The organism is Chromohalobacter sp. 48-RD10 (assembly GCF_029889785.1).
Classification (GTDB): Bacteria; Pseudomonadota; Gammaproteobacteria; order Pseudomonadales; family Halomonadaceae; genus Chromohalobacter.
The window spans coordinates 1-105918 of sequence record NZ_JARANX010000010.1; the positions used below are offsets into that span (position 1 = coordinate 1).

General features: G+C 59.7%; 94 protein-coding genes and 1 tRNA gene. 44 read left to right on the forward strand and 51 right to left on the reverse strand.

What is annotated here, in order from left to right; translation table 11 throughout:
- Positions 1-113: 113 nt before the first annotated feature.
- From OP496_RS11450 to OP496_RS11480, 7 genes are read left to right on the forward strand one after another with little or no spacing between them, the layout of a single operon-like run.
- Positions 114-1280, forward strand: a complete 1167-nt coding sequence (locus OP496_RS11450) for a hypothetical protein (RefSeq protein WP_280563766.1) — start codon at positions 114-116, stop codon at positions 1278-1280.
- Between the two features lie 60 nt (positions 1281-1340).
- Positions 1341-2288: a decaprenyl-phosphate phosphoribosyltransferase gene (locus OP496_RS11455; RefSeq protein ID WP_280563767.1), complete on the forward strand. Its 948-nt coding sequence runs from the start codon at positions 1341-1343 to the stop codon at positions 2286-2288.
- Entirely contained in the window at positions 2273-3256 is a 984-nt protein-coding gene (locus OP496_RS11460) for a lysylphosphatidylglycerol synthase transmembrane domain-containing protein (protein ID WP_280563768.1), read from the forward strand. The genes OP496_RS11455 and OP496_RS11460 overlap by 16 nt, the downstream gene beginning before the upstream one ends.
- Complete coding sequence (locus OP496_RS11465) at positions 3253-4554, forward strand: FAD-binding oxidoreductase (RefSeq protein ID WP_280563769.1); 1302 nt, start codon at positions 3253-3255, stop codon at positions 4552-4554. Before OP496_RS11460 ends, OP496_RS11465 begins: the two co-directional genes overlap by 4 nt.
- Entirely contained in the window at positions 4551-5306 is a 756-nt protein-coding gene (locus OP496_RS11470; protein WP_280563770.1) for an SDR family oxidoreductase, read from the forward strand. Before OP496_RS11465 ends, OP496_RS11470 begins: the two co-directional genes overlap by 4 nt.
- Positions 5303-5941: an HAD-IB family hydrolase gene (locus OP496_RS11475; RefSeq protein WP_280563771.1), complete on the forward strand. Its 639-nt coding sequence runs from the start codon at positions 5303-5305 to the stop codon at positions 5939-5941. Before OP496_RS11470 ends, OP496_RS11475 begins: the two co-directional genes overlap by 4 nt.
- A 2-nt stretch (positions 5942-5943) precedes the next feature.
- Positions 5944-7218 (forward strand): hypothetical protein, encoded by a 1275-nt coding sequence (locus OP496_RS11480; RefSeq protein WP_280563772.1) that lies wholly within the window; start codon positions 5944-5946, stop codon positions 7216-7218.
- 81 nt (positions 7219-7299) lie between these two features.
- Here OP496_RS11480 and OP496_RS11485 read toward each other — a convergent pair whose 3' ends face one another.
- Both OP496_RS11485 and OP496_RS11490 read right to left on the reverse strand, forming a co-directional pair.
- On the reverse strand, positions 7300-7746 hold the full coding sequence (locus OP496_RS11485; RefSeq protein ID WP_280563773.1) for a DUF86 domain-containing protein: 447 nt from the start codon (positions 7744-7746) through the stop codon (positions 7300-7302).
- Positions 7739-8152: a nucleotidyltransferase domain-containing protein gene (locus OP496_RS11490; RefSeq protein ID WP_280563774.1), complete on the reverse strand. Its 414-nt coding sequence runs from the start codon at positions 8150-8152 to the stop codon at positions 7739-7741. The genes OP496_RS11485 and OP496_RS11490 overlap by 8 nt, the downstream gene beginning before the upstream one ends.
- Before the next feature lie 205 nt (positions 8153-8357).
- Between OP496_RS11490 and OP496_RS11495 the strand changes: the two genes are divergently transcribed.
- The 4 genes from OP496_RS11495 (at position 8358) to OP496_RS11510 (ending at position 15096) form a co-directional block, all read left to right on the forward strand.
- A complete protein-coding gene (locus OP496_RS11495) occupies positions 8358-10346 on the forward strand; it encodes a diguanylate cyclase (RefSeq protein WP_280563775.1) in 1989 nt (662 codons plus the stop codon).
- Positions 10347-10383: 37 nt separating this feature from the next.
- Complete coding sequence (locus tag OP496_RS11500) at positions 10384-11628, forward strand: FAD-binding oxidoreductase (protein ID WP_280563776.1); 1245 nt, start codon at positions 10384-10386, stop codon at positions 11626-11628.
- 195 nt (positions 11629-11823) lie between these two features.
- Positions 11824-12972 carry an ABC transporter substrate-binding protein gene (locus tag OP496_RS11505; protein WP_280563777.1) on the forward strand — a complete coding sequence of 383 codons (1149 nt, stop codon included), beginning with the start codon at positions 11824-11826 and terminating at the stop codon, positions 12970-12972.
- A gap of 3 nt (positions 12973-12975) precedes the next feature.
- Positions 12976-15096 carry a methyl-accepting chemotaxis protein gene (locus OP496_RS11510; protein WP_280563778.1) on the forward strand — a complete coding sequence of 707 codons (2121 nt, stop codon included), beginning with the start codon at positions 12976-12978 and terminating at the stop codon, positions 15094-15096.
- A 113-nt stretch (positions 15097-15209) separates the two neighbouring features.
- On the opposite strand, the gene OP496_RS11515 is transcribed toward OP496_RS11510, so the two are convergent.
- From OP496_RS11515 to OP496_RS11525, 3 genes are all read right to left on the reverse strand, one after another.
- Positions 15210-16100: an SMP-30/gluconolactonase/LRE family protein gene (locus tag OP496_RS11515; protein ID WP_280563779.1), complete on the reverse strand. Its 891-nt coding sequence runs from the start codon at positions 16098-16100 to the stop codon at positions 15210-15212.
- Positions 16101-16192: 92 nt separating this feature from the next.
- Entirely contained in the window at positions 16193-17599 is a 1407-nt protein-coding gene (locus OP496_RS11520; RefSeq protein ID WP_280563780.1) for a sugar porter family MFS transporter, read from the reverse strand.
- 38 nt (positions 17600-17637) lie between these two features.
- Complete coding sequence (locus tag OP496_RS11525) at positions 17638-18375, reverse strand: SDR family oxidoreductase (protein WP_280563781.1); 738 nt, start codon at positions 18373-18375, stop codon at positions 17638-17640.
- 328 nt (positions 18376-18703) lie between these two features.
- Between OP496_RS11525 and OP496_RS11530 the strand changes: the two genes are divergently transcribed.
- Positions 18704-19894: an ROK family transcriptional regulator gene (locus OP496_RS11530; protein WP_280563782.1), complete on the forward strand. Its 1191-nt coding sequence runs from the start codon at positions 18704-18706 to the stop codon at positions 19892-19894.
- A gap of 48 nt (positions 19895-19942) precedes the next feature.
- Here OP496_RS11530 and OP496_RS11535 read toward each other — a convergent pair whose 3' ends face one another.
- The 8 genes from OP496_RS11535 to OP496_RS11570 form a co-directional block, all read right to left on the reverse strand.
- Positions 19943-21226, reverse strand: coding sequence for a TRAP transporter large permease (locus OP496_RS11535; protein ID WP_280563783.1), 1284 nt, complete (start codon positions 21224-21226; stop codon positions 19943-19945).
- Positions 21227-21238: 12 nt separating this feature from the next.
- Complete coding sequence (locus OP496_RS11540) at positions 21239-21706, reverse strand: TRAP transporter small permease (protein ID WP_280563784.1); 468 nt, start codon at positions 21704-21706, stop codon at positions 21239-21241.
- Positions 21707-21801: 95 nt separating this feature from the next.
- Complete coding sequence (locus OP496_RS11545; RefSeq protein ID WP_280563785.1) at positions 21802-22788, reverse strand: C4-dicarboxylate TRAP transporter substrate-binding protein; 987 nt, start codon at positions 22786-22788, stop codon at positions 21802-21804.
- A 38-nt stretch (positions 22789-22826) separates the two neighbouring features.
- Positions 22827-23963, reverse strand: a complete 1137-nt coding sequence (locus OP496_RS11550) for a mannitol dehydrogenase (RefSeq protein WP_280563786.1) — start codon at positions 23961-23963, stop codon at positions 22827-22829.
- Entirely contained in the window at positions 23960-25600 is a 1641-nt protein-coding gene (locus OP496_RS11555) for an altronate dehydratase family protein (protein WP_280563787.1), read from the reverse strand. Before OP496_RS11555 ends, OP496_RS11550 begins: the two co-directional genes overlap by 4 nt.
- On the reverse strand, positions 25597-26646 hold the full coding sequence (locus tag OP496_RS11560; RefSeq protein ID WP_280563788.1) for a zinc-binding alcohol dehydrogenase family protein: 1050 nt from the start codon (positions 26644-26646) through the stop codon (positions 25597-25599). The genes OP496_RS11555 and OP496_RS11560 overlap by 4 nt, the downstream gene beginning before the upstream one ends.
- Before the next feature lie 218 nt (positions 26647-26864).
- On the reverse strand, positions 26865-27707 hold the full coding sequence (locus OP496_RS11565) for a fumarylacetoacetate hydrolase family protein (RefSeq protein WP_280563789.1): 843 nt from the start codon (positions 27705-27707) through the stop codon (positions 26865-26867).
- A 150-nt stretch (positions 27708-27857) separates the two neighbouring features.
- Positions 27858-28598, reverse strand: coding sequence for an SDR family oxidoreductase (locus tag OP496_RS11570; RefSeq protein ID WP_280563790.1), 741 nt, complete (start codon positions 28596-28598; stop codon positions 27858-27860).
- 161 nt (positions 28599-28759) lie between these two features.
- On the opposite strand from OP496_RS11570, the gene OP496_RS11575 reads away from it, so the two are divergent.
- Positions 28760-29515, forward strand: coding sequence for a FadR/GntR family transcriptional regulator (locus OP496_RS11575; RefSeq protein ID WP_280563791.1), 756 nt, complete (start codon positions 28760-28762; stop codon positions 29513-29515).
- Positions 29516-29556: 41 nt separating this feature from the next.
- On the opposite strand, the gene OP496_RS11580 is transcribed toward OP496_RS11575, so the two are convergent.
- The 5 genes from OP496_RS11580 to OP496_RS11600 all read right to left on the reverse strand — a co-directional run bounded on the left by OP496_RS11580 (position 29557) and on the right by OP496_RS11600 (position 35486).
- Positions 29557-30978 (reverse strand): FAD-binding oxidoreductase, encoded by a 1422-nt coding sequence (locus OP496_RS11580; RefSeq protein ID WP_280563792.1) that lies wholly within the window; start codon positions 30976-30978, stop codon positions 29557-29559.
- 77 nt (positions 30979-31055) lie between these two features.
- Positions 31056-32312: a TRAP transporter large permease gene (locus OP496_RS11585; RefSeq protein WP_280563793.1), complete on the reverse strand. Its 1257-nt coding sequence runs from the start codon at positions 32310-32312 to the stop codon at positions 31056-31058.
- Positions 32309-32791: a TRAP transporter small permease gene (locus OP496_RS11590; protein WP_280563794.1), complete on the reverse strand. Its 483-nt coding sequence runs from the start codon at positions 32789-32791 to the stop codon at positions 32309-32311. The genes OP496_RS11585 and OP496_RS11590 overlap by 4 nt, the downstream gene beginning before the upstream one ends.
- Positions 32792-32892: 101 nt before the next feature.
- Entirely contained in the window at positions 32893-33963 is a 1071-nt protein-coding gene (locus OP496_RS11595) for a TRAP transporter substrate-binding protein (RefSeq protein ID WP_280563795.1), read from the reverse strand.
- Between the two features lie 206 nt (positions 33964-34169).
- The gene (locus OP496_RS11600) at positions 34170-35486 is read right to left on the reverse strand and encodes an L-fuconate dehydratase (protein ID WP_280563796.1); all 1317 of its coding nucleotides are present in this window, start codon (positions 35484-35486) and stop codon (positions 34170-34172) included.
- 281 nt (positions 35487-35767) lie between these two features.
- Here OP496_RS11600 and OP496_RS11605 point away from each other — a divergent pair, with 281 nt between their 5' ends.
- Both OP496_RS11605 and OP496_RS11610 read left to right on the forward strand, forming a co-directional pair.
- Entirely contained in the window at positions 35768-37297 is a 1530-nt protein-coding gene (locus OP496_RS11605) for an altronate dehydratase family protein (RefSeq protein ID WP_280563797.1), read from the forward strand.
- 73 nt (positions 37298-37370) lie between these two features.
- The gene (locus tag OP496_RS11610; protein ID WP_280563798.1) at positions 37371-38342 is read left to right on the forward strand and encodes a GntR family transcriptional regulator; all 972 of its coding nucleotides are present in this window, start codon (positions 37371-37373) and stop codon (positions 38340-38342) included.
- Positions 38343-38455: 113 nt separating this feature from the next.
- On the opposite strand, the gene OP496_RS11615 is transcribed toward OP496_RS11610, so the two are convergent.
- The 6 genes from OP496_RS11615 to OP496_RS11640 all read right to left on the reverse strand — a co-directional run bounded on the left by OP496_RS11615 (position 38456) and on the right by OP496_RS11640 (position 44721).
- Positions 38456-39364, reverse strand: coding sequence for an NAD(P)-dependent oxidoreductase (locus tag OP496_RS11615; RefSeq protein ID WP_280563799.1), 909 nt, complete (start codon positions 39362-39364; stop codon positions 38456-38458).
- Positions 39365-39377: 13 nt separating this feature from the next.
- Positions 39378-40445 carry an Ldh family oxidoreductase gene (locus OP496_RS11620; protein WP_280563800.1) on the reverse strand — a complete coding sequence of 356 codons (1068 nt, stop codon included), beginning with the start codon at positions 40443-40445 and terminating at the stop codon, positions 39378-39380.
- Positions 40442-41950, reverse strand: coding sequence for a tripartite tricarboxylate transporter permease (locus OP496_RS11625; RefSeq protein WP_280563801.1), 1509 nt, complete (start codon positions 41948-41950; stop codon positions 40442-40444). The genes OP496_RS11620 and OP496_RS11625 overlap by 4 nt, the downstream gene beginning before the upstream one ends.
- A gap of 7 nt (positions 41951-41957) precedes the next feature.
- Entirely contained in the window at positions 41958-42425 is a 468-nt protein-coding gene (locus tag OP496_RS11630; RefSeq protein ID WP_280563802.1) for a tripartite tricarboxylate transporter TctB family protein, read from the reverse strand.
- Positions 42426-42438: 13 nt separating this feature from the next.
- On the reverse strand, positions 42439-43416 hold the full coding sequence (locus tag OP496_RS11635) for a tripartite tricarboxylate transporter substrate binding protein (protein ID WP_280563803.1): 978 nt from the start codon (positions 43414-43416) through the stop codon (positions 42439-42441).
- Between the two features lie 171 nt (positions 43417-43587).
- Complete coding sequence (locus OP496_RS11640) at positions 43588-44721, reverse strand: iron-containing alcohol dehydrogenase (RefSeq protein WP_280563804.1); 1134 nt, start codon at positions 44719-44721, stop codon at positions 43588-43590.
- A gap of 162 nt (positions 44722-44883) precedes the next feature.
- Between OP496_RS11640 and OP496_RS11645 the strand changes: the two genes are divergently transcribed.
- The 4 genes from OP496_RS11645 (at position 44884) to OP496_RS11660 (ending at position 48898) form a co-directional block, all read left to right on the forward strand.
- Positions 44884-45849 carry a LysR family transcriptional regulator gene (locus OP496_RS11645; RefSeq protein WP_280563805.1) on the forward strand — a complete coding sequence of 322 codons (966 nt, stop codon included), beginning with the start codon at positions 44884-44886 and terminating at the stop codon, positions 45847-45849.
- A 96-nt stretch (positions 45850-45945) separates the two neighbouring features.
- A complete protein-coding gene (locus OP496_RS11650) occupies positions 45946-46419 on the forward strand; it encodes a hypothetical protein (RefSeq protein WP_280563806.1) in 474 nt (157 codons plus the stop codon).
- Positions 46420-46494: 75 nt separating this feature from the next.
- Positions 46495-47496, forward strand: a complete 1002-nt coding sequence (locus OP496_RS11655) for an NAD-dependent epimerase (protein WP_280563807.1) — start codon at positions 46495-46497, stop codon at positions 47494-47496.
- A gap of 61 nt (positions 47497-47557) precedes the next feature.
- Positions 47558-48898: a UDP-glucose/GDP-mannose dehydrogenase family protein gene (locus OP496_RS11660; protein ID WP_280563808.1), complete on the forward strand. Its 1341-nt coding sequence runs from the start codon at positions 47558-47560 to the stop codon at positions 48896-48898.
- A gap of 77 nt (positions 48899-48975) precedes the next feature.
- On the opposite strand, the gene OP496_RS11665 is transcribed toward OP496_RS11660, so the two are convergent.
- Complete coding sequence (locus OP496_RS11665; protein WP_280563809.1) at positions 48976-50007, reverse strand: putative sulfate exporter family transporter; 1032 nt, start codon at positions 50005-50007, stop codon at positions 48976-48978.
- 80 nt (positions 50008-50087) lie between these two features.
- On the opposite strand from OP496_RS11665, the gene OP496_RS11670 reads away from it, so the two are divergent.
- Positions 50088-50987 carry a LysR substrate-binding domain-containing protein gene (locus OP496_RS11670; protein WP_280563810.1) on the forward strand — a complete coding sequence of 300 codons (900 nt, stop codon included), beginning with the start codon at positions 50088-50090 and terminating at the stop codon, positions 50985-50987.
- Positions 50988-50998: 11 nt separating this feature from the next.
- On the opposite strand, the gene OP496_RS11675 is transcribed toward OP496_RS11670, so the two are convergent.
- Both OP496_RS11675 and OP496_RS11680 read right to left on the reverse strand, forming a co-directional pair.
- A complete protein-coding gene (locus OP496_RS11675; protein ID WP_280563811.1) occupies positions 50999-52072 on the reverse strand; it encodes a glycosyltransferase in 1074 nt (357 codons plus the stop codon).
- A 35-nt stretch (positions 52073-52107) separates the two neighbouring features.
- Complete coding sequence (locus OP496_RS11680; RefSeq protein WP_280563812.1) at positions 52108-52842, reverse strand: hypothetical protein; 735 nt, start codon at positions 52840-52842, stop codon at positions 52108-52110.
- Between the two features lie 118 nt (positions 52843-52960).
- On the opposite strand from OP496_RS11680, the gene OP496_RS11685 reads away from it, so the two are divergent.
- Positions 52961-54373 carry a mannose-1-phosphate guanylyltransferase/mannose-6-phosphate isomerase gene (locus tag OP496_RS11685; RefSeq protein ID WP_280563813.1) on the forward strand — a complete coding sequence of 471 codons (1413 nt, stop codon included), beginning with the start codon at positions 52961-52963 and terminating at the stop codon, positions 54371-54373.
- Positions 54374-54571: 198 nt separating this feature from the next.
- Positions 54572-55699 carry a glycosyltransferase family 9 protein gene (locus OP496_RS11690; RefSeq protein WP_280563814.1) on the forward strand — a complete coding sequence of 376 codons (1128 nt, stop codon included), beginning with the start codon at positions 54572-54574 and terminating at the stop codon, positions 55697-55699.
- Positions 55700-55734: 35 nt separating this feature from the next.
- On the opposite strand, the gene OP496_RS11695 is transcribed toward OP496_RS11690, so the two are convergent.
- The 8 genes from OP496_RS11695 to xdhA all read right to left on the reverse strand — a co-directional run bounded on the left by OP496_RS11695 (position 55735) and on the right by xdhA (position 66781).
- Positions 55735-57138 carry an ATP-binding protein gene (locus OP496_RS11695; protein ID WP_280563815.1) on the reverse strand — a complete coding sequence of 468 codons (1404 nt, stop codon included), beginning with the start codon at positions 57136-57138 and terminating at the stop codon, positions 55735-55737.
- The gene (locus OP496_RS11700; RefSeq protein ID WP_280563816.1) at positions 57135-57797 is read right to left on the reverse strand and encodes a response regulator transcription factor; all 663 of its coding nucleotides are present in this window, start codon (positions 57795-57797) and stop codon (positions 57135-57137) included. Before OP496_RS11700 ends, OP496_RS11695 begins: the two co-directional genes overlap by 4 nt.
- A 67-nt stretch (positions 57798-57864) precedes the next feature.
- The gene (hpxO, locus tag OP496_RS11705; protein ID WP_348522005.1) at positions 57865-59229 is read right to left on the reverse strand and encodes an FAD-dependent urate hydroxylase HpxO; all 1365 of its coding nucleotides are present in this window, start codon (positions 59227-59229) and stop codon (positions 57865-57867) included.
- Positions 59139-60521, reverse strand: coding sequence for a nucleobase:cation symporter-2 family protein (locus OP496_RS11710; protein WP_280563818.1), 1383 nt, complete (start codon positions 60519-60521; stop codon positions 59139-59141). Before OP496_RS11710 ends, hpxO begins: the two co-directional genes overlap by 91 nt.
- A gap of 138 nt (positions 60522-60659) precedes the next feature.
- Positions 60660-62018, reverse strand: coding sequence for a guanine deaminase (guaD, locus tag OP496_RS11715; protein ID WP_280563819.1), 1359 nt, complete (start codon positions 62016-62018; stop codon positions 60660-60662).
- Positions 62019-62068: 50 nt separating this feature from the next.
- A complete protein-coding gene (gene xdhC / locus OP496_RS11720) occupies positions 62069-62935 on the reverse strand; it encodes a xanthine dehydrogenase accessory protein XdhC (protein ID WP_280563820.1) in 867 nt (288 codons plus the stop codon).
- Positions 62932-65355, reverse strand: coding sequence for a xanthine dehydrogenase molybdopterin binding subunit (gene xdhB / locus OP496_RS11725; protein WP_280563821.1), 2424 nt, complete (start codon positions 65353-65355; stop codon positions 62932-62934). Before xdhB ends, xdhC begins: the two co-directional genes overlap by 4 nt.
- Entirely contained in the window at positions 65339-66781 is a 1443-nt protein-coding gene (xdhA, locus tag OP496_RS11730; RefSeq protein ID WP_280563822.1) for a xanthine dehydrogenase small subunit, read from the reverse strand. The genes xdhB and xdhA overlap by 17 nt, the downstream gene beginning before the upstream one ends.
- Positions 66782-67029: 248 nt before the next feature.
- Here xdhA and OP496_RS11735 point away from each other — a divergent pair, with 248 nt between their 5' ends.
- The 3 genes from OP496_RS11735 (at position 67030) to OP496_RS11745 (ending at position 68373) form a co-directional block, all read left to right on the forward strand.
- Positions 67030-67716 (forward strand): TetR/AcrR family transcriptional regulator, encoded by a 687-nt coding sequence (locus OP496_RS11735; protein WP_280563823.1) that lies wholly within the window; start codon positions 67030-67032, stop codon positions 67714-67716.
- On the forward strand, positions 67713-68144 hold the full coding sequence (locus OP496_RS11740; protein ID WP_280563824.1) for a hypothetical protein: 432 nt from the start codon (positions 67713-67715) through the stop codon (positions 68142-68144). The genes OP496_RS11735 and OP496_RS11740 overlap by 4 nt, the downstream gene beginning before the upstream one ends.
- 94 nt (positions 68145-68238) lie before the next feature.
- Entirely contained in the window at positions 68239-68373 is a 135-nt protein-coding gene (locus OP496_RS11745; protein WP_280563825.1) for a hypothetical protein, read from the forward strand.
- Positions 68374-68462: 89 nt separating this feature from the next.
- On the opposite strand, the gene OP496_RS11750 is transcribed toward OP496_RS11745, so the two are convergent.
- On the reverse strand, positions 68463-68714 hold the full coding sequence (locus OP496_RS11750; protein WP_280563826.1) for a hypothetical protein: 252 nt from the start codon (positions 68712-68714) through the stop codon (positions 68463-68465).
- A gap of 97 nt (positions 68715-68811) precedes the next feature.
- A tRNA-Pro gene (locus OP496_RS11755) sits at positions 68812-68888 on the reverse strand.
- Between the two features lie 249 nt (positions 68889-69137).
- Between OP496_RS11755 and OP496_RS11760 the strand changes: the two genes are divergently transcribed.
- On the forward strand, positions 69138-69521 hold the full coding sequence (locus tag OP496_RS11760) for a CidA/LrgA family protein (protein WP_280563827.1): 384 nt from the start codon (positions 69138-69140) through the stop codon (positions 69519-69521).
- A complete protein-coding gene (locus OP496_RS11765) occupies positions 69518-70246 on the forward strand; it encodes an LrgB family protein (protein WP_280563828.1) in 729 nt (242 codons plus the stop codon). The genes OP496_RS11760 and OP496_RS11765 overlap by 4 nt, the downstream gene beginning before the upstream one ends.
- A 123-nt stretch (positions 70247-70369) precedes the next feature.
- Here the strand turns inward: OP496_RS11765 and OP496_RS11770 are convergent, their stop codons facing one another.
- The gene (locus OP496_RS11770; RefSeq protein WP_280563829.1) at positions 70370-71815 is read right to left on the reverse strand and encodes a DASS family sodium-coupled anion symporter; all 1446 of its coding nucleotides are present in this window, start codon (positions 71813-71815) and stop codon (positions 70370-70372) included.
- A 200-nt stretch (positions 71816-72015) separates the two neighbouring features.
- Here OP496_RS11770 and OP496_RS11775 point away from each other — a divergent pair, with 200 nt between their 5' ends.
- The 12 genes from OP496_RS11775 to OP496_RS11830 all read left to right on the forward strand — a co-directional run bounded on the left by OP496_RS11775 (position 72016) and on the right by OP496_RS11830 (position 83291).
- Positions 72016-72483, forward strand: a complete 468-nt coding sequence (locus OP496_RS11775) for a DUF2489 domain-containing protein (RefSeq protein WP_280563830.1) — start codon at positions 72016-72018, stop codon at positions 72481-72483.
- A 25-nt stretch (positions 72484-72508) separates the two neighbouring features.
- Positions 72509-73660, forward strand: a complete 1152-nt coding sequence (locus tag OP496_RS11780; RefSeq protein WP_280563831.1) for an amidohydrolase — start codon at positions 72509-72511, stop codon at positions 73658-73660.
- Between the two features lie 263 nt (positions 73661-73923).
- Complete coding sequence (locus tag OP496_RS11785; protein ID WP_280563832.1) at positions 73924-74805, forward strand: OmpA family protein; 882 nt, start codon at positions 73924-73926, stop codon at positions 74803-74805.
- A gap of 271 nt (positions 74806-75076) precedes the next feature.
- Positions 75077-76972, forward strand: a complete 1896-nt coding sequence (gene thrS, locus OP496_RS11790) for a threonine--tRNA ligase (RefSeq protein WP_280563833.1) — start codon at positions 75077-75079, stop codon at positions 76970-76972.
- 37 nt (positions 76973-77009) lie between these two features.
- Complete coding sequence (infC, locus tag OP496_RS11795) at positions 77010-77549, forward strand: translation initiation factor IF-3 (protein WP_280563859.1); 540 nt, start codon at positions 77010-77012, stop codon at positions 77547-77549.
- A gap of 82 nt (positions 77550-77631) precedes the next feature.
- Complete coding sequence (gene rpmI, locus OP496_RS11800) at positions 77632-77826, forward strand: 50S ribosomal protein L35 (protein ID WP_280563834.1); 195 nt, start codon at positions 77632-77634, stop codon at positions 77824-77826.
- A 52-nt stretch (positions 77827-77878) separates the two neighbouring features.
- A complete protein-coding gene (gene rplT / locus OP496_RS11805) occupies positions 77879-78232 on the forward strand; it encodes a 50S ribosomal protein L20 (RefSeq protein WP_280563835.1) in 354 nt (117 codons plus the stop codon).
- Positions 78233-78525: 293 nt separating this feature from the next.
- Complete coding sequence (gene pheS / locus OP496_RS11810) at positions 78526-79545, forward strand: phenylalanine--tRNA ligase subunit alpha (RefSeq protein WP_280563836.1); 1020 nt, start codon at positions 78526-78528, stop codon at positions 79543-79545.
- Positions 79546-79571: 26 nt separating this feature from the next.
- Positions 79572-81953 (forward strand): phenylalanine--tRNA ligase subunit beta, encoded by a 2382-nt coding sequence (pheT, locus tag OP496_RS11815; protein ID WP_280563837.1) that lies wholly within the window; start codon positions 79572-79574, stop codon positions 81951-81953.
- A 28-nt stretch (positions 81954-81981) separates the two neighbouring features.
- Positions 81982-82290, forward strand: a complete 309-nt coding sequence (gene ihfA, locus OP496_RS11820) for an integration host factor subunit alpha (RefSeq protein WP_280563838.1) — start codon at positions 81982-81984, stop codon at positions 82288-82290.
- 162 nt (positions 82291-82452) lie between these two features.
- Positions 82453-82914 carry a flavodoxin domain-containing protein gene (locus tag OP496_RS11825; protein ID WP_280563839.1) on the forward strand — a complete coding sequence of 154 codons (462 nt, stop codon included), beginning with the start codon at positions 82453-82455 and terminating at the stop codon, positions 82912-82914.
- Positions 82915-82958: 44 nt separating this feature from the next.
- Positions 82959-83291: a hypothetical protein gene (locus OP496_RS11830; protein WP_280563840.1), complete on the forward strand. Its 333-nt coding sequence runs from the start codon at positions 82959-82961 to the stop codon at positions 83289-83291.
- A 106-nt stretch (positions 83292-83397) separates the two neighbouring features.
- On the opposite strand, the gene OP496_RS11835 is transcribed toward OP496_RS11830, so the two are convergent.
- Positions 83398-84531: an alkene reductase gene (locus OP496_RS11835; protein WP_280563841.1), complete on the reverse strand. Its 1134-nt coding sequence runs from the start codon at positions 84529-84531 to the stop codon at positions 83398-83400.
- Between the two features lie 192 nt (positions 84532-84723).
- A complete protein-coding gene (gene ppnN, locus OP496_RS11840) occupies positions 84724-86088 on the reverse strand; it encodes a nucleotide 5'-monophosphate nucleosidase PpnN (protein ID WP_280563842.1) in 1365 nt (454 codons plus the stop codon).
- 303 nt (positions 86089-86391) lie between these two features.
- Between ppnN and OP496_RS11845 the strand changes: the two genes are divergently transcribed.
- Positions 86392-87315: a LysR family transcriptional regulator gene (locus OP496_RS11845; RefSeq protein WP_280563843.1), complete on the forward strand. Its 924-nt coding sequence runs from the start codon at positions 86392-86394 to the stop codon at positions 87313-87315.
- 117 nt (positions 87316-87432) lie between these two features.
- Here OP496_RS11845 and gcvP read toward each other — a convergent pair whose 3' ends face one another.
- On the reverse strand, positions 87433-90333 hold the full coding sequence (gcvP, locus tag OP496_RS11850; protein ID WP_280563844.1) for an aminomethyl-transferring glycine dehydrogenase: 2901 nt from the start codon (positions 90331-90333) through the stop codon (positions 87433-87435).
- 107 nt (positions 90334-90440) lie between these two features.
- Positions 90441-90836 carry a glycine cleavage system protein GcvH gene (gene gcvH, locus OP496_RS11855; protein WP_280563845.1) on the reverse strand — a complete coding sequence of 132 codons (396 nt, stop codon included), beginning with the start codon at positions 90834-90836 and terminating at the stop codon, positions 90441-90443.
- Positions 90837-91415: 579 nt separating this feature from the next.
- On the opposite strand from gcvH, the gene OP496_RS11860 reads away from it, so the two are divergent.
- Together OP496_RS11860 and gcvT are read left to right on the forward strand one after the other, a co-directional pair.
- A complete protein-coding gene (locus OP496_RS11860; RefSeq protein WP_280563846.1) occupies positions 91416-92801 on the forward strand; it encodes a sodium:alanine symporter family protein in 1386 nt (461 codons plus the stop codon).
- Between the two features lie 55 nt (positions 92802-92856).
- Entirely contained in the window at positions 92857-93972 is a 1116-nt protein-coding gene (gcvT, locus tag OP496_RS11865) for a glycine cleavage system aminomethyltransferase GcvT (RefSeq protein WP_280563847.1), read from the forward strand.
- A gap of 64 nt (positions 93973-94036) precedes the next feature.
- Here the strand turns inward: gcvT and OP496_RS11870 are convergent, their stop codons facing one another.
- The 5 genes from OP496_RS11870 to OP496_RS11890 all read right to left on the reverse strand — a co-directional run bounded on the left by OP496_RS11870 (position 94037) and on the right by OP496_RS11890 (position 99646).
- On the reverse strand, positions 94037-94603 hold the full coding sequence (locus OP496_RS11870; RefSeq protein WP_280563848.1) for a phosphatase PAP2 family protein: 567 nt from the start codon (positions 94601-94603) through the stop codon (positions 94037-94039).
- The gene (locus tag OP496_RS11875; RefSeq protein WP_280563849.1) at positions 94575-95732 is read right to left on the reverse strand and encodes a glycosyltransferase family 1 protein; all 1158 of its coding nucleotides are present in this window, start codon (positions 95730-95732) and stop codon (positions 94575-94577) included. Before OP496_RS11875 ends, OP496_RS11870 begins: the two co-directional genes overlap by 29 nt.
- A gap of 131 nt (positions 95733-95863) precedes the next feature.
- The gene (locus OP496_RS11880; RefSeq protein WP_280563850.1) at positions 95864-96793 is read right to left on the reverse strand and encodes a LysM peptidoglycan-binding domain-containing protein; all 930 of its coding nucleotides are present in this window, start codon (positions 96791-96793) and stop codon (positions 95864-95866) included.
- Positions 96724-97611 (reverse strand): acyltransferase, encoded by an 888-nt coding sequence (locus tag OP496_RS11885; protein ID WP_280563851.1) that lies wholly within the window; start codon positions 97609-97611, stop codon positions 96724-96726. Before OP496_RS11885 ends, OP496_RS11880 begins: the two co-directional genes overlap by 70 nt.
- 85 nt (positions 97612-97696) lie before the next feature.
- Complete coding sequence (locus tag OP496_RS11890; protein ID WP_280563852.1) at positions 97697-99646, reverse strand: acetoacetate--CoA ligase; 1950 nt, start codon at positions 99644-99646, stop codon at positions 97697-97699.
- Positions 99647-100128: 482 nt separating this feature from the next.
- Between OP496_RS11890 and OP496_RS11895 the strand changes: the two genes are divergently transcribed.
- Complete coding sequence (locus OP496_RS11895; protein ID WP_280563853.1) at positions 100129-101475, forward strand: MFS transporter; 1347 nt, start codon at positions 100129-100131, stop codon at positions 101473-101475.
- A 189-nt stretch (positions 101476-101664) separates the two neighbouring features.
- Here OP496_RS11895 and OP496_RS11900 read toward each other — a convergent pair whose 3' ends face one another.
- A complete protein-coding gene (locus OP496_RS11900; RefSeq protein WP_280563854.1) occupies positions 101665-101937 on the reverse strand; it encodes a GrxA family glutaredoxin in 273 nt (90 codons plus the stop codon).
- Between the two features lie 122 nt (positions 101938-102059).
- Entirely contained in the window at positions 102060-102893 is an 834-nt protein-coding gene (locus OP496_RS11905; protein ID WP_280563855.1) for an inositol monophosphatase family protein, read from the reverse strand.
- A 155-nt stretch (positions 102894-103048) separates the two neighbouring features.
- Here OP496_RS11905 and OP496_RS11910 point away from each other — a divergent pair, with 155 nt between their 5' ends.
- Positions 103049-103825, forward strand: coding sequence for a 3-hydroxybutyrate dehydrogenase (locus tag OP496_RS11910; protein WP_280563856.1), 777 nt, complete (start codon positions 103049-103051; stop codon positions 103823-103825).
- Between the two features lie 12 nt (positions 103826-103837).
- Here OP496_RS11910 and OP496_RS11915 read toward each other — a convergent pair whose 3' ends face one another.
- A complete protein-coding gene (locus tag OP496_RS11915; protein ID WP_280563857.1) occupies positions 103838-104377 on the reverse strand; it encodes a response regulator transcription factor in 540 nt (179 codons plus the stop codon).
- 17 nt (positions 104378-104394) lie between these two features.
- On the reverse strand, positions 104395-105666 hold the full coding sequence (locus OP496_RS11920) for an ATP-binding protein (protein ID WP_280563858.1): 1272 nt from the start codon (positions 105664-105666) through the stop codon (positions 104395-104397).
- Positions 105667-105918: the final 252 nt, after the last annotated feature.

The window sequence follows — 105918 nt, forward strand, 5'->3', positions numbered from 1 at the left end:
CCGAGGGTCAAAATCTGGGTGCCGTCCATGCCATGCCTCCTGTCCAAGTGGAGGTCATATCCTGACCTAGCTCAGGGGGCGAATTCCACACCCAACGACGAAGAGCCCAAACTATGGAGTCTCTTGAGGGTGTCGATTTTGAGCGATGGGTACTCCCGCTATCCGGTGGTTATGATAGTAGAGGGATATTGTTATTTATAAAAAACACTATAGGGACTCCAGATAATCTGAAGGCGATAACATGGGGGTTAGAGAAGTCGCAGGGTGAAAAAGACAATGATGCCTATGTGGCGAAAGAGCTAGCTAGCTCCGTGGGGGTTAAGCATAAATACTATCATACTGATATCTCCCAGGAGCCACTCGAGGTGGTTTTCGATCGATTCCTTTTTTGTAGTGAGGGGCGTATAGACCATATTGCTGGATATATGGATGGCATGAGCATCTGGAAGCAGCTCCATGATGAGGGAGTAGATGGAGCCATTAGAGGCGATGAAGGCTTTGGAGAGTTTCCTGTCTCATCGGGGTTGACCGTTAGGAACTTAGTCGGTTGTGGCTTGTGTTCCGATTACAAAAACTTATCGCAAGTTATTAATGAGTTTGGGTTTCCCCCTCAAGAAATGCCAGTTGAATTACGTCAAAAAAAAGGGGAGGCATTTTACGCATGGCGAGATCGGCTTCATCAAGAATATCGTATCCCCACCGTTCTTGCGGCTCTGTCTGATATCAAGTGCTCGTATTTGGAGCAAATAAACCCTTTGCTTTCCAGGTCAGTGCTGGATGCCGTTAGAAGCTTCCCCGACGATCTTAGGACGGATAAGTATCTATTAAAGAACATCGTTGAATCTATGGAGCCGAGCATTTCATTTGCCGTTAAAGCCGCCAATGCTAATCCTAAAGACATACTCCGAGAGAAAGAGTGTGTCGATCTTATGCGATCAGAGATTAGTAGCGATTACTCGACTGAACTGTTCGGGTCTGGTTTTGCAGATAGGATTATTAGTGGACTAAAGGTTGGGGAGGATGAGTTGAGGAGGCAGAGCATGAAAGGACTGGTAAGTTCGCTTTTGCCTATCTCAGTAAAGAACCGACTGCGTGATACGGTCGCTCGCCCATCAGTCGATGGTAACGTTCTTGCGTTTAGAGTTTTTATGATTATAAAAATGCATAAGATGTTAACGTTAGACGCTTCGAGAATGGCTGACTTACAGCACCGTGCAGCAGACGAGGCGCGGGCTGCTATAGAGCCTGAGTTAACCCCCTCTGTCAATATTATGGTGTGAGCTCATCAACGTTATAAAGCTCCAGCGAATTCGATTTCACGCAATGATAACGAGGCTATTGTGAGCGGATTTCTAGAGGTTCGGGGTCTATTAAATAAGATAGCAAGTCCATGTCTCGTCGCAGGGATTCTATATATGCGCTCGGTTATAAAGCTGGTGAGGCCACACCAGTACCTCAAGAATGGTTTTGTGCTAGTCGGACCGTTATTTGCCCATCAGTGGGATCTTTTTACACTCTCTCAAGCGCTGCTGGCTTTCCTGGCGTTCTGCTGCATGGCGAGTGCGGTGTATGTGCTCAACGACATCATGGATATCGAGGCGGATCGGGCCCACCCGGTGAAGTGTCGTCGTCCCTTGCCTAGTGGCGCCATTTCACCGCGTGCGGCCAAACGACTGCTTGGTGGGTTGATAGCCGCATCGATGGTGCTAGCACTGTTGGTTAGCGGCTGGGTCGCTCTGTTTGTGGCAACCTACTTTGTCATCAACATCTTTTACTCTTGGCGCCTTAAGCACATCGTGATCCTCGATGTATTCTTGATCTCGTCCGGCTTCATGTTGCGCATTTTGGCCGGCACGGTGGGGTTAGGCATCGCGCCGTCCGCGTGGCTGCTGCTGTGCGGTCTGATGGTCACGCTGTTCCTGGGCTTCTCCAAGCGACGCGCTGAACTGCTGATGCTTGAGAGTAACGAGCACTGCAACGGAGGGCTGACCCGCCGTGTGTTGGATGATTATAGTCCGGCCATGCTCGAGCAGTTCATTGCTGTCACTGCCGCATGCACGGTCCTTGCCTACGGCCTCTATACTGTTTCCCCAAAGACGATCGCCCTGCATGGAAGTGATGGATTGATCTACACCTTGCCCTTCGTGGTGTATGGCATCTTTCGCTATCTTTACCTGTTGCATCAAAAGTCCAAAGGCAATGATACGGCCAAGGACCTGGTCATCGACCGCCATCTGTTGGCGACGGTCGTGGGCTGGGTGGGGTCGACCTTGTGGGTCCTAACATGACGGCGGGGGCGAATTACCTGGAAGGGTGGCGGCTGCGGGCGCTAATTCTCTCCATCGTGGCCGCCACCGCCGGCTATCTGGCGTTTTCCCTGTGGGGAGGCTGGAATGAGGTGGTAGCCGCCTTCGTGCAGATTGGTCTGGTAGGCACGCTGATCGCCCTATGCTTATCGCTGATGAACTACGCCCTGCGGTTCTGTCGCTGGCAGCTCTACTTGTCGCAGTTGGGGCATCGCGTGGCCTGGCCGCCGAGCCTGCGAATCTATCTCAGTGGCTTTGCCCTGACCACCACGCCCGGTAAGGCGGGGGAGGCTTTCAGGGGCGTACTCCTCAAGCAACGTGGGGTACCGTTCCCGGCGACCTTCGCTGCCTTCATCAGCGAGCGCCTTTCCGACCTCGTTGCCATCGTGCTGCTCACCCTGGTAGGGCTGGCCCAATACCCCCAGGCGCGGGGCATCGTAATGGCTGGGGGGCTGGGAATCGTGGCGGTGTTGGCCTGCCTGTCGAGCAAAACCTTGCTGGACAGGCTGCACCGTTGGGCCTCGGCTCGCCAGGGCAAGCTGATGGCCTTGGTTACCCATGTCAGCGAGATGCTGGGGGGCGCGCGCCGCTGCCATCGTCCCGGCCTGCTGGGCGTCGCTACCGTGATCAGCGTGATCGCCTGGGGGGCGGAGGCGCTGGCGTTCTACTGGATGCTGGGCTGGCTCGATGCCGACATCTCACTGTCGTTCGCCATCTTCGTTTATGCGCTGTCGATGCTGGCCGGCGCTCTGAGCTTCCTGCCGGGCGGCCTAGGGAGCGCCGAAGCGGTGATGGTTTCGCTGCTGGTCCTCAAGGGCATGACTATGCCTGCAGCCATTGCGGCGACGGTATTCATTCGCCTGGCAACGCTGTGGTTTGCGGTGATGATCGGTCTGGTGGCCCTGATCCGCAGCCGTCATGGTGAAGCGCCTGCGGAGGAGAAAGCATGACCGCCCCACGTTCATGGAACCGTCTACCGCGTGTAGCTCCCGATGCGGTCCATGCGTTGACCCAACGCTCCGCCGGCGTGCCGGACAGCCTGCCCAGGCCGCTGCTGGCTTATGGCAGCGGGCGCAGCTATGGCGATGTGTGCCTGACCGAACAGGGCACGCTGCTGCTCACTCGAGGGCTCGACCGCTTCATCGAGTTCGACCCGCAGCGTGGTGTATTGCGCTGTGAGGCGGGCGTGACCCTGGCCGAGATCCTTGCCCTGGTGGTACCCCAAGGCTGGTTTCTGCCCAGCACGCCCGGGACGCGCCTGGCCACGGTGGGCGGCGCTGTCGCCAACGATGTGCATGGCAAGAACCACCATGCCGTGGGCAGCTTCGGTCACCACGTCCGTGCTCTGGAAGTATGGCGCAGCGATGGCAGCGTTATCGTGTGCCGGCCCGAGGACGACAATGGCTGGTTCTCGGCAACCATCGGCGGGCTGGGCCTGACTGGGCTGATTCGCTGGGTCGAGCTGCAGCTGATGCCCATCCAGAACCCTTGGATGTGGGTCGAGTCGCAGCGCTTCGCCAACCTCGACGAGTTCTGGGCGCTCAACCGTCGTGCCGAGGCTCGCTGGCCCTATACCGTGGCCTGGATCGACTGCCTGGCCAAGGGCAAGGCTCAGGGCCGGGGGATATTGCTGGCCGGTCAGCATGCGGCGGCACAGGCCGAGCTGCCGGCGTTCAAGGAGGGCGGCAAGCGGATCCCCGTCGATCCACCGTTCTCGCTGGTCAATGGCCTGAGTCTGCGCGCCTTCAATATCCTCTACTACCGACAGCCTGTGAAACCCCAGGGGGCACTGACCCACTATGTGCCGTACTTCTACCCGCTCGACGCCATTCAGGACTGGAACCGCATCTATGGGCGGCGTGGCTTCTACCAGTACCAGTGCGTGATTCCGCCCCGCGAGGCCGAGGCTGCTACCGCGGCGCTGCTCGATACCATCGCCAGGCGAGGGGAGGGGTCGTTTCTTGCCGTGCTCAAGACCTTCGGGAACAAGCCCTCGCTGGGCATGCTGTCGTTTCCGCGCCCCGGCACCACTCTGGCCTTGGATTTCCCCAACCGGGGCAACAAGACCCTGCGCCTTCTCGAGGAGTTGGATGCCATCGTGCGTGAGGCCGGTGGCACCCTCTACCCCGGCAAGGACGCCCGTATGCCGGCGAGCCTGTTTCAGTCCGGCTACCCCCAATGGGAAGCCTTCAGCGATTATATCGACCCCGGCTTTTCTTCCCGATTCTGGCAGCGTGTGACCTCATGAACTCTCTCAATCGTGTAATCCTCTTCGGGGCGACCTCCGCCATTGCCGAGCAGACCGCCCGGCAGCTGGTTGCCCAGGGTGCCTCTCTCTACTGCGTGGGGCGCAACCGCGACAAGCTCATGGCCCTTATTGATGACCTCAAGGTACGGGCCAGCGACCAACAGCAGATCGATGGGTGCGTGGCCGATCTGACCGACAGTGATCAACATGCTCGGCTTATCGACGCTGGCGAGCGAGCGCTGGGCGGCATCGATGGCGTGCTGATCGCCCACGGCACTCTGCCGGACCAGCAGGCCTGCCAGGCGGATGTCGACAAGACCCGCCAGGAGATCGAGACCAACGCCCTGAGCGTGATCAGCCTGCTGACCCTGCTTGCCAACCGCCTCGAGCAGCAACAGCACGGCGTGATTGCCGTGATCAGTTCGGTGGCCGGCGATCGGGGGCGGCAGAGCAACTATGTCTATGGCGCCGCCAAGGGCATGGTCACGTTGTTTCTACAGGGACTACGCAACCGGCTGGCCAAGGCCAACGTGGACGTGGTGACCATCAAGCCCGGCTTCGTCGATACCCCCATGACCGCCGAGCTCGATAAAGGCGGGCCGCTGTGGGCCAAACCCGAGCAGATCGCCACGGGCATCATCAAGGCCATGCAGAAGGGCAAGGGGGAGGTGTACCTACCGTGGTTCTGGTGGGGCATCATGCTGATCATCAAGCATATCCCTGAAGCTATCTTCAAACGGATGTCGTTATGAATCAGCTTCCTGAGTTCGATACTCGTCCCGTCGCCTTTTTTGACTTCGATGGAACCTTGACGACCGGTGATACTTTGATGCCGTTTCTCAAGTTCGTCGTTGGCAAACCGACCTATTACGCCAAGCTTGCGCTGCTGAGCCCGGTACTCGGTGCTTATTATGCAAAGCTACTGCGTAACGACATCGCCAAGCAAATCGTGCTCAAACAGTACTTAGGGGGGTACCACATTGATGAGCTCTTTAGATTTGGGGAGCGTTTCAGTGAAGAGGTGATCCCCACCATGCTGCGCCTAGAAGGGATGGAGCGTCTCAGATGGCACCAGGCCCAAGGCCATGAGTGCGTGCTGGTGAGCGCCTCGATGAATGTTTACCTGGAGTTTTGGGCTAAGCGAGAACGTTTTTCGGATGTGATCTGCACAGCACTAGAAGTTGGAAAGACGGGCCATGTATCAGGGAAAATCCAAGGAAAGAATTGTCATGGTAAGGAAAAGCTGAAGAGAGTTATGAGGTGGCAAGCCAACTGTAGCCCAATAGGAACGTACGCATATGGTGATACATCGGGAGACATACCAATGCTGACTTATGTTGAGAATGGGTTTGTTTTTACAAAAAAATCATTCAGAAGGGTTGGTTGACCATGGATAAAAATAGCTACTTGGTTGAGGGGTGGGGGATGAAACTTTCTCCGTTAGGGGTTTTTTTATCCGTTTTTGCTGTTTGGTTACTCTTGTTTTTATTTCTTGGGGTTCACCACAAGCCAGCTGCTGGTGATGAAATTGACTATATCAATCGAGGCATTGAGTTCTTCGAGAATGGGTGGTCTGCGTTTTCAGATGGATGGCGGCCTCCACTTTTTCCGTTGCTTGTAGCTTTTTTGAATCTTTTTGTAGATGCGAACTCCTTGCTTAATTTGGTAAGAATAACAAATATTGCATTGGTAAGTATCGTTCCAGCTCTATGGTTTTATGAGCACTTGGTAAGTGGTAAGAGAAAAAGTTTTCTTTTCATGACAATGTTTACTTCAGCTTGGCCAGCATATTATCTGCTTGCATTTACTGCATATGCCGAGGCTGCTTCATTCCTTTTTTTGAATATCCTTATTATCATAACGATCAGAATAAAAAGCTCGGACAAGTTTCTGGCTCTTTCTTTTGTAGGGTTCCCTCTATGCTTAGCGATGCTCTTTCTTTTTAAAGCAAATAATGTGTTGATATCTGTACCCTTTGGTCTTTATGTTTTGTTTTTTGGGGCTGGTAGTTTTGCTAAAAGGTTTTTTAGAATATCTATTATGGCGTTAATTACTGCTATGATGATTTCTCCATGGTTGGTTTTTTTAAAAAGCGAGATGGGGGAGTGGGTTGCTACGACGACAGGAGGGTATAACCTTCTCGTGGGGACTGGGCACCATTCATTCGGGATGGAATCCGACGACGAGACAATACATAGGAAGTACTTGTTTGATGCATATGGAGGAGAGTTTCCTGAGATCACTTCTGAAGAGGTTGCTTTAATAAATAGTCAGCCGAGTAAGCATTTGATGGATAAGGTCTCTAAAGATGTTGCTTTTCGTATATGGTCTGAAGATACTAAAAGAATGATAAATATGTCTTTTAGGAAGGTCATGCATTCATATGGTATGTCTTTCAGAGGGGCGGGGGACTTCGTTATATTTTCTTTCCTCTTGGCCTCTGTCGTGGCATCTGTTATTCTTTTATACAAAAATAAGTTTGTTGATATTGTCTTTCTTCATTGGTCAATGGCTTTGGTGGGATGTGTTGTTGCTTTCTTTTGGCTGCCTAATATAAGGTTCAAGATTTTCTATTTTGATACTACGGCGTTCTACCTTATGGCATGCTTATTTTCTGTTATGATTGGTGGCCTTAAAAACTTCAAGTCTGAATTAAAAAATTAAGCGAAGTACCCGCAGTGTTTAGTTCCTAAGTATTCGCCCCAGAACACCTATGCCGGTGCCTTGTGCACCGGCGTTTTTTATTTATGGGAGTGCCTCGTAAAGCGCTTCATGGGCTTGTTGGGCAAAGGTGAGCAATGCTTGGTAGTGAGAGGCCTCGATGACACTGCGGACAATATCGGTATCGACGGTAAGGTAATCATGAACGAGCACGTTACGTAGGCCCACGATCTTGCGCCAAGGGACTTCCCTGCCGATGATGCCCTTATCCATGAGACGCTGAAAAGCGGTCATGGCATCACCGCTCATGCTGCCGGTTTCGAGCCGCGCCCAGTGTTTGGCGGCACCGATACAGCTTTCAATGAGTACTTGCAGGGTTCTTTCCGCAGCAGTCTGCTCGAGTCGCGTCCAGTCCCGAGTGACCAAAATCTCGCGTAATGTCTCGAGATCGTGACGGCAATTATCGATATGCTCGCTGAGTGCTCTGAGATAGGCGTAACCGGGGCCTTTGTTACCTGTGCCGTTAGTCATAGTGCTTCCGTGAATGAAGGTAATCGATCTCCCAGCGCGACATGATGCGAGATTCTTGTTGCATGCGCAGGGATGGGTGGCGATCCCATAGCAATATCCCGTCGCTGATGATGGTCCAGGCGAGGGGAATGGGGGCGATGGCGATATCGACGATACTCAGTGCGTTTTCGGGGAGCCCCAGAGCAGCCTGCCAGTCGAGCGCCATTAGCTCGGGACGCAGGCGCCTTTCGAGTGGATCATGCTGCCAATCGGTGAACGCAACCGCGATGTCGTAATCACTTTGCGCGTGATGGGCACCGCGTGCGCGCGAACCGTAAAGCCACAGCGAAGCGAGGTCGGTGCGTTCTTCGGCCTGGTCGCGCAGGGCATTGAGCACGGTATCGTCCAGTAGCGCAGCGTTCGGCATGATGTCGCATCCTTTCATCCAGGCCCTTGGGGCTGTGTTCCTTCAGTATGCGAGGAAAACAGCGTCGCGCAAAGGGCTGTGAGGCGCGCGGGGTTTGCTCACTGGCGACGCTGGGATACGCTTGTCACCCGTTTACATCCATGACACAACCCGGCGCCGTGTAATGCGAAGATGGCCAAATCGCGTACGACGATTATTCAAGACATTGCTACCCAAAACACTGCTGGGGCGTTTGGTCCTCGGTACCGGAGTGGGCTGGAGTGTATTGGTCATCGCCATCCTATGGGTGTCGCTGCGTGGCGGTAGCGGTCTTGCTGAAGAGATCAACCGGGCGCACCTGAATTACGAAGCCTCGCTGATCGCTCGTGATATACAGCAATCGATTTCGCTGCGGCTCGATACGCTTAAAACCATTGCCACCTCGAAAGCGGGGGCGCTGCAGGCCGATGTGCCGCTAGCCGAGGACAGCGACGAAGACGTACAGGCGCGTTTGAGCGACCACACGGCGCTGCTGGAGTTGTTCGATTCGGCATTCGTCGTCGATGCCGAGGGGGATGTCATGGGCTTCACGCCGTCGTTGCCGGGCGCCGTGGGCTTGAATGTGGCCGACCGTGAGTATTTTCGCTTCATTAAGGAGGTGGGCCGACCCTTCGTCGGTCGTCCGATCATCAGCAAACTCCACGATAGCCGCTCGCTGGTGGTGATGGGGATCCCGCTCACGGATGCGCAGGGCCGTTTCACGGGCATGCTGGGCGGCGTGGTCAATCTGCGCGACGGGCGCTTTTTCCTCGACCTGCGCAGCCTGCGCATCGGCGAGGAGGGATATGCGGTGTTGATGACCAGTGATGGAACGGTTCTCAGTCATCCCGATAGTTCCCTGATCATGCAGCATGTCCCTTCAACACTGGAGAGCCCATTGCTCGAGCGGGCGCTGGACGGTTGGCAGGGCACGGGCACCGGGCGTTTGCTGGATGGCGAGCCAGCGTTGATGAGTTACCACCAGGTTTGGGAACCGGACTGGGTCGTGGGTGTCTTTCTGCCGCAAAGCCAAGCGCGCCAACCGATCATCGATTACATACGTCGCCAGTGGTGGGTGGCCGTGGTTGTGGTGCTGTCAATGCTGCCGTTGTTTTGGTGGTTGCTGCACCTGGGACTCTCGCCGCTGCGGCGCCTGGCGCGTCAGATCGCGCAGGTGGGGCAGGGGGATATCCCGCGTATTTCCCTGGATACTTCGTTGGAAGAGTTGCAGCGCATCGCGCAGACCTTCAATAGCGTGGAGTATGAACGCAATCGCGAGCGCGCGGAGCGACGCAGCCGCCAGGCCTATCTCGATGCGGTGTTGAGTTCGTCGCCATTGCCGATGTTCCTGGCCGATCTCGAGGGCCGAATCAGCTACGTCAACCCGGCTCTGGAAACCTTGACGGGGTTGTCGGCGGCGTCGTTCAAGCATCGCGCTTGGTTGCGTCGTCTGCATCTCGATGATCGCCCAGTGCTGTTTGCGTTGTGGCGCGATGCAATAAACGGCGGCCATGGGCTGTATCATCAGTTGCGCTTTGAGTGTGGCGATGCGGGTATGATGTGGCTGGAGCTGTATACCAGCCAGGTGATGAACGGCGGGCAACCGCAAGGTGTGGTGGGATTCGTCAAGGACATTACGCATCTTCGCGCACAGCAGAAGCGCCAGCTCTGGGAAGCCGAGCACGATCCGCTGACCAGGCTTCTCAATCGGCGCGGTTTCGAACGACGCCTCGAAGAGACCTTCCAGCGCTTTCGCGAGCACGGCGAAACGGCATCGTTGATTCTCTTCGACCTGGATAGTTTCAAGCCGATCAACGACGAAGGCGGCCATGCCCTGGGCGATGAAATGCTGCGTGCGATTGCTCGCTGTCTGGAAGGTTGTGTGCGCCGCGATGACCACCTGGCGCGCCTGGGCGGCGATGAATTCGCGATCCTGTTGCCCGGCTGCGGCAACCCACAAGCCGTACGTATCGCCGAGGAGGTCCGTCATGCAGTGAGCGAGTTGTCGGTGCTGCGCAAGGACAAGCGCTACCGTGTCACCGCGAGCCTGGGAATTTCATGCCTGGGCGTCGCCGACGTCGATGCGCAGGCGATGGTGAAACGCGCCGATGCCGCGAGTTATGACGCCAAGGCTCAGGGCAAGAACCGCATGATGAACGACGCGCGTTGTCTATGACGCCGCGCCTCATACGCAACATGAAAGAGGAACGACGATGAAGCACGATACTCTGGTGTTAGGCGCGGGCATGGTCGGCGTCGGCGTGGCGTATCATCTCGCGCGACGCGGGCACCGGGTAGGACTGGTGGATCGCCGCGCCCCGGGCCGTGAAACCTCCTACGGTAATGCCGGGATCATCCAGCGCGAGGCGGTGGCGCCGCATGCCTTTCCGCGTGACATGCGCACTCTGTGGCGTATGCTGGGCAACCAGGGCGTGGATATTCGCTACACGCCGCGTGGTGTGATGCAGGCGGGGCGTGCCTTGTGGCAGTACTGGCAAAACAGTGCGCCCGAGTCCTATGCGCGGATCGTTCCTGAATATGCCTCGCTGATCGAACTATCGATCGCGTCGCATGCTGAAATGATCGAGGCGGCGGGAGCCGAGGACTTGATCCGCCGCGATGGGTGGATGGAAGTCTTTCGTACGCCGGGGGCGCTTGAGTCGCGATTCAGCGAGGCGCAGGCGCTGGAAGAGCGTTTCGGTCTGACGTATGAGGCCCTGGACGCGCGTGAATTGCGTGAGCGTGAGCCTGATCTGGATGCCCAGGCCATCGGCGCCGTGCATTGGCGTGATCCTTGGAGCGTGGCCGATCCCGGCGCCCTGGTGGCGGCCTACGCGCGGGCCTTCGAGGCCGAGGGCGGCGAATGCCTGCAAGGCGAGATTCAGGCAATCACGCGCCATGGTGAGGGCTGGCGCGTGACCACGGACGCGGGCGCCTTCGAGGCCCGCGATATCGTGCTGGCGCTGGGGCCCTGGGCGGATGAGTGGCTGACCACGCTGGGGTATCGCCTGCCGCTGTTCGTGAAACGCGGCTATCACATGCATTATGCCACGCGTGACGAGGCGACATTGCACCATTGGGTGCTGGATGCCGAGACCGGCTATCTGCTGTCGCCGATGCGCGCGGGTATTCGCCTGACCACCGGCGCGGAGCTGGCGCCGCGCGATGCGCCGCCGGGGTTCGCCCAACTCGAAGCCGCGGAAAGGACGGCACGAGGCTTGTTCCCGCTCGGGCAGCGTCTCGAATCGCGCCCGTGGAAAGGCGCACGCCCGTGCACGCCGGACATGAAGCCCATCATCGGCCCGGCACCACGCCACAAGGGGTTATGGTTCGCCCTCGGTCATGCTCATCAAGGCTTTACGCTAGGGCCGGCGACCGGACAACTCCTTGCCTCGATGATGGAAGATGAAGTGCCGGCCATCGACATGACGCCGTTCCGTGCCGAGCGCTTCCTGTGAGATGACGTTTCCATCCCGGTGACCTGCCCACCGGGTTTCTCGATTCAACTTTTCTGATCCACTGCCGATAGTGTCTGCATAAGCGTCGTGGGTGAGTCGATACGCCCCGCGGTAGCAAGCGTCACTATAAAGAGGCAGGGATACATGAAGGTTCAATGCAGGTGGCTGGCGGGCCTAGGGTCGCTGGTGAGTGTCATGTCGCTCGCGTTGATGGCGACGCCGTCCATGGCGGAGGTCAAGGTCGGCATGGTCGCGCCCTTCAGCGGGGCGGCATCATCGCTCGGGGAGGGAATGCGGCAGGGCATCGAGGCGCGTTTCGCCGAGGTCAACGCGTCGGGCGGTGTGCATGGCGAAACGCTGACGCTGCAAACACGCGATGACGGTTATAAACCGTTGCATTCGGCCAAGGCGACGCGCGAGCTTCTGGAAGACGACGATATATTGGCGATGCTGGGCAATGTCGGCACGCCCACCGCCATCGTCAATCTACCCATCCTGCGTGATCACGAGATGCCGCTGATCGGGGCGTTCACCGGCAGCGGCGTCTTGCGTCAGTCGCCTCCGGATCGCTACGTCTTCAACTATCGCGCGAGTTACGCTCAGGAAACTGCGACGATGATCGAGGGCTTGCTGATGGCCGGCATCAAACCCGAGGAAATCGCCTTCTTTACCCAGGCTGACGGTTACGGCGATGCCGGTTATCGGGGCGCGCTGCGCTCGTTGGCCAATCATGGTTATTCCCACCCCGAACGCTTGGCACATGGACGCTATACACGTGGCACGCGCAACGTTCATCGCGGTCTCGCCAATGTCTTGCAAGCGCCCGTCACACCGCGTGCGGTGATCATCGTGGGCACTTACGGACCGGCGGCGGATTTCATCCGCGAAGCTCGCAAGGATCTGCCCGATGCGTTGTTTCTCAATGTCTCCTTCGTGGGTAGCCAGGCGTTGCTCGATGAGCTTGGCGATGCCGCCGAGGGGGTGATCGTGACCCAGGTGGTGCCGCCTTACGAAGCCGACTTGCCGGGCGTGAAGGCTTATCGCGAGGCATTGAAGGCCGAAAATGACAGTGCCGACGGTGATTTCGTCTCGTTGGAGGGATATCTGGCGGCGTCGCTGTTCATCAAGGGGCTCGAGGCCGCCGGCGCCGATGCGGACCGCGAGGCGCTCGTCGATGCGCTGGAGGGCCTGGGAGATGTCGACCTCGGCCTGGGCAAGTCGCTGACGTTGGGCCCCGAGGATCATCAGGCGAGCGATGCCGTGTGGGCCACGCGTATTCACGATGGCCAATTCGAGTTGATCGATTGGTTCACCCTGCTCGATGACGCCTCGGCCAAGGAGTAACCCATGAAAAAGAGTTTGAGCCTACGGGCGATGTTGATCGGGTTGTTCGTGGCGGCGGTGCTCGGCGCGGTGATTCCTGCAGCGGCAGGGTTCTTGTCGAACCAGCGGTTGATCGAGGCGCAGCATCTGTTCACCGACGAGATATTGCCGCAACAGGCGGCCAGTCGTGACATGAGCGATGCGTTGACGCGTTATCGTCAGCGCCAGTCAGACCTGCTTGCCGCCGACAGCGAGGCTGACTTGGATAATGTCGCCGATCAGACCGAGGCCGATGAAGCCTTCACGGCGGGGCGTGAACGGCTCGCTGCATTGATCGGCGACGATAATCAGGCGTTGTTCGAGACCCTGGATAGCGATTACGCCGACTTGCGCCAGGCCGATACCGCGCTGGAAGAGGTGCGGCGCGAGGATGTGGCACTGACCGCCTCGATGCGTGCGCGTATCGCCGAGATGCAGGAAAAGAGCGCCGAAGTATTGACCGACGCCGAATCGATGGCAGGACGCGCGACCCTCGAGGACGTGCGTCAGCAGCGTGCTCTGATCCAGCGTATCCAGACGATGCAGGACGATGGGCTATCGATGGTGCCGATGTCGATGCTCGATACGCTGACGGAGCAACGTGCCAACATCGCCGGACTCAGCGGCGACGTGCAGATGCTGGTCGCCCAATTGGCCGATCAGGGACGTCAACTGATGCAGGTCGATAGCCACGATGCGTTGGTCGATCTGCGCTATAACCAGATCGCTCAGCAGATTTCGCGGATTGATCAGGCGTTGGCGAGTATCGAGGGCGCGATAGGAGCGACTTCGGCGCAGCAGCAAAGTGCCACTCAGTTGGAAGACGTCGTGGCCGAACTGAATGAATTGATGCTCACGGGTGACAATTCCGTTTATGCATTGCGCGATCGTCAGCTTGGCTTGCGCGAGCGCTCTCGCGAGGCCTTGGCTGGCGTTTCTCAGGCAATGGACGGCATGGGCGAGAGCCTGGAGCGCGTCGAAGCCTATGCGGCCGAGCGCGCCGATGAAGCCGCCGAGCAAGCCGCCGCGACGGCGCAGGCCGGGCGCGTATTGCAGCTTGTTGTGTTGCTGATCGTGATCGTGATTCTGGCGGCGGTGGGCTGGCGCGTCATGACACGCGTGCTCAAGCCCATTGGTGAAATGCGTCGTCAGATGGAAAGCATCAGCGGGGCGGCGGGACAAACCGGTGATCTGTCGATGCGCTTGAAGGTGCGCCACGGTGATGAAATCGGGCATACCGCGCAGGCATTCAACCAGATGATGGTAACCTTCGAGCGCCTGATTGCGCGGATTCGCGATGGGGCCGAGTCGGTAGCGTCCAGCAGCCGTCAGATCGCCTCGGGCAATCAGGATCTGGCGCAACGCACCGATGAGCAGTCTTCTTCGCTGGCTGAAACGGCGGCGAGTCTCGAGGAAATTACCGCGACCGTGAAGCAGACCGCCGACTATGCTCATCAGGCGCGCGATATGAGCCATGGGGTCGGTCAACGCGCCCGTGAGGCGGGCGACGTGGGGGATCGGACGCATAGCGCGATGCAGGAGATTCGCGAGTCCAGCGCCAAGATATCCACGATCGTCGAGGCGATCGATTCCATTGCCTTCCAGACCAATCTGCTGGCCTTGAACGCTTCAGTGGAAGCGGCTCGCGCCGGCGAGCACGGCCGTGGTTTTGCCGTCGTCGCCGAAGAAGTGCGTCGTCTGGCCAGTCGTAGTGCCGACGAGGCCGAGCAGATTCGCCACCTGGTCAAGGACAGCGTGGCCAAGGTGGGTGAGGGCGCCAATCTGGTCGAAGAGACGGGTGGGCATCTGCGCGAGATCGTCGATAGCGTCGATAAGGTGTCGCAGTTCGTCTCCGAAATCGCCGAGGCGACGCAGGAGCAGTCCACGGGGATCGATCAGATCAATCAGGCGATTGCCCAGCTCGACCAGGTGACCCAGCAGAATGCCTCGCTGGTGCAGGAAGCCTCCTCGGCCAGCCTGTCATTGGATGAACGAGCCAACGACATGCATGTGCTGGTAGGACGCTTCAAGGTCAGCAACGCGGCCTACGCGGAAGACGGCGACACGGATGAAAGCGCCTCGCCCAAAGCGTTACCCGCTACCTGATCGTGGCATAAGGGGCGGTGATACCTCGTTCCGGATGCGCCAGAAGATGGCCCCGCTGCCAAGGCATATTGCCACGACAGCGGGGCCGTTTTTCTTCAGGAGAAGGGTTGGCGTCACGCCTGGGCGGCGAAAGCCGTTGCAGGCATGCCTTGTGCCTGAGTGTCGATGGCGAATAGCGCACCGGCCTCGGGTTGTGCCGCGAGCGCTGCGTCGTCGAGACCCTTGCTCGCGGTGGTGATGTACAAGGTGGAAAGGTCGGGGCCACCGAAGATGCAGCTTGTGATATTGGCGACGGGCATGGGGATTTCTTCGCGCAACTGGCCTTGGCTATCGAATATGCTGATACGCCAGCCGCCGAATTGGCAGACCCAGAGGTTGCCCTCGCGGTCGGTGGTCATGCCATCGGGGCAGCCCTGGTCCTGGGGAATGCGGATGAAGGGCTCGCGGTCCGAGAGATTGCCATGTCCATCAACGGCGAACCGATAGATGAGGCGTTCCAGCGTGTCGGTGTGGTAGAGCCAATCACCCTGAGGCGAGAATACCGGGCCGTTGGTGACGATATATCCGCTATCCTGGCGTTGGCAGTCGCCGTCGGGACGCACGCGATAGAGCGAGCCACTGGTGTGGCCCTCGTCGTCGTCCATGGTGCCGCACCATAGAGTGCCGCTGGCATCGACGACGGCATCGTTGAAGCGGTTGCCGGGGCGTTCGGGCTCGGGGGTGAGCCACTTTTCGAGCGTACCTTCGGGCAGTTGCAGACGGGCGATGGCGTGTCGTAGCGTGACGATGAACCCACCTTTTGCGTGACGATGCACGCTGGTGATTTCCTCATCGAACGACCACTGGCGCACGTGACCGTCGACTAGACACTGTAGTTGGTGGCCTTTGATATCCACCCAGTACAGCGCTTGTTCCGTCGCGTCCCATAACGGCCCTTCACCGAGAATATTCTGAGCCGGGTGCACGACATATGGTGTTGCGCGTGGGGCGATGAGTTTAGGCATGGTGCCCTCTCTAGATAATATGGCGCTAAAAACACAAAACCGGTGTCGGAGTTTCCTCCGACACCGGAATGATGGCAATTATGCGATGGCAATCATGCGTAAGCCATGTCTTCTAGCTCACGACCCTTCGTTTCGCGGACGAACTTGATGACGAAGAAGATCGAGATGACCGCGCAGATGGCGTAGAAGCTATAAGCGCCGGTCAGGCCGATGGAGGCGAGCATGATCGGGAAGGTCATGGTGATGGCGAAGTTGCTTACCCATTGGAACAGACCCGCGATGGCAAGTCCGGAACCACGTACCTGGTTGGGGAACATCTCGCCGAGCATGACCCACATGACCGGGCCCCAGGAGCTGTTGAAGAAGAACACATAGGCGTTGGCAGCGATCAGCGCGAGCACGCCGTTGCTATCCGATAGCTTCAGGCTGCCGTCGACCATCTCGGCGGTCGAAAACGCGTAGACGAGAATGGCGAGTGTGATGGCCATGCCGATGGAGCCACCCCATAGCAGCGGCTTACGTCCAATGCGATCGATCAAGGCGATGGCGCCGAGGCAGGCCGCAATACTCACCGCGCCACTGATGACGTTGATCAGCAAGGCATCGCCTTCGGAGAAGCCCACCGCTTGCCAAAGGACGGCACCATAGTAGAAGACGACGTTGATACCGACCAACTGCTGGAACACGGCCAGGCCGATCCCGACCCACACTAGGTTGATCACCTTGCCGGTCTTGGGATTGATCAAGTCGCTGAAACGCGGCTTGCGCTGCTGTGATAGCGATTCACGGATTTGAGCCAGGCGCTCCTTGGCGTCGCTTTCGTTGTAGATCATGTGCAGTACGTGCTCGGCACGCTCATCGCGACGCGCGCTGACCAGGTAGCGCGGGCTTTCCGGAATGAACAACAGCGCGACCAGGAAGATCGTCGCGGGGATCAGTTCCATCCAGAACATCCAGCGCCAGGCGGTAAAGCCAAACCACAACTCAGAAGTGGAAGAGCCTGCGGTATTGGCGAGCAGGTAGTTGTTGAGAAAAGAGAAGAAAAGCCCCGAGATGATGGCCACTTGCTGGATGGTAGCGAGACGCCCACGCAGGCGTGCGGGGGCGATTTCGCTGATATAAGCCGGTGCCATGACACTCGCGGCACCCACCGCCAGACCGCCGAGAATCCGATAGAAGACGAATTCCATCGACCCACCGGCAACACCTGAGCCCCAAGCACTGACGAGGAAGAAGACGGCGGCGACGATCAGCAGGGTGCGACGACCGTACTTATCGGCCAGGCCACCGGCAAAGAACGCCCCCACCGCACAACCCAGCAGCATGGAGGCGACATTGAAGCCGGTGCCGACGCTGTCGGAGTTGAATGAGGACTGCAGGCCATCGACGGTGCCATTGATGACCCCGCTGTCGAAGCCGAACAGGAAGCCGCCGATGGCGGCGACACAGCATGTTAAAAAGATAATCAGGGAACGTTGCGAATCGCTATACGTTGGCATGGTGTGCTCCGTTGTTGTTGGTACGGGGTTGCTTGGGCTTACAGCCAGCCGGCATCGACCCAGTAGTTGTGGGCGGTACAGGCAGCGGCATCATCCGAGGCCAGGAAAAGCGCCATCGCGGCCACGTGATGGGGGTGAATGCGTACCTTGAGCTTCTGCTCTTCGACGATCTGCGCCTCATCCTCGGGGCTATACCAACGCGATTGACGTGGCGTCTTGACGTTGCCGGGAATGATGCAGTTGACGCGGATGCCGTCGCTGCCCAGATCGCTCGCCAGTGCCCGGGTCAGACCTTCGATACCGGCCTTGGCGGTTTCGTAGAGCAGCATGTCGGACTGCCCCAGGTGCCAACTGATCGACCCCAGGTTGATGATCGCCCCTTGGCCTTGACGACGCATGGTGGACGCGACTTCACGAGCGGCGAGCACCATGTGGCGCAGATTGACGTTCATGCGGTCTTCCCAGTACTCGGGCGTGACATCTTCGAGCTTGTGGCGGTCGTCGTTGGCGGCGTTATTGATCAACACGTCGACGTGACCGATGTCGCTGAGCGTGTCGCGGAGCTGGTCGGGCTGAGTCAGGTCGCAGTGGTGGAAATGCGGCGCACCATTGCATTTCTCGACCAGTTCTTTCGCGAGCGCCTCGGCGACATCCAGGAAATGGACGTTTGCGCCCTGGTTGACGAAAGCCTCGACCAAGCCGGCGCCGATGCCGGAACCGCCACCGGTGATGACGACCGTCTTGTCCTTGAGGCTGGGGTAAATTGCGGAACTCATGCAGAACCTCTATCGCATTGGGATCGGGCTATCGCGGAGCGATCTTGCGTCACTTAGTTAATAGGTTTAACTAAGTGGATGATCGTTCAGAGAGCCGCTGATTTCCATGCGACCATGGTCATAGACTGGACTGAGAGAAGGTCATGGCTATCACGCGAAGGGGGCTTCCACGACAGTGCTGATGCCGTCTCGGTCGCGATCGAGGCGGGTACTTTTATGAGTACACTGGCGATGCATTGCCAATTTCATCGAGTCTCGTCGGCGGGGGGCGATAATTTGATATATTGCACAATTCGATCCGCATTTCAGCGAGGCACCTTGTATTGCCATGGTTAGTACCTTTGCCCCTCAAGCCGCCGGTGATCTCAATTTTCTCAAGAAGCTCAATCGTAGTTCGATTCTCGCGACCGTGCGCCGCTATCCCGGTGCGACACGTGCCGATATCGCGGCGCGTACGCAGTTGACCAAGGCCACCGTAGGAGGCGTGGTGCAAGCGCTTCTGGAGCGCGGCTGGCTGCGTGAGGGCGAGCTGCAGCCACGCGGCGGAGGGCGTCCGGGCCGGGCCCTGTATCTGGACGATGCCCATCATGTGCTCCTGGGGGCGGATATCGGCGTGAGGGGGCTGCGTATCGTGGCGTGCACGCTGGGCGGCGAGGTACTTCTGCAGCGTTCTGTCATCCAAGCGCCTACCACACCCGACGAGACGGCGGCACATTTGGCCGAACTGATACGTGCCATGCGGCACGATCCGCTGATTGCCGACCGTCATTGCCTGGGATTGGGCGTGACGGTACCGGGACCGGTCGCCCCGGAGCAGCCCATCCTGCGGCTTGCGCCCAATCTAGGATGGATCGATGTCGCTTTCCTTGAGGTGCTTCGCCCGCATCTGCCGGAGTTCGACGGTGCCTGGCTACTGGATAACGAAGCCAACGCCGCGGCCTTCGGCGAGTTCTACTTCCACGATGGCATCCCCCCCGAGTCCATCGTCTACATCAGCGCCGCCAGCGGTATCGGTAGCGGGATGGTCACGGGGGACAATTTCCCGCTGGTGCCGCGCGGCGGGCAGGGGCTGGTGGGCGAGATCGGCCATAGCATTGTGCAGCCGGGCGGCTTGTATTGCCATTGCGGCAACCGGGGATGCGCCGAGACGCTGGTCAGCGGCTGGGCGATTCGCGCCGCGTTGGGCATCGCCGATGACGAGAACCTCGAGGCAGCGATCATGGCGCGCGGCGACGATGCCGATGTCGGCATCACCTTGCGGCGCGCCGGCGAGGCTCTGGGGGTTCTCATGCTCAACCTTCATCACACGCTCAACCCCACCACGCTGGTGCTCGGTGGGTCGTTGATGCAGCTTGGCGAGCGGCTGATCGAGCCGGCACTGGCTTACTTCGAAGCGCACCAGAACGACCTGCTGCGGGGCACGCAGCGCGTCCCCGTCAAGGTCATCCACGACAGTACCTACACCGCCGCGCGGGGTGCCGCCGCCCAGGTCATGGCCAAGGCGGCGCTTGAAGCGTGAGGCGCGCCGTACCGGTGTTCAGATTGGTGTCAAGAAAAGAGCCTGTGTTCAGAAAATCAAGTTGGGCAGCGTCATGGAGACGGCAGGCACGAAGGTCACCATCAACAATATGCCGACTAGTAGCAGCCAATAAGGCATGATGGCGCGGATGAAGTCGGGCACCTTCACGCCGGTAATGCTGCAGGTGGTGAACATCACCGTCCCCAGGGGCGGGGTGATCGTACCGATGGACGCATTGAGGATGAAGATGATCCCGAAATGCACCGGGTCGATGCCGAACTGGGCCGCCACGGGCGCCAGCAGGGGCGAAAGCACGATGAGAATGGCGTTGCCTTCCAGGAACATGCCCAGTGTCAGCAGGATGACATTGGAGAGCAACAGGAATGCCACCGCGGTGCCCACCTGGGACGAGAGCAGCATGGCGATGTCCTGAGGGATGTGCTCCCAGGTCAGAAAGCGCGCGAATCCCGAGGCCACGGCGATGATGAACAGCACGTTGACCGAGGCGAACAGCGATTCCCGCGTCGCCACGGCGACGTTACCCACGCTCATTTCCTTGTAGACGAACATCCCCACGATCAAGGCGTACAGCACGGCCATGGCGCCGGCCTCGGTCGGCGTGAAAACGCCGACGCGAATGCCGCCGATGACCACGACAGGCAGCAGCAGGGCGATGATGCCGGCGCGCGTCACGCTGACCCATTCATGCCGCGAGACCCGCTCCTTGCGCGGCGGTTGATAGCCCAGCCGGCGGCACTGACGCGCTACCAGCAGCATCATGCACACCGCCATCAGGATCCCGGGCACCACGCCGGCCAGGAACAGGCGACCGATGGACACGTTATTGACGTAGCCATAGACGATCAGCGCGATCCCTGGCGGAATGGTCGAGGTCACCAGCGAGGAGGCGGCGGTGACGGCGGTGGAGAACGGTTTGGGGTAGCCGTTTGCCGTCATGCTGGGCACGAGCAGCTTGGCGTTCATGGCAGCGTCGGCGATGTTGGAGCCGGAGAGACCGCCCATGAAGGTGCTCAGCAGCACGTTGGCCTGAGCCAGTCCACCATGCAGGCGTCGGGTCATGAGTTCGGCCAGTTTCAGCAGGCGGTCGGTAATGCCGGAGTGGTTCATGAACACCCCCGCCATGATGAAAAACGGAATCGCCAGCAGCGAGATGGACTCCAGCCCCCCGGCCAGGCGCTGGATGAGCAGCATGGTGGGCTGGTCGGCGCCGAACAGGAAATACAAGAAGGTCGACAGGAACAGTGCGAAGGCGATGGGCGTGCCCAGCACGAAAAGAAGCAACAGCGCTGCGAGTGCTATGCCTACGGCCATGGGTAATATCCTTTAGGTATCGCGAGCCAGTCGGACGAGGCAGTGGTAGGCCATGACGACGGCACTGACCGGGATGGCGACGTGAATCCACATGTACGGGATCTGCAGCATGGGCGTGCTGCGAAAATTGGAGTAGGGCAGCAGTTGCAGTCCCCAGTAGCCGAGCACGATGGCGGCGATCAGCACCATGCCGACATTGAAGATACGCTCGTTCCAGCGGGCGAGCGACGCCGGGAGGTTCTCCGACAGCATGCCGATGAGCACGTGTTCGTTGCGCCGCACCAGGGCGCTGGCGCCGAGGAAGGTGGCCCATACCATCAGTAGCTGCAGGACCTCCTCGGTCCAGGCCAGCGGGGTGTTGAAGATATAACGCATGAAGATGTTGCTGATGGCGACGAGAAAGATCGCGAAGAGTGCTGTGCTGGCCAACACTTCATCGAGTCGCATGATGCGGTCGATCCAATGGAATACGCGTTTCATTTGAGACTCCTCGGTCACGGCAACTCACGGTGTTGCCGTCCGTGATACGCGTGCCGGCGCCACGAGTCTGTGTGGCGCCGGCGGCCGTTCAACGCTTATCCGTTGATGATCTGACGAACCTGCTCGTACAGGCCATCGCTCCACTGCGGGAAGGCAGCGGGAATCTGCTCTGCGGCACGTTCGCGGAATGGTTGCGTATCCACCTCGTGGACCTCGACGCCGGCATCCTTCAGTTTCTGCAGGGCGACGTCGCTTTCCTTTTCGACCAGTTCACGCAGGTGCGCGGCCATGTCTTGCCCGGTCTCGGTCAGGATTTGCCGGTTTTCCTCGCTGAGCTGGTCCCAGAACGTCTTGCCGGTGACGAACGGCGCCACGGTGTGCATGTGGCCGGTCAGGTTGAGGTGCTTGACGACTTCGTGGAACTTTCCGCCGAACAGCACCGGAGTGGGATTCTCGACCCCGTCGACCATGCCCTGGGCCAGCGCCGGATAGACGTCGCCTAGTGACATGGGGGTCGGCGTGGCGCCCATGGACCGCATGGCCTCGACGTACATCGGCGAGTTCTGCACGCGTACCTTCACGCCGTCGAGTTCCTCGGGCGTGGTGGCGGGTTCGCGCGAGAGCAGGTGGCGCGTGCCGTACACGGTGTTGGGGATGACGATGTGGTAACCGGCTTCCTCGACCTTCTGGCTCTGTTCGGCAAACCACTCGGAGTCGAAGACCTTGAGCTTGTCGTCGAAGCTGTCGGCCAGGTAGGGCGCGTCGAGCACCGACAGGTCGGGTACCGAGCTCATGAAGTTGCTGTAGGCGGTGATCGTGATGATCGGCGAGCCGAAGCGCGCCTGTTCCATGACGTCCGTCTCGGAGCCGAGCTGGCTGGCGGGGAACGCGCTGAGCGTGAGTTCACCGTCGCTGGCTTCCTCGACGTTTTCCGCCCATTCCTTGACGGCGACATCCACCGGCTCGCCTGGCTGGTTGCCGTAGGCGACGCGGATCTCCGTGGCGGCCTGAGCGAGATTCAAGCTACCGAGGCCGGCAATGGAGAGGCTGGTGGCGATGAGCGTGAGTTTCTTGAAACGCATTGTCGTGCTCCTTGTTTGTTGTCGGTCGTGCGGTCGGTTTACCGGGAATGCGTCGTGGATTGTGCGCTCGATATGGCGTCATCGAGCCGCGGCGTGGCGATGCCTCGTCGGCGTGCCGACTCGACCACGGGTTGCAGGCGTCGCTGGCACTTCGTGACGTGGTGCTGGGCGATGTCCTGCAGGGCGTGATCGAGATAAGGATTGGCGAAACGCTCCAGCGTCGCGTCGCGATAGGCCTCGAGCTCGGCACGCTCGAGGTGTTCCGCCAGCGTGGGCAGCACTTCGTCGTCGAGTACCTGGCGTAGCTCCGCTGCCCATTCCGGTGCTTCCATGGCTTCTCGCACGAAGCGGATGCCTGAGTGCGGCTCGCGTTGCCAACGGTGGACGAGATAGGTGTGCGCCAGGTTGAGAATATGCAGCTTGCGCATCTCGTAGGGAGCCAGGGACGTCACGCACTGCACATCGGGGTGTCGGCAGGGCAGTTCGAGCCCGGGTTGATCTTCGATGGCCCAGAGCGCGTAAGGCTCGGCAACGGCACCGACCGGCTCCAGTGCCGCTGAGACGATACGATCGACAAGGGTATTGGCCCATAGGCAGCGTGTGGTGAGCCAAGCGTTGAAGTCGGCATCCGTGTAGTCGCGATTCGCCAGTTCCAGCACCAGGGTCTTGAGTTGTTCGCCATTACGGCTGACTAGCTCGCAGGGCAGCACGGTGAGGCCATCGCGCCCCGCGTCGTAGCGCGCGTGCAGTAGCTTGGTGAGCTTGGCCGGGAAGCTTTGCGGCACGTCTGCCAGTGCACTGTCATCGTCGATTCGATAACCGCTGTCGCCGGTATTGGAGACCACGAAGCGGGCATGCTCGACGACGTGCCGCTGCAGTTCGGCCCACTGCTGGTCGGCGATCAGACAGCCGGCGACGCTGGTGATAGTTTCGCGGGCATCGATGTCGCGCCCGTCCCGGCGGCCGCGAATCGCCAGTGGGTAATGCCGGTGCGTGTCCAGGTCGCGGGCTTTTTGCTTGCCGGCCTCGCGCGGGGAGGTCTGTACCACGAGGATTTTGTCGCGCGTGTGCCCGGCTTCTCGCGAGGCATGCACGAACGCTGCGACATGCCCCAGCAAGAAACGACTGGTGCCGAATTGCACGATACCGGCGTCGGCGAGCGATGGCGCTGTCACAGAGAGACTCCACGTTTCCAGGGGATGAAATCGAGCTGCGAGAGGCGCATGGCCTTGGTGCGATAGCGCCCCGAGGCGGTATCGATGCACAGGTGCAGGAGTTCATCGGCGAGCTCGGCGATTTCCGCCTCGCCCCGGATGATGGGCCCGGCGTCGAAGTCGATGACATCGTGCATGCGCCGCGCGAGATCGCTGTTGCTGGCGAGCTTCAAGACTGGCGTGACGGGGTTGCCGGTGGGCGTGCCGAGCCCCGTGGTGAACATCACCAGATTGGCGCCGGAGCCGACGAGGGCGGTCGTGGACTCGACGTCGTTACCCGGCGAGCAGAGCAGGTTGAGGCCCTTGCGTACCTGGGGCTCGGTATAATCGAGCACGTCGACGATAGGGCTGTCGCCGCCTTTCTTGGCTGCGCCGGCAGACTTCATGGCGTCGGTGATCAGGCCGTCGCGAATGTTGCCGGGCGAGGGATTCATCGAGAAGTGTGCACCCACCGAGGCGGCGTGCCGCTGGTAGGCTTCCATGAGCTGCTGGAAGCGCGAGACTGTGTCTTCATCACGGCAGCGCGCCAGCAATTCATGCTCAACGCCGCATAGTTCGGGAAACTCGCTCAGGATGCCGCTGCCTCCCAAGGCCGCCAGTCGGTCGATGACGGCGCCGACCAGCGGGTTGGCCGAAAGCCCGGAGAAGCCGTCGGAGCCGCCGCATTCGACGCCGATGGTGAGCTCTGAAAGAGGAGCGGGACGCCGTTCGACGGTGTTGGCGGCCTTGAGACCGTCGAAGATGCTGCCCAGTGACTGGCGGATCAGCTCGGGCTCCGTGTCGGTAGCCTGCTGCTCGAAATAGTGGACCGGGCGCAGCCCCTCGGGATCGCGCTTGGCCACTGCCGATTTGAGCATCTCGATCTGGGCCTTCTGGCATCCGAGACTGAGGACCGTGGCGCCGGCCACGTTGGGATGGCAAATGTAGCCGGCGAGCAATTGGCAAAGCGACTGGGCGTCATCGTCGGTGCCGCCGCAGCCCAGCGTGTGAGTCAGAAAGCGCACGCCGTCGACGTTGGGAAACAGCGATGCGTCGGGTTTTGGGGCCGGGGCTGCCTGCGTGTCGCCGTGGAGCATGCGGCGGGCCATGTGCTTGTAATCCCGGTAGGGGTCGTCGCCGATGGCATCCTCGACGCACTGGCGTAGCACCTCGATGTTGCGGTTCTCGCAGAAGACCAGGGGGATGACCAGCCAGTGGTTGGCGGTGCCCACGCGGCCGTCGGGACGGTGATAACCAGCGAAGGTCTGCTCGGTGAAGGCACTGACATCGGGGGCATCCCAATGTGCTCGGTGGCCTTGAGGCCTGGCATTGGTGGTGGAATGCTCGACGTTGGACGTGGTGATGGCGGCGCCTGCGGCGATGGGCTCAACGACACGCCCCACGGTCACGCCATACATCACGATGAGTTCATCGGGTTGCATGGCGTGCAATGTGAACTTGTGCTTGTGCTGTACGGCTTCGGACAGCCGCAGTCGAGGGCCGTTGTCGTCGATCTCCATGCCTTCGGGCAGGTCGCGCAGTGCCACACGCACGTTGTCGTCGGCATGGACACGTAGACTGGGCTGCTGAAGCTGGTCGGAGGCAATGGTCTGGGTCATGCCGTGTGTCCTCCCTGAGCGGTGGCATCATCGAACGTCACCATTGCCTTGATGACGCCGGTCGCTGGTTCACACCACTGCGGCATCAACGAGGGCAGGTCGGTATAATGGCCGCGATGGGTGATCATCGCCGTCGACTGCATGCGGCCTTCTTCCATCAAGCGGGCCACTGTCTCGAAGTCTTCACGCGTGGCATTGCGACTGCCCAGCAGGCTGAGCTCACGCTTGTGGAAGTCGGGGTCGTTGAAAGTGATGTCGGCCTTGACCACGCTCACCAGCACGTAGCGCCCGCCATGGCCGGCGAAATCGAAGCCGCGATTCATGGCCTTGGGGTTGCCCGTGGCATCGAACACGACATCGGCCAGGGCACCGTCATTGTGGCGTTCGATGGCAGCTTCCACGTCGTCATCCAGCGCATGTAGCACGCCATCCACGCCTAAAGTGTCGCGACAGAAGGCCAAGCGGTCGCGGTTGGTATCCACCACCAGCACCCGCGCGCCACGGCTCTGGGCGATCTGCACGATGCCGATGCCGATCGGCCCCGCGCCCGCCACGACGGCCAGCTCGTCGGACTCGGTACCGCTACGACGCACGGCATGCGCACCGATGGACAGGCACTCGACCAACGCCAGTTGCTCGGCGTCGAGGGTGCTCGAGGTGACCAGGTGATCCACGGGCACGCTGAGGTACTCCGCCATGCCGCCATCGCGATGCACGCCGATGACCTGCATGTGCTGGCAGCAGTTGGTCTTGCCCTGATGGCAGGCACGGCATTCACCGCAATGTAGATAAGGAATGACATAAGCGCTGTGGCCGATGAGCGCTTCATCGACGCCTTCCCCGACACCGACGATGTCACCGGACAGCTCGTGGCCCAGTACGCGGGGATAGGTGAAATAGGGCTGATTGCCGCCGTAGGCATGAATGTCGGTACCGCAAATACCCACGCGCCGAATCTTGAGCATGGCCTCACCCGGCGCGCATTGCGGATCGGGCACATCGCGCAATTCCATATCTTGAGGCTGTGCGCAGACGATTGTGTGCATAGGACTTCCTTCGTACATCGCCAGGCAAGATGGTCAGGCCAGTCGCCCAGCGGTATTTTGATCTAGAGGTCAGGCCAATTGGCTAACAAGATGCCCAAGCGAGGGACCTGACTTCAAGCGTTTTAGTGGTCACGAGGCCTAGACATAGGTCGTGGTCGTCTTTGGTCTAACGTCACGCCATGAAGGTTGAGGCCGCCGCATGGCGGCCTCTGGCACAATCAAGCTTGCTTGGTACGTTGAGACTGTTCGCCGAGTCCTTCGATGCCCAGACGCATGGTCTGTCCGGACTTGAGGAAGACCTGAGGTTTCTGGCCAGCGCCCACGCCGGGAGGCGTGCCGGTGGAAATGACATCGCCGGGCTGCAAGCTCATGAAGCGGCTCAGGTACGCCACCAGATAGGAGATCTGGTAGACCATGGTGCGGCTGTTGCCGTCCTGGTAGCGCTTGCCGTCGACGTCCAACCACATGTCGAGCGATTGGGGATCGGCGATCTCGTCGCGGGTGACCAGCCACGGGCCGAGTGGGCCGAAGGTGTCGCAGCCCTTGCCCTTGTCCCAGCTACCGCTGCGCTCGAGCTGGAATTCCCGCTCGGAGATGTCGTTGACCACGCAGTAGCCGGCGACGTGATGCATGGCGTCGGCCTCGTCGATGTAGCGTCCGCCCTTGCCGATGACGACGCCCAGCTCGACCTCCCAGTCGGTCTTGCGCGAGTCGCGGGGGATCTCCACGTCATCGTTGGGTCCGCAGATGGCACTGGTCCATTTGTTGAAAACGACCGGCTCCGGCGGCACCTCGGCGCCGGTTTCGGCGGCGTGGTCCGAGTAGTTGAGGCCGATGCAGATGAACTTGCCGACCTGACTCACGCAGGGGCCCAGACGCGTCCCCTCCGGAACCTCCGGCAGGCTTTGGGGATCGGCTTGTGCGATGCTGGCCAGGGCAGTGTCGTCGAGCGACTCGCCGGCGACGTCCTTGATCAGCGACGAGAGGTCGCGGATCTTGCCGTCGGCGTCCAGCAGGCCGGGCTTTTCCTGGCCCTGAGGGCCGAAGCGTAGCAGTTTCATGCGATTTCCTTTCATGGGTTCGTGGGTGAGTCGGATATGGTGACGAGCTACGAGCTACGAGCTACGAGCTACGAGCTACGAGCATCGCGCCGGTTTCGGGGCGCGGTAAACGATAGCTACGAGCACCGCGCCGGTTTCGGGGCGCGGTAGTCAGTTGGCCCAGCCGCCGTCGATCAACTGCGCGGTGCCGGTGATGAACGCTGCTTCGTCCGAGGCGAGAAAAGTCGCCAGTGCGGCGATTTCTTCCGGTCTTCCGAGCCGGCCCATGGGCTGGCGATCGATGAACTCCTGCAAAACCGCCGCCTTATCACGCCCTTGTTGCTGGGCCTGGGCCTCGATGCGCTGATGCAGCGAGGGCGACTCGACGGTGCCGGGACAGATGGCGTTGCAGCGGATGCCTTGTGTCATGTAATCGGCGGCTACCGACTTGGTCAAGCCGATGACGGCAGCCTTGGTGGTGCCGTAGGCAAAGCGGTTGGGGATGCCTTTGATGCTCGATGCCAGCGAGGCCATGTTGACGATACTGCCACCGCCTCGATTGAGCATTCCAGGGAGGAAGGCCTGAATCATATGGAACATGGCGGTCACGTTGAGGCCGAAGCTTCGCTCCCAGGTCGTGTCATCGCATTCCAGGATCGAGCCGCCCGGTACCATGCCGGCGCAGTTGAATAGAATATCGAGCTCGCCCAGTTCATGTGCCAGCGTGTCGATTTCAGCGCGTTGCGTGACATCCAGCCGATACACTTTGGCCTCCGTGAGGTCGGCGAGCAGGCGGGTATCGATATCGGTAGCGATGACGTTGGCGCCTTCCGCGAGGAAGCGCTCTACCGTGGCGCGACCGATGCCTTGGCCTGCGGCGGTAACCAGTGCCGTCTTGTCTTGAAGTCTCATGGTGTGGCGAATCCCTGCTGAACGTGGGAACATGACGCGGCCAGCCATTCGAAGATCCAGAGGCCTGACCAATGATTGGGCCATCATCTACTGGGCTAGGTCTCGGCGGCAAGTCAATTGCCATCAACTTTAGTCGCAACGCGGTGTGGAGAGACGATGCGATGCCGATTCAAACCATTCGCTCACAACGCCTGTACCGGCAGATCGCCGACCAGTTGCAGCAACTGATTCGCGATGGCGAGTTTCCCCCGGGGTCACTACTACCGCCCGAGCGGGATCTGGCACAGCAATTGGGTGTCAGCCGAGCGTCGGTGCGTGAGGCGCTGATCGCCCTGGAAGTCGTGGGCATCGTCGAGGTTCGTGTGGGGCATGGCGTATTGGTAAAGGAAGTCGATGCCATGCCGCCGGGCTCGGTGATGCAGGCCGCGGCGCGCAAGGAGCCGTGGGCGCTCGACCCTGAGTTCGCCAGTGAGATCGAGCTCAATCTCGACGAGGAGATACCGCCGTTTTCGCTGTTGCAGGCGCGGCGTTATCTGGAGCCGGAGAACGCGGCCCTGGCGGCGATGAATGCCACGGACGAGGATCTCAGCACCATACGCGCGGCGCTGGAGCGCAACATCTACGACAACAATAACGGCGGGGGCAACCTGGCGGGGGACCGGTTGTTGCACATCCGCATCGCCGAAGCCTCGGGCAACGCGGCCTATGCGCTGTGGATCAAGCACCTGCTGGGCCACCAGTACGGGGTCATGTTCCGGCGTTTGCAGGAATTGTTCATGGAGACCGGCATGCCGCAGCGCTCGCAGGAAGATCACGAGCGCCTGGTAGCGGCGATCGAGGCGCGCGACCCCGCAACGGCGAGGCAGGCCATGGAAGTCCACCTCGATCATGTGTTGCGGGTGTTTTTCGCAGAGTAGCTAACACGCCTCTCTAGGCCTCGTCTGGGCAGTGCCTAAGACTAACGCGGCAGGATGCGGCCGGCAGCCATCAGGCCCTCTGGGTCGAAGAGGTGTTTGAGACCTTTCAAGAGCGTGTATTCGGTCTCGCCCAAATCCTCGAGGAAAGGCACCTGCTTGACGCGCCCGATGCCGTGTTCGGCGCTAATGCTCCCATGGTGGGCGTCGACGAGATCGAACAAGATCTCTTCCAGCTCATGTAACAGGATCTTCTTGGCCTTGAGATCGAGATTCGCGGGTGGCAGCAGGTTGAAGTGCAGGTTGCCATCGCCGATGTGGCCGTAGGCGATGACTTGTGTCTCCGGCGAATGCTGGACCATGGCGTGATGGGCCGCGTCGCAGAACGCCGTCAACGACGAAATGGGCAACGAGATATCGGTGCGCAGGTGTTCGCCGCGCATCTGCTGGCCTTCCAGCATGCTTTCACGAATCTGCCAAAGCTGCGCTGCCTGCGTTTCGCTGCTGGCGAGTACGCCATCCAGCACATTCCCTTGCTCCGAGCCCGTCTCGAAGAGATGCTCGATCATCGTATCGAGATCCGCCGGGCCGCTGGCCGAGACTTCCATCAAGACATAGACCGGATGCGCCTCGTCCAGTGGGTCGGGCAGGTCGGGAGCCGCGTCGAAGGCCAGTTCCATGCACACGCGGGGAATCAACTCGAACGCCGACAGCAGGTCGCAACAGCTACGACGTGCCTGGGCGTAAAGCGCCAATACCGACGCAATATCGGGCACGGCGATCAGCGCGGTGCGGCTGGTCTGCGGTCGGGGTGCGAGTTTGAGTACGGCGCCAGTGACGATGCCCAGCGTGCCTTCGGCACCGATGAACAACTGCTTCAGATCGTAACCGCGGTTGTCCTTGTGCAGGGCATGCATGCCGTTCCAGAGGCGGCCATCAGGTAGCACGACTTCCAGCCCCAACACCAGCTGGCGCATCATGCCGTAGCGCAATACGTTGAGCCCACCGGCGTTGGTGGAGACGTTACCGCCTATCTGGCAGCTCCCTTGTGCGCCCAGGGCGAGCGGGAAGTAGCAATCCGCCTCTTCGGCGGCATCCTTGACGTTTTGCAGGATGCAGCCGCTGTCCACGCTCATGCTGAAATTGATGGGATCGAGATGACGAATCCGGTTCAGCCGCTCGAGACTAATCATCAGTTCGCCGCGCTCAGGATCGGGCTGCGCGCCGCCGACGAGGCCTGAATGGCCCCCCTGCGCCACCATGGGAATCTGGTGGCGATGACAGAACGCGACGATGTCGGCGACCTGTTCGGGGGTACCGGGGCGGGCGATCATCCAGGGATCGCCGCCTTTGTCGCCGGCCCAGTCGGTGGTATAGCGAGCAAATTCCGCGGGGTCGTCGATGACCCCGCTGCTACCCAGCAAGTCGCTGAGAAAGCGATGCAGTTCTGCCGTGGCGATGGGCATGGTAATTCCTTGCTCTACTGTCATGTCACTTGTACCAGAGCACTATTGTTACAAGAACGCTACTTACTACCAGAACGCTATTTATACCAAAGCACCAGGCCAGGGAAGGCCAGGAACGCAAGGAGCAAGGCGATCAGCGTGAAGTAGTAGGGCAGCAGACTCTTGACCAGGTCTTCGAGCTTGACCTTGCCGACCCCGCAGCCGACATAGAGCACGGTACCCACGGGGGGCGTGATCAGGCCGATACCGAGTACGAACGACATCAGGACGCCGAAGTAGACGGGATCGATACCGAGCTTGACGACCACGGGGGTCATCAGCGGTGCCAGAATGACCATCGCCGGTGTGAGGTCCATGAAGAAGCCCACGACCAGCAGGAACAGCGTCAGAACGCCCAGAATGAAGTACTTGTTCTGGGAGAGCTCCGAGAGCATGACGACGATCTGCTGTGGAATCAGGTTGGCAGTCAATAGCCAGGCCAGGACGCTGGCAAACGCCAGCAACAGCAGGACTACTCCGGTCAGGCGGCCGGTGGAAACGCACAAGGAAAAGAAGCCCTTCAAGGTGAGGCTGCGATACACGAACATCGACACCGCCAGCGCATACAGCAGGGCGATCGCCGCGCTTTCGGTAGGTGTGAAAACGCCGCTCAAGATCCCGCCGACGATGATGATCGGCAGCAGCAATGCGAGTACCGAGTCCTTGAGGGCGGCGATCAACTCCTGGAAGTCGAATGGCTGGGCCGAGCCGGTTTTCTTGGACTGGAAGTACGTTGCCAGGGCGAGGCCTACGGTGATTAGGATCCCCGGTACGATACCGGCCATGAAGAGTTGCGAAATCGAAGTGCCGGTCACGACCCCGAAGAGAATCATCGGAATCGACGGCGGAATGATGATGCCGACCACCGAGGCAGCCACGACGATGGCGGTGGCGCGCGGCCCCGAATAGCCATGCTGCTTCATCGGGTTGATCATCATGCTGCCCACCGCGGAGGAGTCCGCCACGGCGGAGCCGCTGATGCCACCGAAGAACATCGATGTCAGGACGGTTACCTGGCCCAGTCCACCGGCGACGAAGCCGACCATGGCGCTGGCCAGGCGTACCAGACGCTTGGCGATGCCGCCGGAGCTCATGACCTCGCCGACGAGAATGAACAACGGGATGGCGAGCAAGGGAAACGAGTTGAGACCATTGACTGCTTCCGATACCAGCGAGGAGAGGCCGTAGTTGGCGAAGTGAAAGATGAACAGGCAGATCGCGGCCAGACCAAACGAGATCGGCATGCCGATCACGATGCAGACGCATAGCCCCAAGAGAATGCTCCACAGGATCATGCTGCACCTCGCTTGAAGACTTTGTAGAGAAAAATGGTGTTACCGATGATGGTGAGTATTGCCATGACCACCATCGCGCTATAGAGAACGGTCTTGGAAATGCCCAGGAAGGGGGTCGTGCCCACATAGCCTGAAATGATGTTGTTGAAACCGAGGAAGATGCTGATGCAAACGGCATAGATGATCGCTGCTGCAAGCAAGGCGAAGAACTTCTGCAGCATAGGAGGCGCCTTGTCCTTGAATAAGGTCACGGCGACGTGTTCGTTGGCTAGACTGGCGATGCCCGCGCCGAGTAGCACCATCCAGATGAAGAACAAGCGTGAAATTTCCGATGCCCAGGCAAAGGAGTAGCTGAATATGAAGCGCCCAAAGACGTTCATCGAGACGGTAACGACCACGCCAATGACGAGGAGCCCGATGATGACGTCCAATCCGCTTATCAGCTTGTTCAAGTAGGCGTTACCCGAACGTGACTTCATGAAGCCTCCAGGGAGGGGGTGCTGAGCTTGTTAGTGCCTAAAGCAGGGAAGAGCGTGGCCGACCTTCCCTGCGTACGTGTGCTACTGAGGATGTGTGGAGCTTATTCTTGCTCTTGTTCCTGCTGCACCTGCTCGCGGATATCGTCGATCAGCTCGCCGCCGATCTCGTCGCGCCAATCTTCATAGACCGGCTCCAGCGCGTCCTGGAAGACCTTGACTTGCTCGGGGCTCAGCTCGGTGATCTGCATGCCGGAATCTTTCAGATCTTTCTTGATCTGATCGTTCAGCGTACGGCTGACGTCACGCTGATAATCGCCCATCTTGGTGGCCGCGTCGCGCAGAAGGTGCTGATAGTCTTCCGGCAGACGGTCCCAGAAGCGAGCGGAGACCAGGGTGATAAACGGCGTGTAGACGTGGTTGGTTTCGGTGGCGTAGTCCTGCACTTCGTTGAACTTGGACGACTTGATGGTGATCCAGGGGTTTTCCTGGCCATCGACGACACCTTGCTCAAGCGCCGTGAACAGTTCCGCGAAAGACATCGGCGTGGGGTTGGCGCCCAGTGTCCGCCAGATATCCAGGTGGAGATCGTTTTCCATGGTACGGATCTTCAGGCCATCGAGATCTGCCGGCTTTTCGACGGGATGCTGGCTGTTGGTCAACTGGCGATAGCCATTCTCGCCCCAACCGATGGCGACCAGGCCCTGAGAGGACGCATCTTCGAGCATCTGCTGGCCGATCTCGCCATCGAGCACGGCATCCGCCATTTCCGGCTCGGGGAACAGGAACGGCAGGTCGAAGACAGCGAACTGCGGGAACATGTTCACCAGCGGTGAGGTGGACGGCATGGTCATTTCCAGTGTGCCCGCCTGCAGTGCGCTGGTGGCTTCGCGGTCATCACCCAGCTGTGCACCGGGGAATAGATTCACCTGGATGTGCCCGTCACTGCGTTGTTCGACGATCTTCTCGAAGTACTGAAGGCCGCGATATTGCGCGCCGGATTCCGTGGTACCGATGCTGAACTTGATCTTGAAGTCGCCATCGGCTTGAACCTTGTCGCCTTTGACGTCGGGCAGCGGGGGCATTTCGGTTGCCGCCGAGGCGCTCAGAGCGGTCAAGCCGAGAAAGGCGCCGCCGACGACCGAAACAAGGCGTGTCGTTGTGGTTGTTGTCATCTCGTCCTCCTGGAACTGATGGTTACTACTGGTATGTGTGTCACGAATGACACCGGTATCATCGCGACCTATACCAGAAATTCTTGCCTACTGATGGGTCGCGCGATGTCTTCGGCAGATGGTGTGTCTGCTCTTGAGCATCTTAATGTTGAACATACACCTAGATGCCCCCTGTTGAGACTTCATCGTTAGTCGTAGATGGCCAATTAATTTTCGTTGGAAGCCGCATGCCAGGCCTCTCCTTCGGGGTAGCGATGACGTTCGAGAGAGTCGTCATGCATGGTGATACTGTAACCGGGGGCTTCGGGAACCTGATAACGGCCTCGGTGAATGCGCACCGGGTCGATGAAATGCTCGTGAAGGTGGTCGACGTATTCGAGGATGCGTCCGTCCAGCGAGCCGGAGACAGCAACATAGTCGAACAGCGAAATGTGCTGCGTGTACTCGCACAGACCCACGCCACCGCCGTGCGGGCAGACCGGCACATCAAACTTGGCGGCCATCAGCAGCACCAGGATCACTTCGTTGAGACCGCCCAGCCGCGCGGCATCGATCTGGCAATAGTCGATGGCGTCGGCTTGCAATAGCTGCTTGAACATCACGCGGTTATGGCAGTGCTCGCCGGTGGCGACACCCATGGGGTCGAGCCGGCGACGGATTTCGGCATGGCCGAGGATGTCGTCGGGGCTGGTGGGCTCCTCGATCCACAGTGGATCGAATTCCGCCAGGTTGCGCATGTTGGCGATGGCTTCGTCCACGTCCCACATCTGGTTGGCGTCCATCATCAGCTTGCGGTCCCAGCCGATTTCGTCGCGCAGTATGCGGGCGCGCTGGCGATCCTCCTCGAGGTTGCCGCCGACCTTCTGCTTGAAATGCGTCCAGCCTTCGGCCAGCGCTTCGCGCGCCAGGTGCCGCATCTTGTCCTCTGAGTAGCCAAGCCAGCCGGCGGAGGTGGTATAGCCGGGATAGCCCTCGGCGCGCATATGGGCTTCGCGCTCGCTTTTGCCGGCTTCCTTGCGCTTGAGCAAGGCGATGGCTTCCTGCGGCGTCAGCGCGTCGGTGACGAAACGGAAATCCAGGCACTGGACCAATTGCTCGGGAGACATGTCTGCCAGCAGTTTCCAGACCGGCTTGCCTTCGCGCTTGGCCCATAGGTCCCATACAGCGTTGACGATGGCTGCCGCTGCCAGGTGCATGACGCCCTTTTCCGGTCCCAGCCAGCGCAGTTGGCTATCACCGCTGGTGAGATCGCGCCAGAAAGTGCCCATGTCGGCAGTGATCGCCTCGAGATCGTGTCCCACAATGCGCGAGGCCAGCGCCTCGACGGCCATCACGCAGACATCGTTGCCGCGCCCGATGGTGAAGGTCAGGCCATGGCCTTGATGGGCATCATCGGCATCGGTGGTCAGGGTCACGTAGGTAGCCGAATAATCCGGTGCCGCGTTCATGGCGTCTGAGCCGTCGAGCTGCTGCGAGGTGGGAAAGCGAATGTCACGTGCTTGCAGGTGGGTAATCGTGGTCATGATCTAGCGTCCTGAAGAGAGAGCGGTCTGCGCCGCGTCAATGAGTGTTTTTCAGGATCAGACTAAGGCGGACTAGCGATAACAGGCCAATCGCAATTTTGTTGTGGCGATTTCTTCTGGTTATTACATGATGCGAAATCTCGCGGCGTTGCTTCTGGTGCGTTAAGATATTAATTGAACATTGTGTGCAATATTCAATAATATGGTCTCAAAGCCAGCCCCAGAAATCGATGCGTCCCTCCTCCGTGGCGGCGAGGCGTGTCCTTGTCAGCGAGGTCCTCATGCAGCTCATCAATACGACACCGCCGGTCATCCGACTCAACGCGACCGATAACGTGGGAGTCGCCACGCGTGCCGTCCCGGAAGGCTTGCCGCTCGGCGTCGGCGAGTGCGTGGCACGTCACAATATCGATGCCGGGCACAAGGTGGCGCTGACGCCGCTCGGCGAGGGCGATAACGTCATCAAGTACGGCCAGGTCATCGGTCGGGTGAGCCGCGATATCGTCGTCGGCGAACACGTGCATACGCATAATGTCGCCATGCTCGAGCGCGATACGGCGCTGGAGGGTTTCGAGCCTTTTCCGCGCACGCCGGTCAGCGATTCCGAGCGTACCTTCATGGGCTATCATCGCCCCAATGGTCAGGTCGGCACGCGCAATTACATCGGGATCTTGTCGACCGTGAACTGCTCGGCAACCGTGGCCAAGGTGGCCGCCGAGCGGCTCAATGCAGACGGTGAGATCGCGGCATTGGGATTCGATGGCGTAGTGCCGATTACCCATGGTTCGGGCTGCGCGATGAATACCGAGTCCGAGGGCTTTGCCTTCCTCGAGCGTGTCATCGCGGGCTACGCACGGCATCCCAATTTTGCGCATGTGGTCATTATCGGGCTGGGATGTGAAACCAACCAGGTCAAGCAGTTGGTGGAGAAGTCTGGCCTGGAGGATGCTGCGCGTCTGGCCTACTTCAACATTCAGCAGGTCGGCGGTACGCGCGCGAGCATCCAGATGGCCTGCGACAAGGTGCTGAACATGGCGCGCAGCCATGAACGCGATGAGCGACGCCCCGCGCCGCTCCATCACTTGAGCGTGGCGTTGCAATGCGGTGGCTCGGATGGTTATTCCGGGATCACCGCCAACCCGGCGCTGGGGCACGCCGCCGATTTGATCGTGCGTCACGGAGGCAGCGCAATCCTGAGCGAAACGCCGGAAATCTATGGCGCCGAGCATTTGTTGTTGGACCGCGCGGTGGATGTGGACGTCGCGCGTAAGCTGCTGGCACGCATCGCCTGGTGGAAGCATTACACCGAGATCAACGGCGCGGAACTCAACAATAACCCCTCGCCGGGCAACAAGGCGGGAGGCCTGTCGACGATTCTGGAAAAATCCCTCGGCGCGGTGGCCAAGGGTGGGGCATCGAGCCTCAACGATGTGCTCGAATACGCCGAGCCGCTCCAGGTGCCAGGCTTCAATTTCATGGACAGTCCCGGTTATGACCCTGTCTCGGTTACCGGGCAGATTGCCTCGGGAGCGACCGTGGTGTGCTTCACCACGGGGCGTGGTTCGGTCTCCGGCTTCAAGCCGGCGCCATGCCTCAAGCTGGCTACCAATACGCACATGTATGAGACCATGAGTGAGGACATGGACCTCAACTGCGGCGCCATCATCGACGGTGAAGTCTCGGTGGAGGAGATGGGAGAGGCGATCTTCGAACGGATCGTCGCCGTCGCGTCCGGCGACGCCAGTGCCAGCGAATCGTTGGGTTATGGCAGCAATGAATTCGTGCCCTGGATGGTCGGCGCGATCACCTGACGACGCCGCGCTATCATCACGTTCAAGGGCGCTCGAACCGCGCGCATGCATTAAACGGGAGTACGACAGTCGCATGGCCAGATCGTTGAAGGAGCAACTTTATCGGGTAGTTAGCCAGGCCATCGAGGATGGACGTCTCGAGCCGGGGTTGGTGCTGCTGGAAGGCCATCTCGCCGAGCATTTCGCGATGAGCCGTTCGCCGGTACGCCAGACCTTGGCTCGCCTCCACGAGGAAGGGCGAATTTGTCGCTTCGAAGGGCGCGGCTACCAAGTCGGCGCACAACCCGGCGACGTGGTACGCCGCTCCCTGGGCAAGAGCGATTTTCGCGCCTCGCGTATCGAGCGCACGGACACTTGGCGTGCGCATGCCGAGAATGTAGAACGCGACGTGGTGCTATGCTCGATGAAAGGGCGCTTCGAACTCAATGAACTGCAATTGGCGCGTTCGCTGTCGGTGAGTCGGACTCTGACGCATCGCACCCTGCTGTATCTACAGAGCATCGGCGTGGTCGAGAAAGTCAAGTACAGCAGTTGGACGGTGGTGCCGCTGGACGACACGCGCCTGCGCGATCTTTACCAGGCACGGTGTCAGCTAGAACCATTCATGATGACCCGTGCCGCCGAGACATTGAGCGATGCGGAAATACAGAACTATCTGGCGCGCCTGAACGATGCCGCGCGCGATTATCCTCAGGTGCCCAGCGCATTGCTCGATGCCCTCGAGAATGACCTGCACCACGAGGCCCTGAAGCGCGGCAACAACGCCGAGATCATGACCATGTTGCGTCGCACGCGACCCATCCTGTTGATCAGCAAGCATCTGCTGGGCTCGTCGATCGAGCTGCCCAGCGTGGAGCCGTTCTTCGACGAGCATCGGCATGTATTCGAACAAGCCCGTGCCCGTCACGGCGAAGCCGCGGGACGCGCTCTCGAAGAACATCTAGCGCGCTCTGAATCCCAGGTGCAGGCGCGTCTGGCCGATTTTCGCGATGCCGGAACGATCGACGTGCCGGATTATCTGCGCGAGGTCGCGCTCGATACTTGAAGCCGCGAGCAGGTTGCCGCAAGGGCGCTATAAACTCTCCCTTGGCGCTACTGTCGACATCCTGTCGAAAGACTCCTGCTTCAACCTGTCCCGGCGTAAACCCTGGGTACCGTTCAGTGCGGATTTTCGTCGTTGCGCCGGCGCAGCTCGCGGATCAGGGCGCTATGATCCAGCTCGCCGTCGCCGTGCGCGACCAGGTCCCCGAACAAGCCATCCACCAGGCGCGATACCGGGAGCTCAAGCGATAATTCATCCGCGAGTTGTTGGGCGGTTTGGGTGTCCTTCCACTGCCATTTGGCGGGCCCGCCGGGGCGGAAGTCTTTCTTGAGCATGCGTTCGCCGTGGACTTGAAGGATCGTCGAGTCGGCGAAGCCGCCCAGCAAGGCCTCACGTACTTTTCCGGGATCGGCACCACCACGTTCGGCGAGCAGCAAGGCTTCGGACACCGTAGCGATGGTATTGGCGACGATCGTCTGATTGGCCAGCTTGGCGAGTTGACCACTACCGGCCGGGCCAACATGCACGTCGCGCCCGAGGTGTGAAAAAAGCGCTCGCGCTTGCGTGTAGGTGGCCGCTTCGCCGCCGACCATGATCGCCAGCGTGCCGCCGATGGCGCCGCGTTCGCCACCGGATACCGGTGCATCCAGATAGCCGATGCCTGCTGCCTCGGCGGCTTGGGCCTGGCCTCTGGCGGTTTCGACCGGGATCGAACTCATCACCACCAGTATCGCACCGGGTGCCATGTGGGCGATCACGCCGTCGTCGCCTAGCAGGATGTCGTCGCATACCGGTCCCGAGCTGAGCATGACCATGACGAAGTCGGCATCAGTGGCGGTGTCGTTCGCCGAATGAGCTATGTCGATGCCGTGCTCGTGCAGTGTCTCTGTCTTGTCGGGCGTGCGGTTCCAGGCGCGGACTCGGTGGCCCGCCTCGGCGAGACGGCGAGCCATCGGTGCGCCCATGAGACCGGTGCCGATGACGCCGATGGTCTTGGTATCATGCGTGTCCTGATCTTGTGGCATCTTATTCTCCCGTTCATAACTCTAGTGCGCGACTCAATGAGCCGTTTGCCAGCGTCGAGTCGGAGACGGCCAGGCGTAGCGAATCGACGACGTCATTGGGCAGGGGAATTCCCTCGCGTAGATACCGTTGACGCTTGGCGAGGCCGGATTGACCGGGTAGGCGCACCGCGACATCGGGGTCGGCGCGCTCGGCGTCGAGACAGCGCCGGGTGAGAAAGTCGGTTTCCTCGACGAAGGCATCGGTGCCGCCGAAACGCGCCGGATCGATGACCATCACCGTGGCCGAGGCACCCCATTGGGTCGGGGCGTCCTTGCGACCATAGCCACCGAGAGCCGAGGTCAGCGCCTCGATCATCAGGCCCAGAGCGAACCCCTTATGACCGAAGGCCTGGCCGCCGAGTGGTAGGATGCTGCCAGGAGGCGTGGTGAAGAAGTCCTCGGGATCGTCGCTGGCGGTGCCGTGACGGGTCAAGATCGCGGGATGCGCGAGCTTGCCGCCCTCGGCGCGTGTCTTGTTGACGGTGCCGTTGGTAATGCTCGACATGCTGACGTCGATCAGCATGGGGTTATCGCGACCGGGGATGCCGATGGCCAGCGGGTTCGGCGTGTATGCGGGCGTCACACCGCCATAGGGTGCCACCGAGGCCACGGCGGGGTCCGAACTGAGCACGATGGGCACCAGGTCACGTTCGACAAGGGGGCGCAGATAGGCTGCCAGGCAGGCGATGTGATGGGATCGCTTGAGCGTGACGATGCCGATGCCGAAGCCTTCGGCGGCTTGTCGTGCATGCTCAAGCGCGTGCCTGATCAGGTACGGCCCTAACACATAGTGTCCATCGATCACGGCGGCCACGGGACTGCTTTCCGACATCTTGAGCGTAGCGGGGTCGCCGCTTGCCTTGCCGGCCTTGAGGTCCTTGAGATAGCCATTCGCGAGCTTGATGCCATGCGTGTGGTGACCGAGAAGATCGCCCTCGACCAGCACGTCGGCGGTGGTGTCGGCGACCTCTCGATGTGCGCCGGCCTCCTCGAAGAGGGCCGTCAAGAGTTCATGAATTTGTGCAGCGGCGTAGGTGGTCATGGCGTCCTCGGGGATTGGGGAGCGCCGCGATAACGGCGATAGAGACGAATGAACAACGGCAGGAACCAGATCAGGATGACCATCGCGCCTAGGCTTGCGCTGATGGGACGCGAGAAGAAACTGAGCAGGTCGCCGTTGCTCTTGAGCATGGAGCTCATGAAGTTGTTCTCCAGCGTGCCGCCGAGTACCAGGCCCAGAATGGTCGGGGCCATGGGGAAGTCGTTGCGCGCCAGGATGTAGGCGACCAGACCGATGATCAGCATGATCCAGATATCGGTGACAGCGTTGTTGATGGCGAAGGCGCCGATGATGCAAAAGCACAGAATGATCGGCATCAATATCTTGCGTGGCGTCAGGATGAAGACCTTGGCCGAGCGAATGGCGATATAACCGATGGGCAACATGGCCAGGTTGGCAATGAAGAACACCGTGAACAGCGCATAGACCAAACCACCGCCCTCCATGAAGATGGTGGGGCCGGGATTCATGCCTTTCATGTACAGCACACCGATGACGATGGCGGTGATCGAGTCGCCGGGAATGCCGAAGACCAGCGCCGGTACCCAAGCGCCGCTGATACCCGAGTTGTTGGCCGAGCTGGCATCGACGATGCCTTCGATGTGGCCGCTACCATAGGCGTCCCGGTTTTTCGAGCGGCTTTTGCCCATGGCGTAGGAGATCCATGCCGCGATGTCTGCGCCCGCGCCGGGCAGGGCGCCGATCAGGGTGCCGGTCGAACTGCCCCGCAACAGGTTGCGCCAATAGCGTCCGATGTGCCGAGGAACGCTGCTGAAGACTTCGTCTTTGTGAACGGCGGGAATGTGGCGGTTTTCATTGCTGGAACCGTAGAAGCTCATCAGTTCGTTGAGCGCGAACATCCCGATCATCACGGGGATGAAATTGATGCCTGCCATCAAGTCCGGGAGGCCGAACGTGAAGCGAGGTGCACCGCTCATCATGTCGAGACCGACAGTGGAGAGCAGCAACCCTACCAGCAAGGATAGAAAGGCCTTGGTCTTGGAGCCGATGGAGATGAAGATCGAGCAGCTCAGCCCCAGCAAAGCCAACCAGAAATACTCGAAGGAACTGAACTTGAGCGCGACTTCGGCCAGCGAGGACGAGACGAAGACCAGCACTAGCGTGCCGAACAATCCGCCGAAGACCGAGCATACAAGGTTGGTCCCCAGCGTTTCCCGCGCGCGCCCTTGACGTGCCAGTTGATGGGACTCGCCGACATAGGCGGCCGACGCGGGCGTGCCGGGGATATTGAGATAGGTGCCGGGAATGTCGCCGGCGAAGATCGCCATCGCCGATGTGGTCACGATGGCTGCGATGGCGGGCGTTGACTCCATGTAAAAGGTGATGGGGACCAGTAGTGCGACGGCCATGGTGGCGGTCAGGCCGGGCACGGCGCCCACGAAGACTCCAAAAATGGCCGCGGCGGCGATCACCAGTAATGTCTGGAAATTGAAGACCAGCGCTAGGCCTTGCAGAAATGCATCCATGGCTTACTTACCCCCAGACGCCCAATAGTCCCTCGGGGAGGGGAATGAGCAAGTAACGTGAAAACACCAGGTCGATGACCAGTGCTGCGACGATGGATATCCCGAACGCGAGGAGAGGAGAGGTGCGCCGTGCAAGCATCAATACGAACATGATCGATGCCAGACACAGCATGGCCCCCAGCCACTCGCTTGCCAGGATGTAAAAAACGATGGCCAGGGCGGGAAGCAGGGACAGCAACGTGTCGCGCAGTTGCTCACGTTCCATGCGCCAGGTCATGCCGTTTCCGATGCCCTTGAGTGCCCTGACATGTCCGATCGCGAGTATCAGGCCGCCAATCATGAACCCTCCCCCGATGAGGGAGGGAAACAGTGACGGCCCATACTGCAGGCTGGGCATGGTGGGGAACCCTTGGGCCACGACATAGACGATGGCGCCTGCCGCCATGAACGCTAGGCCAAGCAGGAAATCTCTCATCGTGGCCCCCGGATTACTCGGCCAGACCGACTTGTTCGACGATCTTGCCGAAGCGCTCGTCCATATCCTTCATCAGTTGACCGAAGTCCTCGGCATTGCGCCATTCGGTACCGAAGCCTTGCTTGGCCATGAAGTCCTGGTAGGTATCGCTGTTGTAGGCATCCTCCAGCGCGTCCTCCAACGTCGCGACGATTTCGGGGTCCATGCCTTTGGGACCTGCGATACCACGCCACTCACCGATCTGATAGTCGCTGCCGATGGCCTCCTGGAGCGTGGGCACGTCGGGGAAACTATCGAGGCGTTCGGGTGCCATGATCCCCAGGCTGGCGGCGCGTCCTGACTCGATCATCGAGCGGCCTTCGGGCACTGAGCTTGGCACGATGTCGATGCCGCCGGCGGCGAGTTCGGTCATGGCGGGGGCCGCGCCTTGACTGGGGATCCAACTGACGCGGTCGGGCTCCATGCCTTGATCCATCAGGAAGCCGGCGAAAGCGAGGTGCCAGACACCGCCCTGGCCGGTGCCGGATGCGTTATAGGTGCCCTTGGGCTGCTCTGCTACGGTTTTTACCAGGTCTTCGAGATCGTCGAAGGGGCCGTCGGTAGCTACCTGAACGCCGGCGTAATCGTAATTGATCTGCGCGATAGGGGTATAATCGCGGTAGGTCAGGTCGGTGAGGCCTTGCCAGTGCATCATGTTGATCTCGCCGGTCACCAGGCCCAGCGTATATCCGTCGGGATTGGCCCTGGCAATGGCGTTATGACCTACTACGCCGCTTCCACCGGTACGGTTGACGACGTTGACCGTCCCGCCCAGCTCTTCTTCCATCGCCTTGGCGATGGTGCGCGCGGTGGCATCGGTACCGCCGCCGGCGGCCCACGGTACGATGAGGGTGATGGGTTTTTCCGGGTAGTCGGCGAGAGCCGGTCCGGCGATGGCGGTGAGCAGGACAGCGATGCTGGTGAGTCCGACTTTATTGTGCAGTTTGAGCATGATCGATCCTTGTTGTTGGCGTGTCATGAAGTGTTGTCGTGCCTAGAATGCGTCTTTCAAGTTAGTTCTTAATGTACATTGTGCTCAATATTCATTTATCTAGACTTTGGTCTAGAGCGTGGGTTGAATCTCCTCTTTTTTCAGTTGGTTAAAGTTTTTTAGAAGCGATCTTCATAATGCTTCCAAAAGCATGCGCTGAAAATCGTCGTGCGTCGGGACACGCGGGTTAGTGGCGGTGGAATGGTCCTCCAGTGCCCATTGGGCGACCGGGTCCAGGCGTTCTCGAGTGACGCCCATATCGCTGAGTCGCATGGGGAGGCGCAGATCTATGTTGAGTTGAGTGAAGGCCTCGATGATATCCGTGCCGGGGGCCAGTCCCATCGCATCGCGCAGCCGGGCGAACTTGTCGCCGCAATGGTCCTGGTTGAAGCGCAGCACGATGGGCATCAGCAAGGCATTGAGCGTGCCGTGGTGGAGCTTGAGGTCGTGAAAGCCGCCCAGTGCGTGGGAAAGAGAGTGCACCGCGCCGAGGCCTTTCTGGAATGCCAAGGCACCTTGCGTAGCGGCCATCAGCATCTCGCTGCGCGCTTCTCGGTCACTGCCATCGTTGACGGCGGTACGGATATGTCGCGTGGCGCGTTGCAGGCCGTCGAGGGCGATGGCGTCGGCGGGTGGGTTGAAGCGCGGGCTGAGAAACGTTTCGACGCAATGCGCGATGGCGTCCATGCCGGTGGCGGCGGTCAAGTGCGCCGGCAGCGAGAGGGTCAGCAATGGATCGCAGATCGCCACGTCGGGGATCAGATACGGCGATAGGAAACCGAGCTTGCGTTCATCGCGCATGCTGATCAGCGCGGCGCGCCCCACCTCGCTTCCCGTGCCGGCTGTGGTGGGAATGGCCACTGACGGTAGCACTTGGCTGCCGATACGGGCTGCACCGCCCTCAATCACCGCGTATTGCCGCAGTGGCGCGGAATGGCTGGCCAGCAGGGCGACGCCTTTGGCCAGGTCGATGCTTGACCCACCGCCCAGCGCGACGATGCCGTCGCAGGCATGCTCGTGGAAACAGGCCACGGCGTCTTCGATGGCGACTTCGGTGGGGTTGGCGGGCGTGCCGTCGTAGACCGGGGCCGGGCGTGTACCGCCGATGGCCTCCTGGACGCGTGTTACCAGGCCGCTGGCGGTGAGCCCGGCATCGGTCACGATCAAGGGCGCGGCGACACCGAGCTGCACCAATTCGTCGGCCAGATCGTCCAGGGCATCGTTGCCGAAGCGTATCTTGGTGAGGTAGTTGATGGTCGCACTCATATCGCTCTCCTTATGTGCCTTGGCGGCCAAGGCGGTGATTGTTGTTCAAAGTGGTGCAACGCGTGATGTTGTCTTATCGCTCAGGCTATGGCCGCATTGAAATCACAATCCAATCGAAGTTTATGGCATTGTGATTCGTTCTGGTTATCAGGAAGGGCAATCATGACGGCGGGCAAGCTTTCACATTCACATCTGTGTGCCTGGCTGCGTTTTAAGCATCTGATGTTGCTGACCACCTTGGCCGAGAGCCGCAATATGCATGCCACGGCGCGGATCATGCATCTGAGCCAGCCGGCGGCGAGCAAGATGCTGCGCGATCTGGAGACGTATTTCGGGTTCGCACTTTTCGAGCGTTTGCCGCGGGCCATGCAGCCTACCGAGCTGGGCGAGCAGGTCATTCGCCATGCGTGGATCCTGCTTAATGACATGGAACGCCTGGTGGATGACATCAATGACCTCCGTGATGGGGGCTATGGCCAGCTGCTGATCGGCGCCATCGCCGCTGCCGCGCCGGAAATCCTGCCGGCGGCGATCGCGCGGCTCAAACGTGATCGGCCGCGTCTCTCGGTGAGTCTGCAGGAGCAGACCAGCGATCGCTTGTTGCTCGAGCTCGAGCACAAGCGTCTGGATGTGGTTATCGGGCGCTTGACGCATGTCAGTCAGCACAATGTATTCGACTTCGAGCCGCTACTGGATGAGCCGCTGCGGATCGTGGTGCGCCGCGATCATCCGTTAACGCACCTTGACCACGCCCCGGGCCTGGACGAACTGAGCCAATGGCCATGGATACTGCATCCGTTGTCGAGTCCCATGCGTGGCGTATTCGAGTCGGCCCTGGCGGAGGAGGGCATCGCCACGCCTGCCAACGTGGTCGAAACCACATCGATTCAGGCAACCCTGCAATTGCTGCAGTCTTCGGACATGCTGGCGGTGTTGCCGCGCTCGGTGATGCGGCGGCCGCTGGCGGGCGGACAATACGTCGTGCTCGAACGCGTGATCGGCAAGCCGCTGGACTACTACGGCATCATCACACGGCGTCAGGAGCCACACTCCGCTGCCGCCGACGAGTTGATCGCTCATCTGCGGCAATTGGCCAGCGAAGCTCAGGGGGTGGAGCTCGATAACTGAATGCAGGCGTGTTACCAGACGCTCGAGTGAGCCTGAACCGTGAGGCCATCGCTGGTATCCTTGTCGTTATTCTTCTTTGAAAGACAACGGGATTCCATGGCCTCGCTTTCCTTGTTCCTTTCCATATTGATTTCTGCGGTGGCGCTGACAGCCGCCTTTACCATGCTGCTCTATCGCTGGGTGGGACGGCGTGCCTCGTCTTCTGACAAGGCACGCGGGAAGTCACGCAGCAAGTCACACGGCAAGAGCGCGCCCAAACGTGCCAATGCCACCTCACGCAAAGATTCCTCTCGGGCCCGTGCCAAGACGCAAAAGCAGTCCCCCTCTCGGCCCAGACTATCGTTCCCACGCTTGCCGACATGGCTGCGCGCCAGCCTGCCGTTGGGGATGATGCTGACACTGATCGCGGCCGTGGGGCAGTTGGCGTTGCAGGGCATGCACAATGCGCACCAGATGGCTGCGAACGATCCGCGCTTGCCGTCGCTGGAAAACGTGCTCGACGGTCTTTCGTTGCTCGCACTGGTGCTCTTGTTGGTGGGTATTCTCGCTTGGCTTGCGCCTCGTCAATGAAGCGCGGGACATGGATCGGCGCGTCTCAAGCGCCATGTTATAGTGCGCGCCATCACATGAGAGACTGCTAACCCCATGAATATTCTGATTACGGGCATGGCCGGGTTCATCGGTCATGCCGTGGCCAAGCGTCTGGCGGCCGGTGGCCACACCATCGTTGGCATCGACAATCTCAACGATTACTACGATGTGATGCTCAAGCAGGCGCGCCTCGACGATCTGGCGGGGCTGCCCAATGTGCGTTTCGAGCGTATGGACCTCGCCGACCAGGCGGCCATGCAAGCGCTCTTTGCCGGTGAGCGCTTCGACCGCGTCATCCATCTTGCCGCGCAGGCCGGGGTGCGTTACTCGCTGGACAACCCGCATGTCTACGCGCAGTCCAATCTCGTCGGCCACCTCAATGTGCTGGAAGGCTGCCGTCACCAGCAGGTGCCGCATCTGATCTATGCCTCGTCGAGCTCGGTATACGGGCAGAATGCGCATGTGCCGTTCTCGACCGCCGACGCTGTGGATCACCCCATCAGCCTTTACGCCGCGACCAAGAAGTCCAATGAGCTGATGACGCATAGCTACGCCCATTTGTACGGCATCCCTTCCACGGGGCTTCGCTTCTTCACCGTCTATGGCCCGTGGGGACGCCCCGACATGGCAATGTTCAAGTTCACCCGGGCGATTCTTGCCGGCGAGCCGCTGCCGATCTTCAACCACGGCGAGCTGTCGCGGGATTTCACCTATATCGACGATATCGTCGAGGGCGTGGTACGCATTCAGGATGTCATCCCCCAGGGCGATCCCCAGCGGCAAGCGACGGCGCCGGATCAAAGTAACGCGCCGTTCGCACTCTATAATATTGGCCACGGGAGCCCGGTGGCATTGATGGATTTCGTGCGCGCTCTGGAGCGCGTGACCGGTCGCACCGCGCAATGCGACTATCAGCCCATGCAGCCGGGTGACGTGCCGCGTACCTGGGCGGATACCGAGGCGCTTTTCGAAGCGGTCGATTACCGCCCGGCGGTCGGCGTCGAGGAAGGCGTGGCACGCTTCGTCGACTGGTATCGCGCGTTCTATCACGTTTGATACCCACTCGGGCTTGACCGCCCACGCTTTTTCGATGACATGACGTAAAGGACGACACACGATGAAAATCAGCATCTTCGGCACAGGGTACGTGGGCCTGGTCACCGGAACCTGCCTGGCGGATGTGGGGCACGAGGTCATGTGCATGGACGTCGACGCCGATAAGGTTGCGCGCCTCGAACGCGGCGAGATTCCCATTTACGAGCCAGGGCTCGACGCCATGGTGCGTCGTAATGTCGAGGAAGGGCGCCTGCGTTTCACTACCGATGCAGTGTTCGCCGTCGATTTCGCGCCGCTGCAGTTCATCGCCGTCGGTACGCCGCCCGACGAAGACGGTAGTGCCGATCTGCAATACGTTCTCGCCGTGGCGCGCAGCATCGGCCAGCACATGGGCGACGATAAAGTCGTCGTCGACAAGTCGACCGTGCCAGTGGGGACGGCAGACAAGGTGCGCAGTGCCGTACAAGGCGAGCTCGATGCCCGGGGCGCTTCGCTGACCGTCGATGTCTGCTCCAATCCCGAGTTCCTCAAGGAAGGCGCTGCCATCGAGGACTTTACCCACGGCGCGCGGATTATTGTCGGCACCGATGCCGAACGTGTGCGCGACATCATGCGCGAGTGCTACGGTCCTTATAATCGTCACCATGAAAAGTTGATGTTCATGGATATCCGTAGCGCTGAGCTGACCAAGTACGCCGCCAACGCCATGCTGGCCACCAAGATCAGCTTCATGAACGAGGTCGCTAATCTCGCCGAGCGCCTGGGCGCTGATATCGAGCAGATTCGACATGGTATCGGCAGCGATCCGCGCATCGGCTATCACTTCATTTACCCTGGCTGCGGTTATGGCGGTTCGTGCTTCCCCAAGGACGTACAGGCGCTGGCGCGCACTGCCGGCGAGATCGGGTATCGCGCCGAATTGCTCGAGGCCGTGGAAGGCGTCAACCAGCGCCAGAAAGCCTCGCTTTTCGCCAAGCTTTCCCAGGCCTTCGATGGCGATCTGAGTGGCAAGACGATTGGCGTGTGGGGGCTGGCCTTCAAGCCGAATACCGACGATATGCGCGAAGCGCCCAGTCGTGCTTTGATGGAAGCGTTATGGGCTACGGGGGCACGCGTGCAAGCTTTCGATCCGGAAGCCATGGGCGAGTGCCGCCGGATTTACGGCCAGCGCGACGATCTGGCACTGGTTGAGAATCGCGAGCAAGCCGTGGAAGGTGCCGACGCCTTGGTGATCTGCACCGAGTGGAAGGCCTTTCGTAGCATCGACTTCGCCTGGCTCAAGCAGACGCTGCGCATGCCGGTGGTCATCGATGGGCGCAATCTATTCGACCCGCAGGCGGTCAAGCGCGCGGGCTTGATGTACTTCGCCGTGGGCCGGGGGGATTCTCTCCAGTCGGCGTGAATCGGCCCAGTGGAATAGACGAGTCAGTTGGATATGCAAACGGCGTCTCGAGAGGCGCCGTTTTGCGTCGGAGCGTTTCAACGCATCATCCAAGGTGTGATCAGCGCGCCACCGATCAGCAAGAGCACGAACAGCGTCAAGGCCAGCAAGAAGGGTTTGATGCCCAGGACGCGCAGTTTCTCCAGGCGCGTTTCGAAGCCCAGTGCCGCCATGGCCATCGCCAGTGCGATCTGGCCTACCGTTACCAGTCCATCGTGCAGTGGCGTCGGCAGGGCGATTACGCTATTGAACACGACCATGGCCAGGAAGCCGAACGCGAACCAAGGAATGACCAGTGCGGGACGTACCGTGCTGTCATCGGTCTCTTGAGTGTTGCGGCGTAGCCACCATTGACCGACGATCAGCAAAAAGGGTATCAGCAGCATCACCCGCACCAGCTTGACGATCACGGCGTTGGCCAAGGCGTGGGGCCCTACGGCATCACCGGCGGCGACCACCTGGGCCACCTCATGCACGGTGGCGCCGATGTAGATGCCGAACAAACCCTCGTCCATGCCGGTGAGAGGATAGAGCAATGGATACACCAGCATTGCCAGCGAGCCGAACAGCACGACGGTGGCCACGGCCATCGAGGTGGCGGCCGGCTTCGAGCGGATCGTGGTCTCGGTTGCCAGCACTGCGGCGGCACCACAGATAGCGCTGCCGGCACTGGTCAGCAACGCTGTTTCGGCATCCAGCTTGAATATCCGTGTACCCAGCCAATAGCCGGTGACCAGCACCGTGGCGATGATCAGCGTATCCAGCACGATCACCTTGGGACCGAGGCCGAGGATCTGTTGCAGGGTCAGCGAAAGGCCGAACAACACGATGCCGCTGCGCAACAGCCAGCGGGTCGCGAACTGGAGTCCGCGGCTTGCCTCGGGGATGCGCCCGCTGGCAGGCAGGTTGCCGACCACGAGACCCAGCAGCAGCGAGAAGACCAGTGGACTGATGCCGCTTTCGCGGATGCCGGGCAGGTGAGCCAGGGTGAAGCCCCCCAGGGTTAGACCGGCGCAAAGTATCAATCCCTGCCACATGAGACATTCTCCGATGATAGGCGATAGCGCCATGGATGTGTCTCTTTAGGCTAAACAGGAATAAACTTATGTGTTATGTGGTAATAACGAAATGACAGTTAAGTAAAATCGATATGTCGACCCATGTGACGTTTCGCCAACTCCAAGTATTCGTTGCCGTGATTCGTGGCGGTGCGGTCAATGCGGCCGCGCGTCAACTGCGTCTCTCCCAGTCGGCGACCAGCCAAGCGCTGGCCGATCTGGAACGTCAGCTCGGCGTGGCGCTCTTCGAACGGCTGGGGCGGCGTCTCGAGCTCAACGATGCCGGTCGCCGATTGCTCCCATACGCCGAGAAAGTGCTCAACGGGCTCGATGAGCTGGTCGATGCAGCACGAGAGCCCGACGGCGAACTGCGGGGTACGCTGCACGTGGCGGCTAGCGCGACGATCGGCACCTATCTTTTGCCGATGCTGGCCGGGCGTTTCAGCGAAGCTCATCCAGAGACGGACCTCCAGTTGCGACTACGTAATACGCAAGGCGTGATTGACGATTTGCTGCAATACGATGCCGACCTCGGCCTGGTGGAAGGGCAGTGTACGGAACCGCGTCTGTCCAGCGAGTTCTGGTGTCGCGACGAAATGGTCATTGTCTGTGCCCCGGAGCAGCGCTACGCCGCCCAGTCGCGGCTGACGCCAGAGGAGCTACAAGCCGCCGAGTGGATTCTGCGCGAGCGCGGTTCGGGGTCTCGTGCGATCTTCGAAGCGGCGATTCGGCCTCACGTATCGCGTCTGAAAGTACGCATGGAGCTCGCTCAGCATGAGGCCATCAAGCAGGCGGTGCAGTCCGGTCTTGGCCTCGGCTGTCTGTCACGGCTCAGCGTAGCCGGAGAACTCGAACGCGGCGAACTCGTCGCACTGGAGACCCCGCTGCACCTGGTTCGGGACTTCTCGTTATTGTGGCATCCCGAGCGCTACCGCAGTCCGCTCTGGCAAGCCTTCAAGGTGTTTCTTCAGGATGCGGGGTCGAGCACGTGAGCGTGTGTCTTTTACCCTGCCAGCGCCTCGAACTGCGGTAGTACGGTTTCTTTTAGAAACGGGCGGTAATGCGCCTCGGTCACGCGGACCGGGTGGGCATCCATGCGCGCGATGGCGTCGGCCAGCGCCGTTTCGTCCTCGCGCGGGACCAGGAAGTCGGCGAGTTCCCCCGAGAGTATTTCACGCGGGCCGGAGGGGCAGTCGACGCTGACCACCGGCGTGTCGAGCAGCAGCGATTCGATCAGCGCGCGAGGCAGGCCTTCGGCGTCCGAGGTCAGGATCAAGGCCTTGGCGTGGCGCATGAAGGGGTAGGGGTTGGTCTGGTAGCCGGGTAGGATGACGCGGCCCGCGAGTCCCATGTCCTCGATCATCGCGCGTAGCTTGGCTTCTTCATCGCCTTTGCCTTTCCCCAGCAGCATCAGTGGTGTGGTGACGCCACTGGCTTTGTAGGCGCGCAACAGTCGATCATGGCGCTTGCGTGGTTCGAAGGTGCCGACGTTGATCAAATACTCGCCCTCGGGAATATCCGCCGGCTCCTCGGCCATGCGCAGGAAGGGCGCACGCTCGTAAGGGTTGTAGATGGCGCGAATCTCGGCCGGCTGGAGGCCGATGACATCGAGAAGGTTGTCCTTGACGCCCTGGGAGACGGCGACGACATTGCGCCCGCTATAGAAGTGATGCACTTTGGTGAAGGCCTTGGTGCGTTGTTCGGGATCGCTGAATTTCGCCGAGATATCGCTCTTGATCCAGAACCACAAGTTGGGGAATGTCAGGTGCCGAGTGATCTTGTCGCAGGAGCATGACAGCACGACATCCGGGGCAAAGGCCTTCAAGGCACGTGCGATGCGCGTGGCCTGCCATTTTTCCACCCATACGGTGGAAAATAGCTTGCTGAAACGATTGATGACCCCGAGATTTTCGATCTCCAGACCATCCGGCAGGCGGTGCTCGATTTTATCGCGCAGGATGAAGACCTTGACGACGTGGCCGCGCTGGCGAAGGCCGTCAGCGGTGTAAAGCAGCGATTTCTCCGCGCCGCCGCCGTAAAGATCGGCAATGACGAAGGCAAAACGTTTGGCTGTCATGGTGTCTTCCCTGGTGCATCGATGAGCGCCGATTCCTATAGCGCGAGTTGGTCAACCAGATACGCTTCGGCGAATGCCCGATAACGCTCGCCCTGCAATTTCGTGGGGCTAAGCATGGCCATAATGGTCTGGCGGCGTTGGCGGGCATCTTGCGGCAGGCGTTTGACGTGGGTATCGATCCAGATGATCTCGCCAGCGCCATCGAGCAGCAAGTTGCCATAATGAAAGTCGCGATGATAGTAGCCGTGCCGGATCAGGGCCACGGCGTCATCGCATACACGTTGTAGAAATGCCAAGCGTGCTTCTTCTTCCTGGCGGCGAAAGTAATCCGCGCCGGATTCGCCCCGGTCGAGATGTTCCATGGCCAGCAGCGACCCCAATGGGTTGAGGGGGTTGAGGGCCACGCCGATACCACGGCATTCGATGGCGCGCAGTCCGGCCTGGCGGATACAGGCATTGGCTCGCCATTCCTTGAGGGCATCGAAGCCGCCGAACAGACGTTTTTCGAGGATATCGCGCAGCCACCAGTTGAGTGGTTGACGATGGGCCGTGAATTTGTCGGCGATCAGCTTGAACAGGGTGTTGGAGCGTGGCTCGAGGAAGAAACGACTGCTGCCCACCGCTTCCATTTGTCGTGTCGTGCCGGGTTGCGACAACTCGAGATGGGAAGTGAACGCAAAGCGTGTGCGCATGTAATACCAGCGTGCAACACCATTGAGCGAGACACGATACAACGGCATGAGTGGCGATCCGCCTCGTTCGGGAAACAAGGCGCTAATCCTCGGGAAGTGGGGGGAGGTTGTCAAGGCAATGTCATGACAGGGCTGGCGCCTGCCGTGGTGGCTGGTTACCGTACGCTCAGAGATATGCCCGGATGAGGAAGATGCCATGCTGACGCCCGTGATTCTCGCTGGCGGTAGTGGAACCCGCCTGTGGCCGCTGTCGCGTCGCGATACGCCCAAGCAATTCCTGGCGCTGCTTGGCGAGCGGAGCCTGCTGCAGGCGACGCTCGAGCGCCTTGAGGGGCTCGACGTGGCACGCCCCATCGTCGTCTGCGCGGATGCCCACCGTTTTCTTGTTGCCGAGCAGTTGCGTGAAATCGGTTGCGAGGCAGATATCGTGCTCGAACCCGAGGGACGCGACACCGCGCCGGCGATTGCCATAGCGGCGCTTTGCCAGCAGGCGCGCGAAGCCAGTGCGAACCGTGACGGGCCCCTGTTGGTATTGCCTTCCGATCATCACCTCGAAGACGTGGCGATTTTCCACGACGCATTGAAGACGGCGCTGCCGGCGGCGGAGCGAGGTGATCTGGTGACGTTTGGCATCGTGCCGCGTCATCCAGAAACCGGCTACGGCTACCTGGAGGTGGACGACATCACCGCAGGCCTGCAGCCGCTCAAACGCTTCGTGGAAAAACCGGATGCCGAGCATGCGCGTGATCTTGTCGAAGACGGTCATCATCTCTGGAACAGCGGCATGTTCCTGTTGCGAGGGGATCGTTACCTCGAAGAGCTGAGATATTGGCGACCGGCCATGCATGCCTTGGTGGAGAAGACCTGGACCGGACGTGGGGCAGATCTCGATTTTCTACGTCCCGAGTCGGGCGCGTTTTCTGCATGCGACGCCGAATCCATCGACTACGCCGTCATGGAACATACCCGGGCCGGTGTCGTCGTCCCTCTGGCGTCGGGATGGTCGGATGTCGGCTCCTACCAGGCATTGTGGGACGTCGCGCAGAAAGACGATGACGGCAATCTGCTGCGCGGTGACGTCATCGCGGAAAATACGCGAGACGCCTGGGTACAGTCGCAGTCGCGTCTGGTCGCGACGCTCGGGATCTCGGATCTTGTCGTCGTCGAAACCCCTGACGCCGTGCTGGTGGCGGATCGTCACCGCGTTCAGGAGGTCAAGACCCTGGTCGCGCGTCTGCAATCACTCGGGCGCCAGGAGGGCATCGCTCAGCGACGTGCCTATCGCCCGTGGGGCAGTTACGAATGCGTCGAGCAGGGCGCACGCTTTCAGGTCAAGCATATTCGCGTACATCCCGGTGCCCGCCTTTCGCTGCAACGCCATCATCACCGCGCCGAGCATTGGGTGGTCGTGTCCGGCACCGCGCGGGTGACCCGGGGAGACGAGGTCTTCCTGTTGGGTGAAAATCAGTCCGCGTACATCCCGTTGGGCACCACACATCGTCTGGAAAACCCCGGCCGCATCGAACTGGAACTCATCGAAGTGCAAAGCGGCGCGTATCTCGGCGAGGACGATATCGTGCGTCTTGATGACGACTACCGACGTGGCTGATGAATAGCGTATTGAGTAGCATTCAAGATCAAGCGGAGAGGCTTGATCCGCTCTTGGAGGGCGGTTCAATCGGGCCGCTTGCCGTAGTGGACAAGAGCGAAGGTAATATCGCAAGGACAGCGGCAATGCGACGTTAAGGGTCACATAAGCCAGCTCGGGGACACTTGCAGGGCTATCCACATAGGAAGGAGTGCCCGCATGTTCTCCCTGACTTACCTGCGTCGGCATACTGCCATGCGCCACCTGGGACGACGTCTCGAAAAAGCGGCCAAGAGCTGGGTCTACCGAGCGATTGCGCGAGGTTCGCGCTCAGCTCGCCCAGCTACGCCCGAGGCTATTCATGGTGTTCGGCGTGTCCTGCTGGTACGCCCCAACTTTCGTATTGGCAATGCCGTCATCGGTGCCCGCTTGATCCAGGCCTTTGCCGAGGGGCGACCGGAAATCGATATCGACTACCTGGGAACCGACACCACCCGCGCTCTATTTGAGGGCATGCCGTTGGCCAACTACCACGCTTTGAGTCGCAGCATGCTGGTTCGGCCGTGGCGACTGGTGCAATTGCTTATTCGGCTGAGGCAGAGAAAATACGACTTGGCCATTCAGGTTGGTGATAACTCACTGACAAGCTGGCTTCTCATACGGTTATGCGGTGCCCGCAAGAGTTTGGGACAACGCGGGCGGCTAGAGGCGAGCCATGACTGGGTCACCGATGTATCACCATCTCACGCCCACGAGATAGTCAGTTCTCTGGCGGCCAGCTTGGGTCTGGCGTGTTCCTCTCGTCCATGGTTGGTGGTGTCCGAACAGGAGCGTCGTGTCGCTGCCACCGGACTGACCAGCCTCTCGGGATTACAGGCGTCCATTGGAATCTTCGTCGGTGGCCATCTCGGTAAGCGTTTGCCGCTCGAGTTCTGGCAAGACTTGCTGCGTGATCTCGAGCAACGTCAGAAGCCCTATCTGGTGTTGTTGGGCCCGGAGGAGGAGACCATGCGCACGCCACTGGAGAGTGTCGCTGGCGAGTTCGGTCGAGTGCTTCCTCAGATGCCGCTGCGAGACTTTCTGGGTGTGTTATCCAATCTGGTATGCCTGATCACGCCGGACACGGGGCCCATGCATATGGCTGCCGCCTTGGAGATCCCGGTATTGGCCCTGTTGCAAGTAGAAGGGTCACGCAAGTTTTCGCCTAGAGGCCCCTCAGACTTGATGCTTTTCCAGCCAACTCCGGTCGAGGTTGCTGAGCAGGTGTGCGTCAACTCGGGCCCTGGACTGTCGCAAAAAAAGTATCGCCATAGCAGTTCGCTACTTCTGGCAAGCGATAACGGGTAGGCGGGAAAGGCTCGCCTTGGCGCGCCTTTTGCAATTCATGGGGTGCTCCAGACGATGGTGGCTTCCAGCCCATGTTCAGGGCGGTTGCGCAGTTGGAGTGTCGCCTGCTGGCGCTGGGCCAGTTCGACGACGATGGAAAGTCCCAGGCCGCTGCCGGTGGTGCGTTGGTCGGAGGCGCGACGGAAACGCTCGGTCACCTTCTCGAGCAGTTCGTCGGGGATGCCGGGACCGCTGTCACGCACGCTCAACTGGGCGATGCCTGACGCGGTTTCGCTGAGTTCCACCTCGACATGGCTGCCTTCCGGCGTGTAGCGCAGGGCGTTATCGAGCAGGTTGCGGAAAAGGATGCCGACTTCGGTTTCATCGGCATGCACGCGCAATTGTTTGAGCCCTTCGAGCGTCAGCTGTTGCCGGCGCTCATGGGCGAGGGGCCACAGGTCGGCCATGAGTTCGATGACGATGGGGTAGAGGTCGATTGGGCTGGTGTGGCTATCCGGTGTGCGATCCAGCCGCGCCAGTACCAATAGTTGTTCGACGACACGTTGCAAACGATCGACGCCGGTATAAGCCTTTTGCAGCGATGCGGTTTCGCCGGCCTTGACGTTGTCCAGGTGGATACGCAGTGCGGCCAGCGGGGTACGTAATTCATGCGCGGCGTCCGCGGTGAAGCGCCGTTCACGCTCCAGGGTTTCGCCCAGCCTGTCGATGAAGTCATTCAGCGAGTGACGCAGTCCCGCGAGTTCGCGGGGAACATCGAGCTCGATGTGTCGAAGATCACGGGCATGTCGTCCTTGTACCTGGTCCGAAAGACGCCGAATAGGGGTCAAGCCACGGCGGATGATACGGTTCATCAGCCACAACATGAGCGGCAACAGGACTAGCATGGGAATGAGGTTGTTCCAGGTGATGCGTTCGACGATCTCGCGCTGGAAATTGCCACGTTGGCCCATGCTGATCCACAGCTTGTGGCGCTCATCGAACGTGCTGAAGACACGCCAGCGGTGGCCGGCGTAGTCGACCCAGCGGAAACCTTCTTCGTCGGGTGCGGGAAAAGGCGCATCCTGTGTCCACTTCCCCTGAAGCAGACGTGGTGTCTTGTCGGGTTCCCAGAATCCCAGCGCGAGTTTGCGTTCTTCCTCGTGATAGAGCTTGGCTGACGTGGCGTCATCGCTTGCGAGTGTGACGGGTTTGCCATCGTGGTAGGCGCGTGCAGGATGATCGGGAATGCTGAGATGGTTGGCCAGTCGCGCGAGTTCGGCATCGCTGGCGTCTTCCGGTAGCTGGCCGGCGACGATACGGCTGTGGAGGCTGAGCTGGGTGTCGAGCATTTCTTCCAGCTCGTGATCGGTAATCAAATACGAGGCGAGCACCGCCACGCCGCCGGACACGACGAGGACCAACGTCAGCGTGCGGAGCAGATAATAACGAATGGATGTCATGTCGCGTGGCGATCCAGACGATAACCGATACCGCGGACGGTCATGATGAGCGATTTGCCGAGTTTCTTGCGCAGATGGTGAACATGGACCTCCACCGCGTTCGAGGCGACTTCTTCTCCCCAGCCATAGAGAAGACTTTCCAGCCGAGGGCGTGAGAGCACCTTGTCGGGATGACGCGCCAATTCGAGCAATAGGGCGTATTCGCGCCGCCCCAGCGTGACATCAAGCCCTTGCCAGCTCACACTGTGGCTGGCCTCGTCGATGCTCAAGGCGCCGACTGTCAGAGTGTGTGACGCGCGGCCTTCGGCGCGTCGAGTGATGACGCGCAAGCGTGCGAGTAATTCCTGCAGATTGAAGGGCTTGAGTACATAATCGTCGGCGCCGGCATCGAGCCCACGTATACGTTCCTCAACGGCGTCGCGCGCGGTGAGGATGAGGATCGGCAGTGAGGAAGCTTCACGCAGGCGCTCAAGCACTGTCATGCCATCCATATCGGGGAGGCCCAGATCGAGAATCATGGCGCTGAAAGATTCATTATGCACCGCCTCGATGGCGTGATGGCCTTCGGTGAACCAGTCCACGGTATAAGCATCACGGGCGAGTGCGGTCTTGATGCCATCGCCCAGCAGGGGATCGTCTTCGACCAAGAGTATACGCATGGGGCCTCCTTGTAACTGGCGCCAGCGTAGCATGATGCATGAAGCTTAAATGTTTCTTAAGGGGCGTTTAGCCCAGTGGCCCGCCGACAACGGTCTTCTCGAGCCCCGCGATGATGGCGTCGCCGTCTGCGTGGGCGAGTTCGTCATACCAGGCTTGGGTATTTTCGGGGTCCAGGCCATGGATCATCGCCGCGCGCTTGCGAGCGCGGGAGACGATCTCGCCGACGCGCTCGACACGTGACGCATCGTAGTGCGTCAGTGCCGTGGCAATCGCCGTCGAGGTGTCGGTGTGCTCATCGAGAGCGTGTTGTATGGCCTCGGCCAGCACCCAGGCATCTTCCATGGCCTGGCAGCCGCCCTGGCCGAGATCCGGCGCCATGCCGTGCGCGGCGTCTCCGAGTAGCGCTACACGGCGCGCGGTGAGCGTATCGAGGGGCGGGATGTCGTGGATTTCGAGGCGCGCCATGCGCTCGGGATCGAAGCGCTCGATCAAGGCTTGTACCGGCCTGGCCCAGCCGGCGAAATGCTCGCGCAGTTCATCGCGATAGTGCTGCGGTTCGTTCGCTATCCCGGCAGGCAGGGGCACGTCGAAGAAACAGTAGAATTCCTGCGCGTCTTGGTCGTTACCGCCGCTGCCCATGGGCATCAGCGAGACGCGCTTGGCGTCGCCGACGTATTGGTCCCAGTTGTCAAGCGGTGCCAGATCATCGTCGGCGGGCACGCGCACGTTCCAGTTGACGTACCCGACGTACTGACGTTCCACGGCGTGTCCCGTGATCTTGCCGCGTAGCCGCGAGTGCGTGCCATCGGCGACCACCAGCAAGTCGGCGTGGAGGCTACCGCCATCCTCGAAATGTGCCGTGATGCCGTCGTCCGCCAGCGTGTAATCGTTGCAGCAACGCCCGAGCTGGATATGCGCCTCGCCTACTGCGTCGAAGAGTGTTTGCTGCAAGGCGGCGCGCGCGATGGGGCAGGCGCGTTGCCCAACCGCCTCGAACAGTGGCGCAAGACTGAAATCGGTCAGGGTCTGCCCGTGGTGGGTGAGATAGCGCATGCGAGTCATCTCGCCGCTGAGCCGCTCGATGGTCTCGCCGAGCCCCAGGCGGTGCATGATCTTGACTCCGTTGGGCCATAGAGAAATGGCCGCGCCTATCGGGCGTATCTCCTGGACACGCTCGACGACGGTGACCCGGTGGCCCCGGTGTTGAAAGGCAAGCGCGGTACTCAGTCCGCCCATCCCCGCGCCGACGATGAGGACGTGCAAGGGAGAAATGTGTTGTGTTGAGCGAGACATGGCGAACTCCTTCAATCGATTGTTATGGGTTACGAGATTGTTATGGCTTACGAAGGCTGATTGGGTGCCGTGGCGCGTGGCGTCGCGTCGTCGGGCTCCTTGGCATCCTCGCTGCTGCCGGGCAGCAACAGGGTGCACAGGATGGCGGTCAACCCGCCGGTGGTGATCGGCGAAGAGAAGATGCGTTCGGCGGTCTCGGGCAGCCCGGCGAGGGCTTCGGGGACGAGCTGGACACCTAGCCCCATGCCCAGCGACACGGCGATGGTCATGATCGTCTTGCGGGTCATCGTCTGGTCGCTGAGGATGCGGATGCCGGAGACGGCGATCAGGCCGAACATCAAGGTCGTCGCGGCGCCGAGCACGGGGCGTGGAATGAACTGCAGCAGGGTGCCGAGCGCAGGGATGAGTCCCAGCAATAGCAGGATGACCGCGACGTAGCGCCCCACATGGCGGCTGGCCACGCCGGTCAACTGCACGACGCCGGTATTCTGGCTGAAGGTAGTGTTCGGGAACGTATTGAACAGTGCCGCGATCAAGGAGTTGACGCCATCGGCCAGCACGCCGCCGCGTATCCGGCGTTGATAGACCCCACCGCTGACGGGTTCGCCGGAGGCGCGTGACGTGCCGGTGAGATCGCCGACGGTCTCGATGGCGGTGACCAGGAAGATGAACGCCACGGGGACGAAGGCCGTCCAGTCGAAGCCGATACCGAAGCGCAGCGGTTGCGGCAGGGCGAACCATTCAAGTGTCTCTGGACCACCTTCGAACTGACCGGTGAACGCGGCCACGAGACAGCCGATGACGAGCCCGAAAAAGACCGAGCCGATGCGCAGCCAGATGTGTCGGGACATCTGACAGGCCAATACGACGATGATCACCAGCGCCGCCAGGCCCAGGTTGGAGAGGCTGCCGAAGTCCTCGGTGCCGACCCCGCCGGCCATGTCGGTGACGCCGACCTTGACCAGCGAGAGGCCGATCAAGGTCACGACCACGCCGGTCACGGTGGGCGTGATGATGCGCTTGAGGCGGTGCAGCATGCCGCCGAGTGCGATTTCGATGAAACTGCCCACGGCACAGACGCCGAGTAACGTCGCGATGACGGCTTCGTCGCTGGCGCCGCCGGCACGCGCGGTTTCGCCGGCGGCAATCAACGCGGCCACGAACGAGAAACTCGTCCCCTGAACACTCAAGAGCCCCGATCCGAGCGGCCCGAGGCGCTGGGATTGCACCCATGTCGCCACGCCCGAGACGAACAGCGCCATGCTGATCAAATACGACATGTACTGACCGAGCCCCAGGGCGCTGCCTACGATCAGGCTGGGCGCGATGATCCCCACGAAGCTGGCGAGTACGTGTTGCACGGCGGCGAGCAGTGAGGCCAGGGGCCCGGGGCGATCCTCGAGTCGGTAGAGGGGTTGATCGACTGACATGGCTTGGCTCCTTGTGCCCGAACATGCGGCGGGCTTTATGTATACAAAATTATGCTGCAATGCATAAGCAATAGGAGTGCCAAGTGTGGGATATTGCCAGGCTCGCCGCATGCATGGGCGCTGGCAAGGGGTGGCGCCTCATGACGAGGCAGGCGTGCGCTCCATTGGTGCTCCGTGGCAATCATGTGCATCACGTTGGTGCACTAGGTCGCCATCGGCCCAAGTGGCGTACACGCACCGGTCATCTCCCAGCATCATCAGCGCGAAGAGCCGTTCGCCGAGTGTGTCGGCGACCTGAGCACGGCGCGCCATGAGAGGTGTAGCGGCAAGATCCAGCACCACCAGGTCGGCTTCGTGTCCGGCGTGCACGCGCCCGATACAGTGATCGAGGTGCAGTGCCCGTGCGTTGCCCAGCGTAAGCCGATAGAGCCCCTGCCAGGCGGTCAGGGGTTGGCCAAGCAAGGCACCGACCTGATAGGCGCCTTGCAGCGTCGTCAGGCCGCATAGCCCGGTGCCGGCGCCCACGTCACTGGCCAGCGAGGTGATGACGCCGGCGTTACGGGTGGCGAGGCGATCGAAGAGCCCGCTGCCCAGAAACAGGTTGGATGTCGGCGAGAAGGCGATATTGGCACCGGCATCGGCAAGCCGCGTGCGCTCGTCTTCGGAGAGATGAATGCCGTGCGCGTAGGTACTGCGCGGACCGACCAGCCCGTAGCGTTCGTAGACGGCGAGATAGTCCCGACATTCGGGAAACAGCTCGGCGACCCAGGCGAGCTCGCCCCGATTTTCCGAGAGATGGCTCTGTAGATACAGGCTTGGGTCGTTGCGCAGTACGCCACCCACGGCATCGAGCTGTTCGCGACTCGATGTCGGCGCGAAACGCGGCGTCAGCGAATACGCCAGACGATCCTTGCCGTGCCAGTCGGCGATGAGCCGTTCGCTATCGCGAATACCGCCGGTGGCGGTGTCGGTGAGCGCCTCCGGGGCGTGACGATCCATCAGCACCTTGCCCGCGAGCAGGCGCAGCCGCCGTTGCTGGGCGGCACTGAAGATGCTGTCTACCGAGCCTGGGTGAGAGGTGCAGAAGACCTGGGCGGTGGTGGTGCCGCCACGCAGCATCTCGTCGAGAAAGCGCTCGGCGACGTCTGCGGCATGGGCGCGTTCGGCGAAACGGCATTCGGCGGGGAAGGTGTAGTCGTTGAGCCAGTCGAGCAATTCACGGCCGAACGAGGCGATGATATCGAGTTGCGAATAGTGCACGTGGCTGTCGATGAATCCCGGCATGATCAGCTTGCCGCGGTAGTCGACGAGCTCGATCTTTTCGGGCACATGCGCGGCGAGGACGGAAAAGTCGTCGACCGCGCGAATGCGGCCATCTTCTACCCACACGGCGCCGTCCTCCCAATAGCGCAGGCTATCGGCTTGCGGGGTGGGCGCTTCGCCGGGATCGGCGTCGAAGGTCAGCACGGCGCCGCGTAGTAGTCGGGAGTGAGGCATGGAAACGCTCTTGTAAACAGGAAATGACGAAAACGATTCTGCTGTCGACCTTAGAGGTGCACACCTTGGCCGGTCGTCTGGTGCCAGGTAGTGGGCGTTACTCCGTGTTGTGACGCGTGGGACTCGGCCGGAGCGAAGGTCAGTAATTCGGCGGCGATGGCCAACGCGATCTCATAGGGGCGCTTGCCACCCGCGCCGGGGATGCCGATCGGGCAGCGTACCCGCGCCAGCGCGGTCGTGTCGTGCCCGGCATCGCGCAGGAGATGCTGGAAACTCGCCCACTTGCTTTGCGAGCCGATCAAGCCGATGGAGGTCACGTCGGCATGACTGAGCAGGGCGTCGATGAGGCGGCGGTCCTGGGCGTGATCGTGGGTCATGACGAGCGCATGGACACCGTGCGGCAGGCTTTCCAGGGCCGTCTCGATGGCGTTCTCGTCGAGGCGATGGCAATCGACGCATGGCGAGGGCGAAAGTGCTGCGAAGGCGTCGGCACGACTGTCGAACCAGTGTATCCGCCAGGCAAGCGGTGTCAGCAAGGGCACGAGCGCCTGGGCGACGTGGCCTGCACCGAATATGGCGATGTGCTGCTCGGCGCCCGCGAAACACTCGAACAGCAGGCTGACATGCCCACCGCAACATTGTCCGCTGCGGCCGCCCAGGGGGAAGGCTTCGAGACGTGGTGTGGTCGTCTGCTCGCCACGTTCGCTGGCGGCGAGCATGTCGCGCGCGCAGGCGATGGCCTGGTACTCGAAACGCCCGCCGCCAAGCGTGTCGTGGCTGGTCTCGGCAGTCACCACCATCTTGGCACCGGGCTCGCGCGGCGTGGAGCCTTCGGCGCCGACCACGCTGATCAACACATGGGGCGCGGCATCGGCCTGCAGGAGGTGCAGGGCGCTGTGCCAGTTCTCGGCGCTCATCGTGGCGTCTCCGCTGGTGTCTTCGTTTCAGGGGCCTGGCGCAGGGCCTGAGCCGCGAAGAGCACGCGCTCCGGCGTGGCCGGCGTATCCAAAGCGGGGCTCACGCGATAATCGGCGAGGCTCGATAATGCGTCGCGTAGCGCCGACCATACCGAGATCGCCAACATGAAGGGCGGCTCGCCCACCGCCTTGGAGCGGTACAAACTGGCCTGCGAATTGGGGTGCCCCTCGAGCAGCGAGACGCGAAAGTCGGGCGGGGTATCGCCGATGGTGGGAATCTTGTAGGTCGCCGGCCCATCGCTCAGCAAGCGACCGGTGGCGTCCCACTTTAGCTCCTCGCTGGTTAGCCAGCCCATGCCTTGAATGAACCCACCTTCGACCTGGCCCGTGTCGATCGCCGGATTCAGCGAGTCGCCGACGTCGTGCAGAATATCCACGCGGGTGACGCGATATTCGCCGCTCAGCGTGTCGACAACGACCTCCGACACCGCCGCGCCATGCGCGTAATAGTAGAAGGGGCGGCCTTGGCCGGTGGCGCGATCGTAATGGATCAACGGCGTGGCGTAGAACCCTGTCGCCGAGAGCGACACGCGCCCCAGGTAGGCGGCCTGGATGAGTTCCCCCCAGGCGATGCGGCGCTCGTTCTCGCCGTGGCCGGCAACGAGCTCACCGTCTTCCAGACGCATGTTATCTCGGACGGAGAGCGGTTCTGGAAGCTGGTCTGTAAAGAAATGCTCGGCGGCGAAATCGAAAAGCCGTTCGCGCACCTGGATGGCCGCGTTGCGGGCCGCCATGCCGTTGAGATCGGCGCCGCTCGACGCCGCGGTCGGCGAGGTGTTGGGCACTTTGTCGGTGCGTGTAGCGGAAATACGTACGGTGCTGTTATCGAGTCCCAGCTCGCGGGCCACGACTTGGCCGACCTTGGTGTGCAATCCCTGTCCCATCTCGGTGCCGCCGTGATTGATCATCACGCTGCCATCGGTATAGATGTGCAAAAGCGCGCCGGCCTGATTGAGGTGCTTGGCGGTGAACGAAATACCGAATTTCACCGGTGTCAGCGCCAACCCCTTCTTGAGGACTGAACTTTGGGCATTGTAGGCGCGGATGGCATCGCGACGTGCCCAGTAGCCGCTGTCTGTTTCGAGTCGCGAAACGATCTCGTGCAGCAGCGCGGTCTGCTCGACGTGTTGTCCGTAATGAGTGACGTCTCGGCCGGGGCGATAAAGGTTGCGCTTGCGGATCGTCAGTGGATCTTCACCCAGATGCCGCGCGATATCGTCCATGGCGCGCTCGACGATCATCATGCCCTGGGGGCCGCCGAAGCCTCGAAAAGCGGTATTGGATGGATTGTGCGTCCGCGCGGGAATTCCGGTCACTCGGGCGTCACCCAGGGAGTAGGCGTTGTCGGCATGGAACATGGCGCGGTCGACGATGGCTTCGGACAAGTCCGGCGAGTGGCCGCAATCGCCGATGGTCGTGATCTCGCCTCCCAGCAATATGCCCTGGGTGTCGACTCCCAACCGATAGCGGTTATGAAAGGGATGTCGCTTGCCGGTGGCGCGCATGTCGTCGCCACGCGGCAGGCGCAGGCGAATGGCGCGACCGGTGCGGCGGGCCAGCAGCGCGGCCAGGCACGCCCATGGCGCAGCCTGGGTTTCCTTGCCGCCGAAGCCGCCGCCCATGCGACGCACTTCAACTGTCACGGCATGAAACGCCACACCCAGCACTTCGGCAATGAGTTTCTGCACTTCACTGGGATGCTGGCTGGAGGTATGCACAATGACGCCATCGTCCTCGTTGGGCAGTGCCAGACAGGCTTGCCCCTCGAGGTAGAAATGCTCTTGCCCGCCGACGAACTGCTCGGCCTCGAGCACGTGAGCGGCATCGGAAAGTGCCTGTTGCCAGTCACCGCTTTGCTGGACATGCGGAGGGCGGACCCATTCCTCGGCCTCGGCGGCGGCAACGGCGTCGAGCTGTGCGGGCTGAGCATCGATTTCGATCTCGGCAAGTGCTACGGCGCGGCGGGCCGCCTTGAAATCGGTGGCGGCCACTGCAAACAGCGGCTGCCCGACATAGCGCACCTCGTCATCGGCGAATAGCGGGTCACCCGGAAACACGGGGCCCACGTCGGTCTTTCCGGGGATATCGACGACGGTGATGATATCGATGACGCCGGGGGCGCGGCGTACCGCGTCGAGATTCATCCGTGTAAGCCTGCCGCGTGCGGTCGGGCTCAGCCCCACCGCGACATGTATCGCATCTGACGGTGCGGCCTGATCGTCGAGATATCGCGCACGGCCGGTGACATGCAACGTGGCGCTGTCATGCGCGGGGGCATGGCGGACGTCTGTCTGTGCTGCGGGACGGCCGGGTGTTTCTGGCCCGGCCGGCGGGCGTGAGAGATCAGTGAGCGTACGCATCGAGGCAGACCTCCTGGTCGGCGTCGTGGTCGATCGTCAGGCGCAGGCGTTCGAGTAAATTGGCAGCCGCGAGTCGTCGGTAGGCGGCGGAACCACGCACGTCGTCGAGCGGATTGAAGTCGCGCGCGAGGGCTTGGCGAGCCGCATCGAATGTCGTCACTTCGGGAGGGTGTCCCTCCAGGGCGGCTTCGGTAGCCTGGGCGCGCCGTGGTGTGGCATCCATGCCACCGAAGGCCAGGTGAACATCGTGCAGACAGCCATTTTCCTGGCGCCAGGAAAAGGTGCCGAGCACTGCCGATATATCGTCCTCACGGCGCTTGGAGAGTTTCCAGACCTCGAGATGCTGGTCGCTTTCGGGGCGCGGCAGAAAGATGGCGCGGATGAATTCGCCGGGCGCGAGGGCGGTGCGCTTGTAGCCGAGAAAGAAGGCTTCCAGAGGCATTTTGCGGGCGCCATCGGGACCTTCCAGGGCCAAGTGGGCATCGAGCGCGAGCAATACCGGTGGTGTATCGCCGATGGGTGAAGCATTGGCGATGTTACCGCCCAGAGTGCCGCGATTGCGGATCTGCGCGGAGCCCAGGCGCCGTAAAAGCCGAGCGAACGCGGGGTAAACCTCGTCGAACAGCGGTTCGAGGCGCGCGTAGGTGACGCTGGCGCCGATCCACCAGCCGTCGGGCGTCTCGTCGATTGCCTGCAATTCGGCGACGCGGCTGACGTCGATCAGATTCTCGAAGGCTTCGAGCCGTTGCGTGGCCTCGAGCCACAGGTCGGTGGCCCCGGCGACCAGGCGCGCCTCCGGATATTGACGGCGTAGCGTGTGCAAGGTCTCCAATGTGTTCGGGATGGCATAGCCAGTGGCCTCGAGCGTGTTCTCCAAGGCCGTGACATCGTTGTCGAGCCTTGGGTCATCCGCCCAGGGCGGGCGTACATCGGGTTGATCGGCCATGTGGCGTGCGGCCTTCTGGATGGGGCGGTAGCCCGTGCAACGGCATAGATTGCCGCCCAACGTTGCTTCGAGGCATGCATCGTCAAGCGCGACCGGCGCCTGGCGCTGGCGCTCGTGAAGCGTGAACAGCGACATGACGATGCCCGGGGTGCAGAAACCGCACTGGCTGGCATGGCAATCGACCATGGCTGCCTGGACGGGATGCAAGGCATCGCCGCGCGCGAGCCCTTCGACGGTGACGAGATGTCGGCCCTGCAGTTGGTGGGCCGGGGTGATGCAGGCATTGGTACTGTGATAGTGCAGGCGGCCGTCGCGGTCGGTGTCGCCGATGGCGACGGTGCAGGCGCCGCAGTCGCCCGAGGCGCAGCCTTCCTTGGTGCCGGTTCGCTGCAATTCATTGCGCAAGAGCTCCAGAATGCTGGTCTCCGGCGCTAGCGATGCGCAGCGTTGCGCTTCGCCATTGAGATAAAACTCGATCATCGGAGTGTCCATCGGGTTGTCGTTGTGATCCGAGGTGCGCACTGCACATGTCGATATGACCATTTGGTCAACTCTGCTAAGCCTTAATCAAAATGCCGCGTATGACAAGTCTCTTTTGCGTTTGTTTGTCGCGCGCCGAGGTGAGCCAGGTCGATCGCTGGACTGCGGCGCCATGGGACGTTGATGTGCGTTGCACTGGTGACGCTCGCTGGGGCAGACTTCCATACCGGCAGACGAAGAGAGCGGCCATGACATCGATGAATTCGTCCGGGTTGGGAACGCGGGCGCGCAACGAAAGCATGATTCTCGAGGCGGCTGAACGCGTGTTCGCGTGCCATGGTTATCGAGGTGCGAGCGTGCAGGCCATCGCCGAAGCGGCTGGGCTGCCTAAGTCCAACGTGCTGTATTATGTGGGCAGCAAGCGCAAACTGTACGTGGCGCTGCTCGAGCGTATGATGGCGCGCTGGAACGCCATGCTCGACGATATCGGCGAGGACGATGATCCGGGCGAGGTGCTGGAAGGCTTCATCCGTAGCAAGATGCGTCTGACGCGGCAGCATCCCCAAGGTTCTCGGTTGTTTGCTGCCGAGGTGCTTCAGGGTGCGCCTTTTCTGCAGGAATACTTACACGGCGAGCTACGCGAGTGGGTGCGCTCGCGGGCGCGCGTTTTCGAGCGCTGGGCGGAAAAGGGCCTGATGGATCCCGTCGATCCGGTGTGGCTTATCTTCTTGATCTGGTCGGCCACCCAACATTATGCGGATTTCGAGGCTCAGATACTGGGCATTACCGATCAAACGGCGCTTGGGGAAAGCGACTACCGTGCGATCACCGATTTTTTGTGCCACGTCATTCTCAAGGGATGTGGCGTTCGACCACCATCCGACGTTGACAGTGAACGTCACTATCAAGATATCCAGGGTGAGGAGACAACATGAAACTTTGGGGCATCTTGCTCCTGGTCAGCGGCGGCTTGCTCGATGATTCATCGTCGCTGCCAGCGCAGCCCCCCGATACGCCCAGGGCGATCACGGCGCAGATCGCACGCGATCATCTGCAATGGACGTCGGCGACCGATGAGGAGATGTATCTGGCTCAGGCGAGCGTCAGGAAGCTCCTCAAGTATCCCGCTACCGCGGTTTTCCGCGATATCCACGCCGTCGGCCCTCGCGTTGGCGGGCCGTCGAATCGCGTGGTGTGCGGGCAGGTCAATGCACGTTGCGAACGTGGCGATTATCTAGGGTATCGCTTGTTCGTGGCACGCCAAGGTGCGCAGGCCGCGATCATGTCGTCGAGTTTGCATCGCAGTGGATGGGACCCTAACGCCGTGGCGGCAGCCTTGATCGAATGGCAGAAGATGGCATGACCGGTACTGGGATGCATGGGGCTGTGTGCATGATGATGCGTTCAGCCCTATGTAACTCGGTTTCGTACAGGAATCTAACGGTTTTGGAGATGCCATGAAAGAACTACCCGGAGCACTGCTCGGCATCATGGTCGGGCTGGTTGCGTGGTTGGTGGTGGGCAATGTGCTGGCGGGCGTCATTGCCGGTATCGCTGGCGGAATCGGGTGGGATCTATGGCGTCACCGGTAGAGGCATCATGGATGACTATTTGGCGCTGAAGCGTCATGCGTGTGTAGTCGAGACGGCTTGGCAGAAATGACCAAGCCGTTTAGGGATGATCATTCCACGCTCGGGTCGTCGTCCGCGTCGCCTGCCTTGACCTCGTTGTCGGATGCTTTCATTCGCTGACGCTCGGCTTCGGCATGTTCCATGCTTTGGTAAAGTCCTAGGCTCACGCCCGTGTCGCTATCATAGACTTCATAGCGGACGTCGTTCTCGTCGGGGCCGGCGATTTTCCGTATCTCAATAGCGTCATGCAGCATGTGTTGGACCTCGCTGGAATTGCAGTAACCGAACGTGGGACTCGTCATGCTGACGAGTGTTCCAGGCGATCATCACCATGATGCTAACACAACGCAAAACCGCCGCTATAGTTGACCTATAAGCGGCGGTTTTTCTTCAATCTTTTGGTCGGAGCGACTGGATTCGAACCAGCGACCTCTGCAACCCCATTGCAGCGCGCTACCAAGCTGCGCCACGCTCCGATGACGTTCTACCGGAAGGCCTTCAAATAGGTGCCGCCCGTGGAACGCTGCGTATACTACCTTGGCTTCCGGGAAATGAAAACCCTTGATAGCGCTTTTTTTTCAACTGCTTGCCAGTACCCGGTCATGATGAATGTCGGCGACGAAAGGTATAAGGCATTGTGGTGACACGCCATGAATTGAGGTATACTAGGGCGTGGGTTAGACGAAAGATGTAGAATGTGGCCGGTTTCATGTGGAGATGTCGCAATGCCTCTTATTGCAGGAATGAGCGTGCTGCTGGGATGTCAGTTTCTTGGCGAAATCCTGGTGCATGGACTTCAACTTCCCATACCTGGCCCCGTCGTGGGCATGGTAGTGCTGCTGGTTGGGCTGCTGATCAATGGACGCGTACCTAAGGGGCTGCGCACGAGCGGTGAAGGACTGCTGCGTTATTTGACGTTGCTCTTCGTGCCCGCGGGGGTTGGCATCATGGTGCATTTCGACCTTATCAAGGCGGATTTCTGGCCCATCATCGTAACGCTCGTGGTGTCGACCGCCTTGACCTTGGCTGTCACGGCAAAAGTGATGTCGTGGTTGACGCGTTCGGTACCCAAAGACCCACGTGATGAATGGCGGGAGGAGCACTCATGAGCCTTCCCACTCTCGATCAGCTTTGGGTGTATCTGTCCGCTAGTCCTTTATTGTATTTGTTGGTGACGTTCCTGGCTTTTATGGGGGCGAGTTATATCAACCGTCTTCTGGGGGGTACGCCTTTCCTGCATCCGGTCGTGCTTACCATCGTGCTGATCATTGGCTTTCTGACGCTGACAGATACCGATTATGCGACGTACTTCGAAGGCGCTCAGTTCATCCATTTCCTTTTGGGCCCCGCGACCGTTGCCTTGGCGATTCCCTTGTATGACTATCGGGAACGTGTCAGGCGTATGCTGGTGCCGATATTGCTCAGTTGCGTCGCGGGGATCGTGACGGCGGTGACGTCAGCGGTGGGTGTCGCGATGCTCATGGGGGCCAGTCGTGAAACCGTGTTGACGCTGTCGCCCAAGTCGGTGACATCACCTATCGCGATGGGCATCGTCGAGAAACTGGGCGGCATTCCGTCGCTTGCTGCGGGGATGGTTCTGATCACAGGGTCCCTTGGGTGTGCCTTGGGTCCTGCCATCTTCCGCCTGGTCAGGGTGCGCGATCCCAGTGTTCAAGGCTTTACCATGGGCCTGGCGGCACATGGTTTCGGAACGGCCTATTCCTTTTCTTCGATTGGCGCAGTGGCGGGTGCCTTTGCGGGACTTGCGATGGGCCTGACGGGGCTACTGACGGCCTTCATTCTGCCGCCTTTGGTGCACCTTTTTGGTCTTTAATTATTTATACCGTTACCTTTGAACCTTCTTGGAAAGTTGAAAAACCAAGATGGCAACGCCTGATGGGGGCGTTGCCATACGTCGATATTACAAAACGTCTTGATCGTTTATATCATGCGTCGTTCACGCCCATAGAACGCGTAACAGGGATACGGTAATCAGCGTGATCAGTAGAGTGCCGACGATGTTGAGCAGCAGTCCGGCGCGGATCATCGATTGAATCTTCATATGTCCCGTCGCGAAAACGATGGCATTGGGTGGGGTCGCGACCGGCATCATGAAGGCACAGCTGGCGGCGATTGCGGCGGGGACCGTGATCAGTAACGGGTCCATGTCCAGCGAGATGGCGAGCGCACCGAGAAGTGGCAGAAAGGCCGCTGCGGTGGCCGTGTTCGAGGTGACCTCGGTCAGGAAGATGATGACCAATACGATGATGCCCACCAGCATCAACAACGGAAACACGCTGAAGATCGACAGCTGTTGAGCGATCCATTCGGCCAGGCCGGAGCTCTTGATCATCCCTGCTAACGCTAGCCCGCCGCCGAAGAGCAGCAGTACACCCCAAGGAAGCTCCTTGGCGCTATCCCAGTCGAGCAGCGCGCCGCGTGCCTTGTCTCCACTAGGAACGAGAAACAGCCCAATACCGGCGGCCAGAGCAATGGTGGTATCCGATAGCCAGTCGAGCCCGACTTGATTCAAGAGTGGGCGCAGCATCCAGGTGGCGGCGGCAATGAGAAAGATCAGGCCGACGCGGCGCTCGGCGGCGGTCATGGTGCCTAGCGATTCGAGTTCGCGGCGAATCATCTCCCCGCCATCGTCGCTTTGTTGCAAATCGAACCCTTTGTAAGTCAACCACCACCATGTCACGGCCATCATCACGATGCTGACCGGCAAGCCGATGGTCATCCATTGGGCGAAGCCGATATCGATGCCTTCGCCGGAGAGGTACCCCGCGAGCAAGGCATTGGGTGGGGTGCCGATGAGTGTGGCGACGCCGCCTATACTGGCAGAATAAGCGATGGCAAGTAGCAGGGCGGTGGCGTAGCGCGAGACTTCACGTGAGTCGCCATCGCCCAGCAAGCTGACGACGGACATGCCAATGGGCAGCATCATGATGCTGGTGGCAGTATTGGACACCCACATGCTGATGAAGCCTGTGGCAATCATGAACCCCGCGATTTGCTGGCGTGGTTTCTGACCGACGATGCTGAGGACTTTCAAGGCGATGCGTCGATGGAGGTTCCAGCGCTGCATTGCGATGCCCAGTAAGAAGCCCCCCAGGAAGAGATAGATGATAGGGTCGGCGTAACTGGCTGCCACGGCATCGAGTTCGTCGATGCCCAGTACCGGGGCGAGTACCATGGGCAGCAATGAGGTCGCGGGGATGGGGATGGCCTCGGTGGCCCACCATGTGGCCATCAGCAGTGCAAAGCCGACACATGCCCATGCCGGTGACGACATGCCGGCTGGTGCGGGCACGACCAGGCATAGTATGACCCATAGCGGCCCCAGCCCTAGTCCGATTTGCGCGGCATTGAGACCGCGGGAGTCCTCAGTAGTCTCGTTCATGAATTGCTTCCCTGAAGGCGGCGAATGATTAATGGGCTTACGATTCCCGACATGCTACTAAGGTATTAAGCTTTGGTGGCTTAGCCATTGGTCTAAGTCGCTTGTCCGGTCTTCTCGGCGTGGCTTGTTGCAACGCGGCAAGCTCGGTAATGTCCGCGCTCTTTGCCGGTTAACTAACGTATTCGATTTGAGGTGCGAGCATGTCCGTAGTGGTGGGCTGGAGCTTGGTGGTGTTGGCGGTGCTCGTCGTCGCTGGTTTGGTGGGTTATGCATGGCGACTGTGGCGAGAAGTGCAGCGCCGTGAGACGGCACGGCGTGAGGAAATCGACCGCGCCCATCGCAATTGCCTCGAGAGTCTCGAGGCGATCGCGACGGCCATGTTGGGGGATCAGGTCGACCTGGTGGAGGGGGCGCTTCGCTGCAAGGTGCTGCTCGATATCATCGATCCCGCGTTGCTTGAACGCGGGGATTTCAAGGTCTTTGCCGAGATTTATCGGCGCACGGAGCATCTACACACGCATTCTTCGCGTCAGGACTTGTCGGCAAAACAGCGCTTTGCGGAGGATCGCGAGCGCATCGCGCTGCAGGAAGAACGCTATACGGCGCTCCATGAGGCGGCGCAACAGGTTCTGGCCTTCAAGCGTGAGTGGCCGACAGGCTTGCAGTGAACCAAGACGTAGAAGGGAGCAGGGCATGGGAAATCGATTTATGTCGCTTGACCCCACGGAGATTCGCCGGCGTTTGCACGCTGAGCCAGAGTTGTCGGGACAAGAAGTCGATACGGCGCGGCAGATCATCGAATGGCTTGAAGAGGCCGGAGCGACGCGCATCGTGACAGGCTTGGGAGGGCATGGCGTAGCGGGTGTTTTTGCCGCTGAGAGACCTGGGCCGCGGGTGATGTTTCGTGCCGAGCTCGACGCGCTTCCTATAGGTGAGACCGCAGAGGTGGCATGGCGATCGAAATGCGAGCACGTGGCGCATAGCTGCGGCCACGATGGTCATATGGCGACATTGCTCGGGCTCGCGCAGCGTTTGTCGAAAAATCCGCCTGAACGTGGCGAAACGGTACTGCTTTTCCAGCCCTCCGAAGAGACGGGGCGAGGCGCGCGGGGCGTCGTCGAGTCGTCACATTTCGAGGAGCTCGCCCCCGATCATGTCTTTGCGCTGCATAACTTGCCAGGTGAGCCGTTAGGTGAAGTGTCAGTACGAGCGGGGGCGTTCACGTGCGCCTCGCGAGGATTGATCATACGTCTCAATGGGTTATGTACGCATGCGGCTCATCCCGAGCAGGGACGTAATCCCGCTTTGGCAATGTGTCGGATTCTGCAGGGGTTGAAGCGCCTGCCGCAGCAATTGCCAGACGATCAAGGGCTGGTCATGGTGACGCTGATTCATGCGCGCCTCGGTGAAGTGGCCTTTGGCACGTCGCCGGGACAGGCCGAGGTGATGGCCACCTTGCGCACTGAAGACGATGCGATGATGCGTGCCCTGGCGGAAGCGGCCGTATCGCTGGCCCGGGTCGAGGCCGAAGAGGACGATCTAGGAATCGAAATCGATTGGTGCGATGTCTTTCAGGCGACCCACAATCATCCGCGTGCCGTCGAGGCGATACGTGAGGAAGCGAATGCCCTGGCGTTACCGCTGCGTGAGCTGTCCGCAGCGCATCGCTGGTCGGAGGACTTTGGGTGGCTCGCCGCGCAAGGTGAGGGGGCGTTATTGACCTTGGGTAGTGGCGAACAATGCCACCCTTTGCATCATCCCAGCTATGATTTTCCGGATGCCATGCTGACTCCCGGCATCGATTTGTTCGAACGCTTGGTCAGACGCTACCAGGGGCATGCGTGATGTTTATGCAAGGATGAGACATCAGGGTCTCATTCTTTCATTTGGGTTTGCATCAATTGCGATAATGCATAATGATGAAGGGGAATTCATCGGGAGAAGCGCTGGTGAAGGGTAAAGCACTGGCTAAACGAAAGTCTTTGTGCTTTCTTTTTGATGAGAAAAGGGCGAAAAGTCTTTCTCCCACCGGGAACCGCTTCTATACTCGGACCCCGCTGGGTAACGTCCCGTTACGACTAGCGCTGTGTTAAGAAGGAGTCTTACATATGAAAAAATCTACGACTGGCTTGCTGCTCGGTTCCGCGATGATGGTCGGTCTTTCAGGCTGTGCCACTTCGGGCTCTCAGTCCATGTCCCAATCCGATGATCAAGCATGGTACAAGTCACCCTTCGTCTGTGGCCTGGCCGGCGGCTTGATCGGCGGTGGCATTGGCTATGCATCGAGCAGTGATTCGGACGAAGATACCGGTGCTGCGCTTGGTGGCGTCGGCGGTGCAACGGCAGGTGCTTTGCTGTGCGCTGATTATTCCGACAAGGTGGTGGACAGCGATGGCGATGGTGTTCCCGATGAACGCGATCAGTGCCCCAACACGCCGGCTGGTGTTGCGGTAGATGCCCAGGGTTGCCCACTCGATAGCGATGGTGATGGCGTTCCGGACTACAAGGACGAATGCCCGGGAACACCGGCTGGTGTCGAAGTCAACGCTCAGGGTTGCCCGCTGGATAGCGACGGCGATGGCGTTCCGGACTACCAGGACCAGTGCCCCAATACACCGGCAGGTGAAGAAGTCAATGCGCTAGGCTGCCCGGCAGACTTGGTGCTGCATGATGTGAACTTCGAGTTCGACTCCGCCACGCTTACCAGCGATGCGGAAGGCATTCTCGATGGTGTTGCCGAGAAGCTGGCTGCCAACGAGACCGTCAACGTTCGCCTGGAAGGCTACACCGATTCCGTCGGTAGCGCTTCCTATAACAAGGATCTCTCTCAGCGTCGTGCCGACTCTGTTAAGGATTACTTGATTTCCAAAGGCGTGAATGGCGATAACATCACGACCATGGGTTATGGCGAGCAGGATCCGATCGCCACCAACGAGACGGCTGAAGGCCGCGCTGAAAACCGTCGCGTTGAAATGGGCGAGCAAGAGTAACGATTGCTCAGTTCATGATCGAAGAAAGGGGCGCCTTCGGGCGCCCCTTTTTATTTGTGCCGCAGGCACGACTGGACGGCATTTCGCGGGCTTGCTAGTGTGCACGGTTCATCGTTTCATGCGTTTGTGTTGCCTTTCATCTCAGTCGCGGGGCCGCAGGCGTATGATGCGCAAGGAGAAGTAGGCCGATACTTCTCTCATTGTTTTTCATCTTCATCGTTTCATGTGGTCCCTGGTATGGGCCACCACTGAATATAAGGGACGACCTCGCATGCCCATCGTGACCCTGCCTGATGGCAGTCAGAAAACGTTTGATTCATCCTTGACCGTCATGCAGCTCGCCGAATCCATCGGCACAGGTCTTGCCAAGGCCTGTGTGGCGGGAAAGATCGATGGCGTTGCCGTCGATGCATCCGACCTGATTGAGCGTGATGCCGAGGTCAGTATCCTGACGGCGCGCGACCATGAAGGGGTGGAAATTATCCGCCATTCCTGCGCTCATCTTCTGGGGCATGCCGTCAAGCAGCTTTATCCCGACGCTAAAATGGCGATTGGCCCGGTCGTGGATGATGGGTTTTATTACGATATCGATTTCGGACAGTCAATCTCGCCGGACGATCTCGAAGCGCTCGATAAGCGTATGAAGGCGCTTATCGAGCGTGAATACGATGTCGTACGTGAGTATGTGACGAAAGAGCAGGCCCTGGCGACTTTCGTTGAGCGTGATGAACCCTACAAGCAGGAAATCGTCGAAGGTATTGCCGATGGTGAGATCGTTCGTCTCTATCACCATGAAGAATACATCGATATGTGCCGTGGGCCGCATGTCCCGAATACGCGGCACTTGAAAGCCTTCAAGCTTACCAAGCTGGCGGGTGCCTATTGGCGAGGTGATGCCACCAAGCCGATGCTGACGCGCATCTACGGTACGGCCTGGCCAGACAAGAAGGCGCTGAAGACTTATCTCCAGCGCTTGGAGGAAGCCGAGAAGCGAGATCACCGTAAGTTGGCTCGCAAGCTCGACTTCTTTCATATGCAGGAAGAGGCGCCGGGCATGGTATTCTGGCATCCACGCGGCTGGACGCTCTGGCAGACCGTCGAGCAATACATGCGCAAGGTCTACAAAGACAGTGGGTATCAAGAGATTCGTTGTCCGCAGATCATGGATGTTTCGCTGTGGCAGAAGTCCGGCCATTGGGATAATTACGCCGACAACATGTTCTTCACCGAATCGGAAAAGCGCGAGTATGCGCTCAAGCCGATGAACTGCCCCGGGCATGTGCAAGTCTTCAATTCCGGCCTGCGCAGCTATCGTGAACTGCCGGTGCGTTATGGCGAGTTCGGTGGTTGCCATCGCAACGAGCCCTCGGGTGCCTTGCATGGCATCATGCGTGTCCGTGCCTTTACCCAGGACGACGGCCATGTGTTCTGCACCGAAGCGCAGGTCGAGTCTGAAGTGACAGCCTTCCATCGCCAGGCTTTGGAGGTCTATCGTGATTTTGGCTTCGATGAGATTGCCGTCAAGATTGCGTTACGTCCCGAGAAGCGTCTGGGAAGCGATGAGAACTGGGATCGCGCTGAAGAGGCATTGCGTACCGCTTTAGGGCGCTGTGACGTTCAGTGGGAAGAACTTCCCGGTGAAGGGGCTTTCTACGGACCTAAAATCGAATATCATATGCGTGATTGCCTGGGGCGCGAGTGGCAGGTTGGCACGATGCAGGTCGATTTCATGATGCCGACTCGTCTGGGGGCGCAGTATGTGGCCGAAGACGGGTCCCGTCAGGCGCCGGTCATGCTGCATCGCGCCATCGTGGGATCAATGGAGCGTTTCATTGGCATCCTCATCGAACACTACGCGGGGGCCATGCCGTTGTGGCTTTCGCCTCTGCAAATAGTGGTCCTGAATATCACGGATGCCCAGCGCGATCACGCCGAATCGGTGTCGCTGCATTTGCAGAAACTCGGTCTGCGTGTCAAGACAGACTTGAGGAATGAGAAGATCGGCTTTAAAATTCGCGAACATACGTTGCAGAAGGTCCCCTATCTCCTTGTGGTTGGGGATAAGGAAGTCGAAGCCGACTCGGTAGCTGTGCGTACGCGCAGCGGCGAAGACCTGGGCAGTATGACGGTGGACGCTTTCATCGATAAGGTGCAGGCCGAGCGGTAATAGCGACATCTTCCAAGGCAAAAGTGGAGACGGAACCATCAAGAGAAGCAACCCCAGAGGGCGCCCACAGGACAAGCGCCCACCAATGAACGAGCGGATTACCGAAGATCAAGTGCGCTTGATCGCCAGCGACGGTGACCAGCTTGGTATCGTGCCGACCAGCGATGCCTTGGAGCGTGCCGAAGCGGAGGGTATGGACCTCGTACAGATCTCCAATGCCGACCCGATCGTTTGCAAGATCATGGATTACGGCAAATTCCTCTTCGAGCAGAAGAAGCAAAAGGCTGCTCAGAAGAAGAAAACCAAGCAGATCCAGGTCAAGGAAGTAAAATTCCGGCCCGGTACTGACGAGGGCGATTATAAGGTGAAGTTGAAAAACCTGATTCGTTTCCTCGAAGCGGGCGACAAAGGTAAGGTCACGCTACGTTTTCGAGGTCGTGAAATGGCGCACCAGGACATCGGCCGCAAGCTGATGGAACGGATTGCGGCTGACCTCGAAGACATGGCGTCTGTCGAGTCCTTCCCCAAGATGGAAGGCCGTCAGATGATCATGATCCTGGCGCCCAAGAAGAAGTGATCCGTTGGCAGTTAAACGGGCAGTCGGTACTGCCGACTGCCGGCCCCGGGTTTTCTGAAGAAACCGAGAGGAGTTTTCCCTCATGCCGAAAATCAAGAGTAACAGTGGCGCTGCGAAGCGCTTCAAGAAGACTGCCCATGGCTTCAAGCACAAGCAGTCCTTCCGCAGTCATATCCTGACCAAGAAGTCGACCAAGCGTAAGCGTCAGCTGCGCGGTATGAAGCAGGTTCATGATGCCGACAAGCAACTGGTTCAACGCATGCTGCCGAACCTCTAAGTACTTGTATTCAAAAGTATAGGTTCTCGATTTTAAACGTCAGGAGTAAGCCATGACTCGTGTCAAGCGTGGTGTCGTCGCTCGTCGTCGGCACAAGAAGATTCTGAAGCAGGCCAAAGGTTATTACGGCGCTCGTTCGCGCGTATTTGGCGTTGCCAAACAGGCGGTTATCAAGGCAGGTCAGTACGCCTATCGTGACCGCCGTCAGCGCAAGCGTCAGTTCCGTGCGCTGTGGATCACGCGTATCAATGCGGCATCTCGTGCCAATGGTCTGTCCTATAGCCGCTTCATTGCCGGTCTGAAGAAGTCCGGCATCGAGATCGACCGTAAGGTGCTGGCCGATCTCGCCGTCCATGAAAAGTCTGCCTTTGCCGCGATCGTCGACAAGGCCAAGGCTGCTCAGTAATGGCCGGGTGAGACGTTCTTAATGAGTGTCTCATCATGCGCATGAAGCCGCAGGGGGAGAGCAGCCGCTCTTCCCCTGTTTTTTTGTCTGGGCCATCACGTCATATCGATGGCCTTTCATGGGCACTTAGGGAAATGCTGAATAAATAGACGAGCGGGATGAAGCGCGAGGCGCATGGAACACAGAACACGAGACATAACATGGGATTAGGCGAGTGTTCGAGTACCACGCAACGACGCGATTCGCTCGTGTAGGCATTTATGTAGCGTTTCCTTTGCATCGGAGCTAGACGGATGGACCATCTCCCACAACTGGTCGCCGAGGCTCGCGCCGCCATCGAGAGCGCGCAGGATGTCCAGGCGCTCGACGAGGTTCGAGTGCATTTTCTGGGCAAGAAGGGCGTGATTACTGCGCTTCTCAAAGGTCTTGGTCAACTGCCGCCGGAAGAGCGCCCTAAAGCGGGTGAGCGGATCAACGAGGCCAAGCAGGTATTATCGGACGAGCTCGAGGCGCGTAAGAAAACGCTTAAAGAGGCCGAGCTCGATGCGCGTCTGGCACGAGAGCGCATCGACGTGACCCTGCCTGGCCGTGGCGAGCCGACGGGCGGTTTGCACCCGGTGACGCGTACGCTTGAACGTATCGAATCACTATTTGCGCATATTGGGTTCGACGTGGCCGTGGGCCCTGAAATCGAAGACGATTATCATAATTTCGAAGCGCTCAATATTCCTGCGCATCATCCGGCACGGGGCATGGCCGACACCTTCTATTTTGATGCTTCGCGATTGTTGCGTACGCACACATCACCGGTTCAGGTGCGTACCATGAAGGAGCAGGCGCCGCCGATCCGCATCGTCTGTCCGGGGCGCGTGTATCGCAGCGACTCCGATCTCACGCATACACCGATGTTCCATCAGGTGGAAGGCTTGCTGGTCGATGAGGGGGTCAGCTTCGCTGATCTCAAGGGCACCATCGAGGACTTCCTCAAGGCCTTCTTCGAGCGTGAGACGCTTTCCGTACGCTTTCGGCCGTCCTATTTTCCGTTCACCGAGCCCTCCGCCGAGGTCGATATCCAATGCGTGATGTGCGGTGGTGAGGGCTGTCGCGTCTGTTCGCATAGTGGCTGGTTGGAAGTCATGGGCTGTGGCATGGTTCATCCCGAAGTCTTTGGGCATTCGGGGATCGATGCCGAGCGTTATACGGGGTTTGCTTTCGGCATGGGGGTCGAGCGCTTGACCATGTTGCGATATGGCGTCAATGACCTGCGGCTGTTTTTCGAGAACGACTTGCGCTTCTTGCGCCAGTTCGGCTGATCTGCGACTAGGACACAGGAAGAAACATGAGATTTTCCGAAACATGGTTGCGCGATTGGGTGTCGCCCGAACTTACGACGCAGGCGCTTGCTGACCGAATCACGATGGCGGGGCTGGAAGTTGACGCCATCGAGGCGGTGGCCGGCGATTTCGAGGGTGTCGTCGTCGCCGAGGTTGTCGCCAAGGAACCTCATCCCAGTGCTGACACGCTGAATGTCTGCCAAGTCCAGGATGGCGGTGATGAGGCGGTTCAAGTTGTGTGTGGCGCTCCCAACGTGGCGGTTGGGCAGAAAGTGCCTTTCGCCCGGGTGAACGCAACGCTTCCCGGCGATTTCAAGATCAAGAAAGCCAAGCTACGCGGTGTGGAATCGCGTGGCATGATTTGCTCCGCGTCTGAGCTCGGACTGGAAGAAGGCACCTCGGCGGGTATCCTGGTGTTGTCCGCTGAGGCGCCGCTTGGTACGTCCCTGCGCGATTGGCTGGCGCTTGATGATCATGCCATCGAGGTGGATTTGACGCCCAACCGTGGCGATTGCTTGAGTCTCAAGGGGATGGCGCGTGAAGTAGGTGTGTTGAGTCGTCTGCCGGTGCCGGCGCCGAATGCTGATATCGTTCCGGCGGCGCATCAAGCGACCTTTCCGGTACGTGTCGAGTCGCCAGTGAAGTGTCCACGTTATGCGGGACGCATCATTCGTGGTGTCGATGTTTCGGCGAGCACACCGCTCTGGATGACCGAGCGCCTGCGTCGAAGCGGCGTTCGTGCCATCGATCCGATCGTCGATGTCACCAATTACGTGATGCTCGAACTCGGGCAGCCGATGCATGCCTTCGACCTGGCGCGCTTGAATGACGCCATCGTGGTGCGCGAGGCGCAAGACGGGGAACGCTTGACGTTGCTCGATGGCCAGGAAGTTGCCCTGCACGAGGGCACGCTGGTGATCGCCGACGAAAAGCAACCGTTGGCGATTGCCGGGGTCATGGGCGGTGAGTCCTCCGGCGTCAATGCCTCGACGCAGGATATTTTCCTGGAGTCGGCGTTCTTTTCGCCGCTGGCGGTGGCGGGACAGGCGCGTTCTTATGGCCTGCATACCGATGCGTCGCACCGTTTCGAGCGCGGCGTCGATCCGCAATTGGCGCAGGTTGCCATCGAGCGTGCCACGCAGCTGCTGTTGAGCATCGTCGGGGGAGAAGCGGGCCCTGTGACCGATGTCATGAGCCCCGATCATTTACCTCTGGGTCATGAAGTGGTCTTGCGTCGCGAGCGTCTTGATCAATGCCTGGCTTTGACCATAGCCAGTGACGATGTCGTGGATATCCTGTCGCGCCTTGGTATGGGCGTCGGCGTCGCTGACTCGGGGTGGCGGGTGACGGTGCCTAGCTGGCGTTTCGATATCACGCTGGAGGAGGATCTCATCGAGGAGCTGGCGCGTATCCATGGCTATGACCAAGTCCCTGTGCGGCGTCCTTCCGCACGCCTGAAATTGAGTACCTCCAACGAGGCGCGCCAGCCACTGGCACGTCTGCGTCGCCACTTGGTGGCACGCGGTTATCAAGAAGCGATTACTTATAGCTTCGTCGCGCCTGAGCTGCAAGAGGCGCTGACCCCAGGGGCAATAGCACCGTATCTGGCCAATCCCATCTCGTCCGATATGTCGGTCATGCGGGCGAGTTTGCTACCTGGACTGGTCAAGTCGTTGAGCCACAACCTCAACCGCCAGCAACCACGTATCCGCCTGTTCGAAACGGGGCTCGTGTTTCGTGGCGAGCTAGACGCTCTCGAGCAGGTGGCGATGCTCGGAGGCATCGTCTGTGGGCCGAGACAACCAGAGGGATGGTCTTCTTCTCGCGACGGCGTCGACTTCTTCGATCTCAAGGGTGATCTGGAAAGTCTGATGGCATTGACTCAGCAGCCTGATGCATGGCGTTTCGAGACCGGTGAGCATCCAGGGCTTCATCCCGGTCAGACGGCCCTTATCATGTGTAACGGTCGTCATGTGGGCTGGGTCGGTGCCTTGCATCCTGGGGTGCGTACCCATTTGGGCATCAAGACCAATGCCTTTGTATTTGAACTGGAGTTGGAAGCGCTGACCCAAGGAAACCTGCCGTCCTTCGCACCGTTGTCGCGGCATCCGGACGTGCGTCGCGATCTAGCCTTGGTCGTGAGTGACGATGTGCCGGTCATGGCCTTGATGGATGTCATGCGCGAGCAGGCTGGGGAATGGCTGGTCGATATGCGACTTTTCGACGTCTATCAAGGTGAGGGGATTGAAAAAGGCCACAAGAGCCTTGCCTTGGGCTTGACCTGGCAGCATCCTTCGCGCACGCTGAATGACGATGAAATCAATCAGTTAGTCGATGCCATCGTCGGCGAGGCAAAAACACGCTTCGCGGCGGTCCTGAGGAGTTAATCCCATCAGCCGTTACGAGGATGAAAGCATGGGGGCGCTGACCAAAGCGGATTTGGCCGAACATCTGCACGCTGAGCTGGGTTTTTCCAAGCGCGAAGCAAAGTCGATGGTCGAATCTTTCTTCGAAGAAATTCGCAGCTGCCTACGCGAAAACGAGCAGGTCAAACTGTCCGGGTTCGGAAACTTCGATTTGCGTGACAAGCGTGAACGTCCGGGACGTAACCCCAAGACCGGCGAAGAAATTCCGATTTCGGCGCGTCGTGTGGTGACGTTTCGTCCTGGACAGAAGCTCAAGGCAAGGGTCGAGGATTTCGACGATGCGGACGTCATGCACTGACGCTGCAGCGTTCTGCCCATGCGATGACATAATCTCGGGTACCTCGAGCACTTCCGAGTACTCGGGATTGTGTCGTTCATCTTCATTCGAGGCGCTAACGACGTGCCATGCATATGCTAGCATGGCGCATACATTTTACCTTTGAATCGACGACTGAACTGCATGCCAAGCATCAAAATCTTCGTAGGCACCATGTACGGTGGCGCCTTGGACGTTGCCGAGCAGGTGACGCCGCTTTTCGAGCAAGTGGGCTATGAGGTGGCGATCTTAGAACAGCCCACCCTCGGTGATCTCGATCCCTTGCCCGATCTCGCCTTATTCTGCGTTTCCACGACCGGTAGCGGTGATTTCCCCGGCAATTTTGTGCCCTTCGCGCGTGATCTCCGTGAATCACCGCCTGCGCTGAACCAGTGCCGCTACGGGCTGATAGCCCTGGGAGATAGCTCCTATGGTGAGACGTTTTGCGGTGCGGGTCGGGCACTGGATGTCTTGCTGGAGGATCTCGGCGCCCAGCGTTTGGGCGAGCGTCTGGAAATCGATGCCATGGAGACTTTCATGGCCGATGATGCCGCCATCCCCTGGGTAGAATCATGGATCGACGAGCAAGGGTTGCAGGGCACGTGACGCGCGACACGACGACGTCACCCTCCGCTGCACGCGTGAGCGTCATGATCGGGCTTCTGCTCGTGACGTTGTGCTCTTGGCCGCGCTATCAACTGGGAGGCTATGATACCCATAGTGGTTTGTTGATCATGGTCGCTACAGGCTTGGCTATCGTCATCATTGCCTATTGGCGGCGTATGGCGGCAAAGCAGCGGCATCTGCTCCCAGCACGGCTCCAGTGGTTGGTCATGTCGTTCGTGGCGGGCGGTGTGATCATGGCCATCTGGCATTACGGCTTGGCGAGTACCCGCGTAGGGTGGGCGACCGTGCTGTCGCATGGTGCCACGGCGGGCTTGCTGCTTCACGCTATCTCGACAGGTTGGTGCGCTCGGCGGTGAGCCTTCTTTGTTCGCCGTGCAGAATCTTTAGCCGCACTCGATTTAAACGAAACCCCCGATCCATAGGATCGGGGGATTTCGTCTCTATAGCACTCTCTATCCCCTATCAGGATTTTTCGCGAATCATCTCTTCGCGCGCCAGGCGTGCCTGTTCCTCGGGATAGGTAGGGAAATCCACGTAGCCGCGCGCATCGCCGCCATAGAACGTATTGGCATCGAAGTCCGCCAAAGGCCAGCCATTTTGCATCCGCTCGACCAGGTCGGGGTTCGATGTGAAATAGCGGCCAAATACCGGAAGGTCTATGGTGCCTTCATTCACCAGTTTTTCGGCTTCTTCCTGGTCGAGATTGCCGGCGAGCAGCAGATTGCCCTGATAGACGTCACGGAACTGGCGCAGATAATCACGCGGCATCGGGGGCATGCCTTGACCGCCTTGGTCGTGCAGGTGCACGTAAGCAAGGCCGCGCTTGTTGAATTCGCGTGCGAGGTAGAGATAGGTCTCTCCGTTGTCATCGTACTCCGGCATGTCGAACAGCGTACCGAACGGTGACAGGCGAACCCCGACGCGTCGCGCGCCGATCATCTTGCTGACTTCATCGATGACCTCGAGCAGCAAGCGGCAGCGATTTTCGCGCGAGCCACCGTATTCGTCGTCACGATCATTGACCTCTGGGTTGAGAAATTGCTCGAAGAGGTAACCGTTGGCGCCATGAACTTCGACGCCATCGAAGCCGACATCGCGGGAATTGACCGCCGCCTGGGCGAAGTCATGCACGATATCGTGTACTTCATGGGTATCGAGACGGCGCGGTTGACTGGCCTTGAGCATATCCGGCTGGCCATCGTCGTTGTAGCCAAAGGCCATGCCGCCTTGCTTGTCGCTAGGGCCGACAGGTGACGCGCCGGCAATCTGTACCGTGGTATGGGAAACGCGTCCCACGTGCCAGATCTGGGCAAAGAAGATACCGCCGCGCTCGTGTACGGCGCGCGTGGCCTTGGCCCAACCGGCCAGTTGGTCAGGGCCAAAAATCCCTGGATTGTAGAGATAACCCTGGCCCTGCCGCGAAATGGGTGTGCCTTCGGAGATGATCAGCCCGGCACTGGCACGTTGGCGATAATAGAGGGCCCCCATCTCGGTTGGGATATCCTCAGGCGCACGTGAACGCGTCATGGGCGCCATCACGATGCGATTGTTCAAGCGTGTACCATTGAGATCGAAGGAGTCGAAGAGTGAAACCATGCGATGCTCTCCTTGCAGGCAGGCGGTAAATAGAAACGAAGACGCGAGCCTTAGATCGGGCTCGCGTATGTTTGAGATTCTAAAATACTGTTAGCATTTTAACAATTGCATGAGGCGATCAAGGCCATAAGCACTGGTTATCTAGCGTCGAGCCTGACTCACGTAATGCAAGATGGTGTTTCCCGTCGGCTTTCAGCCCAGCGTATAACAGGGGACGTATTCGCTACCCGGCAGTTTCATGCGCTCCTGGGCGACGAACGAGGTCAGCAGTGCGTCAAGACGTGCCATCAAATCCGGCTCGGCATGCAAGCGGAAAGGGCCCCTCTCCTCAATGGCACGAATACCTTCTTCCTTGACGTTGCCGGCGACAATGCCCGAAAACGCACGACGGAGATTAGCCGCGAGTTCATGGACTGGTTGCTCGCGGTGCAAGGCAAGCTCGGCCATGCTTTCGTGGGTGGGTTCGAAAGGCAGTTGAAAACCGGCATCGAAGTTGAGGCGCCAGTTGAAATAGAAAGCGTCGCTCTGACTACGCCGAAACGCGGCCACGTCGTCTACGCCTCGGCGCATGGCACGACCGACCTCGGCGGGGTCGTCGATGATGATCTGATAGCGTTCACGGGCCGTTTCCCCAAGCGTGAAGGCCAGAAACTCGTCGATGCGCTTGAAGTAGTCGGCGCTGTCGCGGGGGCCGGTAAAGACGATCGGGAAGGGGACGTCGGCATTGTCAGGATGTAGAAGAATGCCCAGCAAATAGAGGATTTCCTCGGCGGTTCCCACGCCACCGGGAAAGATCACGATGCCATGACCTGCCCGCACGAAGGCCTCGAGGCGTTTCTCGATGTCGGGCATTATGATCAGTTCATTGACGATTGGATTGGGCGATTCAGCGGCAATGATGCCGGGTTCCGAAATGCCTAGGTAACGTCCATCGTGGCGACGCTGCTTGGCATGTGCGACGTTGGCGCCCTTCATGGGGCCTTTCATGGCGCCGGGGCCGCATCCCGTGCAGATGTCGAGATCGCGAAGCCCCAGGTGATAACCCACGTCCTTGCTGTAATCGTATTCCTCGCGGGTGATGGAATGGCCGCCCCAGCACACCACGAGGCTGGGTTCGCGTGCGGACTTCAGCGTGCCGGCGTTGCGCAGGATATGGAAAACGGCATTGGTGATGCCATCTCCGCGCTGAAGATCGAACTTGGGCGTGTGCTGGATTTCGTTGTGAACGTAGACGATATCGCGTAGCACGGCGGAAAGGTGCTCGCGAATCCCGCGGATCATCTGGCCGTCGACGAAGGCGCTTTGCGGTGCATTGTCGAGCTTGAGACGAATGCCGCGGTCCTGCTGGAGTACTTCGATCTCGAAATCGTGGTGCGCCTGCATGAGCGCGCGGCTGTCATCGGTAGGATTGCCGCAATTGAGCACGGCCAGCGAGCAGCGTCTCAAAAGATCGTGCAGGCCGTTGGCGGAGGTGTCACGCAGACGGTTGACCTCTTGCTGCGAGAGGACTTCCAGGCTCCCTTCGGGAGAGATGATGGTAGAAAGTTTCTGGGGCATTGACGCATCCTTGTGGCGGCACGATGGCCGAAGGAAAAGCTCAGCATCAGGCGTCGGGCCGAACGTCATTGGCGCGCTGTGCGCCTGACTTGGTCACAACACTACCCGGGAGCTTAATCAATTTTCGATGCTAACACGCGATCTTCTGCCACGCAGCGATGTGAGGTGTAGCATAATTTGCTATGATGCCGTTATCACAACCCCCGAAGCCACGGTTATTGCCACGCTAACCTTCGTTGATCGTGTCATGGCTTCGGCACATAAGTAGCTGCCCCGAAACGCCAGCCGGTGGACCCTCACTTCATGTTCAACGCGCAATATTTTCGTACTTTTATCACGCTTGTCGAAACGGGTAGCTTCACGCATACCGCGCGCAAGCTGGAAATGACCCAGCCAGGGGTCAGTCAACATATACGTAAGTTAGAACGCTATCTCGACAAGTCCTTGCTGCAGCGGCACGGGCGTCGTTTCACACTGACCGAGGCGGGGCGGCGTGCCTATGACTACTCTGTCAAACTGTTTGCTGAGCATGAACAGTTTCGCCATTCGCTGGACAACGAATCACCGGACACTGGGGAGTGTCGCGTGGCGTCACCGGGCAGTGTGGGGTTGATGTTCTATCCGTTCATTCTGGGGTATCAGCAGATGCATCCTGGTCTGACGGTTACTTATGATTTTGCCTTCAACGGTGAGATCGTCGACGCAGTTCTGGCCGGGCGCTTCGACGTGGGCATCGTCACCGATGTCAGCAAACATCCGGATCTCAATTTCGAGCCTTGGCATCAGGAGCCGCTGTGTCTGGTCGTGCCTGCGGACTTCGCCGGCACTACGATCAGCGAGCTCATGGCGTTGGGCTTCATGAACTATTCCGATGGTATCAACAACGCCAGCTTGCTGTTGCGGCGCAATTTTGCCGGGGAATTTCGCTCAATGAGTCATTTCCCACAACAAGGCTTTTCCAACGAGATCAGCATGGTGCTGGATGCGGTGGCGCGTGGTCTGGGTTTTACCGTGATACCCCGGACGGTACTCGAGACGTCGCCTTGGCAGCGCCAGGTCAAGGAGCTGCCCGTCACTGAATCGGTATATGAAACGCTATATGTCGTGACCAAGCGCGGCGTCGATATGCCACGTCGTTACGAGCAGCTGCTTGGTGAGTTTCGGTCGCAGCGTCGCAATGTGCTCTATGGTTATGCTGAGGCACCACCGCTCGAGGAAGACACCTGACGGTATGCGCCGGGCGTGACTTTCTAGACTGACGTGATTGTCTCGACTGAAAAGGCCCCATCAAGGAAAGCCTTGATGGGGCCTTTTTGTGTGTAGCGCCGTGGACGCCAAGCTCGTTTAGTCGCCGTCGCGATACTCCTCGATGGGTGGGCAACTGCAGATGAGGTTGCGATCGCCGTGGACGTTGTCGACGCGGTTGACCGTCGGCCAGTATTTGGCGGCTTTGGTGGCCTCGGTGGGGAAGGCGCCCAGTTCACGCGAATACGGTCGTTCCCAGTCGTCTGCCATCAAGTCCGCCTGCGTATGCGGCGCCATGGATAGTGGGTTGTTATCCGCGGGCCATTCGCCGGCTTCCACGCGCCGGATTTCGTCGCGAATGGCGATCATGGCATTGCAGAAGCGGTCGATTTCATAGCGCGACTCCGATTCGGTCGGTTCGACCATCAAGGTGCCGGCTACGGGGAAGGACATCGTCGGGGCATGGAATCCGTAATCCATCAAGCGCTTGGCGATATCTTCCTCGCTGATGCCGGAAGCCGTCTTGAGAGAGCGGACATCCAGGATACATTCATGAGCGACGGTGCCGTTGCGCCCTTTATAAAGTACCGGGTAGTGCGCTTCGAGACGCTTGGCGATGTAGTTGGCGTTGAGTATTGCCAGCTCAGTGGCGAGCTGCATGCCGCGCCCACCCATCATCTTGATATAGGCCCAAGAGATCGGCAGGATCGACGCCGAACCGTAGGCGGTCGCCGAGACCGCGCCGGAATCCGTCTCGACACCGGGAAGGGGCGTGATGACGTGATTGGGCACGAACGCGGCTAGATGCGCCTTGACACCGATGGGGCCCATGCCGGGACCGCCGCCGCCATGCGGAATGCAGAACGTCTTGTGCAGGTTGAGGTGCGATACGTCACCGCCGAAATCTCCCGGCCGGCAGAGCCCGACCTGGGCATTCATGTTGGCCCCATCGATATACACCTGGCCACCGTTATCGTGCACGATACGGCAGGCTTCGCTGACACTTTCTTCGAATACGCCGTGCGTCGATGGGTAGGTGAGCATGATCGCCGATAGTGCTTCGCGGTGCTTGTCGGCCTTGGTGCGCAGATCATCGATGTCGATGTTGCCATCGTTATCGCATTCGACGACGACGACTTTCATCTGCGCCATTGCGGCAGAAGCTGGATTGGTGCCGTGGGCCGAACTCGGGATCAGGCAGATATCGCGATGGCCCTGGCCTTGTGATTTCTGGTAGCGGCGTATGGCGACCAGGCCTGCGTACTCGCCCTGTGCGCCGGCGTTGGGCTGCATGGAAATCGTGTCGTAGCCGGTGATCTCGACGAGAAACGCCGAGAGCTCGTCGATCATCTGCTTGTAACCGGCGACCTGATCCTGTGGCGCGAAAGGATGGATATTGGCGAATTCCGGCCAACTGATGGGGATCATCTCGCTGGTGGCATTGAGCTTCATGGTGCATGAGCCCAAGGGAATCATGGCGTGGGTAAGCGATAGATCCTTATTTTCGAGACGCTTCAAGTAACGCAGCATTTCGGTTTCGCTGCGGTAATGCTGGAACGTGGGATGGGTGAGGAAGTCGCTTTCCCGTGCACAAGCGTCGGGGATGCCGGTCATGCCCTGTGCCTGGACGTGACGATCGAGCTCGTGCACCGACAGCCCATGCTCGTCTCCCAGCAACACGTCGAACAGTGTGACGATATCTGCTGCCGTGGTGGTCTCGTCGAGGCTGATGCCGATAGAGCCATTGGCGTCGTACCGCAGGTTGATTTCGTGCGTCAGGCTGCGGCCATGCACCTGGCCGTGGTCGAGCCCTCTCAGCGTGAGTGTATCGAACCAGCTGTCGTGGGCGAGTGTTACACCGTGACGCATGAGCCCCTCGGCGAGGATGGTCGTCAGGCGATGGATCCGCGAGGCGATGGTGCGCAGGCCCTCGGCGCCGTGATAGACCGCATAGAAGCCGGCGATGTTGGCAAGCAATGCCTGCGCGGTGCAGATATTGGAGGTCGCTTTCTCGCGGCGAATATGCTGCTCGCGCGTTTGCATGGCCATGCGCAAGGCGCGTTGACCACGGCTGTCCCTGGAAACACCGATGATGCGTCCAGGAAGCGAACGCTTGAGGGCGTCGCTGGCAGCGAAAAACGCTGCATGTGGGCCGCCGTACCCCATGGGGACACCGAAACGCTGGGAGCTGCCCACGACGATGTCTGCACCCAGCGCACCGGGTTCCTTGAGTAGTACCAGGCTCATCAGGTCAGTGGCGACGCAGGTCATGATCCGCCGTTGCCGTGCTGCTTCGAGTTGCTCTGTGATATCGCGTACTGTGCCGGTAGCCCCCGGATATTGCAGCAATGCCCCGAAGACATCGTGATCGGCCAGAGTCGCGGCGGGCGCGACGATGAGCTCGAAACCGAAATAGGCGGCACGGGTACGCAGGACATCGAGCGTCTGGGGCAGCACATCGTCAGCCACGAAGAAGCGTTCGGTCTTGGCCTTCTTGTTGGCGCGACGACACAGAGCCATGGCTTCAGCGGCAGCCGTCGCCTCGTCGAGCAGGGACGCGTTGGCGATCGGCATGCCGGTCAAGTCCATGACCACTTGCTGGAAGTTCAATAGCCCTTCCAGGCGCCCCTGGGCGATTTCCGGCTGATAGGGCGTGTAAGCGGTGTACCAACCGGGGTTCTCCAGTACGTTACGCTGGATGACGGCCGGCAGATGCGTGGGGTAGTAGCCTTGGCCAATGTAGTTCTTGAAGGTCTTGTTCTGGCGTGCCAACTGCTTGAGATAGGTAAGCGCTTCCGCTTCGCCGCGGGGCTCTTCGAGGGATAGATTACGCTCCAGGCGAATATCGCCAGGAAGCGTCTTGGCCATCAGCGACTCGGTGTCGGGAAGATCCAAGGTCGCCAGCATGTGCTGGACATCGTCCTCGTCAGGCCCATTATGGCGCGTCAAGAAGTCGTCGTGATTGGCCAATTCGGCCAGGCTGCGATTGTCGTTTGCCATGAAATCCTCAAGCGGTGGCGGGCGGTCGAGCCCGATTCGACACGAAGCGGCGACACGTAACGAGGATGCCGCCGGCAGAACAGGACAAGTGCAATGTGCGAGACGCGTCAGCCTTCCTCGGCGATGACGAGCGCGTCATAGGCAGTAGCATCGAGCAGCTCATCGAGCGCGTCGGGCTCGGCGAGTTTGAGTTTGAGGATCCAACCATCCTCGTAGGGGTGGTCGTTGACAGATTCGGGAGAATCTTCGAGCGACTCGTTGACGGCAACGACTTCACCGCTTAACGGGAGGTACAGGTCGGAGGCAGCCTTGACGGATTCGATGACACCGAACTCTTCGCCGGCGTCGAGTTGCTGGCCCGTATCGGGGAGCTCTACGAAGACGACGTCTCCCAGGGATTCCTGGGCATGATCGGTGATACCGATCGTGACGGTACCGTCGTTGTTGTCGAGGATCCATTCGTGGCTGTCGGTATAGCGAAGATTGGCAGGGATGTGACTCATGGTGATTTTCCTATACGAAAAGATTTTCTGAATTGGGGAATATGAGTGCCATTATGCCTCATTGATTCGCCCTTGGCATCGTCATCATGCATTTCTTCATGCCATTCGGCTCGACCGCCTAGTAAGGGTGGACAGGATACCGGCGAGCGTCCAGCAAAAAGCCATACTGCTTATAAGCTTGGGCCATGCGTGGGTTCAAACACGGTTGCGACGCCCTGACTTGATGAGTTTGCTGGCGATGGTGACTTTCCTCGCGCATCGAAAATGCGTGTACCAGTCTGCTATTCAGGGGATGGGCAGGGCGATGTCTTCCGGTTGCCAAGCCGAGGGACAGCGATTAGCCTTCGTTTCTAATAAGAAACTTGTTGTGCTCGTGTCTTGTCTGCATGGCCATGCGAGTAAGCGACGAGATTTCTGTCTATAACGCCTGAAGCGCGATTTAGCTTTGCGCCTATGGAGAAATGCCAAGCTGATCGGCTAAAGTCGAGAAGGTTTTGGCGGTTATCTTCTTGCGACAATGCCGTCGACGACAGTGCAGTCACTGCGCTGGATAACAACAAATGTCTGGGAGGACATCTCGTGGAAACACTCAACGCGATATTCAGCGCCATCAATGATGTTGTATGGGGCCCCTTGATGCTCATCTTGTTGCTGGGGGTGGGCGTATATCTGCAACTGGGGCTCAAGTTAATGCCCATTCGCAAGCTGAAGGCCGGCTTCAGCCTGCTCTGGAAAGGACGTAAAGCCGAAAAGGGTGATGAGGAAGAGGGCGAAATTTCTCCCTTCAATGCGTTGATGACATCACTTTCGGCTACTGTTGGCACCGGTAATATCGCGGGTGTCGCGACTGCCATATTCCTGGGGGGGCCGGGAGCCGTGTTCTGGATGTGGATCACGGCCCTGGTGGGAATGGCGACTAAATTTTCCGAGGCGGTGCTGGCGGTCCGTTATCGTGAAGTCGATGCGGCGGGTGAGCATGTCGGCGGGCCGATGTATTACATCCGCAATGGACTGGGCAAGAAATGGACCTGGCTGGGTGGCTTGTTTGCTTTTTTCGGTGCCATTGCTGCTTTCGGAATTGGCAATACCGTGCAATCCAACTCGGTCGCCGATGGTCTCAGTGAGTCACTGGGGATGCCGCATTGGCTTACCGGTGTGATTATCATGCTGCTGGCGGGTGCCGTGATTCTCGGCGGGATCAAGCGTATTGCCAAGGTGGCGGGCAAGTTGGTGCCGGTCATGGCGGTTGCCTATATCGTCTGCGGTTTGCTGGTGCTGATCATCAATGTCGATCATGTCGGTGCTGCGCTGGGACTGATTTTTGGCCATGCCTTTACGCCGGTATCCGCCGCTGGTGGGTTTGCGGGTGCCGCCGTGGCCAAGGCGATTCAATATGGCGTGGCGCGAGGCGTGTTTTCCAATGAGGCAGGGCTGGGTAGTGCGCCCATCGCTCATGCCGCGGCACAGACCAAGAATCCAGTTCGCCAAGGGCTGGTGGCAATGCTGGGGACGTTCATCGATACCATTATCGTATGCTCGATCACCGCGTTGGCAATCCTGACCAGTGCCGAGTGGACATCCGGCGAGACCGGTGCCGCGTTGACCGCGATGGCCTTCAACGGTGCGCTGCCGGGTATCGGCCAGTACGTCGTGTCCTTCGCGCTGGCGGTGTTCGCCTTCACGACCATCCTCGGCTGGGCCTTTTATGGTGAAAAGTGCTTCGAGTATCTGTTCGGCGTCGCGTCGATCAAGATCTACCGGGTGGTCTATATCGTGGCGATTCTTGTCGGGGCCGTCGCGCCGCTGGAATTCGTCTGGCTGATGGCCAGCGTCTTCAATGCCATGATGGCGATCCCCAACCTGATCGCACTGGCTCTGCTGTCGCCGGTGGTCTTCAAGCTCACCAGCGATCACTTTGCCGGCAAGACCGTCCTGCCGGGCGAAGACCTGGACGATAAACGCTGAGCTGTCTTGGGGCGACGATCGTCGCCCCTTCACGGATAACGACGAGGAAGCGATGATGTCCGACGATCTTCACCAGACGCCGTTGCATGATGTGCATGTCTCGCGCGGCGCTAAGATGGTGCCCTTTGCCGGCTATAGCATGCCGGTGCAATACGCTCTGGGTGTCAAAAAAGAACATGAGCATACCCGCCAGGCGTGCGGTTTATTCGACGTATCGCACATGGGGCAGCTCATCGTTTCGGGACCGTCACCGGCGCGTGCCATCGAAATGCTAGTGCCGGCGGATATCATCGGGCTACCGGCCGGTATGCAACGTTATGCACTCTTCACCAGCCATGAAGGCGGTCTTCTCGATGACCTGATGATCGTCAATCGCGGCGAGGACCTTTATGTCGTCGTCAATGCGGCTTGTAAGGACCAGGACGTGGCGCACCTGCGTACCGGGCTCGATGCCGAGCACCAGGTGGAAGTGCTTGACCGCGCCTTGCTGGCGTTGCAGGGGCCGCAAGCCAAGGATGTCATGGCGCGCCTGTGTCCTGAGGCCTGTGATCTAGTATTTATGCATCATGGCCAATTCGAGACGTTCGGTACCCAATTATGGATCAGCCGTAGCGGTTATACCGGTGAGGACGGTTTCGAGATCTCCGTGCCCGTGGACGCCGCCGAGGGGCTGGCTACGTGGTTGCTAGAGCAGCCTGAGGTCGAGCCCATCGGACTGGGCGCACGCGACTCACTGCGTCTGGAAGCCGGCCTGTGCCTGTATGGGCATGACCTGGATACCCAGACGACCCCCGCCGAGGCGAGCCTGATCTGGGCCGTGGGCAAACCCCGGCGCATCGGAGGCGAACGAGAAGGGGGCTTCCCGGGGGCTGATGTCATTCTGCCTCAGATCGATACCAAGCAAATCACCCGTAAGCGTGTCGGCCTTCTTGGTGAAGGGCGAGCGCCGGTACGAGAAGGCACTCAGCTTTATAGCGTCGAAGATCGTCATGTGGGTTGCGTGACATCGGGAAGCTTTGGGCCGACCTTGAGTAAACCGGTCGCCATGGCGTATATCGATATCGAATTCGCAGCGTTGGAAACGACGCTATATGCCGATGTCCGTGGCAAGCGTCTGCCCATGCAGGTGTCGCGAATGCCCTTTGTACAGGCCAAGTACTACCGCGGTTAAGCGTTCTCTTTTTATACCGTTATCTTGAAGCCTCATATATACTAAAAGGTTTTCTTATGGCCATCTAGTTCAAAGTAGGGAGCCATTGCCCATAGGTCGCCCCCCAAAGTCCCATTTGAGCGATGGCAAACCCCAGTATCGCTCCTGCAACCACATCGCTGAGGTAATGCAAGCCTAGAATGACACGCGAGGCGGCGATCAGCCCCGTAAGCGGCAGAACCACGACGAGCAACCATGGCGACGTCGCCGCAGTAAGTGTGCAGAACATGACGGCGTGTAAAGTATGCCCGCTGGGAAAGCTGTAACGATCCACGGGTGGCATGGTGCATGGGATACTCGAGAACGTGATATAGGGACGTTCACGACAGAAGCGTGTCTTGACCAGGCGGTAGAAGAGGGCGCCTAGCGCAGCGCATATTCCCCACAGCAGCGTCAGTCGCCAGCCTTCACGCCCATATATGATCGGCTGCATCAGCGCCAGGGCCACCCAAGCCGGCCAGTCGCCGATACGACTGCAAAACCGGAACAAGCCATAAATCAACCGCCTCTGGCTGAGCAGTGCAATACGTTGGCAGAGCTGCCATTCGAGAGAGTCCAGGCGCTCAAACGTGACCGGGGGACGAGATCGCATATGGGCTCTCCTGAGTCGCCATGAATAGATACATCAAGAAGTGTTCGCCGATGACATTCCAGCTCTGATCCGCGACTTTTTCTCTAGCTGCGATGCCGGTACGACTTCTAACGTCCGAATTCCGGTACAGTTCCACGGCGGCTTGCACAAAAGCATCATCGTCTGTCGCCTCGATCAAGCGCCCTTCGTGTCCATCCACGATTAACTCACTCGCTGCGGCCTGATCGAAAGCGACCACGGGGAGCCCGCTAGCCATGGCTTCGGGGACCACATTGCCGTATGTCTCCGAGTGCGATGGAAATAGGAACATATCCGCGCTGGCGTAATGACGTGCCAAGGTTTCTCCGCTTAGAAAGCCGGTAAAAATCACTTCGGGAAGCTGGTGCTCCAGGTGCTGTTTTTCGGGACCGTCACCGACGAATACGGCCCGTAGCCCCGGGTATGCCTCTTGCATCGCGCGTAGCGTGCGCACGAGCAGTGGCGTGTTCTTTTCGGCGGCCAGGCGTCCCGCGTAGAGGATCACTGGCTGGTCGTCATCGACACCCCATTGAGTTCTTAGGTGGACGTCGCGCCGGGCTGGAGAAAAATGCTGAGCGTCGATGCCGCGTCCCAATACGTTCACGCGCTGGAAGCCACGTCGATATAAACGCTCGGCTTGAGCGCGGGTGGGCACGAGGGTCATCTGGCAGTGGTTATGAAAGTAGCGCAACCCGGCACCCACGATGCCGGTGGCCCACCGCAAGTGATAGTTCGCCGCGTACTGATCGAAATTGGTGTGGAAGCCGCTGACGACAGGAATCGATAAATGACGCGCTGTAAGCAGCGCGGCCCAACCCAATGGACCTTCAGTTGCGATATAGACGACCTCGGGGCGTGACGATTGCCACAAGCGCGTCAAGCGCCGCCAGGCGGGCAAGCCGACATTCACATCGGCGTAACTAGGGAGGGAGAATGCACGAACTTGCATATCACGCTCGGCACGTCCTTCGCGGCCGCCTTGTCGGGGCCGAGGGCGTACCAGCTGTAAGTTGACGCGGCGTGTGGCGAGGTGATGTGCCAGATGGTCCAGCGTGTGTGCCACACCATTGATATCGGGTGCCCAGGTTTCACTGACCAGTGCGACTCGCATGATGCACCTCCGTGGCATATCAAGACAGTGCAAGATTCAAGCATTCTGATGACAGCAGTGCGACATCATCGTGACGATACGATGTCGTCAACCTGGGTTACCGTGTCGTTGATGGGGCAGATATTTCTCGTCTAGCGTAGCACCTGTTTGGGGTCCACGGGTTTCCCGCCATGGCGGACATCGAACAATAGGTCATAACGCCCCGTGTCGTGTCGGTAACCGACATCGCAAACAGGCGTGCCTTGTTTTACCTCATCGCCATCTTCGACGAGTAGACGCTCGCATAGTGCATAGACACTTTGCATGTTGTCGCGGTGGTGAATGATCACCACACGTCCCAACTGCCGCATACTATCGGCAAAGCGAACGGTACCGTCGGCAACGGCAAGCGCCTGAGTATCGGCGGAGGTCGAGAGCAACATCGGCTGTAGGGTGCCGTGCGAATCGGCGCCGTAGGCACGCGCGATTTCATATTGCTTGAGCGGCCAATGCCATGTGTGAGCGCTATCGGGTAGTGCGCCTGGGTCGGGAAGCTTACGACTGCGCGTGGCAGGCTTGGACGCCGTTGACGACGAGGCCTGGGTCGTTGAAGCGCTGGAGGTACGAGCAGTTCCACCTGACGGCACCTCGAGCAACTGTCCGACATTCAGGGCGTTGGCCGAAAGCTGGGGGTTCGCTTTTTGCAAGCGTCGTGCAGTGCTGCCGAAGCGCTGGGCGATACTCGAATAGGTGTCACCCGGGCGCACTTGATAGCGATAAGGGCCGCTGCCGGGCGCGCGTTCGCGATGAGTGGGCACCAAGATGCGTTGGCCAATGGCCAGTCGACGCGCATCGACGCCCGGATTGAATCGTTGCAAGCGCAGTAACGGGACACCTGCTTGCTTGGCGATTTGTCCTAGCGTGTCGCCGCGTTGTATGGAGACCCAGTTACCAGCGATGTTGCCGCCACGATAGCCATCGGCGCCAGGCCCGCCAGCGCAGCCGGCAAGTATCAAGACAAAGAAGAGGAGGGGGATGATGCGAGCGCACGATCCTTTTCCTCCCATAGCGCGTTCAGCCATGAATGGAAACGTTCCTTGTAATGCGGATCCAGATGATAGTCGCCATTGCCCATCCAGGCGGGCACGTTGAGTCGGCGTGCCGCCATGTGTATGGGAGCTTCGCGACCGCAAAGGAAATGCCAAAAGTTGGGGGCGGCATGACGATAATGAAGCGTGACGTCGAGAATGCCGCTCAGACGATCACCCAATAGATGTATTACCTGGGCGGTGCCGCCGGCCTTGGGGCGCAGCAGATGCCGAAACGGACTCGCTTGCCGATCACGCTTGGTGGGAGTGAAGCGCGTGCCTTCGACGAAATTGTAGATCGTCATCGGCATTTCCCGCGCACGTTCGCACATGCGCTGGGTTGCGCGTCGATCGCGTTCTGCCAGCTGCGGTCGCTGGATCATTTCACTGCGAGCATAGCGGCGCATGAAGGGGAACTCGAGTGCCCACCAGGCGATGCCGACGATGGGCACGAAGATCAGCTCACGCTTGAGAAAGAACTTGGGCATCGAAGTTCGTCCGTACAGCACGTACTGCATGACGAAGATATCCGTCCAACTGCGGTGGTTGGCGATGATTAGCCACCATTGGCTGGGAGACAGGTCCTCGGGTAAGCGCGCGGTGATGTCTGGCTTGACCCAATGACGAATCCACCAGTTGTTGGTGGCGATCCAGGCCAGGGCGATGGCGTTGAGTCCCGCCAGTACGCGTAGTCGCAAACGCCGAGTCGGCGTGACGAGTTTGATGAGCGTCAGCAGATAAAGCGGCACGCCCCAGAAAAGCGTATTGGCGATCAGCAACAGCACGCTTGTCAGCCCCTTGAGGGTCGCCATGCCGTCCTCCTTCAATGACTTGGCAACTTATGCTACTGGATCGTGTAGCGGCTGCCCAGTCTCGGACAAGGCGATGGCGTGCGTATCACTCGGCGAGCGCAGGAAGGTTGGCGAAAAGCTCGAGGGCTTCGGGGTTGGCCAGCGCATCGCGATTCTTGACGGGCTCGCCATGGACGACATTACGTACGGCGATTTCGACGATCTTGCCCGACAGCGTGCGGGGGATATCCTCCACGGCGATGATCTTGGCGGGGACGTGGCGCGGGGTCGTATGCCGGCGTACAGTGCGTCGGATTTCGTCGCGTTTGGCTTCGTCGAGCACGACAGGAGGGCGCATGCGGACGAAAAGTACCACGCGCACGTCGTTCTGCCAGGTTTGGCCGATACATAGCGATTCGAGCACGCCTTCTACCTTTTCGACTTGCCGGTATATTTCGGCGGTGCCGATGCGCACTCCACCGGGGTTAAGGACGGCATCCGAGCGCCCGTGGATGATGACACCGCCGTGGGGTGTCAGTTCGGCGTAGTCGCCATGTGCCCAGATACCCGGGAAGGTCGAAAAGTAAGCGTCGCGATAACGCTCTCCGTCTGGATCGTTCCAGAAGCCGGTGGGCATGCAAGGAAAGGGGCGTTTACAGACGAGCTCGCCTTTGTTGCCAGTGACGCTTTGTCCGTAGTCATCGAAAACGTCGACGTCCATGCCGAGTCCACGGCATTGCAGTTCGCCACGGTACACAGGGCGAATCGGGCACCCCAGTGCGAAGCAGGATACGATATCCGTTCCCCCGGAGATCGAGGCCAGCATCAGGTCGCGCTTGATCTCGTCATAGACGTAATCGAACGACTCATGGGGCAATGCCGAGCCGGTGGAGAGCAGCGCGCGTAACGGTGAAAGGTCCACTTGCTTGCCGGGCGCCAAGCCTTCCTTTTCACAGGCGGAGAGGTACTTGGCGCTGGTGCCGAAGACCGTGACGCTCTCATTGCTGGCGATTTGCCATAGAGTGTCGGGGTGTGGCGCAAACGGTGAGCCATCGTAGAGCACTAGCGTGGCACCGGAGCCGAGCCCGGACACTAGCCAGTTCCACATCATCCAGCCACAGGTGGTGTAATAGAAAAAGATATCGTCGTCATCGATATCGGTATGCAGACGGTGCTCTTTAAGGTGCTGCAACAGGGTGCCACCGGCCGAGTGGATGATGCACTTGGGGACACCCGTGGTGCCCGAAGAGTAGAGAATGTAAAGCGGGTGCTCGAAGGGCAGTGCCTGGAAATCGATTTCGCTGGCGTTGTTATCCAGGAAGTCAGCCCAGGCGATGGCGCGAGGGATATCATCGAGAGCCGGCGCTTCTTCGAGGAAGGGAAAGACCACGACATGCTTGAGAGAGTCGATGGCATCGGCAATATCGGCAACGCGTTCCCGAGTGTCGATGGCCTTACCGTTCCAGGTATAACCATCGGTGGCGATCAATACTTTAGGGGCGATTTGCCCAAAGCGATCCAATACGCCGTTGAATCCGAATTCCGGCGAGCAGGAAGACCACACCGCGCCGATGCTGGCTGAAGCAAGCAAGGCGATGATGGCGTGTTCACTATTGGGGACGAAGCCGGCGACGCGATCGCCTTCCGTGACGCCGCTAGCCTTGAGTGCGTGGGCCAGCTTGGCGACATTGTCGTATAATTCGGCATGGCTGATGACGCGTCGCCGCAGGCGTTCATCGCGAACGATCAAGGCGGGATGTTGGTCACGTCGGCGCAACATGTTGGCGGCATAATTCAAACGTGCTTGTGGAAACCAGCGCGCGCCGGGCATGGCATCAGGGCGTACCAGAACGTCATCGCCATGCCGCTCGGCGACGATGCCGAACTCATCCCACAGGAGTCCCCAGAAAGCATCCAGATGCTCGACGCTCCAGGCGTGCAATGCCTCGTAGTCGGTCAGTGATGTGCCGTGTTCGCGATCGATGCGCCGCATCAGCGCATGCATTTGCGTGCTTTGTATGGCCGTCATCGACGGCTCCCAAAGGGGCGTGGTCATGTGACCTCCGAGTCGTCAATGCCGCCACCTGTCTTCAGGTCGACGTTACATGGAGCGGCATGGGGAGCCGCGCGACGATATTGCAAAGTACAATAATGGTATTAAAAACAAGTCTGTAGCACGCTGTCCACTCGACGAAAGGGTGAGTGTGATAGCGCGATATGTGCGTTTGACGTCATGATGACAGTGCGGTGACGAAAATCTGACCAATCCAAGGCGAGATGGGAAACGACAAGCCGAAATGGCGTTTTCGACGCCGCTCATGCACAGCGTTATCCACAGTTTTTGTGGATGGTTTTTCTGATCCCTGAGAAGGGCACGTCTGACCTTCTATGCTGGACGGCGGGTCAGCGATATCCAGGCAGGAGTGGATGTCGTCATGCGTGCTAACAGGTAGACTAGTGCGCTTGCCCGATGCATTGCCAGCGCGTGTCTCCGGGAGGCATGCCGAACCCATATGCCACTGTTGTCAGGAGGTCGATTTGCGCAGCTTGCCCGCCACCCTACCCATTCTATTTCTCAGTGAAATCAGTTTCCTGCTCGGCCATGGTTTGATCATGACCTTGCTTGGGGTGCGTATGTCGCTGGAGGGCTTTCCCTCGCAGATGGCGGGCTTGTTGATGTCGAGCTTCTCGTTAGGTTTCGTGATCGGAAGTTATCTGATCGAGAAGCGCATCCGCTCGGTGGGGCATATTCGCGTCTTTGCGGCTTGTGCGGCCGTACTGGCGGTGACGGCGATGCTGCATGGGTTATGGGTGGACCCCTGGGCATGGTTGGTGTGGCGCCTGTTCGGCGGTGCGGCGACTGCGGGCTTGCTGATGGTCATGGAGTCTTGGGTTTCGGGTGAGTCGACGAACGATAACCGGGGACGTGTGCTGGGTTGGTACCTGGTCATTTCGACCTCGTCCCTAGCGGTTGGTCAGTGGCTGCTCAATGTCGCCGACCCGGCGACATTCGTGCTGTTTTCGGTCTCGGGAATCCTGTTTACTCTGTCGCTGGTGCCTTTGTCGATTTATCGGATACATGGCCCGACACGCTCGTCGCATGAGGTCTCCAGCAAGATCTCGCTGCGAGAATTGTATCGCCGCGCGCCGGTCGGGCTGGTAAGCGCCTTTACGGCGGGACTGATGGTTCAGTCCTTTTTTGCGATGACGCCCTACTACGGACAGGAGATTGGGCTTTCGACCTCGCAAACGGCACAGTTCATGGCTATTACGACCCTGGTGGCGCTGGTGGCCCAATGGACGCTGGGACGTATCTCCGACCGCCTTGATCGCCGCAAGGTGATCTTATGCATGGCCTTGGTGATGGCGGTGTCCGGCGCCATGATTTCGGTGGCGGCTCGGTTCGACTTCTGGGTGCTGCTCGTGGTGGCCTGCTTTCATACCGCGATGCTGCATACGCTTTATTCCTTGAGCCTGTCGCACACCAACGACTGGCTCGAGCCCGAGGAAACCATTCAGGCCAATGCCAAGCTTTTGATCTGGTATGGCATTGGCTCGGTAGTTGGGCCTTATAGCGCTTCTTTGATCATGGAAGTAACCGGTCCGGATGGGCTGTGGCTTTTTTTGGGAGGTGCCGCACTGGCCTTGGCGATGTTCGTCATGGTGAGACTCTATAGCTATAAGGGAGTTGCTCCTGAAGTGGAGCAAGAGCCTTATGTGGCGGCAGTGCCCATGGTGGAATCGACGCATTATCTCAGTGAGATGGACCCGCGTTTCGAGCCTCAGCAATTCGAGCTCGATTTCGAGCCGTCCTACGAAGACGACTGGGCAGCATATGATAAGAGTGAGCCACAGCCAGAAGCGGAAGAAGAGGCGCGCTTCTAGGCGCTGAGCTCACAGCGAGTGTGCTGCGGCAACAAGAGTTCTGCTGCGGGTTCCGGGAAGCCGCTATAGTGCTTTCTCATTGCGTGGACGGATGCCTATTCAACGCTTTATCGCGTGTTTCTGGCGGGCCGGCAAAGGGTGGGGAGCGCCAACACCTGTAGCGATGCGGGGTTGGCGCTGACATAAACGTTAGCTTTGTGTCGCAGGCATCAGTTCATTATCGCGAACGTATTGCTCGAACTCAGTGAAGCCGCCGATATGGGTATGGTCGATGAAGATCTGCGGTACCGTTTCGACAGGCTGGCCGATAGTCTTTTCCATATCGGCTTTGGTTATGCCTTCTTCGTGAATGTCGATATAACGGAAGCCGAAATCGTCGCGCGCATCACTGAGCTGTTCGGCGAGTTCCTTGGCACGAACGCAGAAAGGGCAATTGGGACGGCCAAAAATCACTGTCAACATAAGTTTCTCCTCACGTTAAGGGGTGTATATGCCATTAAATTAATGGTGTTATTGTTCCGGAGTTGCGCATGGGGTACCAATAGAGTCTTGCTACGCACGCTATTGAGGTGTCCTATGGCAAATCAAATTTGTGCCTCGATCTCATCGAGCCGACCCTCATCGGCTTTCAAGAGAATATCGCGCAATGCGCCGTATATACCCGACGCGCCCACCAGTATGTTTTCCCCATAAAGTTCGGACGGAATACGATCGGGACACTGGTAGAGATGCCCTGTCTTGGCGCCTGCTTCACGCGCGATCAACAATCCAGCGGCAAAGTCCCAGGGTGAGACACTTTCATAATACGCATCAAAACGGCCGCAAGCGACGTGACATAGATCCAGCGCGGCCGATCCGTTGCGGCGTATGTCGCGGCAACTTGTGAGCACGCCAGCGAGGCGGCGGAACAACGGAGCACGCGCATCGCGGCGATAGGGGAACCCCGTAGCAACCAAACTGCGTGACAATTCGCTCGCATCGCTGGCTTGAATGGGCTCGCCGTTCAGCCAGGCGCCTTCTCCGCGTAGCGCCGTGAATGTTTCTCCCAGGAAGGGGGCATGAACGACACCCAGACGTAGCTTCCCCTCCGATGCCCAGGCGATGGACACCGCTACATGGGGATGCCCATACGCAAAATTCACCGTGCCATCGATGGGATCGACGATCCATACGGCATCATTGTCCTCGAGTACATCGCGGTCTGGAGAAATTTCCTCCGTGAGACGCGCATCGTCCTGAAAATGCGCATCGAGCTCGGAAGCGATGAGCCGGTCGATTTCGACGTCGGCGTCTGTCACGAGTTCGTCACCGCTTTTGTAGCGTTGCTGGAACGCTTGAGACTCGCGCGCCGCCACGATGCGTTCTCCTGCCAGCCGTGCGATACGCTCGGCTTCGGCAAGCCGTTGGGAAGGATCCATGCGGTCTCCTGGGGTCAATGCGTTGCTGCTAGTGTTTAATGTTCGCTTTAGTCTAACAGGCATGCCGAGTGGCGTAAGCGATGCGCCATGCTGGCATACCTCGCAGCTAACGTCTTATGCTCGGCATAGATCGTCTTGTCCTCGAGGAGAGTGCCATGGTAGCTCCTTCTACACGGGGCCATCCGCGTGTCGCGATCGTGACCGGCAGTTCCAGCGGTATCGGTGAAGCGGTGGTCAAACAGTTCTGCCAAGAGGGATTGCAAGTATTGGCGGTGGATGCCAATCCGCAAGGCGTGGATATTGCAGAAGCTGCGGGTGCCGTCTTCTACCAAGCAGACCTTACCGATCCGGAGGCTTGCCGTGGCTCGGTGACGGAGGCTATCAAGCGTTTCGGGCACGTCGACATACTGGTCAATAACGCGGGCATTCAGCACGTGGAGGCACTGGAAGATTTTCCCGAAGCGAAATGGCGTCAGATCAACGATCTGATGTTGACGGCTCCTTTCTTGCTGACTCAGGCGGTATGGCCCCATATGCGTCAAGGGCAGTGGGGACGGATCGTCAACATGGCGTCGATCCATGCCAGCGTCGCATCGCCGGGTAAAGTGGGTTATGTCAGTGCCAAACATGGTCTGGTGGGGCTGACGCGAACGGCGGCTCTGGAAGGTGGGGCGGCAGGCATTACGGTCAATGCTCTTTGCCCCGCCTACGTGCGCACGCCTTTGGTGGAACGCCAGATTGCGGATCAAGCGCGTCTCAATGGCATGGATGAGCAGCAGGTGATCGAGGAGGTCATGTTAAAAAACGCCGCGATCAAACGCCTCATCGAACCCGATGAGGTGGCGGCGTTGGTCAGCTATTTGGCGTCGGAGCAGGCCGGCGCGGTGACCGGGGCATGCTGGAGCATGGACCTTGGATGGACCGCGCAGTAATGAAGATGTCGACTAGCGCCTCACGGGGCGCTTTTGCAGTTTTCGCTGCAGCGTTCGGCGGTGCATGCCCAGCGCACGTGCCGTCGCGGAGATATTGCCATCGTGCTCCTGCAGCACTTTCTGGATATGCTCCCAGGTCACTCGGTTCACAGAAGGCGGACTGTTCGCGATGTCGATATCGGGGTCGCCGCCTTCTCGCTCACGAGAGGAGAGTATCTCGTCGGCGTCGGCTGGTTTGCACAGATAATTGACGGCACCCAGTTTGATGGCCTCCACGGCGGTTGCGATGCTCGAATAACCGGTCAGCACGACCACACGACATGACGGAGCAATCGCCAGCAGCTCAGGAAGTAGCTTGAGTCCCGAAGAGTGCTCGAGCTTCAGGTCGAGCGTTGCCATGTGCGGAGGCTCTTGCCGCACGCTGGATAGCGCTTCTTCTTCTGTCATGGCGGTCGTGACCTCGAACCCCCGCCGCCGCATGGCGCGTGCCATGACAAAGCAAAACTGTTCGTCGTCGTCGATGATCAATAGCCGTTCGGCATCTACTGACATGATGTTCTCCGTCGCTTTCAGGCAGGGTCGCCTTCTGTCGCCCGTGGCAGCTTGACCTCGGTAAGCGTGCCGCCTTCTTCATGATTGTAGAGACTGACGCCGCCACCGAAGCGATTGATTGTGGCGTGGGTCAGAAAAAGGCCGATGCCCATACCTTTGCTCTTGCTAGAGATGAATGTTTCGCCCAGTTGATCGGCAATATTCATCGAGACACCTGGCCCATGGTCGCGGATGTCGATAATGACGTCATCCTGCGTCCAGTCGAGCAAGATGGAAATGTCCATGGGGTTGGCGTCGGCAGCGTTGTTAAGCAGGTTCATGATCGCTTGTTCGAGCGTGTTGTCGGTGGCGATATAGGGAGTGCCACGCTTGCCTTGTATATCGATGCGATGGCTCACGTCGGGACGCAATACCAGCCAGCGTTGTAGCACATCGCTTAGCCACGTCTCGGCTGCGGCTATCTCTGGCTTTGACAAGCGCCGTCTGTCGGCATTGGCCACGAGTGTCTGTAGGCGCGCCTTGCAGGTGTCGACTTGTTGTCGCAATAAATCGATGTCCTCCACGAGTGGCGTGTTGTCGCGCGCTTCTTGTCGCATATCGCTGAGTAGCACTGCCATGGTGGACAAAGGCGTGCCCAGTTCGTGGGCGGTGCCGGCGGCCTGTGTGGCCACGGCGAGCACCTGTTCATTGCGCAATGCCGTCTCGCGGGTACGCGAGAGTGTGAGGTCGCGCCGCCGCAATGCGTGTGCCATTTTGAAGATGAAGAATGTCACGAGACCAGCGGACAGACTGAAGTTCAGCCACATTCCGATGATGTGCAGGCGAATACCGGTGCCCACGAATCCGTTGCTTAGCTGTGGGACGGGCTCGTAAAACAGCATCATGGTGGTGTAACTGGCCAAGGAAGCGGCGGCGATGACCCAGGCGAAACGCCAGGGGAGTGTTGCTGCGGCGATGGTTACCGGGACCAGGTAATAAGTGATGAAGGGATTGGTGGACCCGCCTGTGTAGTAAAACAAGAGACTCAAGCCGAGCACATCTATCAATAGATGCACGAGATATTCGATGTCAGTCACGGCCCGGGGACGTCCCAGTCGCCACCAGGTGGCGACGTTAACCAGCCCCATGGCAATGATGACCAGAATGACTGGCATTACATGTAACTGAAAGCTCAGTACTTCTATCCCGAAAATGATCGCCCCTAGAAAACCAGTCCACGTGATGCCGCGCACGATGGTCAGCCGCACCAGGTTACGGTTGGGGGTGGATAGGGGTAAGGGCTGATGCATGGAGGCTCCCGGCGTGCGATACGAACGGTATGATAACCGATAGACGAAATAGCGACAGCCGAACGGGGAGAGTGATAATGCCGCACCTTAGTATGCACGATATACAATAGCCGAGGGAGGTTTTTCTACGCTCTACGAATCCCCCTTGCGTTCGCGTCGGCGGATCCGTAAAGTACGCATCCGCTGCCGGCGACGGGGTTCGTGGCCGGCGGTGAAGGGGTGGCGCAAGTGGCTGACTTGCTTGAGAAATTC

Excerpts from the sequence above, each read along its gene's own strand:
- OP496_RS11450 (WP_280563766.1), top strand. The coding sequence starts at position 114 with ATGGAGTCTCTTGAGGGTGTCGATTTTGAGCGATGGGTACTCCCGCTA.
- OP496_RS11465 (WP_280563769.1), top strand. The coding sequence starts at position 3,253 with ATGACCGCCCCACGTTCATGGAACCGTCTACCGCGTGTAGCTCCCGAT.
- OP496_RS11470 (WP_280563770.1), top strand. The coding sequence starts at position 4,551 with ATGAACTCTCTCAATCGTGTAATCCTCTTCGGGGCGACCTCCGCCATT.
- OP496_RS11475 (WP_280563771.1), top strand. The coding sequence starts at position 5,303 with ATGAATCAGCTTCCTGAGTTCGATACTCGTCCCGTCGCCTTTTTTGAC.
- OP496_RS11480 (WP_280563772.1), top strand. The coding sequence starts at position 5,944 with ATGGATAAAAATAGCTACTTGGTTGAGGGGTGGGGGATGAAACTTTCT.
- OP496_RS11485 (WP_280563773.1), bottom strand. The coding sequence starts at position 7,746 with ATGACTAACGGCACAGGTAACAAAGGCCCCGGTTACGCCTATCTCAGA.
- OP496_RS11490 (WP_280563774.1), bottom strand. The coding sequence starts at position 8,152 with ATGCCGAACGCTGCGCTACTGGACGATACCGTGCTCAATGCCCTGCGC.
- OP496_RS11500 (WP_280563776.1), top strand. The coding sequence starts at position 10,384 with ATGAAGCACGATACTCTGGTGTTAGGCGCGGGCATGGTCGGCGTCGGC.
- OP496_RS11505 (WP_280563777.1), top strand. The coding sequence starts at position 11,824 with ATGTCGCTCGCGTTGATGGCGACGCCGTCCATGGCGGAGGTCAAGGTC.
- OP496_RS11510 (WP_280563778.1), top strand. The coding sequence starts at position 12,976 with ATGAAAAAGAGTTTGAGCCTACGGGCGATGTTGATCGGGTTGTTCGTG.
- OP496_RS11515 (WP_280563779.1), bottom strand. The coding sequence starts at position 16,100 with ATGCCTAAACTCATCGCCCCACGCGCAACACCATATGTCGTGCACCCG.
- OP496_RS11520 (WP_280563780.1), bottom strand. The coding sequence starts at position 17,599 with ATGCCAACGTATAGCGATTCGCAACGTTCCCTGATTATCTTTTTAACA.
- OP496_RS11525 (WP_280563781.1), bottom strand. The coding sequence starts at position 18,375 with ATGAGTTCCGCAATTTACCCCAGCCTCAAGGACAAGACGGTCGTCATC.
- OP496_RS11530 (WP_280563782.1), top strand. The coding sequence starts at position 18,704 with ATGGTTAGTACCTTTGCCCCTCAAGCCGCCGGTGATCTCAATTTTCTC.
- OP496_RS11535 (WP_280563783.1), bottom strand. The coding sequence starts at position 21,226 with ATGGCCGTAGGCATAGCACTCGCAGCGCTGTTGCTTCTTTTCGTGCTG.
- OP496_RS11540 (WP_280563784.1), bottom strand. The coding sequence starts at position 21,706 with ATGAAACGCGTATTCCATTGGATCGACCGCATCATGCGACTCGATGAA.
- OP496_RS11545 (WP_280563785.1), bottom strand. The coding sequence starts at position 22,788 with ATGCGTTTCAAGAAACTCACGCTCATCGCCACCAGCCTCTCCATTGCC.
- OP496_RS11555 (WP_280563787.1), bottom strand. The coding sequence starts at position 25,600 with ATGACCCAGACCATTGCCTCCGACCAGCTTCAGCAGCCCAGTCTACGT.
- OP496_RS11560 (WP_280563788.1), bottom strand. The coding sequence starts at position 26,646 with ATGCACACAATCGTCTGCGCACAGCCTCAAGATATGGAATTGCGCGAT.
- OP496_RS11565 (WP_280563789.1), bottom strand. The coding sequence starts at position 27,707 with ATGAAACTGCTACGCTTCGGCCCTCAGGGCCAGGAAAAGCCCGGCCTG.
- OP496_RS11570 (WP_280563790.1), bottom strand. The coding sequence starts at position 28,598 with ATGAGACTTCAAGACAAGACGGCACTGGTTACCGCCGCAGGCCAAGGC.
- OP496_RS11575 (WP_280563791.1), top strand. The coding sequence starts at position 28,760 with ATGCCGATTCAAACCATTCGCTCACAACGCCTGTACCGGCAGATCGCC.
- OP496_RS11580 (WP_280563792.1), bottom strand. The coding sequence starts at position 30,978 with ATGCCCATCGCCACGGCAGAACTGCATCGCTTTCTCAGCGACTTGCTG.
- OP496_RS11585 (WP_280563793.1), bottom strand. The coding sequence starts at position 32,312 with ATGATCCTGTGGAGCATTCTCTTGGGGCTATGCGTCTGCATCGTGATC.
- OP496_RS11590 (WP_280563794.1), bottom strand. The coding sequence starts at position 32,791 with ATGAAGTCACGTTCGGGTAACGCCTACTTGAACAAGCTGATAAGCGGA.
- OP496_RS11595 (WP_280563795.1), bottom strand. The coding sequence starts at position 33,963 with ATGACAACAACCACAACGACACGCCTTGTTTCGGTCGTCGGCGGCGCC.
- OP496_RS11600 (WP_280563796.1), bottom strand. The coding sequence starts at position 35,486 with ATGACCACGATTACCCACCTGCAAGCACGTGACATTCGCTTTCCCACC.
- OP496_RS11605 (WP_280563797.1), top strand. The coding sequence starts at position 35,768 with ATGCAGCTCATCAATACGACACCGCCGGTCATCCGACTCAACGCGACC.
- OP496_RS11610 (WP_280563798.1), top strand. The coding sequence starts at position 37,371 with ATGGCCAGATCGTTGAAGGAGCAACTTTATCGGGTAGTTAGCCAGGCC.
- OP496_RS11615 (WP_280563799.1), bottom strand. The coding sequence starts at position 39,364 with ATGCCACAAGATCAGGACACGCATGATACCAAGACCATCGGCGTCATC.
- OP496_RS11620 (WP_280563800.1), bottom strand. The coding sequence starts at position 40,445 with ATGACCACCTACGCCGCTGCACAAATTCATGAACTCTTGACGGCCCTC.
- OP496_RS11625 (WP_280563801.1), bottom strand. The coding sequence starts at position 41,950 with ATGGATGCATTTCTGCAAGGCCTAGCGCTGGTCTTCAATTTCCAGACA.
- OP496_RS11630 (WP_280563802.1), bottom strand. The coding sequence starts at position 42,425 with ATGAGAGATTTCCTGCTTGGCCTAGCGTTCATGGCGGCAGGCGCCATC.
- OP496_RS11635 (WP_280563803.1), bottom strand. The coding sequence starts at position 43,416 with ATGCTCAAACTGCACAATAAAGTCGGACTCACCAGCATCGCTGTCCTG.
- OP496_RS11640 (WP_280563804.1), bottom strand. The coding sequence starts at position 44,721 with ATGAGTGCGACCATCAACTACCTCACCAAGATACGCTTCGGCAACGAT.
- OP496_RS11645 (WP_280563805.1), top strand. The coding sequence starts at position 44,884 with ATGACGGCGGGCAAGCTTTCACATTCACATCTGTGTGCCTGGCTGCGT.
- OP496_RS11650 (WP_280563806.1), top strand. The coding sequence starts at position 45,946 with ATGGCCTCGCTTTCCTTGTTCCTTTCCATATTGATTTCTGCGGTGGCG.
- OP496_RS11655 (WP_280563807.1), top strand. The coding sequence starts at position 46,495 with ATGAATATTCTGATTACGGGCATGGCCGGGTTCATCGGTCATGCCGTG.
- OP496_RS11660 (WP_280563808.1), top strand. The coding sequence starts at position 47,558 with ATGAAAATCAGCATCTTCGGCACAGGGTACGTGGGCCTGGTCACCGGA.
- OP496_RS11665 (WP_280563809.1), bottom strand. The coding sequence starts at position 50,007 with ATGGCGCTATCGCCTATCATCGGAGAATGTCTCATGTGGCAGGGATTG.
- OP496_RS11670 (WP_280563810.1), top strand. The coding sequence starts at position 50,088 with ATGTCGACCCATGTGACGTTTCGCCAACTCCAAGTATTCGTTGCCGTG.
- OP496_RS11675 (WP_280563811.1), bottom strand. The coding sequence starts at position 52,072 with ATGACAGCCAAACGTTTTGCCTTCGTCATTGCCGATCTTTACGGCGGC.
- OP496_RS11685 (WP_280563813.1), top strand. The coding sequence starts at position 52,961 with ATGCTGACGCCCGTGATTCTCGCTGGCGGTAGTGGAACCCGCCTGTGG.
- OP496_RS11690 (WP_280563814.1), top strand. The coding sequence starts at position 54,572 with ATGTTCTCCCTGACTTACCTGCGTCGGCATACTGCCATGCGCCACCTG.
- OP496_RS11695 (WP_280563815.1), bottom strand. The coding sequence starts at position 57,138 with ATGACATCCATTCGTTATTATCTGCTCCGCACGCTGACGTTGGTCCTC.
- OP496_RS11700 (WP_280563816.1), bottom strand. The coding sequence starts at position 57,797 with ATGCGTATACTCTTGGTCGAAGACGATCCCCTGCTGGGCGATGGCATC.
- OP496_RS11710 (WP_280563818.1), bottom strand. The coding sequence starts at position 60,521 with ATGTCAGTCGATCAACCCCTCTACCGACTCGAGGATCGCCCCGGGCCC.
- guaD (WP_280563819.1), bottom strand. The coding sequence starts at position 62,018 with ATGCCTCACTCCCGACTACTACGCGGCGCCGTGCTGACCTTCGACGCC.
- xdhC (WP_280563820.1), bottom strand. The coding sequence starts at position 62,935 with ATGAGCGCCGAGAACTGGCACAGCGCCCTGCACCTCCTGCAGGCCGAT.
- xdhB (WP_280563821.1), bottom strand. The coding sequence starts at position 65,355 with ATGCGTACGCTCACTGATCTCTCACGCCCGCCGGCCGGGCCAGAAACA.
- xdhA (WP_280563822.1), bottom strand. The coding sequence starts at position 66,781 with ATGATCGAGTTTTATCTCAATGGCGAAGCGCAACGCTGCGCATCGCTA.
- OP496_RS11735 (WP_280563823.1), top strand. The coding sequence starts at position 67,030 with ATGACATCGATGAATTCGTCCGGGTTGGGAACGCGGGCGCGCAACGAA.
- OP496_RS11740 (WP_280563824.1), top strand. The coding sequence starts at position 67,713 with ATGAAACTTTGGGGCATCTTGCTCCTGGTCAGCGGCGGCTTGCTCGAT.
- OP496_RS11745 (WP_280563825.1), top strand. The coding sequence starts at position 68,239 with ATGAAAGAACTACCCGGAGCACTGCTCGGCATCATGGTCGGGCTGGTT.
- OP496_RS11750 (WP_280563826.1), bottom strand. The coding sequence starts at position 68,714 with ATGACGAGTCCCACGTTCGGTTACTGCAATTCCAGCGAGGTCCAACAC.
- OP496_RS11760 (WP_280563827.1), top strand. The coding sequence starts at position 69,138 with ATGCCTCTTATTGCAGGAATGAGCGTGCTGCTGGGATGTCAGTTTCTT.
- OP496_RS11765 (WP_280563828.1), top strand. The coding sequence starts at position 69,518 with ATGAGCCTTCCCACTCTCGATCAGCTTTGGGTGTATCTGTCCGCTAGT.
- OP496_RS11770 (WP_280563829.1), bottom strand. The coding sequence starts at position 71,815 with ATGAACGAGACTACTGAGGACTCCCGCGGTCTCAATGCCGCGCAAATC.
- OP496_RS11775 (WP_280563830.1), top strand. The coding sequence starts at position 72,016 with ATGTCCGTAGTGGTGGGCTGGAGCTTGGTGGTGTTGGCGGTGCTCGTC.
- OP496_RS11780 (WP_280563831.1), top strand. The coding sequence starts at position 72,509 with ATGGGAAATCGATTTATGTCGCTTGACCCCACGGAGATTCGCCGGCGT.
- OP496_RS11785 (WP_280563832.1), top strand. The coding sequence starts at position 73,924 with ATGAAAAAATCTACGACTGGCTTGCTGCTCGGTTCCGCGATGATGGTC.
- thrS (WP_280563833.1), top strand. The coding sequence starts at position 75,077 with ATGCCCATCGTGACCCTGCCTGATGGCAGTCAGAAAACGTTTGATTCA.
- rpmI (WP_280563834.1), top strand. The coding sequence starts at position 77,632 with ATGCCGAAAATCAAGAGTAACAGTGGCGCTGCGAAGCGCTTCAAGAAG.
- rplT (WP_280563835.1), top strand. The coding sequence starts at position 77,879 with ATGACTCGTGTCAAGCGTGGTGTCGTCGCTCGTCGTCGGCACAAGAAG.
- pheS (WP_280563836.1), top strand. The coding sequence starts at position 78,526 with ATGGACCATCTCCCACAACTGGTCGCCGAGGCTCGCGCCGCCATCGAG.
- pheT (WP_280563837.1), top strand. The coding sequence starts at position 79,572 with ATGAGATTTTCCGAAACATGGTTGCGCGATTGGGTGTCGCCCGAACTT.
- ihfA (WP_280563838.1), top strand. The coding sequence starts at position 81,982 with ATGGGGGCGCTGACCAAAGCGGATTTGGCCGAACATCTGCACGCTGAG.
- OP496_RS11825 (WP_280563839.1), top strand. The coding sequence starts at position 82,453 with ATGCCAAGCATCAAAATCTTCGTAGGCACCATGTACGGTGGCGCCTTG.
- OP496_RS11830 (WP_280563840.1), top strand. The coding sequence starts at position 82,959 with ATGATCGGGCTTCTGCTCGTGACGTTGTGCTCTTGGCCGCGCTATCAA.
- OP496_RS11835 (WP_280563841.1), bottom strand. The coding sequence starts at position 84,531 with ATGGTTTCACTCTTCGACTCCTTCGATCTCAATGGTACACGCTTGAAC.
- ppnN (WP_280563842.1), bottom strand. The coding sequence starts at position 86,088 with ATGCCCCAGAAACTTTCTACCATCATCTCTCCCGAAGGGAGCCTGGAA.
- OP496_RS11845 (WP_280563843.1), top strand. The coding sequence starts at position 86,392 with ATGTTCAACGCGCAATATTTTCGTACTTTTATCACGCTTGTCGAAACG.
- gcvP (WP_280563844.1), bottom strand. The coding sequence starts at position 90,333 with ATGGCAAACGACAATCGCAGCCTGGCCGAATTGGCCAATCACGACGAC.
- gcvH (WP_280563845.1), bottom strand. The coding sequence starts at position 90,836 with ATGAGTCACATCCCTGCCAATCTTCGCTATACCGACAGCCACGAATGG.
- gcvT (WP_280563847.1), top strand. The coding sequence starts at position 92,857 with ATGTCCGACGATCTTCACCAGACGCCGTTGCATGATGTGCATGTCTCG.
- OP496_RS11870 (WP_280563848.1), bottom strand. The coding sequence starts at position 94,603 with ATGCGATCTCGTCCCCCGGTCACGTTTGAGCGCCTGGACTCTCTCGAA.
- OP496_RS11875 (WP_280563849.1), bottom strand. The coding sequence starts at position 95,732 with ATGCGAGTCGCACTGGTCAGTGAAACCTGGGCACCCGATATCAATGGT.
- OP496_RS11880 (WP_280563850.1), bottom strand. The coding sequence starts at position 96,793 with ATGGCTGAACGCGCTATGGGAGGAAAAGGATCGTGCGCTCGCATCATC.
- OP496_RS11885 (WP_280563851.1), bottom strand. The coding sequence starts at position 97,611 with ATGGCGACCCTCAAGGGGCTGACAAGCGTGCTGTTGCTGATCGCCAAT.
- OP496_RS11890 (WP_280563852.1), bottom strand. The coding sequence starts at position 99,646 with ATGACCACGCCCCTTTGGGAGCCGTCGATGACGGCCATACAAAGCACG.
- OP496_RS11900 (WP_280563854.1), bottom strand. The coding sequence starts at position 101,937 with ATGTTGACAGTGATTTTTGGCCGTCCCAATTGCCCTTTCTGCGTTCGT.
- OP496_RS11905 (WP_280563855.1), bottom strand. The coding sequence starts at position 102,893 with ATGGATCCTTCCCAACGGCTTGCCGAAGCCGAGCGTATCGCACGGCTG.
- OP496_RS11910 (WP_280563856.1), top strand. The coding sequence starts at position 103,049 with ATGGTAGCTCCTTCTACACGGGGCCATCCGCGTGTCGCGATCGTGACC.
- OP496_RS11915 (WP_280563857.1), bottom strand. The coding sequence starts at position 104,377 with ATGTCAGTAGATGCCGAACGGCTATTGATCATCGACGACGACGAACAG.
- OP496_RS11920 (WP_280563858.1), bottom strand. The coding sequence starts at position 105,666 with ATGCATCAGCCCTTACCCCTATCCACCCCCAACCGTAACCTGGTGCGG.